109 protein-coding genes and 1 tRNA gene (2 of these 110 running past the window's edge) are annotated in these 113,939 nt (G+C 64.5%); 59 read left to right on the top strand and 51 right to left on the bottom strand.

Going from position 1 to position 113,939, the window contains the following annotated elements; all coding sequences use genetic code 11:
- Nucleotides 1-616, bottom strand: partial view of a helix-turn-helix transcriptional regulator gene (locus NDI89_RS01050; protein ID WP_277519635.1) — the 5' portion only. It extends 179 nt beyond the left edge of the window; 616 of the gene's 795 nt are visible here — the first part of the coding sequence; the start codon lies at nt 614-616; its stop codon lies off the left edge, out of view.
- A 239-nt stretch (nt 617-855) separates the two neighbouring features.
- Between NDI89_RS01050 and NDI89_RS01045 the strand changes: the two genes are divergently transcribed.
- Nucleotides 856-1,836, top strand: a complete 981-nt coding sequence (locus NDI89_RS01045; protein ID WP_277519634.1) for a DMT family transporter — start codon at nt 856-858, stop codon at nt 1,834-1,836.
- A gap of 47 nt (nt 1,837-1,883) precedes the next feature.
- Here the strand turns inward: NDI89_RS01045 and pth2 are convergent, their stop codons facing one another.
- From pth2 to NDI89_RS01030, 3 genes are all read right to left on the bottom strand, one after another.
- Nucleotides 1,884-2,222, bottom strand: coding sequence for a peptidyl-tRNA hydrolase Pth2 (gene pth2 / locus NDI89_RS01040; RefSeq protein WP_277519633.1), 339 nt, complete (start codon nt 2,220-2,222; stop codon nt 1,884-1,886).
- A gap of 94 nt (nt 2,223-2,316) precedes the next feature.
- Nucleotides 2,317-3,150, bottom strand: coding sequence for a ZIP family metal transporter (locus NDI89_RS01035; protein ID WP_277519632.1), 834 nt, complete (start codon nt 3,148-3,150; stop codon nt 2,317-2,319).
- A gap of 263 nt (nt 3,151-3,413) precedes the next feature.
- Complete coding sequence (locus NDI89_RS01030; RefSeq protein WP_277519631.1) at nt 3,414-4,226, bottom strand: hypothetical protein; 813 nt, start codon at nt 4,224-4,226, stop codon at nt 3,414-3,416.
- Nucleotides 4,227-4,444: 218 nt separating this feature from the next.
- Between NDI89_RS01030 and dcd the strand changes: the two genes are divergently transcribed.
- From dcd to NDI89_RS01015, 3 genes are all read left to right on the top strand, one after another.
- A complete protein-coding gene (gene dcd / locus NDI89_RS01025) occupies nt 4,445-5,047 on the top strand; it encodes a dCTP deaminase (RefSeq protein ID WP_277519630.1) in 603 nt (200 codons plus the stop codon).
- A gap of 244 nt (nt 5,048-5,291) precedes the next feature.
- Complete coding sequence (locus NDI89_RS01020; protein ID WP_277519629.1) at nt 5,292-5,675, top strand: hypothetical protein; 384 nt, start codon at nt 5,292-5,294, stop codon at nt 5,673-5,675.
- A 230-nt stretch (nt 5,676-5,905) separates the two neighbouring features.
- Entirely contained in the window at nt 5,906-6,703 is a 798-nt protein-coding gene (locus NDI89_RS01015) for an alpha/beta fold hydrolase (protein ID WP_277519628.1), read from the top strand.
- A 187-nt stretch (nt 6,704-6,890) separates the two neighbouring features.
- On the opposite strand, the gene NDI89_RS01010 is transcribed toward NDI89_RS01015, so the two are convergent.
- On the bottom strand, nt 6,891-8,216 hold the full coding sequence (locus NDI89_RS01010) for a YihY/virulence factor BrkB family protein (protein ID WP_277519627.1): 1,326 nt from the start codon (nt 8,214-8,216) through the stop codon (nt 6,891-6,893).
- A gap of 213 nt (nt 8,217-8,429) precedes the next feature.
- Here NDI89_RS01010 and NDI89_RS01005 point away from each other — a divergent pair, with 213 nt between their 5' ends.
- A complete protein-coding gene (locus NDI89_RS01005; protein ID WP_277519626.1) occupies nt 8,430-8,630 on the top strand; it encodes a hypothetical protein in 201 nt (66 codons plus the stop codon).
- A 5-nt stretch (nt 8,631-8,635) separates the two neighbouring features.
- Here NDI89_RS01005 and NDI89_RS01000 read toward each other — a convergent pair whose 3' ends face one another.
- Nucleotides 8,636-9,754, bottom strand: a complete 1,119-nt coding sequence (locus NDI89_RS01000; RefSeq protein WP_277519625.1) for a tRNA (guanine(26)-N(2))-dimethyltransferase — start codon at nt 9,752-9,754, stop codon at nt 8,636-8,638.
- A 137-nt stretch (nt 9,755-9,891) separates the two neighbouring features.
- On the opposite strand from NDI89_RS01000, the gene NDI89_RS00995 reads away from it, so the two are divergent.
- Complete coding sequence (locus NDI89_RS00995; RefSeq protein WP_277519624.1) at nt 9,892-10,248, top strand: hypothetical protein; 357 nt, start codon at nt 9,892-9,894, stop codon at nt 10,246-10,248.
- A gap of 22 nt (nt 10,249-10,270) precedes the next feature.
- Here the strand turns inward: NDI89_RS00995 and hisH are convergent, their stop codons facing one another.
- The 5 genes from hisH to NDI89_RS00970 all read right to left on the bottom strand — a co-directional run bounded on the left by hisH (nt 10,271) and on the right by NDI89_RS00970 (nt 13,008).
- A complete protein-coding gene (hisH, locus tag NDI89_RS00990) occupies nt 10,271-10,933 on the bottom strand; it encodes an imidazole glycerol phosphate synthase subunit HisH (protein WP_277519623.1) in 663 nt (220 codons plus the stop codon).
- Nucleotides 10,934-10,983: 50 nt separating this feature from the next.
- The gene (locus tag NDI89_RS00985) at nt 10,984-11,445 is read right to left on the bottom strand and encodes a hypothetical protein (protein ID WP_277519621.1); all 462 of its coding nucleotides are present in this window, start codon (nt 11,443-11,445) and stop codon (nt 10,984-10,986) included.
- 85 nt (nt 11,446-11,530) lie between these two features.
- Nucleotides 11,531-12,127, bottom strand: coding sequence for a uracil-DNA glycosylase (locus NDI89_RS00980; RefSeq protein WP_277519620.1), 597 nt, complete (start codon nt 12,125-12,127; stop codon nt 11,531-11,533).
- Nucleotides 12,128-12,231: 104 nt separating this feature from the next.
- On the bottom strand, nt 12,232-12,828 hold the full coding sequence (locus tag NDI89_RS00975) for an endonuclease dU (RefSeq protein WP_277519619.1): 597 nt from the start codon (nt 12,826-12,828) through the stop codon (nt 12,232-12,234).
- A gap of 3 nt (nt 12,829-12,831) precedes the next feature.
- Nucleotides 12,832-13,008: a DUF5786 family protein gene (locus tag NDI89_RS00970; protein ID WP_226007644.1), complete on the bottom strand. Its 177-nt coding sequence runs from the start codon at nt 13,006-13,008 to the stop codon at nt 12,832-12,834.
- 218 nt (nt 13,009-13,226) lie between these two features.
- Here NDI89_RS00970 and NDI89_RS00965 point away from each other — a divergent pair, with 218 nt between their 5' ends.
- Entirely contained in the window at nt 13,227-13,838 is a 612-nt protein-coding gene (locus NDI89_RS00965; RefSeq protein ID WP_277519618.1) for an MBL fold metallo-hydrolase, read from the top strand.
- 117 nt (nt 13,839-13,955) lie between these two features.
- Here NDI89_RS00965 and NDI89_RS00960 read toward each other — a convergent pair whose 3' ends face one another.
- Both NDI89_RS00960 and NDI89_RS00955 read right to left on the bottom strand, forming a co-directional pair.
- Nucleotides 13,956-14,105 (bottom strand): 50S ribosomal protein L40e, encoded by a 150-nt coding sequence (locus NDI89_RS00960; RefSeq protein WP_277519617.1) that lies wholly within the window; start codon nt 14,103-14,105, stop codon nt 13,956-13,958.
- Between the two features lie 74 nt (nt 14,106-14,179).
- Nucleotides 14,180-14,689 (bottom strand): DUF367 family protein, encoded by a 510-nt coding sequence (locus NDI89_RS00955; RefSeq protein ID WP_277519616.1) that lies wholly within the window; start codon nt 14,687-14,689, stop codon nt 14,180-14,182.
- A 157-nt stretch (nt 14,690-14,846) separates the two neighbouring features.
- Here NDI89_RS00955 and NDI89_RS00950 point away from each other — a divergent pair, with 157 nt between their 5' ends.
- The 4 genes from NDI89_RS00950 to NDI89_RS00935 all read left to right on the top strand — a co-directional run bounded on the left by NDI89_RS00950 (nt 14,847) and on the right by NDI89_RS00935 (nt 18,085).
- Nucleotides 14,847-15,749 carry a redoxin domain-containing protein gene (locus tag NDI89_RS00950; RefSeq protein WP_277519615.1) on the top strand — a complete coding sequence of 301 codons (903 nt, stop codon included), beginning with the start codon at nt 14,847-14,849 and terminating at the stop codon, nt 15,747-15,749.
- Between the two features lie 44 nt (nt 15,750-15,793).
- Entirely contained in the window at nt 15,794-16,153 is a 360-nt protein-coding gene (locus NDI89_RS00945) for a nuclear transport factor 2 family protein (protein ID WP_277519614.1), read from the top strand.
- 122 nt (nt 16,154-16,275) lie between these two features.
- The gene (locus tag NDI89_RS00940; RefSeq protein WP_277519612.1) at nt 16,276-16,446 is read left to right on the top strand and encodes a hypothetical protein; all 171 of its coding nucleotides are present in this window, start codon (nt 16,276-16,278) and stop codon (nt 16,444-16,446) included.
- A gap of 109 nt (nt 16,447-16,555) precedes the next feature.
- On the top strand, nt 16,556-18,085 hold the full coding sequence (locus NDI89_RS00935) for a stage II sporulation protein M (protein ID WP_277519611.1): 1,530 nt from the start codon (nt 16,556-16,558) through the stop codon (nt 18,083-18,085).
- A 101-nt stretch (nt 18,086-18,186) separates the two neighbouring features.
- Here the strand turns inward: NDI89_RS00935 and NDI89_RS00930 are convergent, their stop codons facing one another.
- On the bottom strand, nt 18,187-19,563 hold the full coding sequence (locus tag NDI89_RS00930) for an MFS transporter (RefSeq protein ID WP_277519610.1): 1,377 nt from the start codon (nt 19,561-19,563) through the stop codon (nt 18,187-18,189).
- Between the two features lie 202 nt (nt 19,564-19,765).
- On the opposite strand from NDI89_RS00930, the gene NDI89_RS00925 reads away from it, so the two are divergent.
- Complete coding sequence (locus NDI89_RS00925) at nt 19,766-20,473, top strand: DUF502 domain-containing protein (protein ID WP_277519608.1); 708 nt, start codon at nt 19,766-19,768, stop codon at nt 20,471-20,473.
- A 295-nt stretch (nt 20,474-20,768) separates the two neighbouring features.
- On the opposite strand, the gene NDI89_RS00920 is transcribed toward NDI89_RS00925, so the two are convergent.
- The 3 genes from NDI89_RS00920 to NDI89_RS00910 all read right to left on the bottom strand — a co-directional run bounded on the left by NDI89_RS00920 (nt 20,769) and on the right by NDI89_RS00910 (nt 23,272).
- Nucleotides 20,769-21,704: a branched-chain amino acid transaminase gene (locus tag NDI89_RS00920; RefSeq protein WP_277519607.1), complete on the bottom strand. Its 936-nt coding sequence runs from the start codon at nt 21,702-21,704 to the stop codon at nt 20,769-20,771.
- A gap of 147 nt (nt 21,705-21,851) precedes the next feature.
- Entirely contained in the window at nt 21,852-22,568 is a 717-nt protein-coding gene (ribB, locus tag NDI89_RS00915) for a 3,4-dihydroxy-2-butanone-4-phosphate synthase (protein WP_277519606.1), read from the bottom strand.
- Nucleotides 22,565-23,272, bottom strand: a complete 708-nt coding sequence (locus tag NDI89_RS00910; protein WP_277519605.1) for a CTP-dependent riboflavin kinase — start codon at nt 23,270-23,272, stop codon at nt 22,565-22,567. Before NDI89_RS00910 ends, ribB begins: the two co-directional genes overlap by 4 nt.
- Nucleotides 23,273-23,852: 580 nt before the next feature.
- Between NDI89_RS00910 and NDI89_RS00905 the strand changes: the two genes are divergently transcribed.
- From NDI89_RS00905 to NDI89_RS00865, 9 genes are all read left to right on the top strand, one after another.
- The gene (locus NDI89_RS00905) at nt 23,853-25,016 is read left to right on the top strand and encodes a glycosyltransferase (RefSeq protein ID WP_277519604.1); all 1,164 of its coding nucleotides are present in this window, start codon (nt 23,853-23,855) and stop codon (nt 25,014-25,016) included.
- Nucleotides 25,013-26,269, top strand: a complete 1,257-nt coding sequence (locus NDI89_RS00900) for a glycosyltransferase (RefSeq protein WP_277519603.1) — start codon at nt 25,013-25,015, stop codon at nt 26,267-26,269. The genes NDI89_RS00905 and NDI89_RS00900 overlap by 4 nt, the downstream gene beginning before the upstream one ends.
- Nucleotides 26,266-27,354, top strand: a complete 1,089-nt coding sequence (locus tag NDI89_RS00895; RefSeq protein WP_277519602.1) for a glycosyltransferase family 4 protein — start codon at nt 26,266-26,268, stop codon at nt 27,352-27,354. The genes NDI89_RS00900 and NDI89_RS00895 overlap by 4 nt, the downstream gene beginning before the upstream one ends.
- A complete protein-coding gene (locus NDI89_RS00890; protein WP_277519601.1) occupies nt 27,351-28,796 on the top strand; it encodes a sulfatase-like hydrolase/transferase in 1,446 nt (481 codons plus the stop codon). The genes NDI89_RS00895 and NDI89_RS00890 overlap by 4 nt, the downstream gene beginning before the upstream one ends.
- Nucleotides 28,793-29,914, top strand: coding sequence for a sulfatase-like hydrolase/transferase (locus NDI89_RS00885; RefSeq protein ID WP_277519600.1), 1,122 nt, complete (start codon nt 28,793-28,795; stop codon nt 29,912-29,914). The genes NDI89_RS00890 and NDI89_RS00885 overlap by 4 nt, the downstream gene beginning before the upstream one ends.
- On the top strand, nt 29,911-30,828 hold the full coding sequence (locus NDI89_RS00880) for an alkaline phosphatase family protein (RefSeq protein ID WP_277519599.1): 918 nt from the start codon (nt 29,911-29,913) through the stop codon (nt 30,826-30,828). The genes NDI89_RS00885 and NDI89_RS00880 overlap by 4 nt, the downstream gene beginning before the upstream one ends.
- A 148-nt stretch (nt 30,829-30,976) precedes the next feature.
- Nucleotides 30,977-31,987: a polysaccharide pyruvyl transferase family protein gene (locus NDI89_RS00875; protein WP_277519598.1), complete on the top strand. Its 1,011-nt coding sequence runs from the start codon at nt 30,977-30,979 to the stop codon at nt 31,985-31,987.
- A 139-nt stretch (nt 31,988-32,126) separates the two neighbouring features.
- On the top strand, nt 32,127-33,536 hold the full coding sequence (locus tag NDI89_RS00870; RefSeq protein ID WP_277519597.1) for a sulfatase-like hydrolase/transferase: 1,410 nt from the start codon (nt 32,127-32,129) through the stop codon (nt 33,534-33,536).
- Between the two features lie 99 nt (nt 33,537-33,635).
- Nucleotides 33,636-35,081, top strand: a complete 1,446-nt coding sequence (locus tag NDI89_RS00865; RefSeq protein ID WP_277519596.1) for an oligosaccharide flippase family protein — start codon at nt 33,636-33,638, stop codon at nt 35,079-35,081.
- A 5-nt stretch (nt 35,082-35,086) separates the two neighbouring features.
- Here the strand turns inward: NDI89_RS00865 and NDI89_RS00860 are convergent, their stop codons facing one another.
- From NDI89_RS00860 to NDI89_RS00850, 3 genes are read right to left on the bottom strand one after another with little or no spacing between them, the layout of a single operon-like run.
- The gene (locus NDI89_RS00860; RefSeq protein ID WP_277519595.1) at nt 35,087-35,902 is read right to left on the bottom strand and encodes a DICT sensory domain-containing protein; all 816 of its coding nucleotides are present in this window, start codon (nt 35,900-35,902) and stop codon (nt 35,087-35,089) included.
- A gap of 58 nt (nt 35,903-35,960) precedes the next feature.
- On the bottom strand, nt 35,961-37,001 hold the full coding sequence (gene twy1, locus NDI89_RS00855) for a 4-demethylwyosine synthase TYW1 (RefSeq protein WP_277519594.1): 1,041 nt from the start codon (nt 36,999-37,001) through the stop codon (nt 35,961-35,963).
- 52 nt (nt 37,002-37,053) lie between these two features.
- Nucleotides 37,054-37,389 (bottom strand): hypothetical protein, encoded by a 336-nt coding sequence (locus NDI89_RS00850; RefSeq protein ID WP_277519593.1) that lies wholly within the window; start codon nt 37,387-37,389, stop codon nt 37,054-37,056.
- Nucleotides 37,390-37,506: 117 nt separating this feature from the next.
- Between NDI89_RS00850 and NDI89_RS00845 the strand changes: the two genes are divergently transcribed.
- Both NDI89_RS00845 and NDI89_RS00840 read left to right on the top strand, forming a co-directional pair.
- Nucleotides 37,507-37,869 carry a hypothetical protein gene (locus tag NDI89_RS00845; RefSeq protein WP_277519592.1) on the top strand — a complete coding sequence of 121 codons (363 nt, stop codon included), beginning with the start codon at nt 37,507-37,509 and terminating at the stop codon, nt 37,867-37,869.
- A 35-nt stretch (nt 37,870-37,904) separates the two neighbouring features.
- Nucleotides 37,905-38,858, top strand: coding sequence for a hypothetical protein (locus tag NDI89_RS00840; protein ID WP_277519591.1), 954 nt, complete (start codon nt 37,905-37,907; stop codon nt 38,856-38,858).
- Nucleotides 38,859-38,875: 17 nt separating this feature from the next.
- On the opposite strand, the gene NDI89_RS00835 is transcribed toward NDI89_RS00840, so the two are convergent.
- From NDI89_RS00835 to glpK, 3 genes are all read right to left on the bottom strand, one after another.
- Complete coding sequence (locus NDI89_RS00835) at nt 38,876-39,562, bottom strand: HAD-IIB family hydrolase (RefSeq protein ID WP_277519590.1); 687 nt, start codon at nt 39,560-39,562, stop codon at nt 38,876-38,878.
- Nucleotides 39,563-39,658: 96 nt separating this feature from the next.
- Entirely contained in the window at nt 39,659-40,735 is a 1,077-nt protein-coding gene (locus NDI89_RS00830; RefSeq protein ID WP_277519589.1) for a DUF7973 family transport facilitator, read from the bottom strand.
- A gap of 3 nt (nt 40,736-40,738) precedes the next feature.
- The gene (gene glpK, locus NDI89_RS00825; protein ID WP_277519587.1) at nt 40,739-42,280 is read right to left on the bottom strand and encodes a glycerol kinase GlpK; all 1,542 of its coding nucleotides are present in this window, start codon (nt 42,278-42,280) and stop codon (nt 40,739-40,741) included.
- Nucleotides 42,281-42,574: 294 nt separating this feature from the next.
- On the opposite strand from glpK, the gene glpA reads away from it, so the two are divergent.
- From glpA to NDI89_RS00800, 5 genes are all read left to right on the top strand, one after another.
- Entirely contained in the window at nt 42,575-44,248 is a 1,674-nt protein-coding gene (gene glpA, locus NDI89_RS00820; protein WP_277519586.1) for an anaerobic glycerol-3-phosphate dehydrogenase subunit GlpA, read from the top strand.
- Nucleotides 44,249-45,556 carry a glycerol-3-phosphate dehydrogenase subunit GlpB gene (gene glpB / locus NDI89_RS00815; RefSeq protein WP_277519585.1) on the top strand — a complete coding sequence of 436 codons (1,308 nt, stop codon included), beginning with the start codon at nt 44,249-44,251 and terminating at the stop codon, nt 45,554-45,556. It abuts the gene before it with no gap.
- A gap of 102 nt (nt 45,557-45,658) precedes the next feature.
- The gene (locus NDI89_RS00810; RefSeq protein WP_277519583.1) at nt 45,659-46,987 is read left to right on the top strand and encodes an anaerobic glycerol-3-phosphate dehydrogenase subunit C; all 1,329 of its coding nucleotides are present in this window, start codon (nt 45,659-45,661) and stop codon (nt 46,985-46,987) included.
- Nucleotides 46,987-48,153 (top strand): Cdc6/Cdc18 family protein, encoded by a 1,167-nt coding sequence (locus tag NDI89_RS00805; protein ID WP_277519581.1) that lies wholly within the window; start codon nt 46,987-46,989, stop codon nt 48,151-48,153. Before NDI89_RS00810 ends, NDI89_RS00805 begins: the two co-directional genes overlap by 1 nt.
- A 66-nt stretch (nt 48,154-48,219) precedes the next feature.
- Complete coding sequence (locus NDI89_RS00800; protein WP_277519579.1) at nt 48,220-50,292, top strand: hypothetical protein; 2,073 nt, start codon at nt 48,220-48,222, stop codon at nt 50,290-50,292.
- Between the two features lie 197 nt (nt 50,293-50,489).
- On the opposite strand, the gene NDI89_RS00795 is transcribed toward NDI89_RS00800, so the two are convergent.
- The 3 genes from NDI89_RS00795 to NDI89_RS00785 all read right to left on the bottom strand — a co-directional run bounded on the left by NDI89_RS00795 (nt 50,490) and on the right by NDI89_RS00785 (nt 54,684).
- A complete protein-coding gene (locus NDI89_RS00795; protein ID WP_277519577.1) occupies nt 50,490-50,624 on the bottom strand; it encodes a DUF7503 family protein in 135 nt (44 codons plus the stop codon).
- A gap of 117 nt (nt 50,625-50,741) precedes the next feature.
- Complete coding sequence (locus NDI89_RS00790; protein ID WP_277519576.1) at nt 50,742-51,683, bottom strand: DUF368 domain-containing protein; 942 nt, start codon at nt 51,681-51,683, stop codon at nt 50,742-50,744.
- A gap of 94 nt (nt 51,684-51,777) precedes the next feature.
- On the bottom strand, nt 51,778-54,684 hold the full coding sequence (locus NDI89_RS00785) for an oligosaccharyl transferase, archaeosortase A system-associated (protein ID WP_277519575.1): 2,907 nt from the start codon (nt 54,682-54,684) through the stop codon (nt 51,778-51,780).
- A 172-nt stretch (nt 54,685-54,856) separates the two neighbouring features.
- On the opposite strand from NDI89_RS00785, the gene aglG reads away from it, so the two are divergent.
- The gene (gene aglG / locus NDI89_RS00780) at nt 54,857-55,816 is read left to right on the top strand and encodes a glucosyl-dolichyl phosphate glucuronosyltransferase (RefSeq protein WP_277519573.1); all 960 of its coding nucleotides are present in this window, start codon (nt 54,857-54,859) and stop codon (nt 55,814-55,816) included.
- A 38-nt stretch (nt 55,817-55,854) separates the two neighbouring features.
- On the opposite strand, the gene NDI89_RS00775 is transcribed toward aglG, so the two are convergent.
- From NDI89_RS00775 to NDI89_RS00750, 6 genes are all read right to left on the bottom strand, one after another.
- Entirely contained in the window at nt 55,855-56,769 is a 915-nt protein-coding gene (locus NDI89_RS00775) for a glycosyltransferase family 2 protein (protein ID WP_277519571.1), read from the bottom strand.
- On the bottom strand, nt 56,759-57,892 hold the full coding sequence (locus NDI89_RS00770) for an AGE family epimerase/isomerase (RefSeq protein ID WP_277519569.1): 1,134 nt from the start codon (nt 57,890-57,892) through the stop codon (nt 56,759-56,761). The genes NDI89_RS00775 and NDI89_RS00770 overlap by 11 nt, the downstream gene beginning before the upstream one ends.
- Before the next feature lie 58 nt (nt 57,893-57,950).
- Nucleotides 57,951-59,420 (bottom strand): sulfatase, encoded by a 1,470-nt coding sequence (locus NDI89_RS00765; RefSeq protein WP_277519568.1) that lies wholly within the window; start codon nt 59,418-59,420, stop codon nt 57,951-57,953.
- Between the two features lie 218 nt (nt 59,421-59,638).
- Nucleotides 59,639-60,619: a hypothetical protein gene (locus NDI89_RS00760; RefSeq protein ID WP_277519567.1), complete on the bottom strand. Its 981-nt coding sequence runs from the start codon at nt 60,617-60,619 to the stop codon at nt 59,639-59,641.
- A gap of 162 nt (nt 60,620-60,781) precedes the next feature.
- Nucleotides 60,782-61,762, bottom strand: coding sequence for an alkaline phosphatase family protein (locus NDI89_RS00755; RefSeq protein ID WP_277519565.1), 981 nt, complete (start codon nt 61,760-61,762; stop codon nt 60,782-60,784).
- Nucleotides 61,763-61,803: 41 nt separating this feature from the next.
- Entirely contained in the window at nt 61,804-63,231 is a 1,428-nt protein-coding gene (locus NDI89_RS00750; protein ID WP_277519563.1) for an oligosaccharide flippase family protein, read from the bottom strand.
- Between the two features lie 261 nt (nt 63,232-63,492).
- On the opposite strand from NDI89_RS00750, the gene aglF reads away from it, so the two are divergent.
- The 3 genes from aglF to aglJ all read left to right on the top strand — a co-directional run bounded on the left by aglF (nt 63,493) and on the right by aglJ (nt 66,713).
- On the top strand, nt 63,493-64,227 hold the full coding sequence (aglF, locus tag NDI89_RS00745; RefSeq protein WP_277519562.1) for a UTP--glucose-1-phosphate uridylyltransferase AglF: 735 nt from the start codon (nt 63,493-63,495) through the stop codon (nt 64,225-64,227).
- Nucleotides 64,228-64,322: 95 nt separating this feature from the next.
- Entirely contained in the window at nt 64,323-65,612 is a 1,290-nt protein-coding gene (gene aglM, locus NDI89_RS00740; RefSeq protein WP_277519561.1) for a UDP-glucose 6-dehydrogenase AglM, read from the top strand.
- A gap of 93 nt (nt 65,613-65,705) precedes the next feature.
- A complete protein-coding gene (gene aglJ / locus NDI89_RS00735) occupies nt 65,706-66,713 on the top strand; it encodes an S-layer glycoprotein N-glycosyltransferase AglJ (protein WP_277519560.1) in 1,008 nt (335 codons plus the stop codon).
- 44 nt (nt 66,714-66,757) lie between these two features.
- Here aglJ and NDI89_RS00730 read toward each other — a convergent pair whose 3' ends face one another.
- Complete coding sequence (locus NDI89_RS00730) at nt 66,758-67,087, bottom strand: DUF5789 family protein (RefSeq protein ID WP_277519557.1); 330 nt, start codon at nt 67,085-67,087, stop codon at nt 66,758-66,760.
- Between the two features lie 227 nt (nt 67,088-67,314).
- Between NDI89_RS00730 and NDI89_RS00725 the strand changes: the two genes are divergently transcribed.
- On the top strand, nt 67,315-67,524 hold the full coding sequence (locus tag NDI89_RS00725; RefSeq protein WP_006179895.1) for a ribbon-helix-helix domain-containing protein: 210 nt from the start codon (nt 67,315-67,317) through the stop codon (nt 67,522-67,524).
- A 31-nt stretch (nt 67,525-67,555) separates the two neighbouring features.
- Here NDI89_RS00725 and NDI89_RS00720 read toward each other — a convergent pair whose 3' ends face one another.
- A complete protein-coding gene (locus NDI89_RS00720) occupies nt 67,556-67,978 on the bottom strand; it encodes a JAB/MPN domain protein-containing protein (protein ID WP_277519555.1) in 423 nt (140 codons plus the stop codon).
- A gap of 73 nt (nt 67,979-68,051) precedes the next feature.
- Nucleotides 68,052-68,735, bottom strand: coding sequence for a hypothetical protein (locus NDI89_RS00715; RefSeq protein ID WP_277519554.1), 684 nt, complete (start codon nt 68,733-68,735; stop codon nt 68,052-68,054).
- Nucleotides 68,736-68,899: 164 nt separating this feature from the next.
- Between NDI89_RS00715 and NDI89_RS00710 the strand changes: the two genes are divergently transcribed.
- On the top strand, nt 68,900-69,592 hold the full coding sequence (locus tag NDI89_RS00710; protein ID WP_277519553.1) for a VOC family protein: 693 nt from the start codon (nt 68,900-68,902) through the stop codon (nt 69,590-69,592).
- 75 nt (nt 69,593-69,667) lie between these two features.
- Here the strand turns inward: NDI89_RS00710 and NDI89_RS00705 are convergent, their stop codons facing one another.
- The 3 genes from NDI89_RS00705 to NDI89_RS00695 all read right to left on the bottom strand — a co-directional run bounded on the left by NDI89_RS00705 (nt 69,668) and on the right by NDI89_RS00695 (nt 71,122).
- Nucleotides 69,668-69,952, bottom strand: a complete 285-nt coding sequence (locus tag NDI89_RS00705; RefSeq protein ID WP_277519552.1) for an AbrB/MazE/SpoVT family DNA-binding domain-containing protein — start codon at nt 69,950-69,952, stop codon at nt 69,668-69,670.
- Between the two features lie 96 nt (nt 69,953-70,048).
- Complete coding sequence (locus tag NDI89_RS00700; RefSeq protein ID WP_277519551.1) at nt 70,049-70,339, bottom strand: DUF5779 family protein; 291 nt, start codon at nt 70,337-70,339, stop codon at nt 70,049-70,051.
- A gap of 327 nt (nt 70,340-70,666) precedes the next feature.
- Nucleotides 70,667-71,122, bottom strand: coding sequence for a ferritin-like domain-containing protein (locus NDI89_RS00695; protein WP_226007588.1), 456 nt, complete (start codon nt 71,120-71,122; stop codon nt 70,667-70,669).
- Nucleotides 71,123-71,612: 490 nt separating this feature from the next.
- On the opposite strand from NDI89_RS00695, the gene NDI89_RS00690 reads away from it, so the two are divergent.
- The 7 genes from NDI89_RS00690 (at nt 71,613) to leuD (ending at nt 79,155) form a co-directional block, all read left to right on the top strand.
- Entirely contained in the window at nt 71,613-72,875 is a 1,263-nt protein-coding gene (locus NDI89_RS00690; RefSeq protein WP_277520488.1) for a LeuA family protein, read from the top strand.
- A 323-nt stretch (nt 72,876-73,198) separates the two neighbouring features.
- Nucleotides 73,199-75,013, top strand: coding sequence for a biosynthetic-type acetolactate synthase large subunit (ilvB, locus tag NDI89_RS00685; protein WP_277519550.1), 1,815 nt, complete (start codon nt 73,199-73,201; stop codon nt 75,011-75,013).
- The gene (ilvN, locus tag NDI89_RS00680; RefSeq protein WP_277519549.1) at nt 75,010-75,672 is read left to right on the top strand and encodes an acetolactate synthase small subunit; all 663 of its coding nucleotides are present in this window, start codon (nt 75,010-75,012) and stop codon (nt 75,670-75,672) included. Before ilvB ends, ilvN begins: the two co-directional genes overlap by 4 nt.
- Nucleotides 75,665-76,720: a ketol-acid reductoisomerase gene (ilvC, locus tag NDI89_RS00675; RefSeq protein WP_277519548.1), complete on the top strand. Its 1,056-nt coding sequence runs from the start codon at nt 75,665-75,667 to the stop codon at nt 76,718-76,720. Before ilvN ends, ilvC begins: the two co-directional genes overlap by 8 nt.
- A 10-nt stretch (nt 76,721-76,730) precedes the next feature.
- A complete protein-coding gene (locus tag NDI89_RS00670) occupies nt 76,731-77,012 on the top strand; it encodes a DUF7989 family protein (protein ID WP_277519547.1) in 282 nt (93 codons plus the stop codon).
- Nucleotides 77,009-78,430, top strand: a complete 1,422-nt coding sequence (gene leuC / locus NDI89_RS00665; protein ID WP_277519546.1) for a 3-isopropylmalate dehydratase large subunit — start codon at nt 77,009-77,011, stop codon at nt 78,428-78,430. The genes NDI89_RS00670 and leuC overlap by 4 nt, the downstream gene beginning before the upstream one ends.
- Nucleotides 78,427-79,155, top strand: coding sequence for a 3-isopropylmalate dehydratase small subunit (gene leuD / locus NDI89_RS00660; protein ID WP_277519545.1), 729 nt, complete (start codon nt 78,427-78,429; stop codon nt 79,153-79,155). Before leuC ends, leuD begins: the two co-directional genes overlap by 4 nt.
- A gap of 456 nt (nt 79,156-79,611) precedes the next feature.
- Here the strand turns inward: leuD and NDI89_RS00655 are convergent, their stop codons facing one another.
- Nucleotides 79,612-80,145, bottom strand: coding sequence for a hypothetical protein (locus NDI89_RS00655; protein WP_277519544.1), 534 nt, complete (start codon nt 80,143-80,145; stop codon nt 79,612-79,614).
- A 588-nt stretch (nt 80,146-80,733) separates the two neighbouring features.
- Between NDI89_RS00655 and NDI89_RS00650 the strand changes: the two genes are divergently transcribed.
- The 7 genes from NDI89_RS00650 to NDI89_RS00620 all read left to right on the top strand — a co-directional run bounded on the left by NDI89_RS00650 (nt 80,734) and on the right by NDI89_RS00620 (nt 89,737).
- Complete coding sequence (locus NDI89_RS00650; RefSeq protein ID WP_277519543.1) at nt 80,734-80,913, top strand: hypothetical protein; 180 nt, start codon at nt 80,734-80,736, stop codon at nt 80,911-80,913.
- The gene (locus NDI89_RS00645) at nt 80,867-81,085 is read left to right on the top strand and encodes a HalOD1 output domain-containing protein (RefSeq protein WP_277519542.1); all 219 of its coding nucleotides are present in this window, start codon (nt 80,867-80,869) and stop codon (nt 81,083-81,085) included. The genes NDI89_RS00650 and NDI89_RS00645 overlap by 47 nt, the downstream gene beginning before the upstream one ends.
- 507 nt (nt 81,086-81,592) lie before the next feature.
- Nucleotides 81,593-83,395, top strand: coding sequence for a S9 family peptidase (locus NDI89_RS00640; RefSeq protein WP_277519541.1), 1,803 nt, complete (start codon nt 81,593-81,595; stop codon nt 83,393-83,395).
- A 1,017-nt stretch (nt 83,396-84,412) separates the two neighbouring features.
- Nucleotides 84,413-85,693: a DUF6895 family protein gene (locus NDI89_RS00635; RefSeq protein WP_277519540.1), complete on the top strand. Its 1,281-nt coding sequence runs from the start codon at nt 84,413-84,415 to the stop codon at nt 85,691-85,693.
- 220 nt (nt 85,694-85,913) lie between these two features.
- Nucleotides 85,914-87,251 (top strand): MFS transporter, encoded by a 1,338-nt coding sequence (locus tag NDI89_RS00630; protein WP_277519539.1) that lies wholly within the window; start codon nt 85,914-85,916, stop codon nt 87,249-87,251.
- A 134-nt stretch (nt 87,252-87,385) separates the two neighbouring features.
- Nucleotides 87,386-89,263 (top strand): type 2 lanthipeptide synthetase LanM, encoded by a 1,878-nt coding sequence (gene lanM, locus NDI89_RS00625; protein WP_277519538.1) that lies wholly within the window; start codon nt 87,386-87,388, stop codon nt 89,261-89,263.
- A gap of 141 nt (nt 89,264-89,404) precedes the next feature.
- Complete coding sequence (locus NDI89_RS00620; RefSeq protein WP_277519537.1) at nt 89,405-89,737, top strand: Ig-like domain-containing protein; 333 nt, start codon at nt 89,405-89,407, stop codon at nt 89,735-89,737.
- A gap of 107 nt (nt 89,738-89,844) precedes the next feature.
- Here NDI89_RS00620 and NDI89_RS00615 read toward each other — a convergent pair whose 3' ends face one another.
- Both NDI89_RS00615 and NDI89_RS00610 read right to left on the bottom strand, forming a co-directional pair.
- The gene (locus tag NDI89_RS00615; RefSeq protein ID WP_277519536.1) at nt 89,845-91,425 is read right to left on the bottom strand and encodes a hypothetical protein; all 1,581 of its coding nucleotides are present in this window, start codon (nt 91,423-91,425) and stop codon (nt 89,845-89,847) included.
- Nucleotides 91,422-92,291 carry an ABC transporter ATP-binding protein gene (locus tag NDI89_RS00610; RefSeq protein WP_277519535.1) on the bottom strand — a complete coding sequence of 290 codons (870 nt, stop codon included), beginning with the start codon at nt 92,289-92,291 and terminating at the stop codon, nt 91,422-91,424. The genes NDI89_RS00615 and NDI89_RS00610 overlap by 4 nt, the downstream gene beginning before the upstream one ends.
- A 204-nt stretch (nt 92,292-92,495) precedes the next feature.
- Between NDI89_RS00610 and NDI89_RS00605 the strand changes: the two genes are divergently transcribed.
- Nucleotides 92,496-92,714 (top strand): HalOD1 output domain-containing protein, encoded by a 219-nt coding sequence (locus NDI89_RS00605; protein ID WP_277519534.1) that lies wholly within the window; start codon nt 92,496-92,498, stop codon nt 92,712-92,714.
- A gap of 146 nt (nt 92,715-92,860) precedes the next feature.
- On the opposite strand, the gene NDI89_RS00600 is transcribed toward NDI89_RS00605, so the two are convergent.
- The gene (locus NDI89_RS00600) at nt 92,861-93,334 is read right to left on the bottom strand and encodes an ArsR family transcriptional regulator (protein WP_277519532.1); all 474 of its coding nucleotides are present in this window, start codon (nt 93,332-93,334) and stop codon (nt 92,861-92,863) included.
- Between the two features lie 100 nt (nt 93,335-93,434).
- Here NDI89_RS00600 and NDI89_RS00595 point away from each other — a divergent pair, with 100 nt between their 5' ends.
- The 6 genes from NDI89_RS00595 (at nt 93,435) to NDI89_RS00570 (ending at nt 99,581) form a co-directional block, all read left to right on the top strand.
- Nucleotides 93,435-94,181, top strand: coding sequence for a DUF8170 family protein (locus NDI89_RS00595; protein ID WP_277519531.1), 747 nt, complete (start codon nt 93,435-93,437; stop codon nt 94,179-94,181).
- Between the two features lie 457 nt (nt 94,182-94,638).
- Nucleotides 94,639-94,857, top strand: coding sequence for a HalOD1 output domain-containing protein (locus tag NDI89_RS00590; RefSeq protein ID WP_277519530.1), 219 nt, complete (start codon nt 94,639-94,641; stop codon nt 94,855-94,857).
- A 217-nt stretch (nt 94,858-95,074) separates the two neighbouring features.
- Nucleotides 95,075-95,989 (top strand): DMT family transporter, encoded by a 915-nt coding sequence (locus NDI89_RS00585; RefSeq protein WP_277519529.1) that lies wholly within the window; start codon nt 95,075-95,077, stop codon nt 95,987-95,989.
- A 101-nt stretch (nt 95,990-96,090) separates the two neighbouring features.
- Nucleotides 96,091-97,071 (top strand): 3-isopropylmalate dehydrogenase, encoded by a 981-nt coding sequence (gene leuB, locus NDI89_RS00580; protein ID WP_277519528.1) that lies wholly within the window; start codon nt 96,091-96,093, stop codon nt 97,069-97,071.
- Between the two features lie 78 nt (nt 97,072-97,149).
- Entirely contained in the window at nt 97,150-98,409 is a 1,260-nt protein-coding gene (locus NDI89_RS00575; RefSeq protein ID WP_277519527.1) for an MFS transporter, read from the top strand.
- A gap of 86 nt (nt 98,410-98,495) precedes the next feature.
- Nucleotides 98,496-99,581, top strand: coding sequence for an alpha/beta fold hydrolase (locus NDI89_RS00570; RefSeq protein ID WP_277519526.1), 1,086 nt, complete (start codon nt 98,496-98,498; stop codon nt 99,579-99,581).
- A gap of 38 nt (nt 99,582-99,619) precedes the next feature.
- Here the strand turns inward: NDI89_RS00570 and NDI89_RS00565 are convergent, their stop codons facing one another.
- The 6 genes from NDI89_RS00565 to NDI89_RS00540 form a co-directional block, all read right to left on the bottom strand.
- Nucleotides 99,620-100,453: a hypothetical protein gene (locus tag NDI89_RS00565; RefSeq protein ID WP_277519525.1), complete on the bottom strand. Its 834-nt coding sequence runs from the start codon at nt 100,451-100,453 to the stop codon at nt 99,620-99,622.
- A 168-nt stretch (nt 100,454-100,621) separates the two neighbouring features.
- On the bottom strand, nt 100,622-101,395 hold the full coding sequence (gene dph5 / locus NDI89_RS00560) for a diphthine synthase (RefSeq protein ID WP_277519524.1): 774 nt from the start codon (nt 101,393-101,395) through the stop codon (nt 100,622-100,624).
- A 72-nt stretch (nt 101,396-101,467) separates the two neighbouring features.
- Nucleotides 101,468-101,857 (bottom strand): RidA family protein, encoded by a 390-nt coding sequence (locus NDI89_RS00555; RefSeq protein WP_277519523.1) that lies wholly within the window; start codon nt 101,855-101,857, stop codon nt 101,468-101,470.
- An 81-nt stretch (nt 101,858-101,938) separates the two neighbouring features.
- Nucleotides 101,939-102,364 (bottom strand): Rieske (2Fe-2S) protein, encoded by a 426-nt coding sequence (locus tag NDI89_RS00550; protein WP_277519522.1) that lies wholly within the window; start codon nt 102,362-102,364, stop codon nt 101,939-101,941.
- Between the two features lie 99 nt (nt 102,365-102,463).
- Nucleotides 102,464-103,309, bottom strand: a complete 846-nt coding sequence (locus NDI89_RS00545) for a DUF2182 domain-containing protein (protein ID WP_277519521.1) — start codon at nt 103,307-103,309, stop codon at nt 102,464-102,466.
- Nucleotides 103,310-103,415: 106 nt separating this feature from the next.
- Nucleotides 103,416-103,619, bottom strand: coding sequence for a heavy-metal-associated domain-containing protein (locus NDI89_RS00540; protein WP_277519520.1), 204 nt, complete (start codon nt 103,617-103,619; stop codon nt 103,416-103,418).
- 228 nt (nt 103,620-103,847) lie between these two features.
- Between NDI89_RS00540 and NDI89_RS00535 the strand changes: the two genes are divergently transcribed.
- From NDI89_RS00535 to NDI89_RS00525, 3 genes are all read left to right on the top strand, one after another.
- Complete coding sequence (locus tag NDI89_RS00535) at nt 103,848-104,894, top strand: class I SAM-dependent methyltransferase (protein WP_277519519.1); 1,047 nt, start codon at nt 103,848-103,850, stop codon at nt 104,892-104,894.
- An 85-nt stretch (nt 104,895-104,979) separates the two neighbouring features.
- Nucleotides 104,980-105,053: transfer RNA gene (locus NDI89_RS00530), tRNA-Thr, on the top strand.
- Between the two features lie 1,658 nt (nt 105,054-106,711).
- A complete protein-coding gene (locus tag NDI89_RS00525; protein ID WP_277519518.1) occupies nt 106,712-107,098 on the top strand; it encodes a hypothetical protein in 387 nt (128 codons plus the stop codon).
- Nucleotides 107,099-107,120: 22 nt separating this feature from the next.
- Here the strand turns inward: NDI89_RS00525 and NDI89_RS00520 are convergent, their stop codons facing one another.
- Genes NDI89_RS00520 through NDI89_RS00510 form a run of 3 tightly spaced genes read right to left on the bottom strand, consistent with a single transcriptional unit; the run spans nt 107,121 to nt 109,179 of the window.
- The gene (locus tag NDI89_RS00520) at nt 107,121-107,825 is read right to left on the bottom strand and encodes an energy-coupling factor transporter transmembrane component T family protein (protein WP_277519517.1); all 705 of its coding nucleotides are present in this window, start codon (nt 107,823-107,825) and stop codon (nt 107,121-107,123) included.
- 49 nt (nt 107,826-107,874) lie between these two features.
- Nucleotides 107,875-108,579: an energy-coupling factor ABC transporter ATP-binding protein gene (locus tag NDI89_RS00515; RefSeq protein WP_277519515.1), complete on the bottom strand. Its 705-nt coding sequence runs from the start codon at nt 108,577-108,579 to the stop codon at nt 107,875-107,877.
- Nucleotides 108,580-108,591: 12 nt separating this feature from the next.
- Nucleotides 108,592-109,179: a biotin transporter BioY gene (locus NDI89_RS00510; protein WP_277519513.1), complete on the bottom strand. Its 588-nt coding sequence runs from the start codon at nt 109,177-109,179 to the stop codon at nt 108,592-108,594.
- A gap of 494 nt (nt 109,180-109,673) precedes the next feature.
- Between NDI89_RS00510 and NDI89_RS00505 the strand changes: the two genes are divergently transcribed.
- On the top strand, nt 109,674-113,939 hold the 5' portion of the coding sequence (locus NDI89_RS00505) for a DUF7282 domain-containing protein (RefSeq protein WP_277519511.1). Its footprint extends 99 nt past the window's final position; 4,266 of the gene's 4,365 nt are visible here — the first part of the coding sequence; it begins with the start codon at nt 109,674-109,676; its stop codon lies off the right edge, out of view.

Below are 113,939 nucleotides of genomic sequence, written 5' to 3'. Positions count from 1 at the left end.
CGCCCTCCTCCCGGACCCTGATCTCGGCGTCGTCGGCCGCGAGCAGGGCCTCGAGTTGCGCCCGGAGCGACGAGTCGTCGGCGAGCGCGTCGATCGCGCTGCGACCGAAGACCCCTCGAAACCGCTGCTCGCCGGCGGTCACGCGCTCCCGGACGACGCGCAGCGTCTGTTCGTTGAACGTGTGCGAGAACGTCCTGACCTCGTCGCCGTCTCGGAGGAAGTCGAGCAATCGCCCGAGCGGCGCGTTCGGCCGCGTCGCGCTGGGAACGGTGATCGTCGCGTCCGAGAGCCGCCGCAGATCGAACTCCATCGCGTGGGTCGGCAGGTAGTCGACGATATCCCGGAGCTCGGCTTCGGTCTCGAGTATCTCCGTGAGGTCGGTAAACCCCTCCGCGACGAGTCGTCCCGTCGCCGTCGCGACGTACTCGCTGCCGTCGTGTCTGATCCACGATCTGTCCTCGAAGTCTCCGAGAATCCGTCCCAGGGTCGCCTGCGAGGCGCCCGTCTCGGCCGCCAGCTCGGTGCGCGTGTGTCGCCCCTCCGCGAGCAGTCTCAGCACCTCGACGCGGTTCGACGAGAGCGCGAGGAACTCGATCTCCTCGAGTGCCGATTCCATACGCCATCTCGTCACCGCCCCGATAAACAGCTTTCGCAGCGTGAAATCCTTTCACGGTCCGCAGCGGTGTCGCGGTCTCGGGTTCTTTCCCGCCTCGCCGAAGTTTCTTTGCGTGAAATACTTTCTGAACGAAACTATAACCCCGCAGCTCATACGGTGTAGTACGATGATTCTCGCTATTCGGGCGTCGACCGGTTTCGGTTCGACGCGAACGGTTTCGACGGGGGTGACGGCGTAGAATGGTCTCCGCCCGTACCGCCGTCTTCTTCGCCCTCTCGAGCCTGCTCTTCGGCGGCACCTTCGTCGCCGCGAAGGCGGGGCTCGCGTACTTCCCGCCCCTGCTCTTCGTCGCCTTCCGGTTCGACGTCGCCGCCGTCGTCATGCTGGCGTACGTCGGAGTGACGTTCTCGCGGTCGGAACTGCTGCCGCGGACCAGCGGCGACGTCGGGGCCATCCTCGCGACCGGCGTCCTCGCGATCGGGCTGACCAACGCCCTCCTGTTCGTCGGCCAGCAGTACGTCAGCAGCGCCGTCGCGTCGATCATCTACAGCCTCAACCCGATCATGACGCCGGTGTTCGCCGCCGCGATACTCTCCGACGAGCGCCTCTCTCCCCGCGGCGCGGCCGGCATGGGACTCGGCCTGCTCGGCGTCGGACTCGTCGTCAGCCCCGACCCCGCGAACCTGCTCGGCGGTGCCGTCGGCAAGGGGATCCTCTTCGCCGGCGCGGTCGCTGCGGCTCTCGGTGCGGTGCTGATCCGCCGAGCCGACAGCGACCTCTCGAGTACGGTTCGCGTCGCCTGGGGCCTGCCCTTCGCCGCGGCGCTCTCTCACCTGCTGTCCTGGTCGGGCGGCGAGTCGATGGCCGCGGTCTCGTGGACGACCGAAGCCGTCCTCGCGCTGGCCTACGTCAGCATCTTCGCGGGCGTCGTCGCGTACATCGCCTACTTCGGCCTCATCGACGCGGCCGGCGCGATCAACGCGAACCTGATCTTCTACGTCGTCCCGGTCGTCTCGACGCTGGGCGGCTGGGCGCTGCTCGGCGAGACGATCGACGCCCTCGCGATCGCCGGCTTCCTGACGATCTTCGCCGGCTTCGCGGTGCTCGGCAGCGAATCGATCGACGTTCGCTCGCGGCTCCCGTCCCTCCCGACGACCCCGCCGGTCTCCGACGACGAGTCGGTCGTCAGGGAGGAACCGCGCGGATACTGCTCCGACTAGGAGTCCGTTTTCCACTCGAGTCGAATAGCCTTCGACGCTCGACCGACCTAGAACAGCGACAGCTCGCCGGTCACGCTGTCGACCCGGTCGTCCGCGGCCGGGCCGACGGCGAGTGCGGTGACGGTTCCGGATTCGAGCTGCGTGTGTCCGGCGTCCCGGATAATCGCGTTCGGAATCCCGTCGCGCTCGGCGATCTCGGAGAGCTCGTGGAGCTGGCGCTCGCTTTGCCCTTTCAGAACGACCTTCTTTTGCCCGCCCTGTTTCCACTGGTCTTGCAACTGACTGTCCGCCTTCTCGTAGGCGGACAGCGACGCGTGGGCGACCTGCGCGGCGAGCTTTCCCTGTCCCATGCCGATGTCCGTCCGGGCGACGATGGCCTGTTTCATGCCCGAAGCGATGATCGGGATACGTTTAGCCGTACCCATCTCTCGACGAGTGTTTCCCGTGGCACATCCGTGTCGGTAGCGGACGCGGTCGCTCTCACGCCAGACTGATGTCGAGGTACAGCATCACGATCACGCCGGCCATCACGCCGAGCGTCGCGATCCGCTCGTAGCCGCGGGTGTGGGTTTCGGGAATGATTTCGTCGGAGATGACGAAGAGCATCGCCCCTGCGGCGAAGCCCATCGCGTAGGGGAGTAACGGCTCGACGACGCTCACTGCCAGCGCGCCCAGCACTGCGAGTGGGATTTCGACGATCCCCGAACGCAATCCGGCGAAGACCGCGTAGAAGCGTCGGTCCAGCCCCGCGTTGACCGCGGCGACGGAGACGGCGAACCCTTCGGGGATGTTCTGGATGCCGATCGCGAGCATCAGCGGAATCGCGTTCTCGACGTTCCCGGATCCGAAGCCGACGCCCACGGCCAGCCCCTCGGGCATATTGTGGAGCGTGATCGCCAGAATGAACAGGACGACCGGCGTCACTCGCTCGTTATCGACGGGGAGGGACGTGCTCGGGTTGGCCTCGTCCGGTCGTCGTTCTCCGGTCAACAGATAGTGCGCGTGCGGGACGAGCCCGTCGGCTCGATCGAGAAAGAGCGCGCCGAGCGCGACGCCCACGAGCGTGGGAATCGGATCCCCGCCGGAGTACTGTTCGATCCCCGGAATGATGAGGCTCGTGAAGGCCGCGGCGAGCATCACACCGGCCGCGAAGCCGAGCGCGCCGTCGAGCGCGCGCTCGGACGGATCCCGCCAGACGAATATCAGCGACGCACCGAGCAGGTTCAACCCCGCGATGACGATGCCGCCGACGAGCCCCTGGATCACCGGGTCTTCGCCGGCGATCCGAACGAAGAGGTCGACTATTGAGAGCATGGATTAGCTACATCGTCCGCCGGCCGTCGTCGCCTCGCCCCTCGGGCCGCTCCTACGTGGTGTACAGTGACAAGGTCCACATTAAGTCACCGATCGGGTGTGCCGCTGTTCGGCGACGGATCGTTCGTCGAGGGACACCGCCGACGGTGGGCGGCCTCGGTTGCTACGAGAGTGCACCGACCCCGACGGACTGACGCGTATTCGCGAGAGACTCGAGTGACTTCCCGTTCCGTCGCCGCTGACGACCGGATTCGTCGGGCGCGTCAGTGAACGATTTCGTCACCGGAGAGCAACTCCCGTTCCGTTCGTCTCGCCTCGGGACCCGCTTCGACGAGCGTCGGCTTCGCCACCGGCTCGGAAAACCGATCGGGGTCCGGGTCGACGGAGTCGAGCATCGCCGAGAACACCGATCCGCGACGGCCGCCGGCCGAGACGACACCACCGTACTTGCGGTCCTCGAAGGCGGTCTCGTCGGGGTCGGGGAACTCGTTGCGGATGATCTGGGCGGTCTCTCGGATGTATTCCGCAGCCTGCTGTTGAGAGTAGAGGCAGTCGTCGAAGTACGTCTCCGCGTACTCGTCTAGCTCCTCGGACGAGTGCGCCGGCGACTCGTAGCGGACCGACTTCGAGGTCGTGTAGCCGCTGGTAAACCGGATGTTCATCGTGAAGCTGTCGGGATAGCGCAGGAAGAGCGGAAAGAACATCATGTCGGTGATGGTCGCTCGCTGTTGCATTCGCCACGCTCCCTCGAAGTAGTACGCGGCAAGCGCGCCGACCCGGTCGTCGCGGTCGCCTCGGTTGTACGCCATCGCGGCCTCCTCGTACTCGTCGCCGGCGATTCGTCGGAGTCGTCGTTCGAACCCCTCGGCGATGCGATCCCGTTCCGCCTCGTAGGCGTCGAGCACCGAAGCCGCGGGATCAGCGAGCAGGTCGGCCTTTCGCTCTCGAGCGGCTGCGACGGTCATCATGTTCTCGTGGAAGACCCGCTCGGCCTCCGTATCGGGAAGCGGGATGCGTACCGCACGCTGGTGCAGAACCTTCGTATCACCGGTAAACCGGTCCTGCGTCTCGTTCATGCTCTGGCCTTCGTCACAGGGCATTATAATGGATTAGGCCATCGAGGATAGAATTTCAAACGGGAAACATCACGCTGCTACCGGTACGGGCCGGGGAGTCGCTCGGACCCCATCGATTCGATGATTGGTGGTGACGCTCGAGCCCCGGCATCCGTCCGCGGTCGTCCCGCCGAACGCGGACCGAGGAATTTAGGGCCCCGTGCTCGCTCCTACTCGATATGATCCTCTCCGATGCGGACATCCTCGAGCGCCTCGAGGCCGGCGACCTCGTCGTCGATCCCCTCGACGACCCGGAGCTGCAGATCCAACCCGCGAGCGTCGACCTCCGGCTCGGTCGGGAGTTCCTCGAGTTCCAGCGGACGAACATCCCCTGCATTCACCCCAACGCCGAAGAGGAGGTCGACGACTACGTCGCCGAAACGATCGTCGAGGACGGCGACGACTTCATTCTCCACCCCGGCGACTTCGTGCTCGGGACGACCCACGAGCGCGTCGAGATTCCGGCAGATCTCATCGCCCACGTCGAGGGACGGTCTTCGCTGGGGCGGCTCGCGGTCGTCGTCCACGCGACTGCCGGCCTCTGCGACCCCGGGTATCGGGGCCAGATCACCCTCGAGCTCTCGAACCTCGGTTCCGCACCGGTCGCGCTCACGCCCGGCATGCGCATCTCCCAGCTCACCTTCACCGAACTCAAGACGCCGGCGGAGCGCCCCTACGGCAGCGAACGCGGCTCCAAGTATCAGGATCAGGACGGGCCACAGGCCTCGCGCATCCAGAGCGACGACGAGTTCGGCGGCGACCAACTCGAGCGCGACGGGTGACGCCCGCTCTCGATCGAGGGGATAGGTGATCACGCCGGCACGCAGTTCGACACTTGCCCGCTCGTAATCGCGATACTCCAGTCACCCACGTTTCTCACACCCTGTGAACTCCGCGAGCGGCTCGACCGTTTCTCGAGAGCGACGCCGCTGTAGCGACACGGCTCGACGGTTCGGCTGCCGGACCGATGATCGACCGGCCGTTGCAGGCACCACCGGCTTGTCTCGAGTCGCGGTAGCTTGGAGTATGTGTGCCACGTTTTCGGACGACGACGTCGGTAAGCCCGTCGAGAACGATCTCGGCGAGGAAGTCGGCGTCGTGGTCGCGATCGATGGAGCCGTCGCCCACGTGAGACCGGATCCGGCGGTCGTGGGGTCGATCAAGTCGTCACTCGGCTGGGACAAGGCCGCCGAGGAGACCAGAACGCTCGATCGAGCGTCCGTTCGAGAGATCACCGACGGCGCGATCCGACTCGAGGGGACGCTTCCGGATCGGACCGATTCGACGGCCGAAACGAGTTCCGAAGGCGACGAGTTCGCAGACGGGGGGTCAGACGAGGAGTTCGCCGGCGAGATCGACGGGACGCGGACCACCGGGGACGTGGCCGATTCAGACGGCGGGGAGCGGTAACTGAACGTCCGCAAACGGGTCCCTCGAGGCCGAGACGACCGCTATTCCGGTCGCTTTTCGTCGTCCACGACTCCGTTCGTAGCCGTTTCCGTTCGGCGCTCCTCGAGCTCGGCTCGCGAGCCGAACCCGGGTACCGGTGCCGACGGATTCGCGTCGGAAACCGTTCGTGTCGACCCGGAGCCGTGAGACGCCGGCCCGAGTTCTAAGACCGTGCTCGTGATACACCTGCCATGAACCGGACAGACGAGAGCGGCGGCACCCGGGGCGTCCACGTCACCGGCCCCTCGGACGCACAGTCGATCGCGTTCGTACACGGTGCGATGTTCACGCGGACGATGTGGCTCCCTCAACAGCGCGAGCTCGCGGAGGAGTATCACACCATCGCTCCCGATTTGCCGGGCCACGGCACCCGCGCCGGCGAGCCGTTCCGGATGGAGCCGGCCGTCGACGTCCTCGAGGAGGTTTTCGAGACGCACACCGACGGCTCGGCGGTGCTGGTCGGGCTGTCGCTGGGCGGCTACGCGGCGACCGAGTACGCCTACCGCCACCCCGATCAGGTCGACGCGCTGGTGCTGTCGGGCAGCAGCGTGAATCCGACGGGGAAGATGGAACTCGGAACGCGACTGACCGGCGGGCTGGCGCGGCTCCTGACTAAGCCCGACCTCGGAAAGCGTGCCGGCGAGAAACTCGCGGCGCGCTGGGTCACAAAGCGAGACCTGCCGCCGGACATCGAGCGGGCGATCATCGAGGCGGGGTTCTATCCGAAGCAGTTCGGCGACGCGGGCCCGGACATCACGGGCGTCGACTTCCGGGCGAAGCTCTCGACCTATCCGGGCTCGACGCTGATCCTCAACGGAGAGAACGACAAACTCATGCGCCGCGGGGAGCAGGCCCACGCCGCCGCGGCACGGGACGGTCGCGTCGAGGTACTCGCCGGCGTCGGCCACATCTGTAACCTCCACCGGCCGACGACGTACACGGACCGGGTGCGGCGGTTCGTCCGTCGGGCTGTCCCATCGCAACCGTAGGTCCACCGCTCCTGTCGCTCAGCCGAGCCCCCGATCGGGATCGATTTCTCGGCGACGCCGTTCCGCTCGAGCGACGCTGCTGGCATCGGTCGCCGGAGTTGAACCCGGGGATGCGTTCGAAAATAACCGAAACCGAGCCGAGAGCCGACGGACTGATCCGACGAACCGAACCGCAGTCGACGCGTTCTCAGGACCGGCGGTCGCCGATCAGGTTCCGGACGCGACCGGGAACCCCGAGCAGGGAGATCCCGAAGCCGAACAGGACCATCAGGACGTAGACGCCCAGCGTCGAGGTCCAGACGACCAGCATCGAGAGGATCGCGTAGATCCCCTCGAGGAAGTAGAACGCGGCGATCGACATCGCCGTTCCGTACAGCAAGACGAGGTACGGTCCCCAGTCGTGTGCGTGGCCGCGCCGAACCCGTTGCCGAACGTAGCGCTTGAGCTCGCTCTCGAGGGACTCTTTTCTGACCGTGCGGTCCTCGACGTCGTCTTCGAACGCGTCCACGCGGTCGCGCAGCCGTTCGATCTCCTCGCGGAGGGCTGCGGCGTCGCTCGAGCGGTCGCGCGTCCGGGCGCTGGCGCTTCTCGCGGTCGCACGGTCGCTCGCGCGGTCCTCCCCGGCTCCCTCGTCGGCACCCGTAGCGTCGTCGGTCATCGCTTCTGTCGAAATCTGTCGGTGGCCGGGACTTTGTAGCTGCCGATCCACTTCACGGTCGGCGAGGACGGCGTTGATCACCGCCGCGAAGATGAGGATGATCGCGCCGGCGTACAGCCAGACGAGCACGAGGAAGACGGCCCCGAGCGCGCCGTAGACCGCGTACTCTGTGAGCAGCCCCGCGTATAGCGAAAACGTCTGGCTCAGCGCGTACCAGCCGACCGCCGCGATGACGGTTCCCGGTGCGGCCTCTCGGAGCCCGACGTCCGCATCGGGAAAAACGACGTACAGGGGCAGGAACGTCACGACCAGTCCCAACAGGACGAACAACTGCGCCACGACCGTCACCTCGAGCCGGGGGAGGAGCCGGAACGCGAGCTCGAGGACCCCCACCAGCGTCAGCCCCAGCGCGATGACGATCGAGACGATCGTCGCGTCCCAGATCGTATCGAGGAGCGACTTCTCCCCCACGGTGCCGTAAACCTGTGAGAAGGCCCGATCGAGGCCGCGAAGGACGCGGCTCGAGCCCCAGAGCAGGCCGAGAATACCGACGACGGTGGCTCCCCGTCGACCGGTCTGGTCGTTGACCGCTTCCGTGAGCAGTTGCTGGGCCTGTAACGTGAGAACGTCGCTCGCGGCCGCGGTGATCCGGTCGGCGAGGATCTCGCCCCCGATCGACGCGGCGAGACCGAGCGCCAGCAACATCAGCGGAACGAGCGAGAGGAATCCGTAGTACGCGACCCCGGCAGAGAGGAGCGTCAGCTGTTGCTCCCTGGCGAGTCGAACGGCCCGCCCCGTAACCTCGAGTCCCCGTCTGTAATCGATCACGCGAGGTCCTTCGACGCGGGCCGGCATATGTAGTTTCGCCTGACAGAAGTCAAACGAATCGTTACGCGAAATCAAAACGCTCGACTGTCGAAACCCGGAACCCGCCTCGTCACCCGTAGTCCCTCGTTTCGCACCGAGATCTCCATCTGTTGGCGACGCCATCGGGGGCACGGACCGACGGCCGCCACGAGTCGCGACTCGAACCATCGCCCTTTTCTGTTAACTCGTTGACCGTACCGCATGGAGCAGCGACGCTGTCCCGACTGCGGCGTACCGATGGAACCGACGTCGCTCCGGTCCAACGGCGGGTTCGGCCTCGTGATCGATACCGGAAAACGCGACGGGATGCTTGGGAAACTCGGCCTCACCGAGGCGGCGAGCGTCGACGCGGTCTGCTGTCCCGAGTGCGGTCTCGTCCGCCTGTACGCCGATCTCGACTGAGTCGATCAATCGAGGTTCTCCTCGGTCGCCGCGCGGATCTCCCCGACGCTCGCGTCCGTCTTGAACGTCGTCCCGCCGTAGTGGGCTCGTGAGGCCGCATAGCCCGCGTCGCGGAGATCCGCCAGAAATTCGTCCATCGCGTTCGCGGGCAGTCCCCAGTTCCGGCAGAGCTTGTGCTGGTCGTAGTGGGTCGGCTCGTCGAGCTCCGCCGCGAGGGTGTCACAGAGCGCTCGAGCCTCCGGCGCGGTATCGAACGTATAGGGAATCTCGTCGCGAACCGCGCCGACGAACGCCGGGTCCCGAACGGGGCCGAGCCAGACCGGGCCGGCGGTGAGCATCCGATTGCCCTCACAGCGCGGGCACCGCTCGAGCGGATCCGCGATCAGTCCGGGATCGGCCTCCCGGTAGAGACAGTCTTCGCAGTGGTAGAGGTGGCCTAACTCGTCGATCGCAGCGTCGGAGGCGGTCGGCTTGCGCTCGAGCTCGAGGTAGGTCCGGACGTAGTGGCTGGTGGCGTGGGTCAGGATCGGCTCGATGCCGACGTCGAACCGGGCGGCGCTGCGGGCGAGCGCGGAAATGAGGACCCGAACGCCCATCTCGGCGTGGTAGTCCGTATTTTGTGGGATCGCCGAATACGAGCGGACGCCGCTGTTGAAGTGTGCGCCACACAGCGGCGCGGTGTCGGTCGCGGTGACGCAGACGAGATCCCGGCAGTTCGCGAACGCCGCGTCGGCGAAGGGCATCGGCGTCCCGTAGGGATCGAGATCGATCACGTCGAACGGCTCCTCGTGCATGAGGGCGTTGACGTTGCGGTGTGCGACCCGCGCGTCGTCGCAATCGTTTCGCTCGAGGTTCGACCGCGCGAGGTCGATCGCCTCCTCGTCGACGTCACAGCAGGTCACGTCCCAGCCGTCCGCGGCGGCTCGAACCCCTCGCACGCCGCTCGCGGTCATCGCGTCGAGATACGACGTCGCCCGCTCCTCGCGCTCGCGATAGGCCCGCAGCGTCGCGATCGTCAGATCCCGGTTCAGCTCCTGTCGCGGATTGTAGAAGACCGCCTCCTCGATGCCCTCCGTCTGTTCGCCGGGCACCTCGAGTTCGACCCCGCCCTCGGTGACGCGCATATCACCTCTCGTCGGTAGCGGGCGAAAAACGGTGTGGTCTCGCGCGGATCAGTGGACGGGACGAACGAGTGGCGGCTCTCGGTATCGGAGCGACGGACAACCAAACCGATTTTACAGTTCGCTACACAGTTGCAGGTGTGTCGGAGGCCAACCCCGTCGAGCGATGGCAGGCTGCCCTCGAGGAAGCCGGCGAACTCACGCCCGAGATCGTCGGCGACATCTCGAGTATCCACGGCGACCGCGGGGTTCGCGCCATCGAGGCGGTCGGCGAAAACCGCGTGAAGTCCTACCGGGATTTCACGATCGTCGTCGGCTACGATGACGAGTACATCGTCGAAGACGGCGGCTGTACCTGCAAGGACAGCGAGTACAACCTCGACGCAGACGACCCGACCGAGCGCTGCTGGCACTCCCTCGCCGTCGCGATCGCTCGCCGGGTCGGCCACGTCGACTACCACGACATGTGGTACTCGGACGTTCGCGAGTTGATATAAGAAGCCATCTCGGACCGTTCAGTTACTCCTCGGCGCAGATCTCGACGAAGTTCCGCAGGATCTGTAGCCCCGTCTCGCCGCTCTTCTCCGGGTGGAACTGCGTGCCGAAGACGTTGCCCTCGTCGTTGGCCACGATCGAGGGGAACTCGCGTTCGTAGTCGGTCGTCGCGACCGTCGCTTGCTCGTCGTCCGGGGTCGCGTAGTAGGAGTGGACGAAGTAGGCGTAGTCCCCGTCCACGCCCTCGACGAGCGGGTGATCGCGCTGCACCTCGAGTTCGTTCCAGCCCATGTGCGGAACCTTCTGGCCCTCGGCGAACCGGACGTTGGTTCCGGGGATCAGATCCAGTCCCTGCACGGCCGACTCGCCGTCGGTTTCGCCCTCTTCGCTCGTCGTGAGCAGCATCTGCATCCCGAGACAGATACCGAAGAGGGGCGTGCCGCTGTCGGCCACCTCGAGGAGGTCTTCGCGAAGCGGATCGGCGTTCTCGACGCCTTCCCGAAACGCGCCGACGCCGGGCAGGACGACGCCGTCGGCCGCGGCGAAGGCCTCGGGATCGTCGGTGATCTCGACGGCTGCACCGGCACGCTCGAGGCCGCGGGTGGCGCTGCGGAGGTTCCCCAGTCCGTAGTCGACGATGACGACGGACGCGAGGGACTCCTCCTGTGGGGACGAAACAGTGCTCATACCCGTACTCGGTGCGGCGAGTTGAAGTGAATTGCCATTCGGGCAACCGGCTAGGACTCGAGGGCCGGTCGATCGCCCGAGGGGTCGGCCGGACCGGGGCCGCTACCGCCGTCGCCGCCGATGTGCTGTCGCCGTCGGTAGACGTAGTACCCGATCGCCGGGACCGAGAGCAGGTACGGATACGCCAGTTCCGCCCCGGCGAGGTGACCGATTCCGACCACCCCCGCGAGCCAGGGGTTCGGATTCCAGTACGGATGGTCTCGAAGCGCGAGCGCGTCCATGACCAGCGCTACTGCGACGACGGCGGAACACAGGACGGACGACCAACCGGCGATGAGGGTTACGGCGAAGGTACTCAGTCCGATGGCGAGCGATCCGGCCTCGGACGCCTGAACGAAGAGCTCGAGCGCGGTTCGGGAGAGCAACAGCAAAACCGGCCCGATCGGAAACACGTAGACGCCGTATCGCCAGGGCGGATTGCGATGCCCGGGAGAGCTGGGGAACGGAGACATACGCGCCCCTTTCCCAATTACCTGCATAATATTTGCGGTAAATGTACCGATCTACTCGGTCGAATTCCGGCGTACTGGTGGTCGCTCAAAAACCGTCGAGCCGCGACTGTCCGCCCTCACTGTCGTCGACGCCCGCGAGCTCCGCCGCCCGCTGGAGCGCGTTCTCGAACGTCTCCTCCTGACTGCGGTCGTACAGCGTCGCGGCCGGGTGAACACAGATCAGCAGTCGCCGCGGCGTACCGCCGATCCGAACGTCCTCGAGAGTGCCCGCCTCTTTCGTCACGGCGACCGATCGCTCGAGGAGGTGCTCGCTCGGCACCTTGCCCAGCGTCACGATCACGTCCGGATCGAGCCGATCGATCTCCCGCTCGAGGTAGCCCCGACAGTTCGCGAGCTCGTCCTTTTTCGGATCGCGGTTCTCCGGGGGGCGACAGCGGACGCAGTTGCTGATGCGAACGTCGCCCCGCGCGAGGCCGACGTCGCGGAGTCCGTCGTCCAGGACGGTCCCGCTGCGGCCGACGAACGGCTCGCCCTGTTCGTCTTCTTTGGCACCCGGCCCTTCGCCGACGAAGAGGAGGTCGGCGTCCTCGGGTCCGGTGCCGTTGACGATCCGACTGCGAGAGTCGACGAGTGCCGGACAGCGCGTACAGTCCGTGACACAGAGGTCTTCCATCTCTCCCATACTGGTGGCTCAGGCGGTCGCCTCCTACGTCTTTCGGGATGCGGATGCCGGGCGCTACGAGAACCGTTGAACCCCCGTCTCGTCGCACCGTCGTCGGGCGACGCTCACTCAGACGATCGCGCGTAGGAATCCGCCGCTCGAGCAGCCAGTCGCGCGACCCGGATCGGCTCCGGTCGACCGCCCTCGGGCGTGAACGCGCGGACGACGTCGTCTGCCTCGGCGGGCTCGAGCCCGACGGCTCTGACGTAGACGGTCTCGTTGTTAATCGACAGTTCTCGGCGCTCTGGCAGCGACCGATAGATCGCGAGTCGCTCCTCGAGTTCGGCTCCCGAAAAGGGATCTCGGAGGCCGGTCTCGAGTCCCTCGCTCGCCTCGAACGTGACGGCGAGCACCGGCCGGCCGACAGCCTCGTGAATTCGCGAGAGCTCGAGGAGGTTGTACCACGCCGGGGCGACGGCGCCGAGCAGGACGTATCGAACGTCCGGACGGTCGAGTCCGTCGATCAGGTCGATGACGGCGGCAGTCCCGTCGGTGCCGCCGACGCGACAGGAGCCGTACGCGAGTCCGTCACAGACGCGATCGGCGCGAACGACGGCACCCGCGAGCGTGCTTCGCCGTCGATCGTCGTCAGGATCGCCGTCGTCGTCACGATCGTCGCGGTACGATTCGGCGATACCCAGCGCTCGCGCCCCGGACTTCATCCGTCAGTCGCTCTCGTCTTTGATTTCCTTGAGCCGATCGAGCAACTCGTCGCTGGACGCGCCGTTTTCGAACTCGATGCTTCCGTCGTGACTGTTCTCCCCCGACTTGACCGCATCGTCGTCGTCAAAATCAGCGTCGACTTCCTGTTGCTCGGATTCGTCGTAGCTCCCGAAACCCATACAGCGTTCCCTACGGGATTCCGGTTGAAAAATTCCATGGTTACCAGTTTATTAGGGTTTCCCAACCAGTCAACACGGTAATCAGCGGGTCCAGTGAAGGTATTCCACCCCTCGAATATAAGAAATCCGCCATGTGGCGGTGAGGGACATCACCGACACCAGTCGCCCGCTCGGTATCGATGGCACCGTTTTTGCCGCCGGCCGACGAGTGTCCCTCTATGGACGTCCATCACGTCACGGCGGACGCGGAAACGTTCACCTGTAACGCCTATCTGGCAGTCGGCGATCGGACGACGCTCGTCGACGCCGGTGCGATGGACGGCGTCGTCGACGAAATTCGCGACCACACCGGCGACCTCGACGCCGTCGTCATGACGCACCAACACGGCGATCACGTCGCACAGCTCGAGGCGGTCTGCGACGCGTTCGATCCCGACGTCTACGCGTACGCCGATCACCCGACGCGGACGAACGAAATCGACGACGGAGATACGGTCCGAATCGGTGACGAAGCCTTCGACGTCGTCTACACGCCCGGGCACGCCGACGATCACGTCTCCCTCGTCTCCGAGGCCACGCTGTTCTCCGGCGACGTGGTCGTCCACGACGACGGGGCCTTCGACTACGGCAGCTTCGGCCGCACCGATATGGCCGGTCAGTCTCGCGAGCGATTGATCGAGAGCATCGGGGACCTCCTCGAGCGCATGCCCGAGGGCGTCGAGCACATGTACGCCGGCCACGGCGACGTCTTCCACGGCGACGTCCGCGACGTCGTCACGACGGCGCTCGAGCGAGCGGAGAACCGAGAGCCGAAGTACCCCGACGACTGAGATCGGCCGAACGCGACCGGCTTCGGCTCCCTTGCTGTTGCTCTCGACCAGCGAACCAACCGAACACTACGCGACGACGCGACCACCACGTCGAAAAGAAGTCGATCGAGCGATCGATTATGCGGCGCGCGGTTCCTTCGCCTTGGGACGAAGGTTCTTGTAGCCGCACTTCCGGCAGCGCTTGGACCGCTTGGAGTTGCGGGCGTTACAGCGCATACAGATCATCTTCTCGAGCATCCGTTTCTCGGCGGCGTCGAATTGGGCCATACCCGGCCTTTGCTCGTGGTGCATATAATCGCTGTGATCCGAGCGACGGGATCGGATGCGGTCGCCCGCCGCCGCTACTCGTCTTCCTCGTCGGCCAGGTACTCCTCCTGGACGGCGACGACCTCGCTCGAGTCCGCACACTCGCTGTACCGGCGCAGCGGCTCCTCGTTGAGCGTCAGAAACGTCTCGCCCCAGCGAAACGGCTCGAGGAGGTCCTCGGCACGGTCCCGCTCGTCGAAGATACAGCACGCGCCGGCGAGGGCTTCGACGGTAGTCAGTCGAAACGGACGACCGTAGTTGATGGGATTCGCGGCGACGAGAAACGGCAGCGCCCGGTGGATTCCGCGCATCTGGAACGACGCCTCCTCGGCGGACTCCCACGAGCAATCGAGGGCCACCAGCGTCCCCAGCCCGTCCTCGAGATCGGCCGGGGAGAGCGCCTGCTCGGCGTGGGGATTGAGGACGACCCCGTAAGGCACCTGCCCCATCGACCGGTAGAGGGTCGCCTTGTCGAACTTCTCGAGGCGACGCGCGGTGCACTTCTCGGGGTCGTCGTCGCCCTCGTAGTAGACGTGACACTCCACGAACGCGAGTAGGAGCGGCCGAGAGAAAAGGACCTCGGATCGAGAGTTGGGACCTCGACGGTCCTCGAAGCGGGATCGATTCGAACGGGGAACGGTGCCAGCGGAACTCTGCCCGTGGATCGATGCACATACAGTCGTCGCGCTCCAGACAGTCCGTATGCTCGAGACGGGGGCGACCGCTCCGACCTTCGAGGGACCAGCAGCGATCGACGGCGAGATTCGAACCGCAGCGCTCGAGGAGTCGATGGGCGACGGCGTCGTCCTATTGGTCTTCTATCCCGCAGACTTCAGCCCGGGTTGTACCGAGGAACTCTGTTCGCTCCGCGACCTCGATCTGTTCGGCCTCCAGAGCGACGTCTCGATCATCGGGGTTTCGACCGATACCGCCTTCAGCCACCGGGAGTTCGCCGACCGCTACGACCTCAGCTTCCCGCTGGTTTCGGACGGCGACGGCTCGATCGCGGATTCCTACGGCGTGCTCGAGGACGAACTGCTCGGCGGCCACCGGAACCTCGCGCGGCGGTCGATCTTCGTCCTCGACGACGAGCGAACGGTCCACTACGCCTGGTCCGACGAGGACCCGACGAGTCAGCCGGATCTCGACGCGGTCCGGGCGGCGATCGAGGCCGTCTCCGGGGACGATGCGGCCGTCGAACGCTACCGAATCGCGACCGCGCACTATCGGGACGGGCTCGAGGAGTACGAGCGCGGTCGCGAGGCCTTCGCCGACGACGACTGGGTGACTGCCGCCGCCGCGTTCGACGCTGCAGTCGACCCGCTGACGGACGCCCTCGAGTCGTTCGACGCCGCCAGACGGTACGGCGACGACGACGCAGTGGAACGGGCCGCGGACCACGCGAACGAGCAGGCGACGGATCGACGCAATGCAGCGAAGTGGTACGCGATGGCAGCGGAGCACTACGGACGGGGAGACGATGCAGCGGGCGACGACTACCGCGGAGACGCCGATCGCGTCCACGCCAGTGCTGCCGATCGAGACGAACCAGCTGCCCCGGACGGCCTCCTCGGAACCGACGACACGGAACGCTCGTCCGACTGAGACGAAGTCGGGCACTTTTGACCGTGGCGACGAACGACACTCGTATGGACTCAGAGCCGAACGCGGCCGACGAGTCGGAGAGCGACGGACTCGCCGCCGTCCGCCGCTACTACGACGCGCTCGACGAGCACGACTACGATGCGCTCGAGGCCCTCCTCCGCCCCGAGTTCGTCCAGCGCCGGCCGGATCGAACGTTCGAGAACCGCGAGGCGTTCGTCCGATTCATGGCCGAGGACCGCCCGAGTCCCGATACCAGTCACGAACTGGAGTCGACGGTCGCCGACGGAGATCGGATCGCGGTTCGCGGGCGCGTCGTCGAAGGTGAGCGGACCCTCTTCGAATTCGCGGACTTCTTCGCGCTCGACGACGGGAAGATCCGCCGCCTCGAGACGTATTCGCGGTGATCGGGTGCGTCCCGCACCGATGGCGTCTCGAGCAGGAGCTGGATCGACTGTTGTCGCGATTTGGTATCGCCGGGCAAGTGATCGGCGGAAGAAATTTCAGGACGAACGACCGGTTTAGAGATATGGTACATTGTCCTGAGTGCGACACGACGCTCTCTGCGGAATCCGAGATCGACTTCGTCGAAACCGAGTCGACGACCGGATTTATCGCGGCGTCCAAACGATTCTACGTCGCCACCTGTGCCACCTGCGGGGCGACGATCGGTAGCGGCGTCGCCGGTGCGAAAGCGTAGTTTCCCCCGCGATCGACGCGAGTCGGGAACCGTCGGCGGACCAGTAACCGAACGAACATTGCTCAGCCCAAGAGGGTTGATTTAACTAATAAGAACTCTAGGGGCCACTATGAGTCTGTCAGATTACGTCAGTGCCGTCGTCGCCGTCCTTCGTCGTCGGCCGGCCGACGTCCTGCCGATGTACGTCCTCGGCGCTGCGATCACCGCGATCGTCCGCGTCGTTCCGTTCGTCGCGATCGCGGTCGCCTACGTGCTTCTCGCGACGAGCGGCCGCCTGGACCCGATTCGAGCACAGCTCGCCGAACTGGACCCACCACCGACGGATCCGAACGCCGATCCCGAGGCGTACGACCGATTCCTGAGCGATATCGAGCCGATTTTCGAGCAGATACTGACGACGGAAATCGTCGCTCTCCTCGGCGTGACGGCCGTCGTGAGCGTCCTGCTCTTCGCAGTCCTGTCCGCCGCCGTCGCTGCGGGGCAGCTCGCAGCCTGTTACAGTCGGCTGCGGGACAATCGCGGGCTCGTAGCCGGTCTCGAGGGTGCGCGCCGCTACTGGCTGCGGTTTTTCGGCCTGTTCGTTCTCGAATTGGTGATCTGGAGCGGCGCACTACTGCTGGTCGTTTCCGGGGCGGCACTGTTCGCCGGCTCGATCTCGTTTGCACCCGCAACGGCGGTGTTGACGCTTCCAGTTGCCCTCCTGGGTGGGCTCGTCCTGTTCGTTCTGCTCGTCATCGTTCGGGCGGTGTTCGCGTTCGCACCGGCCGCAGTCGTCGTCGACGATGCCGGCGTCTTCGGAGCGGTACGGAACGCGGCCGGACTCCTCCGCTCACAGCCGGTCGAAGCCGTCTTCTACTATATCGTCGCGTTCGTGGGGGTGGGTGCGGTGGCCGGAATAACCGGTCTGCTCTCGCTCGTCGATGTCGTTACCATCGGGTCACTGCTTTCCATACTTGTCGTGCTTCCCGCCCTGGACCTACTGAAGACGGCCGTCTACTGCGGCTACCGGGATCGACTCGCACCGCCGGAATCGCCGTCGCTGTCGCTTCGCGATCAGTTCCGGGCCGGCCTCCGGCACGGCTGGACGGAGATGAGCGCGTTCGTCCGCTCGAATCTGGGGTTACACGCGCTCGCGGTCGGCCTGATTCTCCTCGGGTTCTGGATGGGATGGGCGGCCGCCGGTCCCCTCGTCGGTGCCGTCGACGCGTCGATCGCGAGCCGACTCGAGGGCTGGCTCCCGCCCGCGATGGCCCTCGAACTGTTCGGTAACAACTGGCTGGTCGCGCTCGTGACGGCGTACGCCGGGATCGCACTCGTCCTCCCGGCGATCGTTTCGTTGCTATTCAACGGCGTTGCTCTGGGTATCATCGCCCGCCTCGAGGTCGATCCCGTCGAACTCGCCGCCTTCGTCGTTCCCCACGGCATTATCGAGATTCCGGCGATCCTGATCGCCAGCGCGCTCGGCATCTCCGTCGGCGTGACCGCCTGGCGGACGTGGCGGGGTCCCGCCGGACGAACGGATCTCGCGGATGCGCTCGAGCGGGCGTTCTGGGTGCTCGTCGGGGTCGGCATACTACTCGCCATCGCGGCGGTCATCGAGGGGTTCATCAGTCCGTACTACTACCGGCTGTTCCTGTGACTCTCGGTCGGATTCGACCGAAATTCGGACTGTAAACGGTACAAGTCGCCCGTGAGTGGACTGCCGATCGATACGTTTTGACGGATGCCGACGTCCAGCCGCTACCGATAGGCCTCGAATTCCGTCCCGAACAGCAGGAAGTAGGCCGTCCCGACCAGGCCGATGACGGTCGCAACGGTGAACGCCGCGGTCGGATCGCCGGCGAACAGTTCGGCACCGGTCACCGGATTCGAGACGCCGCTCCACAGGAGCCCCCCGAGCGCGGCGCTCGGGATGACGATCACGTTCCGCAGGAGGTAGTACGCACCCGTCACCCGGCCACCGGTACCCAGCTCGGCGGGGCCGACGATCAGCGCTTTGTGCGCGGGCAGTCCCGCGAACCGCAGCCCCGAAAATGCGAAGAGACCCGCGAGGACGGCCGCATCGTCGGAGGCGTTGATCAACAGAATCGGAAAGACCGCGTAGACTGCAAAGCCCAGCGCGACGATCGGCTTGAGACCGACCCGTTCGGCGACTCTGGCGGCCGGAATCATCGTCACCAGGGCGACCAGCATTTCGATCCCCAGCAGGATTCCGAAGTACGACTGCGGCGAGAGGGAGACGGTTCCGACTACCGGGACCGAAACGGAGAGTCCGACCTCGAGAAACCGGGTCACGACGATGACGAAAAAGACGTAGACCATGCCGTTGGCGAACCGAACGAGCGTGTCGCCGACCAGCAGCGGTCGGAGCTCCGCGGGCATCGCCCGGAGATCCGCGAGCAGCTGCGTGACGCCTTCGAACTCCGTTCCGACGCTGTCCTCGTCGGGCCTGTAGAGAACGTGTTGGACGACCGTTCCGAGGACGCCGAAGACGATCGCGACGAGCAACACCAGTTGAAACGCGGTGACGATCGCGCCGTCGCTCGAGCCGAACGGGTAGAAGAGCGCGGCGGCGAGCAGCGGGCCGACGAGAAACGCCGTCCGGCGGAACGTTTCGGTGCTCGCGAAGCCGGCGGCCAGTTGCGAGGGCGGCACCGCTTGCTTGACGATCGCGAAGGTCGCCCCGAGCCCGAACGACTTCCAGGCCTGTGCGAGGATCAGGCCGACGAAGATCGCGACGACGGCCAGCGAGGTCGGACCGATCGTGGTCCCACTGAACGCGGGGGCGACCAGCCAGATTCCGAAGCCGACCGTCGAGCAGAGGCCGAACGCGGTCAGCGCGTACCGCGAGCCGATCCGGTCCGAGATCGCGCCGCCGGGATAGGGGTAAACCGCACTGATGACGTTCCCGAACGAGCCGAACAGGCCGATGACGACCGCCGACGCGCCCAGGGCCGACAGATACTCCGCCATGTACCGGTTGGTCATCTGGAACCCGAGGCTGAAGGCGAACATCGCCGCCGACAGGACGAGCACGTCGCGCTCGAGCGCCACGAACTGCCGCAACGGGTCGAGCGGATCGGCCGTCTCCTCCGATTCAGCCTGCTCGAGGCTCATAGCTATCGGTGCGTAGCGGACGGGCTTGAAATTTGGTCATCAGATGCCGCGTCTCGAGTCGGGGTTCGAACGTGTCGATGCTCCGGTCATGGACCCTCAGTCGGCCGTTCGTCCGGATCGTTGCGACCCGACACGACGCTCATCTCACCGCCGGATACGACAAAGGGAAGCGCTCATTAGCCAGTAGTGTGAGTTCCGGAACATGGCTTCGTGGAAGCGGGATTTCGCGAGTGGGCTGATCGTCCTCGTCCCGATCCTCATCACGCTCTATGCGATTTACTGGCTCTACGGTCTCGTCGCCGGACTGACACCCGGCCTGATTCTCGACGCGACGGATCTCGAGGCGCTTCTCCCGGGCGCGAGCCAGCAGACGCGTCAGCAACTCGCCCAGTTCCTCCGGGTCATCGTCGCGCTCACCGTCTTCATCGTCCTCACGTTCTCGGTCGGCTATCTGATGCGGACGACCGTCGGCGGCCTGGTCGAACGGCTCGTCGACAACGTCGCCAACAGGGTGCCCGTGATCCGCGTCGTCTACAACGCCTCGAAGATGGCCGCCGAGACGGCCTTCGGGGAGCAGGAATCGCTGCAGAAACCGGTCAAAATCGAGACCTGGGACGGGCTGCGGATGACGGCGTTCAAAACGGGGAAGGTCGCCGACGACGGCCGCGAGGTGCTCTTCTTGCCGACGTCGCCGAACATTACGACCGGCTACGTGATCGAGGTCGAGTCCGAGCGGATCACCGAACTCGACGAGGACGTCGAAGACGCGCTGACGCGCGTGCTGAGTGCCGGATTCGGCGACGCCAACCACCGCGGCATGGACGCCGGCGTCTCGATCGACGTGATCGACGAGGCCACGACCGACGGCACCGATCGGGCCGACCAGCAAAAGCGGGCCGACGACGACTAGAACCGAAATTTTACGCTGCGGTCGCGGCTTCGCCGCTCCCTCGGTAAAATTTCGATCAAAAGCACTCCTCCTTCCCCTCCACTTCGTTTCGGGTCAGTCGTCGGCCCGCTCGCTCGCCCTACGGGCTCGCTCGCGGCAGTACTCGGTGAAGCGCCTGCCCTCCCCCGAGTTGCGCGCCTCTCGCGGTGCTCGAGACGCGCTCCCGGCCACAACAATCGGTTTTCAAGCAAACAGAAAGGCAGTCAATTCGCCTGTTTCGAGAGCGATCAGGCGCGTTTGCTGGTAAAAGCGGTTCTCAGACGTCGACGTACTCGAACCACTCGTCGTACTCCGCGGGGGCCTGTTCGACGATGTCGAAGAACTGTTGCTGGATCTCTTCGGTGACGGGGCCGCGGGAGCCGTCGCCGATGACGACGTTGTCGACTTTTCGGATCGGGGTGACTTCGGCCGCGGAGCCGGTGAAGAACAGTTCGTCGGCGGTGTTGAGTTCGCCCCGCGAGATGGAGACGTCGTCGTGGACGGTATAGCCCAGGTCCTCAGCGATCTGAATGACGGAATCGCGAGTGATCCCGTCGAGGATCGACTCCGAGAGCCCGGGCGTGAAAATCTCGCCGTCGCGCACGAGGAAGATGTTCTCGCCGGGGCCTTCCGCGACGTTGCCCTCCTTGTTGAGAACGATCGCCTCCGCGTAGCCGTTCCGGCGGGCTTCCTCGCCCGCGAGCATGCTGTTGACGTAGAGGCCAGTGGTCTTGGCGTTCGTCGGAATCTGGCTCGAGGCGTGTTTCCGCCACGAGGAGATCATCACGTCGATGCCGTTCTCGAGGGCCTCTTCACCCAGATAGGCGCCCCACGGCCAGACCGCGATGGCGGTGCGCGTGGGACAGTCCTTCGGGCTGACGCCCAGCGAGTTGTAGCCGTAGTAGGCGATCGGGCGGACGTAACAGGAGGGAAGCTCCTGGCGCTTGATCAGCTCTTTCGTCGCCTCGGTGAGCTCTTCCTTCGTGAAGTCGATGTCCATCTCATAGGGCTTTGCGGACTGATAGAGCCGATCGAGGTGTTCTTCCCAGCGGAAGAGCGCCGGTCCGTTCTCGGTGTCGTAACAGCGCGCGCCCTCGAAGACGCCCGACCCGTAGTGGAGGCCGTGCGTGAGCACGTGGATCTCCGCGTCGTCCCAGTCCACGTACTCGCCGTCCATCCAGATCGTGTCGACGTCCATCTCGTCGAATCCCATGATCGTGATTGTTGCAAGCCACTGTACTAAGTGTTCGCGGTTCGACCCGAGCGCAGTCCCTTCGACGCCGTCGCTGCCGCCTCCGCTTCGTTGGCGGTCGGTGCTCGGCAGTCACTGGGTGACTCGAGAGGCACCAGAATCAGCGGCCTACCGACAGCGCTCGAGGACCTCGCTCCCCTCGAGGTAGGCGAAGCCGTGGCGGTCGGCGTAGGCGCGAGCGTCCGTCGGGGAGAGCGCCGCGCCGGTTTCGTCGTCGAGCATCTCGCAGACGACGACGGCGGGCGAGAGGTCGGCCGCGTCCGCGAGGGCGAGGCCGAGTTCGGTGTGGCCCTCGCGCTGAGCGAGCAGGTCGGGTGCGCCTTTCAGCAGGTGGACGTGGCCGGGAACGCGGAACTCCGCGGCGAAGTCGGTTTCATCGGGCGTCCCAGCGGCAGCGCCGAGCGCCCGAATAGTCGTCGAGCGGTCGTCGTCGGTGATCCCGGTGTAGGTGTCTCGGTGGTTGACCGTCAGCGAGAACGACGACCGCTCGTCGTATCCCAGTTCGTGGTCGCCGGTCGCGGGGTGATCGATCGCGTCCGAGTAGAAGGGGAGGTCGAACGCCTCCGCCGTCTCGTGGCCGAGGGCGACGCAGACCAGGCCGCCGGCGTCGTTGCGCAGCCGGGCGACGGCCTCGGGCGTTACGGCGTCGGCGTGGTAGATCAGGTCCGTCTCGCCCTCGCGGTCGGCCGCGTCGTGGACGAGGATCGGCTCGCCCGCGCGAAGCGACTCGAGGGCGTGCTCGAACGAATCCGCGGCGGCCGGCGCGTTCGATCCCGCCGTCGCCCCGTCCGCGTTCGACTGCGGCCCGGCGTGGTGGCCGGTCATTCGCGATCACCCACCGAGACGGTGACGTGATCGCCGTCCTCGAGGGCGAGTTCCTCGCGGAGCTTGTCGGGGGCGATGACCTCGAGCTGGTCGTCGTCGTGGTGGGTGCGTTCGGGGGCGATGGTGTAGGCGTTCTCGTAGACATCGCCGTCGGCCGTTTCGATCGTCGCGGGGTAACAGACCGCGGGGCCGTAGGTCCGCTCGTCGGACTCCCAGCCGTCGATCGGGACGGGCTCGAGCGAAGCCATGGCGCTGCGCCGGCGGACGCTGTCCTCACGAAGGTCGACGTTGAGCGTGCCGGGGAACGGCTCGTAGCCGAGTCGCTCCTCGAACTGGCGTTTGTAGCCCGACAGCGAGATGTAGTGGCGGCCCTCGCCCATGCCGCTGGTGATGGTCCCCTCGAGTTCGATCTGGGAGTCCGTCTCGAAGATGCGACGGTAGTCCTCGTACTCGGCGTGAAGGGTCCGCTCGCCCGTTTCGGTGATCGCGACCCACTGGCCGTCGCTGACCGTGTCGCGTTCGAGCAGGTCGGCGCCCTCGAGGCGCTGGAGCCGGCGCGAGGCGGTCTGATTCGACGCGTCGAGGCGGTCCGCGAGGTGAGAACAGGAGATTTTGACGTCGCCCTCGAGCCCGCCCTCGAGTGCGAGGAGTTTGAGCACGGCGAGTTCGTCGTGCCCGACGGCGGACTCGGCTATCACTGACATACGCGCATCTATACGCTACCCCGGTAAAAGCATACCGAATGTGGCATGCATAACGGAACTGTGACGCAGTTCACGAGCGTTTGTCGCGTGTTGGGAGGTCGGTGAGGGCGTGGAAAAAGCCACCGATCGGTGGGAGTGGGTCGAATCAACGCAGCGTATCGGCTCGACGTGACTTCTGTTCGGAAGACATCCGACTCGAGGAGGCGAGGGTGAGATACCGCGAGACAGAGTGAGCCGGAAATCAGCGTGAACCGAAAGATGGCCGAAATTATCGTGAACGAGGAGACGAACGCCATGCTATCGTGGCAACAGGGAATGGCCACGTCCTCCCCAGCCGATTCGTTCGGTCATTCTTCCCTCACTCATCCCTCGCGCGTATTCGAGCGACGACTCGCCGATGGCTCGCCGTCGCACCGCACGCGCCACCGCAGGGTTCACTGACGAACGGGCGAAATCCGTGGTCAGTCGCGCCGGATCGCTCCATTGCGGCCGCCGGACTCGAGACCGGAGACGACCACTGCTTGCACAATGCAAGCCATCTGGCTTTGCAGCGAACCGTTGACCGTTGAGGCGTACTCGCATGAAGCGCCTCCTCGAGGCTCTGTTCGGACTGGTTGCACTGACCGGCCTTCCGTATCTGATCTACCTCGGCGTCTACTACGTCAGCCGCCCTTCGGGAACGCCCGCCCACACGTGGCCCCGAGAGCCGTCGGTGAGTATCGTCCTGCCGACGTACAACGAAGCGGCGATCGTCGAGTCGAAACTCGAGGAGCTGGTCGAACTCGACTATCCGATGGACCGGGTCGAGATCGTCGTCGTCGACTCGAGCGACGACGGGACGGCGGAGCTGGTCGAGACCTTCTTCGCCGGTCGGCCCGAGCCGGACCTGACGCTCGTTCGGACGGCCGAACGCGAGGGACTCGCGCCCGCACTGAACGAGGCCTACGCGGCCGCGTCGAACGAGGTCGTCGTCAAGACCGACTGCGACTCGCGGCTCGCGTCGGACGCGGTCCGGCGAGCGGCCGCGAACCTCGCCGATCCCGACGTGGCCGCGGTCACCGGCCGCAACGCCGACGTCCTCGGTGACAGCGAGGTCGAGCGAGGGTATCGGGACGTCCAGACGATAATTCAGGTCCTCGAGTCCCACATCGACTCGACGCTGATCTTCCACGGGCCGTTCTCGGCGTTCGAGCGGGATGCCATCGTCCCGATCGACGAGGACTCGATCGCCGACGACACCGAACTCGCGCTAAAGATTCGACGCAACGGGGGTCGAGTCGTCTTCGATCCCGAGATCCACTACAAGGAGGCGGCTCACTCCGCGTTCGGCAAGCGCCGCCGGCAGAAGGATCGACGGGCGATGGGGCTCCTGCGACTGCTGTGGCGACAGCGCGACGCCCTCGGTCGCCACGGGGCCTACGGCCGCGTCGTCCTGCCGTTCAACTGGTGGTTCATGATCGTGTCCCCGTGTCTCGTCGCGACCGGAATCGCCGTGGCGACGGTCGGATCGCTGGCCATCCTCGGTCCCGTCGGACTGGCGACGCCGGCCGGCATCCTCGCCTTCACCGTGCTCGGCTCTCGCGACGCGCTCGGTCCCGCTCAGCCGCTGTACTCCCTGTTCGACGCTCAGATCTCGCTGTTCCGTGCGAGCATCTCGCTGCTGCGCGCTCGAGCCGCCGAGGACGACGACACCCACGACGGCACCTGGTCGCCGGACCGGGAGCTCCGGGAGGTGTTACAGTGACCGACGTGGCGATCCTGCACGATCGGTTCCCCGGCATCGGCGGCGGCGAGGAGTTCGCCATCGAGGCCGCCCGGGTGCTCGACGCACCGATCTACACGACCTACGTCGCCGAGGGAACGCCGATCCCCGACGACGTCGAGGTGATCCCGTTCCGGCAATCGAAGTACACGTCGCTCCCGTGGCGACCGTTCCTCGAGTGGAAAAACGAGGGCATGAATCCACTCGAAACGCTGAACGTGGCACTCGACATGACCGACGCCCACGAGGACCTCACCGAGTACGACGTAATCCTCGAGAGCGCGCCGCTGTCGAAATATTACGTCCCTGCGGTCGGTCAACGGATCGTCCACTACCCCCACAGCCCGCCGCGGTGGCTGTACGACCTCTATCGGGATCGGCTCTCGGCGTTCGATCTCCCGTTCGTCGAGACGGGGCTCAAGGCGTACGCGAAAGCGTGGCGGGCGCTGGACAAGGAGGCCAACGACTACGTCGACCGCTTCGTCGCGAACAGCGAACTGGTCCGCGATCGGATCCGGCGGTTCTACGGCCGCGACGCCAGCGTCGTCTATCCGCCGGTGACCGGCGACTGGCGCAACGACGGCGACGACGGCTACTTCCTCACGTGGTCCCGACTCGCCCCCGAGAAACGGATCGATCTGATCGCAAAAGCCTTCGCGGGACTCGACGAACGGCTCGTGATCGCCGGTGACGGACAACAGCGCGAGCGACTCGAGGCCATCGCCGCGAACTACGACAACATCGAGGTGCGGGGGTACGTCGCGGACATCGAGTCGCTGGTCGCGCGGGCCACTGCGGTCGTCTACGCGCCCAAGAAGGAGGACTTCGGTCTCGTCGGGGCCGAGACCATGATGGCCGGCAAACCCCTCCTCGGCGTCGACGAGGGGTTCACGCGGTACCAGGTCCAGAGCGGACGGACCGGGCTGCTCTTCGAACCGACCGTCGGATCCCTACGCGAGGCGGTTCGGCGGTTCGATCCCGCCGATTTCGACCCGGCAGAGATCAGCGCCGAAGCGAGGCGCTACGAGTACGACCGCTTCGCGGACGGGCTCCGCGAGGTTATCGAAGGAGACGCAGTCGCAGACAGCGACGTCCCGGAATCGGAACGAGGCCGGCGATCCGAGTGCACGAGGGACGCGACCCGACTCGAAAGAGGACACCGTGTCGGGGACGTCTCACCGCCGGCTGTCGACGCCGACGACGCCCGCGAGCTCGAGGAGGCGAGTGATCGATGACGGCGAAGACGACTACGCACGAGCCGGCCGACGCTGACGGCCGGACCGAGACCGGACCGTCGCGCCCGCGACGGGCGACGAGCGATCGGTGTCTGCTCTATCAGAACAGCGACGCACACCCCGCACATCGAGTCTTCGCCGACGCAGTGAGCGCCGATCGACGCCACTTCGAGACCGGGGAACGACCGCCCGAACCGGGCGGCAACACCGAGCGGACGGTCGATCGGCTCCGAACCGCCGGGACGCTGCCGGCGTACGAGACCGTCATCGCGGAGGGGAGCGCGCCGCTCCAGACCGGGCTCGCGTACAAACTGCGCCGGCCGGGAACGACCCTGATCTACCTCGCCGCGGACGAGACGTTCTACACCCTCTCCGAGCGGCCGACGCGATACCTCTGGCGCGCGCTCGAGCCGCTCTCGAGTCGGTTGCTCGACGGCGTGATCGCGGTCGGCCGCGACGCCTCCCGCTGGGCGCGACCGTACATCGGCGACGTTCCGACCGCGATCGTCCGGCCGCCGATCGCCGACGAGAAGTACGACCGCCTCGCGTCGCTCACCCCTCGATCACCCGCGGACCCGTTTACGATCCTCTCGGCGGGCGAAGCCAAACCCGCGAACGGCTACGACCGGCTCGCGCTGGCAGTCGAGCGATTCGCCGGGACCGTCGAGGCCGACGTTCGGCTGGTGGCACTCGGTGCGGGGCACGACGAGCAGCCGTACGCCGCCATGCCCCACGTCGTCACGCCCGGGTTCGTCGATCTGGACGCGTTCGCCGACTGGTTCGACCGCGCGAGCGTCTACGTTCAGTCGTCTCGGGGCGACGCGTTTCCCGTCGCCGCGCTCGAGGGGATCCTCTCGGGAACGCCGACGATCGTCACCGAAGCGACCGGCGTCCGGGAGCTCCTGCCGGCTCGACAGGTCGTCCCGCCGACCGAGACGGGCCTGTTCGACGGACTGGTGGCTCTCTCCGACCTCTCACCGACCGACCGACGATCCCTCGGGAGCGACCAGCGGAGCCTCGTCACCGACCTGACCGAATCGAACCAGCGGGAACGCTTCAGCGCCGCACTCGAGGAGTTCACATGACGGGGAGAGACCGACCGAACGTCGTCGTCCTCTGTCTGGACACCGTCAGAAAAGACGTCTACGACCGGTACGCGACCCGTCTCCGAGAGCTGGCGGCCGTCCGATTCGAGGGCATGCGGGCGCTGGCCGGCTGGAGCGTCCCGAGTCACGCCGGGATGCTGACGGGATCGGTTCCGTCGGAAACGGGCGTCCACGCGCGCCAGCGCCGGTTCGATCCGATCGACGTCGACGACACCTGGATCGCGCCCCTCTCGAGGGCGGGGTACGAATCGGTCTGCGTCACGTCGAACATCTACGCCAGCCCCGTCTTCGGGTTCGACCGCTTCTTCGATCGCACGGTCCCCATCTCGCCGAGTCGCCGGCTTCCCGCGGGGATGGACGTCCAGCAGCACATCTCGGACCGCTCGACCGACGGCGTGGAGGCCTACGCCGATTTCGTCCGTCAGGCCCTCGCGCACGAGCATCCCTTGCAGTCGCTGTGCAACGGCGTCCTCCTCAAACTGGACGACGTGAGCCGGAAGCTCCCGATCGAGAAACCGACCGATTTCGGCGGCCGGGCGATCGCGAGAACGCTCGAGCGCGAGGTCACCGAACCCGACGGTCCGGTGCTCGCCTTCGCTAACTTCATGGACGCACACGGTCCACACACCCCGTTTCGCGGGTTGGACGACTCGATCCACGGCGTCTCCGCCGGTTTCCACTCGAGTTCGTTTCGGGACTCGGACGTGAACGCCGCGGAGGGCCTCGGCGAGTTCGAATCGGACGTCGAACGCGTCCGCGGGCTGTACGCCGCGACGGTCGACTACCTCGACCGGGTCGTCGCGGATCTCGTGACCGCGCTGGCGGCCGGTGACGACCGCGAGTCGATCCTGATCGTGACGGCGGATCACGGCGAGAACCTCGGCTACGAGTCGGACGGCTACCTCATGAACCACATGAGCAGTCTCTCGGAAGGGCTGTTGCACGTCCCGTTCGACGTCGTCGCGACCGGTGACGGCGTCCTCGAGCCGGGGAACCGAGGCCCCGTCGACGTGAACGGGCTCAGTTCCCACGCCGACCTCGGTGACGTGATCCGGTCGCTGGCGAGCGGGGACCCGTTCGATCCGTTCGCTTTCGAGCGAGAACGTGCTCGCGCCGAGATCGTGGGATCAGGTTCCGGCATCCCGGAGGGCGGCGACGAGTCCTACTGGGATCGGGGACAGCGCGTCGTCTATCGGCGCGATCGGAAGTACTACCGCGACCGGCTCGGCACCGAGGCGGTGTACGACGTCTCCGGGCCGCCGTCGAAGCAGACCGAACGCCCCGAGGAGACGGTCCCAGAGGGGCTCTTCGAGTCCGCCTTCGGCGAGTGGGTCACTGACGACGACCACGGCGAACGGGCGTTCGCCGAGAATGTCGACGCGGCGAGCCGCGCCCGACTGGAGGATCTCGGATACCTATGACCGAACACGCGACGGAGACGACACTGTTAGTCACGGTCGACTCGCTCAGAACCGACCACGTCCAGTACATGCCCACCACACGAGACTTCCTCGAGGACACCCACGACGCCGCCTTCGCCACGAGCACCGCGACGCCCGGCAGCTTCCCGGCGATCATCGGCGGCGAGTATCCGACCGGCGACGGCCTCGAGTCGGCGGCGAGCGTCGCCCGCGCGTTCGACGCCCGCTGCGTCGGGATCACGACCAACCACCTGCTGTCCGCGGAGTACGGCTACGCGGCCGGTTTCGACTCGTTCACGTCGCCGAAAGGCGGCGGCGAGTCGCTGAAGGACAAGGGTGCAATCCTGCTCGAGCGCGGCTCGTTCCCCTACAAGATAGCGAGCTGGGGCTACAACCGATACCAGCAACTCCGGAGCTACGTCGAGGAGACGAACAAATCGTTCCGACCCGCCGACGAGGTCGTCGACCAGTTCCTGGCCGAGATCGACGACCGCGAGGAGTGGTTCGGGTGGCTACACTTCATGGAACCGCACCATCCCTACGATCCGGACGGCGCGGACGTCGACCGGGCGACGGCACAGCGGCTCAGCCGCCGCGTGCTCTCGGGTCGCGGGTCCGAGGAGGACGAGGCCGCCGTTCGCGACCTCTACCGACGGGAGATCGCCGACCTCGACGACCGTCTGGAGCGCCTGTGGGCCGCGATTCCCGACGACACGCGCGTCGTCTTCTGCGGCGATCACGGCGAACTGCTCGGCGAGGACGGACTGTGGGGCCACCCCGGCGAGATGCGCGCCGAACTCCTGAACGTCCCGTTCGGGACGCGCAACGCCCCCGATCTCGGCGAAGTCGTCTCGCTGGTCGACGTCCCGACGATCCTGACGGGAAGCGAACACGGGGTCGGCACGCTCGATCGGGAAACCGCATTCGCCGCCTACGGGGATCGAAAGGCCGCGATGACCGCCGATCACATCGCGACGGGCGACGGCACGTATCGCCTCGAGGACGGCGAGAGAGTCGAGGATCCCTCTCTCGAGCGGGAACGCGAGCGGTTCGATCCCGCCTACGTCGTCAAGGAGGACGCGCTGCAGGAGGATCTGGAGGATTTAGGATACGCATGACGGTCGTCGTCCTCGCGCTCGACGCGCTCGACGCCGGGCTGGTCGATCACTTCGACCTCGACGCCGTCCGCCTCGAGTCGGGCGGCGAGATCGAGACGTTCGCGAACACGCAGGCCGTCCCGTACACGCCGGAGGTCTGGGCGACCGTCGCGACCGGGCTCGAGCCGGCCGAACACGGGATCACCGGCGGCGGCACCAGCGAGTGGGCGAACCCAGCCCTCGATCTCGCGTCGACGGTCACGGGCCGCCTCGACGAATCGACTCGAGGGACCCTCGGCAAACTCGTTCGATCGCGGACCGGTACGCGCGAGCGCATCGGCGAGACGGACCGCGAGTCGATGTTCGACGCCGACGACGCGGTCGTCCACAACTGGCCGGGGGTCCACGACGGCCGGCCGCTCCAGCGCGCCTGGGACCTGATGAACGCCGTGGCGGAGGGGATGCCACGCCGCGAGTTCGAGCGCGAGCTGTTCGGGCTCTGCGCCCAGCAGTTCGGCTGGGCCCGCGAGATGCTCGCGCACCCGGTCTCGATCGCCGGCGTTCACGTCCACACGCTGGACGCGGCGGGCCACGCCTACGCCGACGACGAGGCCGCACTGGGCCGCGCCTACGACCGCGTCGGCGAGTTCGTCGAAGAGATCGTCGCCGCCCTCGGCGAGGACGACGACCTCCTCGTCGTCAGCGATCACGGCATGCGCGCCGCGTTCTACCCGCCCGACGCGGGCGAGAAGCCGGCGAGTCACTCCTGGCGCGCGTACGCGAGTTCCACTGCCGAGACCTGCCCGGACTCGGTTTACGACGTGCGACGGTGGGTGGAAGAACGTGCTGGGGACGCGGGTACGGACGCGACCGGCCCCGACGAGGACATCGATATGCCCACCGACCGCCTGCGCGAACTCGGCTATCTCGACTGACACCGGGATCGAGCCTCGATTCGAAGGCTTCTCGGGTCGATATCGATGCCCTAGCGTCCCGTTCGAACTCGCCCCAGATGTCTAAATGGGACGATAGCGGGGTGTAGCCCCTCCATAATTATCACCGGTTCCGGTGGAGGGGTCCGCAATGCGAATCCTGCTTCTGCGGACGTGGACGACGAACATCGGGAACGGCTTCATCGACTACGGGGCGAGGGCGATGCTCGAGAACGCGTTTCCCGACGCCGAGATCGTCGAAACGGGGGGCTATCCGAACCACGCGTCGGACACCGCGGCGCTGTGGGGCGGCACCCGGAAGCTCGCGCGAATGACAGGGTACGATCGATCCACCTACGAATCGCCGACGCACCCGCTTCGACGGAACACGGTGCATATAAGCGAGCTGATCGACGCCGATCTGGCCGTCCTCCCGGGCTGTGTCCTCTCGAGACCGACGTTCCGGAAGTACTTCGATACGCTCCGACAGCTCAGGGAGCGGGACGTTCCGATCGTCGTCGTCGGCGGGGGCGGCGAGAAGTACGACGACGACGAACGGCGGTACGTCGAGGCCGTGTTCGACGCGCTCGACATCGATGTCCTGCTCACGCGGGACCGGACCGCCTACGAGGAGTACGGCGACCTCGTCGAGTACCTGTACGACGGCATCGACTGCTCGCTGTTCCTGGGCGACCGTCACCGGCCGCCCGAGGCGAATCGGGCGTTCGACGTCCATACGTTCGACAAGGAAGAGGAGCCCGACGTCGGCGGCTCGCGGACGGTCATCAGACCCGATCACGCCCCCTTCGACGAACCGTACCACTTCCCTGTCGGCGAACGGGCGCGGGAACTGGTCGGCCTCGAGACGCCGCCCTTCGAGGTCGAAAACGCCTTCGTCTCCGATCTCGTGACCGATTACCTCTTCCTCTACGCCAACGCGGACGTAGTGCGCTCCGACCGGATCCACGCCTGTCTCCCCGCCCTGACCTACGGCAACAGGGCGCAGTTCTACTTCGAGACGCCGCGAGCGAACCTGTTCGATCGGGTCCCCATCGACGGCGACGTCACGAGCGAGCCGGTTCGGTTCGATATGGACGCCCTCGAGCGCGAGAAAGAAGCGCAGGTCGAGGCGCTCGAGGACGGGATCGCGACGGTGCTGTGAGTATGACCGGGAACCGACGGCCGATAGCGCCCTCGGTGACGCTCCGGGTCGAAACGGTATCCTCCCGGCCGGAACCGACGTGCAATACCGCGTTCCGTTCTCCTGCCGGGGGCAGGTTCTTTGTGAGGGGTCTGGTAGGATGAGCGGAACCGCGACCATGGGAAACGACCCGTCGATCGCCCTCGTCGTGCTCGATACGCTTCGAGCGGATTCGTTCAACGAGCACTTCGACTGGCTACCGGGCGTGCAGTTCGCGAACGCGTGGAGCACGAGCCACTGGACGGCACCGGCCCACGCCTCGCTGTTCACCGGCCTGTACGCGAGCGAGGCCGGCGTGACGATCAAATCGCAGGACTTCGACCGACACACGACGCGCCTCCCCGAACTCCTCCGGGACCGCGGCTATCGGACGCGCGCGTTCAGCTGTAACGTCAACGTCTCGGAACGGTTGGGCTGGCACCACGGATTCGACGAGTTCGACGGCGGCTGGCGGCTCCGCGGCCTCGGCGAGAACGTCTTCGACTGGGACGCCTTCATCGCCGACCACCAGTCCGCGGGACCGGAGCGGTACCTCCGGGCGGTCTGGCGGTGCGTCGACGGCGACTGCGACACGACCCAGTCGCTGAAACAGGGGGCCCTGATGAAGCTCCGAGATATGGGGCTCAAGGGACGCCACCGCGACGACGGCGCGGCGGAACTGCTCGAGTACGTTCGCGACCGGTCGTGGAACCGCGAACGCGAATTCCTCTTCGCGAACCTCATGGAGGCCCATCGGCCGTACGACCCGCCGGACGAGTACCGAACCGATCCGGACGAGGACCCGCCGCACTTCGACGGCGTGAAAGCCACGCTCGAGGAACCGCCGTACGATCCGGCGCGGATCGCCACCGCGTACGACGACGCCGTCCGATACCTGTCGGACATTTACCGGGACATCTACGCGGAACTCGCCGCCGAGTTCGACTACATCGTCACGCTCGCCGATCACGGCGAGGCCCTGGGCGAGTACGGCGCGTGGGAACACGGCAGCGGGCTCTACCCGCCCGTCATGACGGTCCCGCTCGTCGTCTCCGCACCCGGACCGCGCGCCGACCATCGGACGCCCGATGCGAACGGGGAGCGAGCGACGCGGGACGCCCTCGTGAACCACCTCGACGTCTACGCGACGCTGCTCGACCTCGCCGGCGTCGAGACGGACCGTCGTCGCGGCGAATCGGTCCGGCCGCTGCTCTCGAGCGATCCGCCCGCGCTGGAGCCGCGATCGAGCGCGCTCGCGGAGTTCCACGGGATCTCCAGACGGCGGCGACTCTCGCTCGAGGAGGACGGCTACGAGGTCGCCCCGGTCGACACCGAACGCCACGCGCTCGCGACGGCCGACTGCTACTACTTCGAGGATCTGACCGAGAACCGCACCATCGGGGACTGCGACCCGGCGGCCCTCGAGTCGGAACTCGATCGGCGGGTCGCTGACCTCGAGCGGCGCGAGGGCCTCTCCGAGGCCGATCTCTCCGGGCTCGAGTCCCAGCTCGAGGAGCTGGGGTATCTGTGACGGTGATCTCGCCCCGAGCGATCGACCGGTCGGCGACGGGTCCGGCTGGCCATCGTCGGTGCGGCGGGCTGAACGAGTGCGAACGGGTCCCCGGAAGCGATGAGTGATGCGACGTCGGTCAGTCTCGGCGGCGAGACGGTCAAGGCGACGGCCGCGAAGTTCACGATGGCCGCGATCGGCTTTCTCGGAACGATCGTCTTCGCGCGGGCGCTCGGGCCGACCGGGTTCGGCGGCTACTACCTCCTCTTTTCGCTGGTGAAGATCGCCGATCGGGCGGTCAACGGGTGGGGAACGGCGGTCAAGAAGCGGTACTCGGAGGCCGACGCCCCGTCGGGGGAGCTGATCGGCAGTCAGGGCCTGTTCACGCTGGTGTGGATGGCACTCGCCGTGGTAGTTGCCGTCATCACCTCGAACCGGCTCGTCTCCTACACCGGGCTCCCCGAAGCGCCGATACTGTTCGTCCTCTTGCTGTTCGCGGTCACGCTCTTCGAACCGCTCGATCTGATCGTCCAGGCGCGCGGCCGCGTCGGGGCCTCGATGTGGACCGACACGCTTCGATCGGTGCTCACCTTCCCGATCCAACTGGGCCTGATCCTGATCGGGTTCGGCGCGGCCGGCATGGCCTACGGACTCGCCGCCGCGACGTTCCTGACGGTTCCGGTCCTCTGGTACTTCGTCCGAACGCGGCCGGTCGCTCCGTCTCGAGAGACCGTCGCGAGCCTCTGGTCGTACGCCAGGTACAGCATTCCGAACTCGTTTCTCGGGCAGGCCTACGACCGCTTCGACATCATCCTTCTGGGCTACCTGCTCGCACCCGCCGCCGCCGGCCACTACGAGGTCGCGCTCAAGCTCACGGTCCCGGCGACGTTCGTGACGATGGCCGCCTCGAGCGGGCTGATGGCTCGCGTGAGCCGCCGTCACAGCGAGGGCGAGACGCTCGGGACCGACGTCTCGAACACGCTCTCGTTTACGAGCATCATCGCGATCCCGATGTTCTTCGGAGCCGTCGCGATGCCGGAACGACTCGTGGTGACGCTCTTCGGGTCGGAGTACGCCGCGGCCGCGACGCTGCTCGTCGGACTCGCGGCGTACCAGATCGCGAAGACGCAGGCCGGCGTGCTCACGAGCGTGCTCTACGGGATCGACCGACCGGACGTCAACACGCGGATCTCGGCGCTGACGCTGGCGATCAACGTCGCCCTCGGCGTCGCGCTGACGCTCGCCTACGGCGCGATCGGCGTCGTCGTCGCGACGGTCGTCGCGGAAACCCTCCGCTACGCCCTCTCCGCCGTCGTCGTCAAGCGCGAGCTGTCGACGGTCGTCCTGTTCCCGCGGACGTTCGGCGAACAGCTCGCGGCCGGGCTCGTGATGTTCGCCGTCATCGTCCCGCTAGAGCGCGCCGCCACAATCGATCACTGGTATCAGCTCCTCGCGATCGTCGCGCTGGGTGCGGCAGTGTACGGCCTCACGCTGGCGGCCATCAGCCGAAAACTCCGCGTCACGATCAGAGGCGTCGTCCGCAGTTCGCGACTCGAGCTGTGGTGAGCGGGCTACAGCTCTCGGTCGATATAGTCCCCGATCGCGGCGACGCGGTCGGGATCGTACGTCCAGAAGCCGTCCCAGATGCGCCGTTCGGTCTCGAGGCAGACCAGCGCGATGGGGTCGCTGATCGGGTCCTCGGCGGACGCCGCGGCGTCGTCCGGTTCGTAGACGACGAACCAGCCGTCGCGGTACTCCTCGCTCGTTCCGGTGTGGACCGTCACGTCGAGGTCCACTGTCGTGCCGTCGTCGATCCCGTAAACGTGCGTGTCGACGTCCGTGTCCGCTATCTCGGTATAGACGTCTCGAGTCCCGATCTCGTCGCCGATTCGCGAGAGCCGCTGGAACGCCGATCGGAGCGTCCCGCTCCCGGCCGCCCAGGCGCGTTGTTCGATGAATCGGGAGACGAGTATCAGGAGGAGCTTCTCCTTGTCGGACAGCGGGTAGCCACAGAGTTGCAGTCGCGTCTCGTCGAGGTTCGCGAGGACGGCCGGGAGTTCGATCTCGCCGACGCCGCGCGCGCCGGTGATGAACAGATCGGAGTTGATCGCGAGGATCGCGTCGTACAGCTCGAGCATCGGCGAGGCGGCGACCGGCCGGCCGTCCTCGAAGAGGAGGGCCGTATCCCCGTCCGATTCGAGCGCGGCGTCGATTTCCGGGGGGAGGTCCGAATCGGGCGGGATCGTCACGCCCGACTCGACGTCGATCGGCTGGTTCTCGAAGGTATCGGCGAGCATCCGATCGAGAGGCCCCGACGCATCGTCGTTGAGGACGGCGATCCGCCGGTCGTGCGAACCGACGTCGTCGATGAACGATCGGAGGGTCACCTGAGGGAGTTCTTCGGTTCGGCACGTAAATGTTCTCGCCGACTCACGTCTCGAGTACTCAGTCGCCCGTGACCGGATCGCGCTCCCAGAACTCGCTTCCCTTCTGCAGCTTCGGGACCCACGTATCGCTGGTCTTCGAGATGAGGGCCACGCGGGAGGCCGGCACGCCCATCACTTCCTCGAAACCGGGCATGTGTTCCCGAACGTCCTCGGCGAACGCGACGACCTCCTCGTGGTCGGGCATCGCGGTCCGGTCGAGACGGCCTCGCGAGTGGCCGACGTGCATGTACGCCTTCAGTTCGATGAAGTCCGGATCGGCCTGCTGGTAGAACCCGGCGTACCAGTCGGGATTGCGCATGTTCTCGCCCTTGACGAGCGTCGTCCGGAGCACGGTTCGGGTGTCGTCTTTCTCCGCCAGGACGTGCATCGTCTCGAGGAGGTTCTCCCAGGCGTCGTCCTCCATCGCGCCGACGACCTCGTCGAAGGTGTGGCGCTCGGGGGCGTCGACGCTGACGTAGAGCTGGGTCGGGTCGCAGTCCCGGAGCATCTCCGGGCGGGTGCCGTTCGAGACGAGGAAGGTGGTGATATCGCGGTCGTGGAAGGCCTCGATGAGTTCGGGCAGGTAGGGATAGAGCGTCGGCTCGCCGTCCAGCGAGATGGCGACGTGGCGGGGTTCCATGGCCTGTTCGAAGACCTCGCGGGGAACCTCCTCGTTACCGCCGAACCCCGAGAGGAGCTTCTTCTGGAGTTTGATCGAGGCGTCGACGACGGCCTCGGGGTCGTCCCACTGGACGTCGTCCATCTCGTAGGAGTGGCCCTTGTGATCGCGCCAGCAGAAGACACAGCGCTCGTTACAGCGGACGACCGGCGTCATCTGGATGCAGCGGTGGGACTCGATTCCGTAGAAGATGTTCTTGTAACACTTCCCCTCGCCGCGCATGGCGTTGGCCGTCCAGCCGCAGGTCTGGGCGGCCGTGTGGTTCTCGCTGTGGTAGTCCGGACTCGAGACCTGTGCCGGCCCGCCGTCGTCGCCGTCGCCGTCGGCGTCGGCAGTGGCGTCGCCCGCTCCGTCGCGCCCGGAACTCGCGGAGTCGCTCATGTTGCCAGTCGTTACACGGGCGCAGTCAAAAGGCGTGCGGTGTCCCGACCGGTCACTCGTCGGGTCGGCGATCGCCCGCGGACTCGTCGCCGGGGCCGTCAGGGAGGGCGTGGGGATCGGCGGGTTCGTCGCCGTGTTTCGTATCGTCGCGTTCGAAGAGGTAGAGCGCCGGCCCCGCGATCACGATCACGAGCAAGCCGGGAATCGGCACGTCCGGCGGGCCCAGATACGTGGCGAGCCCGCTTCCGGCGGTGACGACCACGAACCCGGCCCACAGCGCGGGCCTCGAGACCCCGACACGGGTCGCGTCCCGATAGACGGCGACGGCACCGCCGAGGACGATGGCGACCCCGACGACGGCGACTGCGATAACCTGCTGCGAAACCATGTATCGACGTATACCGCCGGCCACAGGTCAGTGTAGCGATTCGGAGGCCGTTCGCTCCGGATCGCCGCTTCGTACGAAAGCCGCGTCCTCTTGCCCCGTCCGGTGCAAGCCTCGACGATGATCGGAGCCTACACCATCGGCAAGAAAGCGGTCACGTTCGGCTACAAACGCTACGGCGTCCCGGGTGCCGTCGCGTCCGGTGGCGCGGCGCTGGCGGGGTACCTGATCGTCCGGCGAGCACTGAAGTCGTCGACGGACGGCGACACCGCCGATTCGGCGATCGACGCGAGCGAGATCCAGTCCGCCGTCGAGGAGAAGGGGCTGGGCGCGGTGACCGACAAGGGGACCCTCGACCGAGCGATCGACGAGGAGGAAGTCGGCTCCGCGTTCGACATGGACGACGTCCAGTCGTCGGCCGAGGAGGAAACCGACGAGTTCGCCGATAGGACGGGCGACGGTGACTCGAGCGCCGGGAACTGATCGCGCCGTCTATTCGACGTCCACCTACTATTCCCATGACTCAGAGAGAGACGACCGAGACAGGTGCTGAGGCCGCCGTCGAGACGGAACGACGCGAACCGAGGGCCGGACGCGAGTACGTCTCGCGGGCGGGACGATACGTCCGTGGCGTCATCGAATCCGGCGTCCCGGCCGGCGTCGTCGGCGGTGTGAGTCTCTTCCGGGGCGTCCGAGCGTTCCGCCGAGGCGATCTCGAGCGCAGCTTCGGGCACGTTTCGCTGGGCGGCGTACTCGTCGCGATCGGCCTCGCCCAGCGGCAGTCGTCCCGGAGCCACAGCGGCGATCGGACTGCCGTCGACCAGACGGACGTCGTCAGTACCGGCCCTGACCTCGGCGACATCGAGGAGCGAGACGGCCGCAGTCAGGGCGCGAGCGGTGAGGAGGCAGGGCGGGTCGCCGGCAGCTCGATCGACATCGAGGACGCCGGCTCGAGTCCCGGACTCGACAGCGACGTCGACGCGACGGCGACCGACCGGTCGGACGTCGCGGCGAGCGGTATCGACGAGGAGCGCCTCGCCGACGCTTCGAGCGAGCCTGCGGAGGCCGAAACCGAACCCTACGAGCGGCTGGGCGCGGCGGCGTTCGACGAACACAGCAGCGAAGTCCCGGTCCCACAGCGTGCGTTCAACCGGAATATCCTGTCCCTCAATTCGGAGGCGTTCTGGGGGATTCGCGACGGTGACGACGCCGTCTTCGCCTCGCAGGAATTCGATCTGATGCGGGACGGCGACGAAATTCGGTACGTCGCCAGCAGCGAGATCGACGGCGATCGAACGCTGACCATCCCCGACGCCGTGTTGGACCACTGGGATATCGTCGCCGGAGGCGGGATGGCCGTCGCCGGCGGCGACGACATCGCGTTCGTCACGTCGGACTCGCTGCAGGCGGACGGTCAGGTACGACTCGTCCCCGAACGGTGGATCGAGGACGTACTCGGTGACGGCGAGTAGGGGGCAGTATCGCCCAGTTACGCCCCGCCGTTCCGTACCCGCTCGAGCACAGCGAGCGTCCCGTCGGCGTGGATCTCCTCGAGCACCTCGTCGGCGGCCGCTTTCGCGGCCTCGTCGGCGTTGGCGACGGCGAAGCTCCGACCGACGGCCTCGAACGTCGAGACGTCGTTGATCGAGTCGCCGACGGCGACGCAGTCTCCGAGATTGACGTCGACGTGGTCGGCGATCGTCTCGATTCCCTCGCCCTTGTTCGGCGCCGCGTCCTTGACGTGGTAGGCGTAGCCGGTGTCGATCACCTCGAGGCCGTGGCTCGCGGCGATCTCGCGCAGCGGGTCGATCGGTTGCTCGAGGTTGACGGCGATCTCGGTTTCGCGCCAGCGGTTGACCGTGTCTTCCGGCCCCCAGCCGAGGTCGTAGCCGGCGGCGCGGTACTCCTCGGTGACGGCCCGGGCGGCTTCCCGATCGGCGGTGAAGAAGACGTCGTCGCCGGTGTAGACGACCCCGCCGTTCTCGGCGACGACGAGTTCGGGAATCCCGATGAAGTGACAGAGGGCGACCGGGTACGGGAACGCCTTCCCGGTGGCGACCACGACCGGTGCGTCCCACTCGCGGAGGGGATCGAAGACGCGGGGGTCGATACCCCAGCCCTGCGGGCGGGTCAGCGTGCCGTCGATGTCGAGGACGAGCGGCGGATCGACTGTCATAACCGGTACTCGAGGGCCGAGCAGCCTAAAAAAGTCGGTTCCGCGACGCGGATAGCGACGAAATCGGTCGTCGCGTCGAACGCTGGCCGCGATCCGTTAGAGTCCGAGGTAACCGGCGTTCGGCAGGAGTCCGGCCAGATAGAGGAGGCCGAGGATGAACATGAACAGCGCGATCGCCATCGCCGGCGGGTCCACGTGGGTCCCGGAGTGGGAGTAGAACAGCCGCTGGGTCAGTTCGCCGAAGAGACCGCTGATCGCGCCGAACGCACCGGCGACGAGCAGTGCGGCCGGTTCACTGCCGATAGCGGGCATCGCGATCACCGCACCCACGGCGCCCAGGAGCGTGATGTGGTGCGTGACCGGAATCTTCTCGACGCCGAGGTTGAGGAACAGCAGACTCATCGCGGAAATCGCGTAGCCCAGGAAGATGCTCCCGGTCTCGATGTAGATGAAGCCGCCGAGGATGCCGCCCACGATGCCGATCGCGGTCACGCCGGACCACTTGTACTGGTGGGGGAGCCACGGTTCGGTCGCCAGCCGGGCGGTCTCGGTACCGCCGTCGGCTGCGACCCGTTTCTCCTCGCGCTCGAAGGGCGTCATGTCGAGGATGCTCGAGCCGCCGACCTTGCCGACGAGCGGGTAGCCGAAGACGAGGCGCGCGAGGAAGGCCGTCGCGACGACGGACAGCGCGATGTTGTCCGTCGGGAACCCGATACCGCCCATGATCCGGGTGATGAGCATCCCGACGACGCCGAAGATCGCACCGACCGCGAGGATGTCGGGCTTGGTCCCGAACGCGTACAGGATGTTCTTCCCGAAGTGGTAGTCCCAGTCGTCGGGTTCCATCTCGGGGTACTTCCGGCCGGCGTAGGCCGTCGCGGCGACGCCGCCGGCGAAGGCGATGTGCGGACCGGTGACCGCGCCGAAGCCGATCGTCCCCGTGACACCGGTCGCGATGTCACCAGCCCCCGCGACGCTGAGCTCGCTCCCGATCTCGTTCTGGAGGATCGCGATCCCTTCGCCGAGGAAGACGACGAAGCCCGTGAAGACGAACGAGGGCAGCGCGCCGAGCGCTGCGCCGAACGCACCGCCGGCGAGCGCGGCGATGAACAGGACGGCGAACGCTTCGAACTCCATCCCGATGACCGGAACCTGGAGGAGTACCTGCACCATGGCTTATTCCTCCGCGTCCTGCGCCCAGTCCCGCGATCGCTCGACGGCGTCGCTCCAGCGGTCGTAGCGCCGGTCGGCCGTCCCGGGATCCATCTTCGGCTCGAACTCCGCGTCGACCTGCCAGTTGCTCCGCAGCTCGTCGGGGTCGCTCCAGTAGCCGACGGCGAGGCCGGCCGCGTAGGCCGACCCCAGCGCCGTCGTCTCGTCGACGACCGGGCGAACGATCTCTGACCCGATGATGTCGGACTGCAGCTGACAGAGGAAGTTGTTCTTGACCGCCCCGCCGTCGACCTTCAGCGAGCGCATCTCGATGCCCGAGTCCGCCTCCATCGCCTCCGCGACGTCCCGGGTCTGGTAGGCGATCGACTCGAGGGTCGCGCGAACGACGTGTTCCTTCCGCGTGCCGCGGGTCATCCCCACGATGGTCCCGCGTGCGCGCTGATCCCAGTGGGGCGCGCCCAGTCCGGTGAAGGCGGGGACGACGTAGACGCCGTCCGTCGAGTCGACGCTGCGGGCGAGCTCCGCCGTCTGGGCGGGATCGTCGATCAGGGTCATGTCCTCGAGCCACTCGATCGCCGCGCCGGTGATGAAGATCGAGCCCTCGAGCGCGTACTGGACCTCCTCGCCAGAGCGCTGGAAGCCGATCGTCGTCAACAGCCCGTGGTCGCTCTCGACGGCCTCGTTCCCGGTGTTCATCAGGAAGAAGGAGCCGGTGCCGTAGGTGTTCTTCGCGTCGCCGGCGTCGAAACAGGTCTGGCCGAACAGGGCCGCCTGCTGGTCGCCCAGCGCGCCCGCGACCGGAACCTCGCTCTCGAGGAAGCCGTCGGAATCGGTCGAGCCGTACGTCGCGTCGTCGCTGGACGGGCGAACCTCGGGCAACATCTCCTCGGGGATGTCGAACTCCTCGAGGAGCTCGTCGTCCCACGCGAGGTCGTGGATGTTGTACAGCATCGTCCGCGAGGCGTTCGTGACCTCGGTGATGTGGTTGCCCGTGAGATTGTAGATCAGCCACGTGTCGATGGTGCCGAAGAGGACCTCGCCTTTCTCCGCGCGATCGCGGATGTCCTCGGGGCGCGAGCGTTCGAGCTTGATCGGGTCGGCGTTGTCGAGCAGCCACTCGGCTTTCGTCGCCGAGAAGTAGGCGTCGGCCTCGAGCCCGGTCTTGTCGCGGATCGTCTCGACGAGATCGTCCGCCTCGAGTTGCTCGACGCGGTCGGTCGTCCGCCGGTCCTGCCAGACGATGGCGTTGTGCACTGGCCGGCCCGAATCGGCGTCCCAGAGCAGCGTGGTTTCTCGCTGGTTAGTGACGCCGATGGCCTCGAGCTGGTCGGGGCTGACGCCCGCCTGTCCGAGCGCCTGCTGAATGACATCTTTGGTGTTCTCCCAGATCTCCATCGGGTCGTGCTCGACCCAGCCCGGTTCCGGGTAGATCTGTTCGTGTTTCTCGTAGGCGTTCGCGACGACCTGCCCCTCGTGATCGAACACGATGAAGCGGGTCCCCGTCGTTCCCTGGTCGACCGCACCGACGTAGGTATTGTCTGTCATAGGTAGTCACCCTTGCTCCCACGCGCCGTCTTTATCGCCGGCAGCGTGCTACTGGTAAACAATTCCTACGATCATTATAAATGTTTTCAAAACCATAATTCGTATTTCATAAGAGAGACAGAGTATGTGGCATTTCGAGCGCTGTAACCGACGATTACGCGATCGAACTGGTACGCCATCCGGCGGTTTCAGCCCGAACCGTCGGTACAGTTTTCCGAATCGTCCTATTGTTATGGCCGTTGTCTGACCGCCGATAAAATAAAGGTGGGGCTGTCCGTAGGGTCTACCGACAGAATGGCACGCGATACCGAGGTCCTCGTTCTCGGCGGCGGCTCGACCGGCTGTGGCATCGCCCGGGATCTGGCGATGCGCGGCCTCGAGGTCACGCTCGTCGAGCGGGGGAACCTCACGGACGGCACGACCGGTCGGATGCACGGCCTGTTGCACAGCGGCGGGCGATACGCCGTCTCGGACCAGGCCAGCGCGACCGAGTGTATCGAAGAAAACGAGATCCTGCGGGACATCGCCGGTCACTGCGTCGAGGAGACCGGCGGGCTGTTCGTCCAGCGGCCCGAGGACTCGGACGAGTACTTTCGGGAGAAACTCGAGGGCTGCCGCGAGTGTGGGATCCCCGCCCGCGTGCTCTCGGGGGCGGAAGCGCGCGAGGTCGAGCCGTATCTCGCGGAGGACGTGAAGCGAGCGATCGAGGTCCCCGACGGGGCGGTCGACCCGTTCCGGCTCTGCGTCGCGAACGCGATCGGCGCGGAGAACCACGGCGCGCGGGTCGAGACCCACGCCGAAGTAATCGACCTCCTGCGCGAGGGCGACGACATCTACGGGGTCGAGGTCCGCCACGAGTCCGGTCCCGGGAAGCGCACCCACGCGACCCCGGGCGCGACGGAGGAGATCACCGCCGACTACGTCGTCAACGCGACCGGCGCGTGGGCCGGCCAGATCGGCGCGATGGCGGACCTCGAGGTCGAGGTCCGCCCCTCGAAGGGCGTGATGACGATCATGAACGTCCGGCAGGTCGACACCGTGATCAACCGCTGCCGGCCGAAAGGCGACGCCGACATCGTCGTTCCCCACGAGACGACGGCCATCCTCGGGACGACCGACGAGGAAGTGTCGGATCCGGACGACTACCCCGAGGAGGGGTGGGAGGTCGACCAGATGATCGACACCCTCTCGGAACTGGTGCCGATCCTCGAGGAGGCCCGGACGATCCGCTCGTTCTGGGGCGTCCGGCCCCTCTACGAGCCGCCGGGGACCGGGACGCAGGACCCCACCGACATCACGCGAGACTTCTTCCTGCTCGATCACACCGATCGCGACGGCGTGTCCGGGATGTCGAGCATCGTCGGCGGCAAGTTCACCACCTACCGCGCGATGGCCGAGGAGATCTCGGATCACGTCTGCGAGAAGCTGGGCGTGACCGCCGGCTGTGCGACCGCGGACGAACCGCTACCGGGGAGCGAGAACATCGAGACGCTCGAGGCGGGAATGGACGATTTCGGGCTCCGCTCGCCGGTGGCCCGCCGGAGCAAGCAGCGACTGGGAAGCCGGGCGAGCGAGGTGCTCGAGACGGACGACGCCAATCCCGTTATTTGCCAGTGCGAGGGCGTGACGCGGGCGGAAATTCGGGACGCCGTCTCGCAGTCGGGATCGGACCTGAACGCGGTCCGGATCCGGACGCGGGCGTCGATGGGAAACTGTCAGGGCGGCTTCTGCTGTCAGAACATGGCGAACGAGCTCCACCCCACCTACGACGAGGAGACGGTTCGGGCGTCCCTCGACGAACTCTTCCAGGAGCGCTGGAAGGGCGAGCGCCACGCCCTGTGGGGCGAACAGCTCTCGCAGGCGATGCTCAACTACGCGCTGCACGCGACGACGATGAACCGCGATCGCGATCCCGCGAGCGCGGAGGCGGCGGTCGACTTCGCGGCCTTCGACGGAGGGGGCCGGTAGATGGCCATCGAGGACGACGTCCTCGTCATCGGCGGGGGACTCGCCGGTGCGACCGCCGCGCTCGCCGCCGCAGAGGAAGATGTCCGGGTCCGGCTGGTCTCGTACAAGCAGAGCACGCTCCGGCACGCGAGCGGGTTGATCGATATTCTCGGATACACGCCGGCGGGCGAGGGACCGCTGGTCGATCCGTTCGACGCGCTCGAGGGGCTCCCCGAGGGCCACCCCTACGAGCGGGTGGGGACCGAGGCGGTCCGCGAAGCGCTCGAGTTCTTCGACGACATCGCGGGTGACGCCTACGACGGAGCACACACCGACGCGAACGCGCTCGTCCCGACCCACGGCGGCACCGTCAAGCCGACCGCGCGGTATCCCGCCTCGACGGCGGCCGGACTCGCGAGCGACGATCGCGACACCCTACTGGTCGGCTTCGAGACGCTGCCGGACTTCGAAGCGCCGCTGGCGGCCGCCCACCTCGAGGCGGCGGGCGCACCCTTCGCGGCTCGCGGCGTCACGGTCCGCTTCCCCGGGCTCGTCCGGGACGACGCGAAGGTGACGCGGTACGCACACCTGCTCGACCACGACGAAGCAGTGACGACGGCCGCGGGCGAGACCACGGCGCGCGACGCTCTGGCCGAGACCGTGAGGGGCCACCTCGAGGACGAGACCCGCGTCGGCTTCCCCGCGATCCTCGGCGACGATCACGCAGCCGAGGTCAGAGCCGACCTCGGGGAACGACTCGCCGTCGACGTCTTCGAGGTCCCGATGGGGCCGCCGAGCCTGCCCGGGATGCGACTCGAAGACCTGCTCTACGACGCGCTCGAGGACGCCGGCGTTCGAGTGACGACCGGCGTCCCCGTAGTCGACTACGAGACCGAGAGTGACGGGACGGACGCGACCGGCCCCGATCGGATCGACCGCGTCATCGTCGACCGCCACGGAGCCGAGGTCCCCCACCGGGCCGATCAGTACGTGCTCGCGACGGGGGGGCTCGTCGGCAAGGGCGTCGACTCCGAGCGCGAACGGGTGTTCGAGCCGATATTCGACTGTCACGTGCCCCACGCCGCCGACCGCTACGAGTGGTTCGTGGACGACGTCTTCGGCGACCAGCCATACGCCCGGTTCGGGCTGCCGGTCGACCGGGATCTCAGACCGCTCGACGCCGGCGACGAGCCCGAATTCCGGAACCTTCGCGCGGCGGGCGCGGTGCTGGGCGGCTACGACTTCGCCGCGGAGAAGTCCGGCAGCGGCGTCTCGCTCGCGACGGGCTACGCCGCCGGTCAGCGCGCCGGCAGGGAGGGCGGCGAATGAGAGGCGACAGCGGCGACTCGAGCGACCGAATCGACCAGTTACAGCCACCGGAACGACGCGGAACGGGCGACGAAACCACCAGCGACCGATCGACCTATTGCAATGAGTGACGCAGAACAGCCGACCGACGACGGGGTACCGGGCGACGACGAGTTCGAACCGATTCAGGTCTTTCCGGAGGCCGAAGACATGGACCTCCGGCCGGGCGCGGACGACTGTTACAAGTGCTCGACCTGCGACACCAACTGCCCCGTCGCCGAGGTCGACGACGAGTTCCCCGGCCCGAAGTTCCAGGGGCCGGAACAGTGGCGGCTCAAGCGTCAGGACGATCGGGACATCGACGACTCGGTGATGAAGTGCTCGAACTGCATGCGCTGTGACAGCGCCTGCCCCTCCGACGTACCCCTCTCCCAGATGCACAACACCGCTCGAGGGGAGTACGTCGAGGAGCAAATGGAGAAATTCTCGCGGGAGTACGTCCGCAACCGAATCCTCGCGAACTACCGCCGGCTCGCGCCGCTGGGATCGATGTTCCCGCGGACGACGAACTTCGTGATGGGGCTCTCCGCGACGCAGTGGCTCGGCGAGAAAGTCCTCGGAATCACGGGCGAGCGGGAGTTCCCGGAGTTCGCGACGGAGACCTTCCGCGAGTGGTGGACCGCACGCGGCGGCGCACAGGTCCGAAACGAGGACAAGCGCATCGCCTACTTCCACGGCTGTTACTCGAACTACAACACGCCCGAGGTGGGGAAGGCGCTGGTCCGCGTCTACGAACACCTCGGCTACGAGATCATGGTCCCCGACCAGCACTGTTCGGGGACGCCGATGTTCGCCAACGGCATGCTCGAGGACGCGCGCCGGTCGGCGGAAACCAACGTTCGCGAACTCGGCGCGGCCATCGCGGACGGGGCGGACATCGTCGCCTCCTGTAGCTCCTGTTCGATGTCGCTCCGCCAGGAGTATCCCGAGCTGTTCGACTTCGAGGGGACCGAGGAGGTCGCCGCGAACACCTGGGACGCCGTCGAGTACCTGCGCGTCCACGAGGATCTCGAGGGCGAACTCGAGGGGACCTCCGTCGGAGACGAGTTCGAGAACTTCGCGTACCACGCGCCGTGTCACGCGCGTAATCAGGGGCTCGACGGGCAGACCATGGAAGTGCTGGCCCCGATCGACGGGGTCGAAGCGCGCGACGTCGGCGACTCCTGTTCCGGCATTTCCGGCACGTACGGCTGGAAAGCGGAGAACTACGAAACATCCATGAAAATCGGGGACGAGATGTTCGACCACATGGAAGACGCGGACGCGGAGACGGGGCTGACGGAGTGTCCGACCTGCTCGATGCAGATGGAACACGGTACCGGCTACGAGATCACCCACACCCTCGAGGTGCTCGAGGCGGCACTCGTCGGGACGGAGGCAGACTCCCAGTAATGGACTTACAGGAGCGCATCGCTCGCCGCCGGTCGGCGCGGCAAGGTCGGACCGTCGTCGTCGACCGCGACCATCTCAGCCCGGTCGTTCACCGACCGGAACCGGTCGGTCGCGGTCCCGTACTGGAACAGCTGCTCGACACGCTCGAGCCGGTCTTCGACGGCGAGTTGCCGCCGCCGGTCGCGGTCGTCGGCCCGGCCGGATCGGGAACGTCAGCCGTCGTGACCGCGCTGTTCGACGCGTTGAACGAGCAGTTCGGGGGGTCGAATCGGACCATCGCCACGACCACGCGGGGCGGGAGCACGGATCCGGTAACGTGGTTCGTGGCCGTCGACGGTCGACAGGTCGAGAGTCCGTTCTCCCTCTATCGGGCTCTCCTGTCGAGTATCTCGACCGACCGAGTGCCGGAAAGCGGCGTCGGCACCGACGACTTGCGCAGCCGCCTGACCGAGCGGCTCGGTCGGCCCGACCGACGCGCGATCGTCGCGATCGACCATCACGACGAGCCCGAAACGCTCGACGTCGCCCGGGTCCGTGACCTGCTCGAACCGGTCGGGGACCGCATCGCTACCGTCGCGGTCGGCCAGCGAGAACCCGACGGCCACGAGGGCCCCACGGTCACCGTTCCGGCCTACCGCGATCACGAGCTCGTCGACGTCGTGACCGACCGCGCCTCGACGGGACTGGCAGCGGGCGTGCTCGATCACGGTCTCGTTCGCGACCTGGCCGACTGGGCCGATGGGAACGCACACGACGCGCTCGCGGCCCTGTTCGGTGCGGCCGTCCTCGCGACGGAGGACGACGCCGACCGGATCGAACCCGCCCACCTCGAGACCGCACGGGACGACGTCCCCGACGACGGCGTGCACGTGAGCCGCGCGCTGGCACTCTCCGAAACCCGCCAGCGAGTGCTGCTGGCACTCGTCGAGATCGGTGCGGGCGATCGACCGATCCGAGAGATCGCGGCCGCTATCGCCGACCGGTCGTCGTTGACCGCCGGAACCGTCAAGCGGTTCCTGTACGAGATCGCCGATCGAGGGATCATCGAACGGGTCCCGCTGGCGACCACCGATACCGGCAGCGGTCGCCAACCGAGCACGGTCGAACCGCGATTCCCGACGATAGCGTTTCGATCGCTGACGTCGACCGGAACGCAGCCGCTGTGATCACGGGCGATACCCGGATGGGGCAATCTATTTTGTCGGCCCCGGCCTACGGTAGTCTAACCCGGTATGACGATCGAGTTCACAGAACTGGCGGACACGACGGGGCTCGAGATATACGACTCGATCGAACACCGTCGCCTCCAGATCGAAACGCCAGGGACGGTCTCGTTCGACGCCAGCAAACCGGAGCATTTCGGCTTTCCGGTCGATTCGACCTGTCGACTCGAGACCGACACGGTCACCGTCACGCAACCGTACTCCGTGACCGTCCACGACGAGACCGGGCGAACCACAGGAAAGTTCGACGCCGGCGAAACGGCTCGACTCGAGGATCGGACCCAGTTCGTCGGGTTGAGCGGCCCGATCAAACTCTACTGTCGGATCGACGCGCCCGGAACGATCGACATCGGCGTCACCTCGATTACGATAACGACCGATCGAGAGACGGGAATCGAACTCGGCGCGCGATCGCCCCACGACCGGCCCGTCGGAACGATTACGACGCCACCCGACGTCGAATCGATGATGCGTGCCGTCTCCGCGTTCCCGTCCGCACTGCAGACGACCTCTCCCGAGCGGACGTGGCCGACCTTGCGCGGCCATCCGCCGCTGATCGAACTCGGCGATCGGCTCGACATTCCTGACGCCGTCGACGAACCCGAGAGCGACAGCACGCTCACCGTGCCGCCGGACTACGCGTCGCTGTACCAGGCTGCGCCGCTCGCGTTCTTTCTGGGAGCCGCGATCCGACCGGGCGACAGACCGATGCTCGAGACGCCGCGATTCGACCACCCGCTGGGGACCGACCGCGCCCTCGAGGACGAGATCGCGACCCTCCTGAAGCGGTTCTTCTTCCTCGACTGTCTGACTCGGACCGAGGGCGTCTTCCAGTACGACCTCCTCGAACGATCAGCGCTCGAGGACGACCTCCCGTTCGACCTCGCCGACACGTACGACTGCCCGCTTCCACAGCGTCTGGAACGGTATCTCGAGGTTCCGTTCGAACTGATCGAGCCACACGTTCCACGGTGGCCGCTGACCGCACACGTTCCGTCCGACCCGGAGAGTGCCACGTTGTTACCGTTCGTCGTCAACGAACTCGGAATCGTTCGCGAATCTCACGGGCGGACGCCGGAATCGGTTCCGCAGCCGGACCCGAGTTCGGGGCTCGTCCGCTCCGCGACGACCTACCGCTCTTCGTCTCCGGTCACGGACCGCGCGCCGTTCGTCGTTCCGTCGGTGACGGACGAGGCCGTCGAACACGCCTGGTTCGGCGACGGCATCCCACAGCAGGCGTCGAAGGCGACCATCGAGGCGTATCGAAATCAGCTCGACCACGACGAACGGAGCGAATCGATCGAGATCCTGCTCGTCTGTAACGACGTCCGCATGATCGACGAGCACGATCTCCTCGACGGTGCCTACGGCAACCGGGGCGATCTCCCGTTCGAGATCCACTCGGAGTTCGGCGTCGACTGCGATCGCCTCGCCGAATTGCTCACCGACGGCGGCTACGATTTCTTCCACTACATCGGCCACGCGGTCGAGGACGGTATCCGCTGTTCCGACGGCGATCTCGACGTCCGAACCCTCGAGTCGGTCGACGTCGGCGTCTTCTTCCTGAACGCCTGTCGCTCCTACGAGCAGGGGCTCGCGCTCACCCGCCGGGGGGCGTTCGGCGGCGTCAGCACGTACGCCGACGTGATCAACGAAAACGCCGTCGACGCCGGTGAGACGATGGCTCGCCTGCTCAACCGCGGCTTTCCGCTCCGGGGCGCACTCGAAATCGCGAGAACCAACGCGGGGCTCGGTGATCAGTATCTCATCGTCGGCGACGGGTCAGCGGACATCGCCCAGTCCGACGGCGGTGCGCCGACGCTCGTGGAACTCGAGTCCCGTAGCGGAGAGCAGTTCGACTTTTCGGTCCAGTCGTACTCGACGAAGGAATTCAAGCTGGGGACGGCGACTACGTCGACCCTCGATTCCGTCGCGGATCGTCATCTCACGCCGGGGCGCACGCCAGTTTCTCGGGTGACCGAGGAGCCGCTACGGGAATATTTCACGTGGACCGAGTTGCCGGTATTATCCGGGGGAACGCTCCACTGGAACGACGGGATCGGGACGCAGTTACTCGAGTGACTTCTCCCGCGGCCAGAGCCGTGGAGTTCCCCTAGGGGGTGAACACGGGTACGGAGGGTGGCAGGTCCGTCGTCTCGGTGGGCGGTGACCTGCGTTTCGGGTTGTACCGGTAACGGATAGCCGGCGGCAGGCACTTCTCTCCGAGTAGTACGCCGGCTTCGTCGCGAACAAAAAGCGGTCGCTTCTCCGTAGCCGTCTCAGGGTCCGATCTGTGACGACGTTCCCGCTGCAACCGATCCGGCCTGACTGAGCAGGACGAACAGGGTGAACAGGGCGCCGATCATTCGTGGGTGCTGTGCGAGGTAGTCCTTCATGCTGTCTTTCGCGGACATTACATTCCAATGGATGCCTCCGATGGTAATAAATCTATCTTATACTTACGTATAGGAATTATTATGGCTTAACGAAGATTCAAACCGGTCTTGGACTCGCTCGGAGTGATACCGGGATTACTGCTCCGACGAATCGTACTCGAGGTCGGCAGTGTACCGATCGATTAGCAGGACGGCACCGGCACCGACGAGTCCGGTCCCGACGGCAATCGCGGGGCGTTCCGCCGGTGACGTTCCGAGATTGCTCGTCACCTCTACCACGGGGAGGCGAAGCGCGCCGACCATCAAACTCACCAGGAAGGCGAGCGTCGTGGCTCGATAGCGCTCGAGGGCGCGTCTGACGGTGTGCGCCATCGCGAATAGCCCGACAACCGCGCCGACTCCGAAGAGCGCGACTATCGTTCCGGGCTCGAGAAGCGGAGCGAGCCCGTCGCCGCGGAGTACCCCGATCAATGCGTCGACGAACGCGCCGACCGTCCCCATCATGTACTCGTACTGACCGAGGATCAACAGAAAGAACGAACCCGAGACGCCCGGTAGTATCATCGCACAGACTGCGATTGCACCCGCGAGAACGATCATCGCCGGTTCGTGCGACGTTCCGGCTTGCGTCACACCCGTTACCGCGGCGGCGAGGACGATCCCGACGATCGAGACGGCGATTCGTCGCACGGTCCATCGTTCCACGTCACCGTACAACACGACTGCCGACGCACCGATCAACCCGAAAAAGAACCCGTAGGTCGGAACCGGATACTCGCTCACCGCGGTGTGCATCACGGACGAGAGCGCGGCGATTGCGGTCCCGATCCCCAGCCCGAGTACAACCAAAAACGTCGCGTCGATTCGCTCGAACTCTGCCCGAAGCGCCGCTCTGCTTTCCGGTTCGTGGATACGTACCGCCGGTCGGAACGCGCGCGGATCGATCGCCGTGATCGCGCGAACCAATCGATCGTAGATACCGACGATCAGTGCGATCGTCGCCCCGGAAACCCCGGGGACGACGTCGGCCGATCCCATCGAGAACCCTTTTAGATAGACGGCGAGAAACTCCCGCATTGCTCGTGAGATAGTCCGATAGGATCAAAAGACTTCTCCACTGCCCGGTCGCTGTGGCGATCGAAACGCGACTGAACGGAGCGACGATTCGGCTTCAGTGAGCCGGCTCGACCGCGACCGGCGCGACCGATTCCGTGGTCTCGTTGTCGGTCGTTCCGTCGTCCGTCGATCCGGAGTCGCCCGATTCCGTCCCCGTCTCGTTGCCGGACGTCTCGTTGCCCGTCGGCTGCTCGACCTCCTCGAGCGGACCGTCGTCGACCGTTTCTCCCTCGACGACCGCCGTTTCGCTGACGGCCGTCTGTCCGCTGTACTGTGCGACGGGGAAGCCTTGCTGGCCGGGTGCGAAGACGGTGACGTCGTACTCCCCGGTCGCCGCGACGCTGCTGTTCGTATACCCGTCGTCGACACCGAGCTCGTCGTTCGTCGCATACGGGACCGTCATCTCGTAGCTCCCGTCCTCCGAGACGTTCGATCGCTGGGTGTAATTGAACGTTCGACCCGAATCGGTCTCGAGCTCGACCGTCGCCGCGACCGTCGCGTTGTCGGTGTCGGAGACGGTCGTGTCCTCGAGGGAGCCGGCGATCGTCGCGCCGTCGACGCGTTCGTATGTTTTGACAGCGGCCGCCTGTCGCTGGTCGAAAACCTCGACGTCGTAGTTCGGGTTTTGCTGGATCCGCTGGAGTTGGATCTGCGTCCGCCGGTCGAATTGTCGGTTGATCCCGACCTGCGGCTGGCCGTTCTCGCCCATGAGGACCTGATCCGTCTGCGCGTCGACGATCGCGTAACTGACGTACGTCGCCGTTCGCTGGTCGTCTTCGTGGACGAGTCGGTAGTGTTCCATCCCGACGGCGTCGTCGAAGTACAGCGACGAGAGCATCGTATCATCGTAGGGGACGTCACCGAACGTTTGGCGGATCTCGTCCCGCGGGACCTGTTGGCCCGGTTCGTAGTCCTCCGGGGTGACGTAGTGTTGATAGCCCGGCCCCGTCCACCGCGTGATCGCGCCGAACTTCCCGCCTGCCATCTGATTGTCGATCATCACGTACCGCATCTCCTCATCGGTTTCGTTCCCCTCGATGGTTCCCTCGAGTTCATCGTTGGATTGACCCGCAACGGATCCACCCGCGGCGATCGCATCGAGGATCAGTTCGCCGCGCTGCTCGGATTCAGCGGTCAGGAACGCCGCCGACGATTTGGCGTTTTGCTGGAACGGATTCGAGTGTGGGATCCGCTCGGCCTGGGTCGTTATCAGGTGGCCGTAGTCCCACCAGGATATCACGCCGTATGCGCCGTTCGGATACTCGTAGTCGCCATCGGCGGGATTGTAGCTCCCGTAATAATCGAGTCGGTCGGCCTCGTTCGCGTCACCGTAGTTCCCCGGCGCGGGCGTGTTCCCCTGCAGCCACTCGTTTGACTCCTCCCACGTCGTCGAAGAGGAATGCGGAGCGGTCTGCTGGCCCCGTTCCCACGCAGTCGCCGTCGCCAATGGCGGGAGCAACGGTGCGAACAGGAGCAAGACGACGAGGATGACCACGATAACCTGGTAGGTCTCTATCTGCCGGAGCGATCGAAGGCTGCCCGTCAGGTCCAGGTCGAAGAGTTGCACGAGCTCCGCGATGAACGCGGCGTTGACGACCGCGACCGCGAGCAGGAGGTAATACATGAACCGAACCTGCGTCGCGGCCATACTAATGAGCATCAGCGACCAGACGATGACGAGGGTGTGTTCCGCGCGGAACTCCCGGCCGAACAGCGGTCGGATCGCCAGGAAGGCGAGCCCCGCGAGCATCGTATAGAACGCGCTGCCGAATTCGGTGAAGGCCCGGTCGAAGAAGTCCTCCGGCGGCTGCGCTTCGACGATGGTGAGGTCGGTCGTCGCCTCTCCGAACGGCAACATACGACGCGTCGCGTTGCCCACGATCGTATCGAACAGGCTCGGGAGGGCGATCCACATCACGAGGAATGTCGCGGTGATGAGACCGCCGATCGCGAGGGGATAATATCGACGCTCGAGCTCCCAGTCGTTCCACTGCCGGGCGAACCAGGCCATGAAGACACAGCCGGCGGCCACGAGGAAGGCGGCCAGTGGCTGGAGGATGCCGAAACTCGTCGAACCCGTACTACTCGGTCGCTCGATTAGCAGCAGGGTCAGGAGCGTCGTCACACCGAGACTCACCGCGCCGACGAAGGCGATGTGGTCCGGTGAGATCCCGCGAACGTAGTCGAGGCAGAGCTGGACGGTAAAGAAGACCGCGAAAATACCGATCAGGAGGACCGCCGACGGCCAGACCCAGATGTAGAGCGTGAGGGCGATTCCGGCGAGAGCGCTGTAGATCGCAGCCGTCCGGAGGGCGTCCCAGTCCTTGGCAGCGATCAGTTCGTAGACTGGCTTCTCGCGTTCGCCCACGGTGACGGCGACCAACATCGCGAGGACCGCGATCGCCATGAACAGGACCTCGCCGACGTGGTGGTCGAGCTGGCCGACCGTCGACCGGGAGAGGAACTGCCCCTTCGCGAGCGCGAGAATGAGTACTGAAACGAGGCCACCGATCGTCCCGCCGAGCCGACGGCCCGCATAGAAGACGGGAATCGCGACGAGCGCGGCCATAACCGGGATCGACAGGAGTGAGACCGCATACAGCGTCTCTTCTGACGGAGAGCCGAGACCGACGATCATCGCCGCAGTGACGATGAGCTGGTCGAACAGCGTACCGAACTGCCCGACGTAACTTCCGGTCGGGAACCCGGTCCAGACCTCGTACGGCATCGTATGCGGATAGTTCTCGGCCGTCCAGTTGATCGTCCGCCACTGATACCACGAGTCGATCCCCGCCAGCGCGGGCGCGCCGTCGTCAGTGACGAACCGATCGTACGACTGGGTTCGTAACCAGACCATAAACAGCATCACGGCCCCGAGAACCGGGAGGTGATACCATTCCCGCCACGTCTCGAGGACGGACGTATCGGTTCCGTCCTCGACGTGCTCTGTGTCGGTACTCATTAGGTTGCACCAGACCGAAGCCAAGAATAAGTCTTGTTATATACTCGTAATCGTTTGATATCCGGTCCCGGAACCGGACTGGCGTCGAGACTGTCGCTTATCCGTGAACGTCGTACTACTGCCCCCACGCGAACGAAAAAGCTTATTCTGCCCTCACCGAAATCCGTTTCCAATGAAGGTCTCCGCCGTCGTCTGTACCTATGCGATGGATCGCTACGACGTCTTTTCGGACTGTGTCGATAGCGTGCTGGCACAGACGTACGATCCGCTCGAGATCGTTCTCGTCGTCGACGGGAACGAAGCGGTCTTCGAGCGCGTGCAGGAAGACTACGGCGACCTCGAAGATGTCGTCCTCCACTGCAACGACGAGAACCAGGGGATCTCGTACAGCCGAACTCGCGGCGCCGAAATCGCGACCGGGGACGTCGTCGCGTTCATCGACGACGACGCCGTCGCCGAGAACGATTGGGTCGCGGAACTCGCTCGCGTGTACGACGAGACCGACGCGATCGCCGTTGGCGGCCACGTCGCACCGGATTGGGTGACGACGAAACCCGATTTCTTCCCCGAAGAGTTCTACTGGCTCGTCGGGTGTGACGAACGCGGAATGGGCGAGCACATGGAGGAGTTACGGAACACGTACGGCTCCAACATCTCGTTCCGGCGGGACGTGTTCTTGAACGTCGGCGGCTACGACGAGAACACGGGCCGACACGGGGATCGCCACATTCAGGCCCACGAAGCGCCGGTCTGCATCCGAATGGCGAACGAGTACGGCAAGGGCGTGATTTACAACACCGATGCGGTTGTCCACCACAAGCTGTTCGATTATCGGGGGGAGTTTCGATGGCTCGTCTTCCGGTCGTTCTGGCAAGGGTACTCGAAGCGGATCATGGATCTGCTGTTACCCGAATCGAAAGGCGACAAGAACGAGTATCTGGGCCAGCTCATGCTCGAGTTCGTTCCGGACCGGCTATCGGCTCTCGTTGGGAAGCCATCGATGCCGAAGGCAAAACAGCTTGTAACTATCTTCGTCTTTACCGCCGCGGTCGGCTTCGGGTACCTCTATGGCCTGATCGACGTCGATCGTTCGCGGCTGATCACCGAGACGGATTCCCCGACCGGCAACTGACGTCCATCTCACGAGGCCGCGTTCGATGGCTGTCGCAATCACTCCTCGAGTGTCGGCATACCGAGATCGCCGTCGCTCCTTCGGGTTCCAGCGAGATACTCCTGGTAGTAGCCTAGTCCCCGAACGCCGGTTAGCAGGGCCGAGAGTACACTAAACGAGATGCGGTCGATCTGCGGGAGGTCCCGGTCGGGAGACTTGACGCCGCTCGGACGGGGGGGAATGCCGGGTGTGCCGTACCGATCCGGATGATAGCGCTGGAGTTGACAGAGGCCGCGGCCCACACGGCGGTCCTTTGTGATGAGTTCCTGCAGCGAGTTCCGCGTCGGATGATATAGCGTGATCTCGTCTGCGTAGTGGGTGTCATAGCCCGCCTCGTGAACACGGTTACCGAACTCTTTATCGCCGCCGGAGGTGAGTCTGTGGTCGAAGAGTCCAACATCCGCGAACACCTCGCGGCGGACGAACAGACAGCACGTTGGGACGAACTGCTGGTGCTCGAGGTACTGTGCGACGGGGAACCCCGTGTGGTGATCGTATCGTGCCGCCATCGTCGGCTCCTCGGGGAGCGTGAGCTCGACGGCACATCCCATGTAATCAGTCTCGGTCGTTTCGAACGTGTCGTGCGCCTGCTCGAGCCAGCCCGTAGCGACCGTCATGTCCGCATCAACGAAGGCGCAAATCGAGCCAGTGGACTTTCTGATCCCCGTATTTCGTGCTGCATACGACGATTGAATCCGATCTTCGATAGCGAGTTCGATCGAGTCGAATTTGTTCTCGTACTCGGAAACGACGGCTGTGGTCCGATCGGTCGAATCGTTATCCACGACGATCAGTTCCGTTTCCTCGCGGAGGTGCGGGACGATCGACTCCAGGGTTACCGAAATCCCGTCGGGATCGTTATATACGGGGACAATAATCGAAACGGTTTCGGATCCGTTCTTTTCACCCGCCATTCTCACCACATCCGTCGATTCGCGTTTCGTTCAGTCGGGACGCTTGATACACTCTCGCGGTGAGTGTCGCTTCGTCTTCGGTGTTTCTGTCTAGACGGTTCGTTTCGCTATTGTAGTGTCGGTCGAGTTGCTCGGAGATCCATCGTGACCGGTCCGTGGCCGACCCGATGTCGAACACCTCCATCACGAATGGGACTTCGAATCCGACGGGGTTGTAAGGGGATCCGTACTCGTTTTCCCAAATATTGTCGGTATACGCTGACGAAGTGAGATAGTTCAAAGCGCGGCGACATGGCTCGCTTTCCCAAAACGAGTGGTCCGGGTACTGGCGTTTCAGAAGCGCGAACGCGTACAGATTGAACGAGTGATACCCGATCGCCTTCCATCGAAGCTGCCGGCGACGGCTGGGGAGCGGAACGCTACTCGTCAACAGCGTCAGTCCGATTCGAGCACGTTCGTCGGTTCGAACGAGGTGGGCGTATCGTCGAAGCGACTGCGGCGGCTTGAGCGGATGGAATATCAGGCCGTTAGGATACAGTCGAATGTTGTTCTCGAGTTCGTTCAAGTGGGTCCGAACCCGATCGTCGACGCGGGGAGACGTCCACGGGAGGTCCGCGAGTAGCCCACCTGCAGCAGCGAACCATATCTGGTGGTTGAACGTCGCGTCAAAGGGCAGTATGCGGCCGTCGATTTCGACTCGCTTCCACAAACCCGTCCGTTCGTCCTGTGGATGGGTGAGGAACACGTCCTGTGCGAGGTTTGCCAATTCTTCGCGTTCGAAGACCCGTGCAGCGGTTGCGAGCGCTTCGATGGTCCACGCCTGGCCGATCAGCCCGTTACACTGGTCTTTGCCGTCGATATCACGGTGGTGAAACGTTTCGCCTTCGGGGCGTGCCTCGTCGCTCTGGAGAAATGCGGCCATCGAACGGGCCGCCGATTCGAACTGCGAGTTTCCCGTCCGGTCGTACAGTTCCGAGAACGCTACCAGCCAGTGTGACGTATTTCGGACGCTCGTCTCCGGATCCTGATACAGTCCATTGTGGCCTGCCGGCATGGAACCGTTCGTATCGATCTCCGAGACGACGTCCATTGCAATGCGTTCGACGAATTCGTTTGCCTTCATGTAGAGTGCCCCTCAGTTCGTCTTTTCGAAGCCGATCCGTCCGCGCACGCTCCCGGACTCATACATAGCCGAGATCCTCGAGGTGGTTCAGCGTCGCTGCAGAGGCACTGTCTTGTTTTCGGACGACGCCCGCGTTCTCGAGTTGTGAAAACTCCGACTGGACGACGTCCCGCGGGTCTGATCCGGTGACCGTCTCGGCAGTGTGAGCGTCGAATACATCCACGACGACACCATCGTCATCCCAGGTGAGGTACTTCCGGATCGTTCCGTCCTCTTCGCGATATACAGTACGGATGTCGCCCTCGAATCGATCCGTGTTTTCGCAGTACTTACCGGCCCGCTGTTCGCTCTCTGCCTTTTTATCGATCGTCGATCCCGAAACGAGTACCGGATCGTCGGCAACGAACCCATCGTCAGACCACTCGTCTTGGACTACCGATTCGACTACGTCGGGGAACGCTTGCAGCGTCGCGAGGTCGTCGTACTCTCTTCCAGTCTCTTGGCCGGGATACGAAACGACGAGTGGGACGTGGAGCAGTGCCTCGTGGAGACCGACGATATGGCCGGCGATCCGTAAGTCGGGACGGACGCGGCTTTGCTCACCGAAGCCCTCACCGTGATCCGATGTAATGACTACCAGCGTATCGTCGAACTGGTCCCTCGCTTCGAGTCCAAGCATCAATCTTTTAATGTGATGGTCGGCCTGTTTGATCGTTCCGTCGTACAGATCCTCGAGGGCGGTCCACTCTTCCCAGGTGTGTTGACCGCCGTACACTTTCCACGAATTGGGATTCATACGGGCTTGCATTCGCTGTACCGCCGTTCCACCCCAGTCGTCGTGTTCGGTTTTCGGATAGAACGGAACGTGTGTGTCCATCAGGTTGAGACACGCTGCCCACGGTCCGTCGACCGAGTCGGTCCACGAGAGGAACGGGTCGACGAACCGCTCGGCGGATTGATCGAGGAGCCGTTCGATCGTTGGAGACGAAAACGATCGCTTGAATTGCGCCGCTGCCCCGTTGGCGAGAGATCGAAGTGGCTGATCCGAGGAGAGACTCCGTTTGAGGTACGCGATGTGCTTATTCCCGCTCGAGTCACCGTCGAGGTACTCCGGACTGTTGAAGAATATATCGGGGTCGGTTGCCGACGGAAAGAGTTGTCCCCGTCGACCGACAGCGTGATCGAACGCGAACCGCAACGACTCGTCTCCGGTCAAATTAACGTTGTCCGAAAACACGCCGGTCGTATACTCGTACTCGTCGCGCAGTTGCTCCCAGATCGTCGCTCCCGGTTTCAATTGGTGCGTTAATAGGTCGTGGACACCGTGCTCGGCGACGGAAAGCCCAGTGAAAATACTCGTATGGCTCGGAAGGCTGGTCATTCCCGGCGACCTCGCTTGTGTGTACGTCGTCGCTCGGGATCGAAACGATTCCAGAAACGGCGTCGTGTTCCGTTCGTATCCGTGTATTCCGGTATGTTTTGCGTTAGCGCTATCGAGAACGACGAGTAAAATATTCGGGCGACTCATTGAGGTTGTGGTATCCTTTCGGTGCGAAATACCTTTTGATATATATTATTGACAGGATGTGCGTAGTATAGCTCTTACCGGAGTGCCATCGATTCTACAAGTACGGTTCAGCCCGATTGAGGCTGCATCTTTCCGAACGTATCTGGCTCGGATAGGCCGGTGGGAATGAGAGAAACGAATCCGCGAATCGACCGACTTCCACCTCCGGAGCTCGTTTGTCACATATATCCGAGATCGCGAAGGTGGTCTTCGATGTTCGTTTTTTCGCCCTGTACCTCCGCATACGTTCCGCTCGGCGAAAACGTCTCTTCGTCGGTCGCTGTCGCCGTTATCCAAGGCACTTTCTTGATCGTCGGAAGTAGCATTCCCTCCGGGTGTCCGTGAATCGAGTACTCCCCGAACGCGTTTCCGTGGTCGGCTGTAATGACTACAGTCTCAGCATCGATGTTCTCTAGGAGCAACTCGACATCGTCGAGCACGAACCGAAGCGTCTCTTCGTAGAGTTCCCACACCTCCTCGCGTGTCGCATCGCCCGATTCGAGGAGTTTCCACCCCCTTGCCTCTACCTCCGTTGGCGACCGGTTTTCGTCGATCGCAGCCCCGATGTAGGGGATATGTGGCTGCATATAGTGGGCGATCAGTCTGTCGTAGTCGGACTCTCGTGCGACTTCGACTGTGCGATCAGTGATGGCGCGTGGCGGGACCCCGAACTCGTCTTGATGGGCGGTTTCCCACAACATGTCGAGCTGGCCAAAATCGTCGGTACCGACGGTTTGCCAGTCCGGCCAGCAGAAGGGAACGGTTTCGTCCGGTGGATAGTCCCCTGTGACGAACGTTTCGTGTGTATGGCCATTCCCGCTTACGTATGCCGTGTTCGCTATTTCGTCCCCGTAGTCCTCGGAGAACGTCTGCGAAAGCCACTCGTGTGAATGACTCCCAACGGACCACCGTGAGTCGACGGTGTCGATGAAGTCGTATTCGGAAGCGACCGTTTCGAGGACGTCTACACGACATGCATCGAGGATGACCAACAAATCCCAGTCTTCATCGTAGATGTGGGTACCAACTGGCCGCCGTGATGTCCCGGTGTACCAGAGCCCGAGATACGCGGTGAACGCGGCGTGCATCAGACCGCGTACGGGGTCCGACGAAAGCTGTTCCCGATGTTCCGTGAGCCACTCCCTGAACGATCCGTCCATTTCTTCTTGAGGGGTTCTTTCAGACGATCAAAACGATGCCGATTCGGGGATATCGGTAGCGAATCGAAGCGACACCGATGATCGTCCGTTGACCCGCTCATCCAGTGCGAAGAATACTAGCGGTTCACTGTCTCTTTGGCCCTCGTTATCGCTGCTGCAAAATCATCGGTATCCAAGATCCTGGAGGTGATCCTCGATATCCACGCTCACGCCACGGTTGGCCTCCAAATCGGGATCCCGCGTCTGCGTGTCTCGAGCGGAGGTTTCTACCCACGGAACTTTTTTTACGATTGGATGTGGGAACCCCTCCGGATGGCCGTATGCACGCATCTCACCGAACGCTTCCCCGTGATCCGCAGTGATCGCGACGCGTTCGGCATCGATGTTCTTCAGGAGTACTTCCACTTCGTCCAATACGAGTCGAAGCGTCTCCGTATACAGTTCATAGACCGTCTCTCTATCGCTCTCACCGGATTCCAGTTTCTCATACCCGTCCATCTCTACGTCTGTCGGACCGCGCCCGTCCCTGAATGCTCGCCCGATGTACGGGAGGTGTGGTTGCATATAGTGGACGATCAGCCGCTCCGGATCTCGTGTTCGTCCGGCCGCAATCGCGTGATCCGTCATCACACCCGGAAGGGTGACGCGATACGTCTCGTCCAACCGATCTTCCCACACCATCTCGAGCGATTCGAACGCCTCGGTATCGACGAAGTCCCATCTCGAGAAATCGATAGCGGTCGTGTTGTTCATCGGCGGGGTCATTCGCTGATCGAGTACGCGGTCGGTGTGTGGATTTCCGGTAATATACTGGGTTCGTTCTATTTCCGAGCGATAGGTCTCCGAAAAGGTCTGTGCGAGCCATTCGGCCGAATGGCTCCCGATGGACCACATCTCGTCGACGGTGTCGATAAAATCGTATTCATCCGCAACCTCCCGAAGCGTATCGACTCGGCACGCATCGAGTACGATCAGAACATCCCACTCTCGCTCGTAGACGTTCGTACCGATGGGACGTCTGGAGGTAATTCCGAACCACGCCATCAGATACCACGTGTAGACGACGTAAAGCGGAGCACGGGCGGGATTATCGCGGAAGTGTTCCCACATCTCCGCGAGCCACGATCGGACGTTCGTCTGCATATACGCTCCGTAGGCGAACGGACGGTGATGAAATAACCGGTCTACTCCGGTGCGACAACGGGGAGTGTAAACGGGAGGTTCTCACGAACAGTTCTCCGGAATTGTCGGGAGAGAACGAACAAGACCGAAAAGTAGATCGTCGCACCGATTCCGACGAGCACGATAACGATCGGTAGGGTGTCACCGAGCAGAACACGACCGACGAGCACGACAGCGGCCATGATTCCGGCAGCGGAACACTGTTTAGCGACTTCACCGAGCGGCACGACGACATCGATAACTTGGCTGGCGTAATAATATCCGAGGACGAGTCCCAATCCAGCGGATACCGTAGTCGCCACTGCTGCGCCGTACCAGCCGAACCTCCAGGTAAGGACGACGTTCAAAACGGTGTTCACCGCAACGAAGATGGCGTTGATGTAGAACGTGAGATCCGGTCGATCAATGGCATCGATGGTGTTCAGAAATTGCTCCATGTATCCGTAGAGGAGTCGTGCGAACGTGAGCACGAGGAGGAGGTAGTATCCAACGGAGAATCCCGAACCGTAGATCGTCAACACGACATCTCCCACGAGGGCGCTTCCGACGAGCCCCGGGATGATGAACAATCCGGAGTACGCGAGACTCATACGCAATAGCTCGACGATCTCCGCGTCGGAACCGGACTCCGACGAAATCTTACTCATCTCCGGAAAGAGCGTTTGAGAGATGGATGCACCGAAAATCGCGAATAGGGACGCGAGATTCCACGCAATCTCGTAGACGGCGATGAAACTGTTCGAGACGAAGACGGCCAGAATGAGCGTGTCCATCGACATAAACGTCCGCCCTTTGATTGAACCCAGCCACGAGAACTGTGCGTACGTCTTGAGCCGAGAGAAATCTCCCCGGGACGGATATGTAGCGGGAACGGTTATAAAGTACAAGCCAATAACGGTCGCAACGATTGCGCCGATGACGTATCCGGCAAACGCGCCCGCAATTCCGAATCCGGAGAGAACAAGCCCGACCTGAACGAGACTACGACCCGTCCATTCGACCGGTGTGAGGATGCTGGAAACGTGAACGAGGTGTTGACCGTCGAGGACTGACTGAACGAAGATCAATCCGAGCTGGGTCGCTAACATCGCAATCAACACCCACGTCGCCTCGAGCCCCATGAACTCGTTTAGATAGGGACGCGCGAGCCAGAGAAAGACAGCTACGACCACGTACAATCCGAACTGGGCGATCGCACCGGAAACGACGTAGTTGCCTTCGTTTGGTTCGCTTACTCGCTTTCGGATCGCCTGCGGGAGCCCGAGTTTGCCGACCATCGCCACCCACGCCAGAACCGATAGAACGACCACATACGTTCCGTACTGGTTCTGACCGAGGGTCCGTGTGAGGACGATTGTGGCGACGAAGCCCGAGAGAGACATTACCAGACGCGACAGGAAATTCACTATCGAAGTGTGACCGTATCTCATTGATTGTCACTTGCGGGCCGGGGGTAGCATTGAGTTACTACCGTCGACCTATCAATACCATGTTTTCGACCGGTACCGACGATCCATCGGAAGACTCCCCTCTTTCGATCGATGCAAACGATCATTCGGTAACGTGATCGTTCCCGAGCAGGTGACGGGCTCGGTGCTGATCACTCACACGTGTTCCGATGCGACGAGGCAGTCGATGGCCGGATCAACCATCCCCGAAGACATATAATACTCAAGTAGAATCAGGTGCATATGCAAGCAGTCGTGCTGGCCGCGGGGAAGGGAACCCGCCTCCGGCCGCTCACCGACGACAAGCCGAAGGTCCTCGTCGAAGTCGACGGCAAACCGCTCATCGAGGACGTCATGGACAACCTCATCGAGATCGGCGCGACCGAGTTCGTTCTCGTCGTCGGCTACATGAAAGAGAAGATCATCGAACGCTACGGCGACGAGTACGAGGGCGTCCCGATCACCTACGCTCATCAGCGCGAACAACTCGGGCTCGCTCACGCCATCCTCCAGGCGGAGCCCCACATCGACGACGACTTCATGCTCATGCTGGGGGACAACGTCTTTCGAGCGAACCTCGGCGACGTGATCAACCGCCAGCGAGAAGAGCGCGCCGACGCCGCGTTCCTCGTCGAGGAAGTTCCCTACGAGGAAGCCTCGAGGTACGGCGTGCTCGACACCAACGAGTATGGCGAGATCGTCGAAGTGATGGAGAAACCGGAGGATCCCCCGTCGAACCTCGTCATGACCGGGTTCTACACGTTCACGCCCGAAATTTTCCACGCCTGTCACCTCGTTCAGCCGTCGGATCGCGGGGAGTACGAACTGCCGGACGCGATCGATCTGCTCATTCAGTCGGGTCGTACCATCGATGCGATCCGGATGGACGGCTGGCGTATCGACGTCGGCTACCCCGAAGACAGGGACCGCGCCGAGGAGCGACTCACCGAGAAAGAGCCCGAGCCGGTCGAACAGTAGCGACCGTCCCTCGATCGACGGCCCAGTTCTCGAACTGGCCACTGACTCGACGGAAACCCAAAAGGGACTAATCACCGCCCTCCCTTGCAAATTCCATGAACGTTTCCATCGTCGGCAGCGGTTACGTCGGCACAACCGTCGCCGCCTGTCTCGCGGATATCGGCCACGACGTGATCAACATCGAAATCGACGAGGACATCGTCGAGGCGATAAACGCCGGCGAGGCTCCGATTCACGAGTCGGGTCTCGCGGAACGAATCGCCGACCACGCCGGCTCGAGTCTCCGCGCGACGACGGACTACGATGCCGTTCGCGAGACGGACGTCACCTTCCTCTGTCTGCCGACGCCCCAGTCCGAGGACGGCAGTCTCGACCTCGCGATCATGCGGGCCGGCGCGGAGTCGCTCGGCCGCGCGCTCGCCGACGAGGACGGCGACCACCTCGTGGTCGTCAAGAGTACGGTCCTGCCCGGCACGACCGAGGACGTCGTCGGCCCGGTCCTCGAGGCGGAATCCGGAACCGCGATCGGTGACGGCCTCGAGATCGCGATGAATCCCGAGTTCCTCCGGATGGGAACTGCGGTCGAGGACTTCCTCGAGCCGGACAAGATCGTTTTCGGAGCCTCGAGCGACGGGGCGGCAGAGACGCTCCGCGAACTGTACGCACCGATTCTCGATCGACAGGGAACGGATCTCGTCGAGACCGACGTTCGCGAGGCCGAACTCATCAAGTACGCGAACAACGCCTTCCTCGCGTCGAAGGTCTCGCTGGTCAACGAGCTGGGGAACATCGCGAAGGAGTACGACGCGGACGCCTACGAGGTACTCGAGGCGGTCGGCCTCGACGATCGGATCTCGGAGCGATTCATGCGGTCGGGCCTCGGGTGGGGCGGCTCGTGTTTCCCCAAAGACGTCAACGCCTTGCGGGCCGGCGCTCGCGATCAGGGGTACGAACCGGCGCTCCTCGACGCGGCGGTTACCGTCAACGACGCCCAGCCACGACGGCTCGTCGATCTGCTCGAAGAACACGTCCCCCTCGAGGGGGCCCGAATCGCGGTCCTCGGACTGTCGTTCAAGCCCGGCACCGACGATGTCCGCAAGTCGCGCGCGCTCGACGTGATCGATCACCTGACGGATCGCGGTGCGGACGTCGTCGCCGCCGATCCGGTCGCGATCGAGAACGTGCGGCCCGACTATCCCGACATCGAGTACGCCGCGTCCGCCGAGGCCGCGCTCGAGGGCGCGGACGGCGCAGTCGTCGCGACCGACTGGCCGGAGTTCGACGGGCTCTCGTTCGACGGCATGGCCCGCCGGGTCCTGGTCGACGGCCGACGGATCGACGTCGACGAGGACGCCCTCGAGGTCTACGAGGGATTGACCTGGTAGCGATCGACCGACTCACGGTGGTCGGACCCGTGTCGCAGACCCACCACCGGTCAATCAGTAGCCTTTTGCGGTTCGGAGGGGGAGTTGTGCCCGATGGAAGACGATGCGGTTCGCACGGGCTCAAGCGGTCTCTCGGATGGCGGAGAGACGATCGCCGTCTCGGAGGAGGCCGACGAAATCTCGCCCGACGACGTCTGCGTTCTCATCCCGACGCTCAACGAGGCGGCGACGATCGCCGACGTGATCGAGGGCTTCCGCGACGAGGGATACGCGAACGTCCTCGTCGTCGACGGCGATTCGACCGACGGGACCCGTGAGATCGCTCGCGACCACGGCGCGGACGTGCTGGTCCAGTCCGGTGACGGCAAGGGCCAGGCGGTCCGGGAAGCGCTCGAGCACATCACCGTCCCCTACGTCTTGATGCTCGACGGCGACGGAACGTACGATCCGGCCGACGCCGACACGATGCTCGAACCGCTCTCTCGCGGGTACGAACACGTGATCGGCAATCGCTTCGCCGAGATGGACGACGATGCGATGCGGGCGCTGAACGGGTTCGGGAACCGGATGATAAACCGCGCGTTCGGGTTCGTTCACGGGGCGAATTACGAGGACATTCTGTCGGGCTACCGGGCGTTTACCGTCGAGTCGTTCAAACGGCTCTCGCTCGACTCGGACGGGTTCACGATCGAAACCGAACTCGCGGTCGAATGCGTCAAACACGGCGTCGAAACCACGGTCGTCCCGGTCAGTTACAGTGCACGTCCCGACGAGTCGGAGACGAACCTCCACCCGGTCAAAGACGGCGGAACGATCCTGCTCGCGCTGTACTCGCTGGCCAAGACGAACAATCCCCTCTTTTACTTCGGAAGCCTGGGAGTCACCGGCATCCTCTCGGGCGGTCTCATCGCGATGTACGTCCTCTGGGAGTGGGTGCAGTACCACCAGAGTCACGAAGTCATGGCACTCGCCTCGGCGGCCGCGATCCTGCTGGGCGTCCAGCTACTCATGTTCGGCGTCCTCTCGGATATGCTCGTCACGCTACACCGCGAGCAGCGTCGCCGCCTTGAGCGGATCGCTCGAGACGACCGAAACGAGTGATCGGACGGGGCGACGAGTGGCCGAGCGGTTTCCAGAAGCCGACTTCAGAAGGGCAACAGCGCGCGAACCTGCGCGACGACGCCGTTCGAGTTGTTCCGACGGTACTCCTCGAAGGGCTGGTGGAGCGCGTTCAACAGTTCCTGCCGAGAATCGAACTGCTCGGTCGGGACTTCGGCGAGCATCTCGCCCAGCGGGACCTCGTTTCCGTGGACGTCGTACGGGATGCGCTCGTGGCCGATTTCGGCCCTGACGTCGCCTTTCGTGGCCGGAAAGGAGAGGTCGGAACGCTTGAGATGGGCGTCGACGGCAGCGATACCGAACTCGATGCTGTCGGGTTCCTCGTCGTCTCCGCTCGATGGTGGCCGGACTCCCATACCTCTCGCTACGGAGCCGGATATAAAAATGGCTGTGGAGGCGGACGAGTATTCGCGACCGCTGCACGGATCGATCGGCGATGTGTAATGACCGCTGGAAACACGGACGTTTTGTCCGCTGAGAATGCGGCCGTGTATCGAACACCGGGCTCGGACACCTCGTCGAACGGGGGTGCGAGCCGTCGCCCTGTCGACACTCCTTTGGGGACTGCGACGGAGTGTGGTATATGACCGAGTACACCACGGTGTCGATCCCGAAGGACCTCGCGGATCGCGTCGAGGACACCATCGAGGGGACGAGCTTCCAGAGCACGAGCGACCTCGTCCGATTCCTGCTCCGGAGCATCGTCATTCAGCACCAGAAGGAGGGGGAACTCACCGAAGCGGAGTTCGAAGAGATCACCGAACAGCTCCGCGGACTGGGCTACCTCGAGTAGTGACCCGTCGCCGTCCTCGATAGCCGTCGAGTCAGTCCGACAGCGACTGGCCCGGCGGCGACGCGTCGACGATCTCGAGTGGCTGGCGCTCGCCGCTCCGATCGAACGCGGCGAAGGAATTCTCGTCGACGTCCCACGGCGGGACCGCGACGAACACGACCTGTGCCAGATCGTCCCGCCGCGTCACTTCGAGTTCGCCGACGGGGTGAGAGACGAACCGTCCCTGTGTCTGTCCGGCGGGGGTCGACAGATTGACACCGAAGACCGCGTTGACTGAGTTGCCCGGATCGGGAAGGAAGAAGTCGGTAAAGACCGGTGTGTCAGGGGGGAGATCGTCCGCACCCTCGAGCTCGCTCGCGCTGGTGATAGAGACGCCGGTCGTCACGCCGCTCGGGTCGGCATCGCTGGCCAGGTCCAGTAGGACGTCGACGAGTCCGCGGGTTACGTAGACCACAGGAGTGTTTCGGGTGGCTAGCAGTTAGGTGTATGCCCAGCGGGTGTGGCGGTGGACCGCTCCCGGCTGTCCGTTAGACCGGCAGGAGCGCGCGGGCCATCTCCGCGTACAGTCGCGGGGTTCGCTTGCGGGAGCCGGCGAGCGCGTCCTCGAGCGCTCGCGATGCATCCGCCATGACACCGGGGCCGTGGCCGACGAGGACCCGTTCTGGAGCGACGCCGCGGAGGGGTGTTCGGGGCGGATTCAGCCGCAACATCGGATGGACGCCGAGCTCCTCGTCGCCGGCCAGGAAGTAGTCGCTCGTGCCGACCGTTTCGGGAACCACGAGCGTTCCGTCGGTCGGGTCGTAGAGCGCGACTTCCTGCCAGAAGCGGTTGTCGATCAGGGGAATCGCCCGGAGTCCGGTGTCGGAAAGCTCGTCGTCGAAGCGGGCGACCGCCGCGTCGAGGTCCTCGCTGACTCCCTCGAAGAACTCGGGGACGTACACCGGCACGTCGTGGCGATCCGCGACGGCGGCGGCGTCGCGTTTGTGTCGATCGAGCATGACGACGACACCGGCGACGTCGCCGAACTCCGCGAAGAGCTCGTCGATTCCCGCTGCGTCCACGGGATCGAACACCCAGACCTCGCCGTCGATCTCGAGGGCGTGACTGGCGCGTCGCATCGTCTCATCCGGATAGGTGATCCAGCCGACGCCGCCGTCGAATCGGTCGATTTCCTCGAACTCACTCGGTCGCTCGTCGGCACGTGAACTCATACAGACGGTTACGTTACGTAACCCCATAAGCGTGGGTGAACGGTGCGTCGGTGGTCGGCCGTTGTAGCGGACCGGCAGATTGACCCTCAGCCGCTGTGTGTTCGGTTCCTCCGGGTATCGCCCTCGGCGACGGTTCTATGCATCCGCTTCGCGTACGTTTCCCCATGCTAACCGGGTTGGCCTGGCTCGCGCTCGAGGCCAAGTACCTCGAGCCGGCGCGGGAGTTCTACGAGGAGCGGCTGGGATTGACCGTCCGCGAACGCGGGGCCGACGAACTCGCTTTCGAGGCCGGCGAGACCGACCTTCTGCTCCGCCGCCCCGACGGCTTTCCGCGCGGCGGGTTGCATACTCACTACGCGTTTTCGATTCCCGAATCCGAGTACGACGACTGGTGGGAGCGGCTCGGCCGCGAGTACGAGCTCGAGGAAGCGCAGTTCGGCCCCGCGCGATCGCTGTACCTGTACGATCCCGACGGGAACTGCGTCGAACTCGGCCAGCAGGACGTCGCCGGCCCGGGAATCGACGGGATCTTCGAAGTCGTTCTCGAGGTCGAGGACCTCGACCGCGCACGGGCGTTCTACGAGGATCTGGGGTTCGAGACGGTCGACGAGGGTGATAGCCGCAAGCGGATTCGGCTTCACGGACCGATGGCCCTCGAGCTCTGGGAACCGCATCTGGGCATCGCCGACGCCCGCGGCGGCGTCCACGTCGATCTCGGATTCGAGACGGCCGATCCCGGGGCGGCGCTCGAGGCGGTGCGTGATCGTGTGCAGTCGGTCGTGCGGGAGAGCGACGAAGAAATCGTCGTTCGCGACCCGGACGGCCACTTCCTGACGTTTACCGAGAGACCTCGATAAGAAAGCGGATCATCACTCACCGGCGTATTCGTGTGTGCAAGCGCTGTCCCACCGACATCGAACGGATACGGTTCGTCACTCGTCATCCGGTGAATGCTCGTTCGCGTGTCGTTTGATCGCGTCCGCGTGGTGCTTCGATTGGGAATCCAGATCTTCGTAGGAGTCTCGAGTTCCGTACGCGGCGGCATCGTCGATCAGTCGCTCGAAGTCGTCGACGATCCGGTCGGGTTCGTCTTCCGGTTCGACGACCGCCTTTCCGTTCTCCTCTCGAATTTCGACTTCGGTTCCCGGCGAGATTCCGAGACGATTTCGCACCTCCTGTGGGAGAACGACTCGCCCCTTCGAGTCGACCGTAACCATGTTTCCACCTGTCGTGAGAAAAATATAATTGCTTCGACGGCAGTCAACGGGAGCCGCACCACTGCCGAACCGCATTACTCGCTTTCCGTCCGGTCGTCACAGCCGGTCCGTACTCACCTCCACACCCGGCGGCGTCACGATCAGAAAGCCCCGAAAGTGGACGAGGTTTCCGTCCGCCTCTCTGATATCCCGGGCGAATCCGGCGGCTAATTCGTTGACGTCCCCCTCGACGTTCAGAATCAGCACGTTCCCCTTCGAGATCGCCTCGAGCCACTCGTCGGCCGGTGTCTCGCCGTCCAGGACGCCGAGGATGATGCTCCCCTCGAGCTCGAGTTCGTCGTCGATGTGTTCCTCGACCGCTCGGAGGTCGAGGTCGAAGTCGCTCATACCGGGTGGGTCGAACCGGGACGAGAAAAACGTTCGGCATCAACCTTTTTCACTGTCGTTCGAGAGAGCTCCGCTCTCTCGTGATGACGAGACGCCTTTGGCGTCTCGAACCACGTGCGGTCGCTTTGCGACCGCACTCGGCAAAAGGTTGATCAAAAGCACTCCTCCTTCCCTTCCGGCGTCGCAAAGCGACGCCTTCAGGTCAGTCGTCGGCCCGCTCGCTCACTCCGTTCGCTCGCGGATGCTATTCCCTACTCTGCCCGCTCACTGATCACGGCTTTAGAGTTACTTCGCCCCTCGATCCCGGTCGTTCACGGCTTCGCTCGGTCAATCCATCGGGAACTCCTTCTGGAACCCGCGGAACTCGGTCCGGTGGGCCTCCTCGTCCGCGAGGATCGTCACCGCCACGTCCTCCGTGACGGGGTCGTTCGCCTCGGTCGCGGCCTCGATCAGCGACCGGTAGGTCTCGATGGCGTCCTCCTCGGCCTCGAGGACTCCTTCGATAACCGACTGGACGTCGGTCGTGTCCTCGGGCGGCTGCAGGCTGTGCTGGTTGGCCTCGAACGACTCAGAGCCCGGCGGCGATTCGTCGAGTTGCTTCAGGCGCTCGCCGAGCATCCGCGCGTGGTCGAGCTCCTCCTGGATGTCCTCTTCGAGGCTCGTCTTGACCTCCTCGGCGTGGATGCCGTCGAGGACGATGGCGTTGGTCTGGTAATTCATTACGGTCTCGAGTTCGTCGATGTACGCCCCGGTCAGCAGGTCTGTGATCTCGTCGGTCGTCATGCGCACCGTCGTACCACGACCGCGTATAAAATGCTGACACGCGTACTCGCATCGTCCGCGTCGGGTTCCGTTCGCTCGATCGACTGAGCACTCGTCGTGATTATCGTGAGTCGCGGCAGTGTCGATCTCGTCGACTCCGTTCCGCCCTCGCGTCGGTCCGTGCGGTCCCTCCGCGAGCGATGGACGCGTATCCAATAATTCAATTATAACGATTGGAAAATGAACTTCAACCCTCGGATAGCCGTCCGCGGTGACCGAACGTCGATCGACGACCGCGCGCCAGCGCTCGAGCGAGCCGATGGGGACCGAATCACTGGTTCTTCGCGTCGGATCGTCGATTATCGGACCGATCGCTCGACGAAGCCTAGACAATATTAGGACATACAGCCTAATAATAGGTCGTCGCTTTCTTGCGGTTTTCGATCGATACGGCTGATCGTGACAGTGGCGAACGACGAACGGTACCGCCCACAGCGATAGGTTTATATATATCGTCGCACCTCGGGTTCAGATACAATGTCTTCACAAGACAGCCCATCCTCTGACAACAGTCAGGGGGGTCGAGTTCTTCCAGGGCACGTTAGATTCCACTGACGAAATAGAGTCAGCACGTGTCTTCGATACGACCCTCCGGGACGGCGAACAGTCGCCCGGCACATCGTTTTCCTACGACGACAAACGGCAGATCGCGTCCGTGCTGGACGAGATGGGAACCCACGTCATCGAGGCCGGGTTCCCCGTCAACTCCGACGCGGAGTTCGAGGCCGTTCGTGATATCGCTTCGTCCACCAGTTCGACGACCTGCGGCTTAGCCCGCGTCGTCGACGGTGACATCGAGGCGGCGCTCGATTCCGGCGTCGAGATGGTGCACACGTTCGTGTCCACCAGCGACGTCCAGATCGAGGATTCGATGCACGCCACCCGGGAGGAAGTCGTACAGCGCGCAGTCGAGTCGGTCGAACGCATCAAAGACGCGGGCGTGACCTGCATGTTCTCGCCGATGGATGCGACCCGAACCGACGAGGCGTTCCTGATCGACGTGATCGAAGCGGTCACCGAGGCGGGAACCGACTGGATCAACATTCCCGATACCTGCGGCGTCGCGACGCCGACCCGATTCCGGGCCATGATCGAGAAGGTCTGTGCCCACACCGACGCGCGGGTCGACGTCCACACCCACGACGACTTCGGGCTGGCCACCGCCAACGCGCTGGCCGGCGTCGAAGCGGGCGCAGCGCAGGCGCAGGTGTCGGTCAACTCGATCGGCGAGCGCGCCGGCAACGCCGCCTACGAGGAGTACGTGATGGCCATCGAGTCGCTCTACCAGTGCGATACCGGTATCGACACGACGCGCATCACCGAGCTCTCGAACCTCGTCGAGGAGAAAAGCGGCATGGACACGCCGGGCAACAAGCCCGTCGTCGGTGCCAACGCCTTCTCACACGAGAGCGGCATCCACGCCGCCGGCGTCATCGAGAACTCCGACACCTTCGAACCCGGCGTCATGACCCCCGAGATGGTCGGTGCCGAACGCCGACTGGTCATGGGGAAACACACCGGAACCCACTCGGTCCGCGAGCGACTCGTCGAGCGCGGCTTCGAGCCCACCGACGATCAGGTCCGGGCGGTCACCCGTCGCGTCAAAGACTACGGGGCCGAGAAGCGCCGAGTCACGGTCGACGACCTCGAGCGCTTCGCCGAGGAAGCTGACATCGAACGTCAGCACGAGGAGGAGGAGGAGGTGCGCATCTGAGGAATGTCCTCCCCGTTTGCTCCCGTCCGCGAGCACCGCCTATCGCGCTCCAGCGCTCGGGACCGCGCGACTCGTAAGGATTATGATCCTCGAGGGAGCTACAGTACCAATAATGACGGTCCGCGCTCCACTGTCGGCTCGCGTTCGCACGGTCGACAGCAGCGCGCTCGCTTCGATTCGTATTGTAGGGGCGTTCTAGCCCCACTCTCAGTACTTCGTAGCCGTCGGACCCGAATTGCATCGTTCTCCGAGCGATCACCGATCCACCAGATGACACACTACCGTACACCACTCGATCGCCAGCAAACGGCGGGAGATAGCCAATGAGCGAACGCGCAGCGAAGGTTCCGCCAGCGGAAGAGGAACAGGACGACGATCAGATCACCGACAGCGCCGCGCCCGACGCGGCCACCGAGGACGCCGCGGAGACCGGGTCCGAGGCGACGGAGCCCGTTACGACGGGTGCCGAATCAGTCATTCGCGCACTCGAGAACGCGGGCGTCGAGTACGCCTTCGGCGTGCAGGGCGGGGCGATCATGCCCGTCTACGACGCGCTCTACGACTCCGATATCACGCACGTGACGATGGCCCACGAACAGGGCGCGGCCCACGCGGCCGACGCCTACGGCATCGTCTCGGGCGAGCCGGGCGTCTGCCTCGCGACGTCGGGGCCGGGCGCGACTAACCTGGTCACCGGCATCGCGGACGCCGACATGGACTCGGATCCGATGGTCGCGCTGACCGGCCAGGTGCCGACCGAGTTCGTCGGGAACGACGCCTTCCAGGAGACCGACACGACCGGCGTCACGACCCCGATCACGAAGGACAACACGTTCGCGAGCGACTCGGACACCGTCGGCAGCGACGTCAGCGAGGCGTTCGCGCTCGCCGGCGAGGGCCGACCGGGGCCGACGCTAGTCGACCTACCGAAGGACATCACCAAGGGCGAGACGGACCGGGAGCCAGACGCGCCGAACGTGCCCGACACCTACGAGGTGCAGGAGCGGGCCGACCCGGAGATCGTCGATGCGGCGGCCGAACGAATCGAGAACGCCGCCCGGCCGGTGTTGATGCTCGGCGGCGGCGTCATCAAGGGCGAGGCCAGCGAGGCCTGCCGCGAGTTCGCCATCGAACACGAGATCCCGGTTCTCACCACGATGCCCGGGCTCGGGTCGTTCCCCGAGGACCACGAGCTGTCTCTCGAGATGGCGGGGATGCACGGTACCGGGTACGCCAACATGGCGATCACCCACTGCGACACCCTGATCGGGATCGGGACGCGATTCGACGACCGCCTCACCGGCGGCATCGAGACCTTCGCGCCCGATGCGGAGGTCATCCACGTCGACATCGACCCCGCGGAAATCTCGAAGAACATCCACGCTGACTACCCGCTGGTCGGCGACGCCGAAACCGTCGTCGAGCAGCTGAGCGAGGCCGTCGACGCCTCGCCCGAAGCGAAGAAGTGGCGCGCGCAGTGCCAGCAGTGGAAGTCCGACTACTCGATGGCCTACGACGCGCCCGAGGACGAGCCGGTCCAGCCGGAGTTCGTCGTCGAGGCGCTCGACGAGGCCACGAGCGACCGCGCGATCGTCACGACCGGCGTCGGCCAACACCAGATGTGGGCCTGCCAGTACTGGACCTACACCGAGCCCCGTACCTGGGTCTCGAGTCACGGCCTCGGCGCGATGGGGTACGGACTGCCCTCGGCGATCGGCGCGCGACTCGCGGCCGACGACGACCAAGAAGTCATCTGCGTCGACGGCGACGGCTCGTTCCTGATGACGCTCCAGGGCCTGTCGGTCGCCGTCCGCGAGGACCTCGACATCACCGTCGCCGTGCTCAACAACGAGTACATCGGCATGGTCCGACAGTGGCAGGACGCCTTCTTCGACGGCCGCCACTCCGCCTCGGACTACGACTGGATGCCGGAGTTCGACAAGCTCGCCGAAGCCTTCGGCGCGCGGGGCTTCCGGATCGACGATTACGACGAGGTCGCCGACACGATCGAAGAGGCCGTCGCGTACGACGGCCCCTCGGTGATCGACGTCCACATCGATCCCGACGCGAACGTCTACCCGATGGTTCCGAGCGGCGGCGACAACGGCCAGTTCGCGCTGGCGGAGGATCAGCTATGAAGCGCGGACTCGAGGGCCCCGAACCCGAGGAGCGACCGACCCCGGCGGGACGGCGCAACAAGCAGGGCATCCGCATCGACCCCGAAGTCGAAGCGACATACGAGCCCCGGCGCACCGTCATCTCGGCGCTGGTCGAACACGAACCCGGCGTGCTCTCGGACGTCTCGGGACTGTTCTCGCGGCGGCAGTTCAACATCGAGAGCCTGACCGTCGGGCCCACCGAAGACGAGGATCGCGCGCGAATCACGATCGTCGTCGAGGAGCCCGACCCGGGCATCGACCAGGTCGAGAAACAACTCCGAAAGCTCGTGCCGGTCATCTCCGTGCGCGAGCTCGAGCCCGACGCGATGCGTCGGGAGCTGGCGCTGATCAAAGTTAACGCCGAGCGCCCCGACCAGGTCGCCGCCGTCGCGGACATGTACGACGGCAAGACCGTCGACTCGAGTCCGGAGACGGCGACGGTCGAAGTGACCGGCGCGCGCCAGAAGATCGAGGCCGCGATCGACACCTTCAGCCAGTTCGGCGTGCGGGAGATCTCCCGAACCGGGACGACGGCGCTGGCCCGCGGCACCGACCAGACCGCGGCCAGTTCGACGGCACAGCCCGCCGACGAGGCGAATCACGACAGACACCACTCACAGGTTGCTGACGATGACTGACGAATTCACCACCGACATCTACTATGACGACGACGCAGACGTATCGACGCTCGACGACGACACCGTGGCCGTCCTCGGCTACGGGAGCCAGGGCCACGCCCACGCGCTGAACCTCCACGAGAGCGGGGTCAACGTGGTCGTCGGCCTCCGCGAGGGGTCGTCCTCGCGATCGGCCGCCGAAGCGGACGGGCTGACGGTGACGACGCCGGCCGACGCGGTTTCGCAGGCGTCCTACGTCTCCGTGCTCGTGCCCGACACCGTGCAGGCGGACGTCTACGAGAACGCGATCGAGCCCAACCTCGAGGCCGGCGACACGCTGCAGTTCGCCCACGGGCTGAACATCCACTACGCCCAGATCGAGCCGCCGGAGGACGTCGACGTGACGATGGTCGCGCCCAAGAGTCCGGGCCACCTCGTCCGCCGGAACTACGAGAACGACGAGGGGACGCCCGGTCTGCTGGCCGTCTATCAGGACACGACCGGCGATGCGGACGAACGCGCCCTCGCGTACGCGAAGGGGATCGGCTGTACCCGCGCGGGCGTCATCGAGACGACGTTCCAGGAGGAGGTCGAATCGGACCTCTTCGGCGAGCAGGCCGTCCTCTGTGGCGGGGTCACCTCGCTGGTCAAGCACGGCTACGAGACGCTCGTCGACGCCGGCTACTCGCCGGAGATCGCCTACTTCGAGTGTCTCAACGAGCTCAAGCTGATCGTCGACCTGATGTACGAAGGCGGCCACGCCGAGATGTGGGACTCCGTCTCCGACACCGCCGAGTACGGCGGCCTCTCTCGTGGCGACCGCATCGTCGACGAGAACGTTCGGGAGAACATGGAGGAGACGCTCGAGGAGATCCAGAACGGCGAGTTCACGCGCGAGTGGATCCTCGAGAACCAGGCCGGACGCCCGAGCTACAACCAGCTCCGAGAGGCCGAGAAGAACCACGAGATCGAGGAGGTCGGCGAACGGCTGCGCGACCTGTTCGCCTGGGCCGAGGAGGACGAGACGGAAGCGGAGAACGACTCCGTCGAAGTGCAAGCGGACGACTGAGGACGAACTCATGACAGCAAACGACAACACCGACACGATGGCCGACGTCAGCCACACCAATCCCTACACCGGGGAGACGGCCGGCCGGCTGTTCAACCGCGGGCCGATCGTCGCCGCAGACGGTGGCGAACCGGAAGCGACCGCGGCCGACGAGAACGAGAGCACCGACACCGACGGGAAGATGCGCGACGTCGATCACACGCCGCCGAAGGAAGCCGACGACGCGAACCGCGTCTTCGAGCGGGGAACCGAACACGGACGATCGGATAGCGACACGGTAGTAGAGGAATGAGTACGGGCACACTGTACGACAAGGTCTGGGATCGACACAAGGTCACCACGCTGCCGACCGGACAGGATCAGCTGTTCGTCGGCCTCCACCTCATCCACGAGGTGACCAGCCCGCAGGCCTTCGGCATGCTCCGCGAGCGCGACCTCGAGGTCGCCTTCCCGAAGCTGACCCACGCGACGGTCGACCACATCGTCCCGACGGCCGATCAGTCCCGCCCCTACAAGGAGGACGCGGCCGAGGAGATGATGGCCGAACTCGAGGAGAACGTCCGCGAGGCGGGCATCGACTTCTCGGACCCGACGACGGGCGATCAGGGGATCGTCCACGTCATCGGACCGGAGCAGGGGATCACCCAGCCCGGTAAGACGATCGTCTGTGGCGACTCCCACACCTCGACCCACGGCGCCTTCGGCGCGCTCGCGTTCGGCATCGGGACCTCCCAGATCCGCGACGTGCTCGCGACGGGCACCGTCGCCATGGAGAAACAGAAGGTCCGCAAGATCCAGGTCGACGGCGAGCTCGGCGACGGCGTCGAAGCGAAGGATATCATCCTCGAGATCATCCGCCGGCTCGGCACCGAGGGCGGCGTCGGCTACGTCTACGAATACGCCGGCGAGGCCATCGAGGACCTCGGCATGGAAGGGCGGATGTCGATCTGTAACATGTCCATCGAGGGCGGCGCTCGCGCGGGGTACGTCAACCCCGACGAGACCACCTACGAGTGGATGAAAGAGACTGATTACTTCCAGGAGAATCCGGAGAAGTTCGACGAGCTCAAACCGTACTGGGAGTCCATTCGCTCCGATGCGGACGCCGAATACGACGACGTCGTCCACATCGACGCGAACGAACTCGAGCCGGTCGTTACCTGGGGGACCACGCCCGGACAGGGGATCGGCATCTCCGATCCGATCCCGGAGCCGGAGTCGCTCCCGAAGGAGAAGCAGGACACGGCCCGGCGCGCACAGGAACACATGCGCGTCGAGCCCGGCGACACGATGGAGGGATACGACATCGACGTGGCCTTCCTCGGCTCCTGTACGAACGCCCGCCTGCCGGACCTGCGACGCGCCGCCCGGATCGTCGAGGGCCGGCAGGTCGACGACGACGTCCGCGCGATGGTCGTCCCCGGCAGCCAGCGCGTCCAGCGCGCCGCCGAGGAGGAGGGCCTCAAGGACACCTTCGAGGAGGCCGGCTTCGAGTGGCGAAACGCCGGCTGTTCGATGTGTCTCGGCATGAATGAGGACCAGCTCGAGGGCGACGAGGCCTGTGCCTCCTCCTCGAACCGGAACTTCGTCGGCCGACAGGGATCGAAGGACGGGCGGACCGTGCTGATGAGCCCCCGGATGGTCGCGGCCGCAGCGATCACCGGCGAGGTCTCTGACGTGCGCGATCTGAAGGAGGTGAACCTGGCATGAGTCGCGAGGACGAGCGAAGCGAGTCCTCGGAGAACGCGAGCGGGCAGATGCCCGCGAGCGACGCCGAGGTTCGGGAGGTCCGAACCGACGGCGGAGGCGAAGTCGAGATTCCGGAAGTCAACTACGTCGCCGGCTCGGGCGTCCCGATCCGAGGCAACGACATCGACACCGACCAGATCATCCCCGCGCGGTTCATGAAGGTCGTCACCTTCGACGGACTGGGCGAGTTCGCGTTCTTCGACCTGCGCTTCGACGACGACGACAACCAGAAGGAGCACCCGTTCAACGAGGAGCGCTATCAGGATTCCTCGGTGCTGGTCGTCAACTCGAACTTCGGCTGTGGTTCCTCCCGCGAGCACGCGCCGCAGGCGCTGATGCGCTGGGGAATCGACGCGATCATCGGCGAGAGCTTCGCCGAGATCTTCGCCGGCAACTGTCTGGCCCTCGGCATTCCGACCGTCACCGCCGACAGCGAGACGATCGAGGCCCTGCAGGACTGGGTCGACGCGAACCCCGACGGCGAGATCGACATCGACGTCGAAGCGGAGACGGTCACCTACGGTGACGAAACGATCGACGTCACCGTCGACGACGCCCAGCGCAAGGCGCTGGTCGACGGCGTCTGGGACACGACGGCGCTGATGAAGTCCAACGCCGGCGCGGTCCGGGATAAGGCTCGAGAACTGCCGTACGTCGACGACGCGGCGATTCCCGAAGCCGAATAGCCTCACTTCTCGACGTGCTCGAGTGCGATTTTTGATTGATTTGCAATTTAGTCGACTCGAGTTGAGTGAGATCATCTCTTCTCGGGGTGGCTCGAGCGAAGCAGCCACCGTAACGTCGACCGCGAGGAGCTGAACACGGCCGAACCGTGTTCGTGATCGGATACGGGAACTCGAGTTCCGTAATCTGGGACTTCGTGTGGATGTATCAAGTATTACTTTCTAGAGTGCTATGGTGGTGAAATCTGCGAATTTCTCCAGTAATTTCATCTGCGAAATGAGTGGCAGAATTTCTATTACCTTCAGATGATGCCTGGGGTTTGTGCTGTATAGAGGGCGTGTATCTCTCATCGGGAAACCGGCGACGACGAACTCCGAGCTATCGAGGGGTAATTCCCGGAAAATACGGCGCGTGGCGCAGCTCGCTCTGCTTCTTCGGGGGGTTGGATTGAACCCATGCTACTGGATGATGGACGCAAGGCATTTGTGGAAGTATTTTTTCGCCTGTGTGACTCGTCGCCGGCGACGCGAATTGACATCGACTTCTATGCCGTGACTCTCGATCCATTTCCGCATTTTGTTACGACCGGTTTTCCGCTTGATGCCGACCTGCCGGAGGTGTTTGATCGGGTGTCGCAGCCAGTTGTACTCCTCGTGGGCGAAAACGTCGATGTACTCTGGCGAGTGGGCGATGAGGATGGCGTGGATCTGTCTATCGGCCAGCAAGGCCCGTCGATACGCCCAGCTACCATTTGGCTCTGACCCAACTGGCGGCTGGTGATACCACGCCAGCGGGTCCCACTCGAAGCCGTGTTTCTGGAGTGTCTCTGTGAACTCGTCCAGCGGCTGCTGGACGGTGCCGACATATTCGGTGTCACGAAGGCGGTAGTCGGGCTGTCCGAGGATTCGCCCAAGTCGGGTAATCAAGGGACCGAGCCGCGTTCTCACGCGATAAGGAACATTGGGTTCGAGAGACTCAACGATGGACTGCATTTGGTGGCCGTTGGGTTTCCAGTCCTACGAGTGTTTTGCAGACCCGGTAAAACGCAAGCGAAGCCGGTCATACCACGCCAGGGGTGGCCGAGCGGATCACTTCGCGCTGACTCCATCCTCTGTATTCAGCAGGGTCAATTTGGATACTTCTCGGAGATATTGCGGGAGTTCCGATAATTGCTTGACCTGTCCGTATCGCTCGAGCGTCGTCCCGATCTTCTCCCTCAAGAGACTCGAGGAAGGAGGCAATCGACGGTCCACGGAGGATACCCGTCGGAGCCACACTCTGTCTTCCGCCCGTAGAAACTCACGTCCCGGAGCGACGATTCCGGCCCAACAAGTCAATATCCTAACGTTCTTTAGGGTTGGTTGCGTACCGTACGAATGCGCACGAAAGTGCGCCGAGCCGGAGTGCGTAGCATCACCCAAACACTCCGGCTCGCACAGAGCCCCCGCAAAGCGGGAGCAATCCACCATTGACAGCGGCGAAATAAAGATGTGCCGACGTCCCGCCGACTACTCGCAGCTGCGACTGGCGCGCTCGCTGGATTGTGTTCCGCTGTGTCGGGGCCTCCGATCGAACGACACATGGTCTCGAGAATCACCATCCACTGCGACTGTGGTACCGATATCCGTATCGCGACGACCGACGACCCGGCTACGTGTCCGGACTGTCAGACGACGTTCGCGACGACGGTCTTCGAGCTCCCTACCGATCACCATGCATCCAGCACTCGCCACGGCGCTGAAACGTATCGCGGCCCGTGAGGACTGTGATCGGTCGGCCTTGCCGCCGCTGTACGAGGCCGTCGACCCCGAGGCGCTGACCGCCGTCCTCGAGTCGAGCGCCGCCGTCACCGTTCGCCTCGCGTACGGCGACTACTGCATCGTGATCGGTCCCGGTCCGGAGGAGGTGGTAGTAATCGACGGGGCTCAGTAACGAGTCGGCAGGCGGAATCGCTCGAGAACACGGCTAAAGCCGCGGGTTTTCTCCTGTATTTCGTATAATTCGCGGTGAGGTGGCATCGTTGCACACACTCGTCGTCTCCTCATTTCTCTCGAAAAGTTGCCTCGATAAGCCGCCGCCGTCACGTGGTTCTTCGCTTCGCTAAAGACGAATGGTCGGCTGTCATTGGCAGGGAAAATGGGCTCGAAAAGCGATACGGGCTTGCAGTCAAAGCCGAATTCGACGACTATTGCGAATAAGAGATCAATTCAGGCAGCTCTAACTGAAGCTCGACGATCTCGTGGATAAAGCTAGACGTCAGTTCGCACTCAAATAGCCGACCGTCCAGCAGAAGGGACTCTATGGCGCGTATCGAGCGGAACTGCTGGCGGCGGGTCGAAGCCTAACCCGTTGGGGAGAGGCCTACCCGTAGATTGGCCGTTGCTTCCATTAGGAATTGCCAAGAAAAAATTTATATTGTGTGACATTATTCAGACTCATATGGATGCGTATCCAATCGACCGACATCTTCGTGTTCGGGTCATCACTGGCGCACAGTACGGCCCGGACGACGCGCTATATTTCAAATGTGATCTCACGGGGACCCACGAGATCTGGAGGGTCACCACCCCCGGGACATGGCCGGACCAGATCACGTTCACCGGCGGCAACGTCACGTTCGCATCGTGGTCTCCGACGGGTGAAGAGATGGCGTTCGGGGTTGCAGAGGGAGGGAAACGAGTCCAACTGCACGTCCAGGAACGAGGGAGCAAACAGGTATCGAAGCTCACCGACGACCCCGAGACGACACATCGATGGGGCGGATGGAATCGCGATGGTTCGCGGTTCGCATACGCTGCAGATCGGGCAGAGCCTGGACGGTTCAACGTGTATACACAGGGGCGAGCGGCAGAGACTGCGGAGGCTCGGTGCGTGTACGAACAGGAACGGTCGTCGCCGGTGTATCCGATCGGGTGGGGTCCGGGAAACGAGCGACTGCTCGTTCTCGAGATGCACTCGAACTACAACGCCGATATCCACGTGGTTGATCTCCGCGACGGCGACGCGCGGCGGCTCACTGACGGGCCGGATGTCGAAGCACGGTACAGTTCGATCAGGTGGGGACCCGATGGGGAGGCCCTGTACCTGATAACCGATCACGAATACGAGTGGCGGTACATCGCCAGACTCGACCTCTCGAGTGGCGAGGTAGTACCGGTGATACAGGAAGATGCAGACCTCAAAGACCTCGTCTTGCATAGCGGACGACGACGGCTCGCCTACAGACGGAGCGAGCGAGGATTCAGTACGATATCGATCCGCGAACTGACCGGCCCGACCGAGACACAGCCGCTCTGTAACCCGGATATGGAGCTCGGCGCTGCAAAATGTCTGACCATGCGAAGTGACGGCGACGAACTCGGCCTGATGTACACCACTCCGGAGCGGAAGCCCGACCTGTACTCCATCGATGTCGCGACCGGAGAGAGTGTGCAGTGGACGGACGCCAGTGAGCCGGTTCCGAACGACACGTTCGTCCGGCCGGAACCGGTGACCTATGAATCGTTCGACGGTCTGGAGATCCCGTCGCTGTACGCCGAGCCGACGACGAGAACCGACGATGGGTACCCGGCGATTATTTCGTTGCACGCAGGGCCGCGACAACACAACTCACCGGCGTTCAGTCCACTCAGACAGTACTATCTCGAACAGGGGTTCGCCAGGATCGAACCTGATTACCGCGGGTCCTCAGGGTATGGCAAGGGTTACATGGAACTGGACGACTTCGAGAAGCGAGTCGACGCTATCAGAGATGTGAAGGCGGCGGCCGACTGGCTGGCTGCAAAGGAGACCGTCGATGAGGACCGCATCGTTCTCAAGGGGAGATCCTACGGTGGATTCCTGGTTCTCGCAGCCATGACACGCTGGCCAGAACGCTTTGGGGCAGGTGCAGCCATCGCCCCAATCGCGAACTTCGAGACGTATCTCGAGAATAGCCCACCGGGGCGGCAGGAGAACAGGGAGGCAGAGTACGGGTCACTGGACGAGGACCGTGAACTCCTCCGAGAACTGAGTCCGATCCACGACATCGACCAACTGGAGGCACCGCTCCTGCTGGCCCACGGGAAGGACGATCAGAAAGTCCCGTTTGCGGAGGCGACGGAACTCGCGGAGGAAGCACGCCACCACGACATCGAGATATCCACGCTGTTCCTCGACGGAACGGGTCACAGTTTCACATCGAGGGCCGCGCGAATCGAGCTGTTCAACCACACAGCTGCGTTCTTCTCGGAACACAGTTAGGCCGTGCCCTTCCGACTGGTCTCGACCCATGTGTCGGCTCGCACGTGTGAATATACGAAGACCGATTGATTGCCGCTGAAGCCCGCTGTTAACGCCGTACTACTGCGGCAGCTTGCCTGTATAGCACGTTCTTTTCGACAATTTCGGAATAATATCTCTCTATACTAGTCTTGATTATACTCTATTATCTACAAAAATATTATAAGGTAGTAACCGTTACGTGTTGGTAGGCGAGAAATTCTCGCCTGTCTGGAAATATGAATGATAACTACGACGTCGGTATGACGGATCTGACCGCTTCGGTCGAAGACGCAAAGCAAGCAGAACACGATGGCAGCAAAGCAATCGCCTGGATCACCTGGTAAACGATGAGTGAAGAGTTCGAGGCTGGTATGACGGACCTCACGGCATCGGTCGAAGATGCAAAGCAAGCAGAACACGACGGCAGCAAGGCAATCGCCTGGATCACCTGGTAAACGATGAGTGAAGAGTTCGAGGCCGGTATGACGGACCTCACGGCATCGGTCGAAGACGCAAAGCAAGCAGAACACGACGGCAGCAAAGCCATCGCCTGGATCTCTTGGTAACGATGAGTGAAGAGTTCGAGGCTGGTATGACGGACCTCACGGCATCGGTCGAGGAATCGAAACATGGTGAATACGACGGGGACACTATCCCTCCGCTCTTCAAGATAATCACCTGGTAGCACCACCCAATATCCGATATGGCTCCGCCACGGACCGCCGTTAACGCAGTGCCGCTGACTGCTAGCGACGGTCCCCGAGCGGCCCAGTCCAGCTGGACATGCCTGCGGCATTGGCCCACATGATGTCCGTCTCTCACTGCGGACTCGTCCGTAGAGACACCGACCACAGACGCATATCGATGACCGACGAGCGGGCAGCAGTGCTGAGACTCACACTGAGAACTGGCATCGGGCTAGCGGGCCGCACTCTCACTCGGTCTGCCTATCGGATTTCAGGTTGCGCCAACTCACCCTATTTAATTTGCTGACACATGGACACAATACTACAGGAAATCCGAGAGACGGCAGATCGCTTCGTAACCGGTCATCAGGCGCAGTTCAATCCGTTTGACTGGGAAGCCGAATTGAAATCGGAGCTCCGACGGAAGGCGTTCACGGAGCTTGGAATGTACCTCTACTGCCAAGAGCACTACGGGAATCCACGCCCCGAGATCCGCTCCCATTTGGCGACGTTCGTCGACGATAGCCGGTACGAGGAACTCCTGTTGCGGTATCCTGGCCGGTTCACACAGAACGCCTTCCCAGCGATCGCGTTACGGACCGTCGGGGAGCTCCCACCGGGAATCGAAGACGCTGTCGACGAGGCAATCCGCAGTCATCACATCTGGGCCCAAGAACGGCTCCCGAACCAGATGGTCGATCTGCTTGTGCAGTCACGGCTTTGGGGATACGATGGACACAACCGCGACCTCGAACAGGTACTCGAGACGTCCAACCTCGCGCATCCACCGGACATCCTCGCCGCCGAGAAGAGCGAGTTCTACGACTTTACCCACAACGTCTTCCTCCCGACGGGTTGGGGCGCCGATGATCCAGCGCTTCTGGTAGGACCGCTTCCGTACGAACTCGAGACACCCATAACTGCACTCGTACTCAGAGCAATCGCGATGGAGAATGCGGACGCCGTGTTGGAGCTCCTGATTACCGGAGTTATCCAGGGCCAGCTTTCGATCCGACTTATTGAGCAGAGCCTTCGATGGATTCAGGCCGAGAAGCTGACGGACAGCCACGTCATCGGTCCCAAAACCTCCGGCGATGGCCTCGAGAACAGCAAGCTCAGAACGGTCCAGTTCGCCGACGAGTGGGGACCGGAGACACGCGAGTGGGCAGAGCACTATCACACGAACCTGGTAGCCGGGATGGCAGCCACCATCGTCCAGGCGAAGCTCCCGAAGCAGGCGGCCGACGACGAGGAGAGATTGACGACGGCCGAGTTCCGGGAGGCCGTCGCGCTCGGCCGGGCCCTGAATCAGTTGCATTCGTACCAGCTCTCGCAGGCCGCGGAGACACTGACCGCGATCAGTCCAAACACGTTCAGACGGTACCCCGATATCACACAGCGGATCACCGAGTTCTTCGAGCGACAGCGGACCGGTGATTCGTACGGGCACTGGATCGACGAGCGGCGCCTCTATACGCTGAAAACCGGGGACGACGCTGGATTCGAGTCGGAGCTCGTAGAGTCAGTCTCTGCCAGGTGTCACGAGGCAGTCGATCACATCCCTGACCCGGATCAACCACTCTCCGATTAATGATCGCGTCTATCCAGCGGTCCGCCGTCGGTGGCTGCGCAACCGGTAGTACCACTGAGAGAGGTGTGCCACCGATACGGGTCCTGCCCGTCGCTTCGCAGTATCGGCGAGGGTGTGGCCACCGAACCGGTCGCCCGGACGAACAGCCAGTCAGTGCTCGACAGCGGAACCGGGTCGGCAGACCAGCGACACTGCGCGCCCACACCGGGGACCGAAACGTATGATCGCAGGACCTTTCACCGATTCGAATTTCCGGAAGCTGTTCGCAGGACGGGCGCTGACGAATCTCGGCGACAGTCTGTACTTCGTCGCCGCGATGTGGCTAGTGTACGAGTTGACTGGGGACCCGTTCTACACCGGCCTGGCTGGGTTTCTCACGATGATACCGAGCACGTTCCAGTTCCTGGCTGGACCACTCGTCGACCGGTGGCCGCTCAGACGCACGCTGTTCTCGAGTCAGGCGCTGCAGGCAGTACTGGTACTCGGTATTCCGGTCGCAGAGTACTACGGAGTACTCACCGTCGAACTGGTACTCGTTGTTATGCCTCTCCTTTCGATTATCAACGAGATCGCGAATCCAGCAATGGTGGCGACCCTCCCGAAGTTGATCGAGGATTCGGAACTCGTCGCGGCGAACTCGGCGATCGCCGTGGCAAAGAAGGGCGTCGATCTCGTTGGCAACGGTATCGCCGGGATCCTTATCGGCCTCGTCGGTGCGACGACGCTGTTCGCGTTCAATTCCGCGACCTTCGTCATCGCCGCGCTGTTGTTCGCAATGCTCGTGATTCCCGAACCCAGCGACTCCGACGCTGACTCGCCAACGACACCCGAGGACGAGGTACCGACGACCGACGGCGGGTCTGCGTCCGACGAACAGGGCGACGTCACGACCGCAGATTGCGGGGCAGACGGTGAGGAGTTGTCCTACATCGAGGAACTCAGAATGGGGTTCTCGTACATCCGCGGGACGGTGCTCACGAAGTTGATGGTCGGTGCAGCGGTGCTCAACTTCACCTCAGGTATCACACTCGCGGCGATGCCGAGCTTCGCGGACTCACTGTCGCTCCCCGCGGCTCTGACCGTCTTCGGTGCCGCCGGTGCCTACGGAATTCTGATGGGTGCGTTCTCCGCCGGGACGTTCATCGGTTCCATTGCTACGAACCTCGTCAGCCAGCGCCCACTCGGATACACCCTCATGGGCGGGTTCGGGCTCGCGAGTGCGTGCTGGATCGTGGCGATCGCCGTCAGCTGGCTCCCGGTGACTGCCACACTATTCGTCGTCGCCTTCATTCCGATGGGGGTGATCAATATCCAGCTAGCCTCGCTGATACAGTCTGCCCCACCCGAGAACATCGTCGGTCGGGTTACGAGCCTCTACAGTTCACTTTCCGCAGGGGCGATCCCGTTCGGCTCCTTGGTTGGTGGTGTGGTTACGAATCTACTCGGCGTCCAAACAGCGATGTTCGTCGTCGGCGTCGGGTTGGTGTGTATGACCGCGTACATCGCCATCCTACCCGAGCTGCGGACACTCCCACGGGTTGAAAAGACCACCCTGTAGGGCCAATGAGTGAGATATTCAATACCGCCGAGAAGAGACGGATCGTCGGGTCAGCTCGGACCCTCATGGAGCGGCTCGAAACTGAAGATACACTGGCGTATCCGTCACAGCCCAACAGAGGGTCCAGTGAGGCAGTGTTCGATGCCTGGCGGCAGCTGTTCTCCGATACAGGGCTCAACCGCCGCGTCGATTCGCTGGTGGGGACTCCAGCGGCATGTGCACGGGCGTTCTACGATCCTCACCTCAGGGACGATGAGCCCATTCCATCGTGGGTCGACCACCTCGAATCGCTCGTCGACAATGTCCAGAGTCAGTCTCCGGCCACTGCAGGCCGGTCTGCCGACGTGCTCGGCGCGTTCGAACCCGGCGAGGAACCGGAGGAGAGGCCGTTCGGTGAACTGTCGGCCGCGATCGCCGCGTCGACGTTCGAGCGAACCCGGGACACGATCGCCGAAACCTCCCTGTCGCAGTCCGCGTTCTGGTCTCTGTTCGACTGGTTCCGGGACCGGTTCGAAGAGCAGTTCTGTCGTCTTCTCGTCTCGGAGTTCCGGGGGAACGTCGCTGCCCAAGATCCCGACCTTGCCGACGCTGACCCGGCCGAGTTCGACACGCTGCCAACATCACACTACGACGGATACGTCAAGTACCTGTTCGCGGGCGGATTCGCCGATCTCTGCCGCGCGTATCCGATGTTCGCCCGCCTACTCGCGACGGCGACCCGACAGTGGGACGACCAGCTCCGGACCGTCTGTGCTCGCTTGGCGGCGGACCGGTCCCGACTGGCCGAGGCGTTCGATGTCGAGGGGGCGCTCGGGGACGTGACGTCACTCGAACCGCTCGGAACCGAGACGTTCGGAACCCACCGAGCGCTGCTGCGCCTCGAGTTCGACTGTGGACTCTCGGTGGTGTACAAACCGCGGCCGGTGGACGCAGGGGCCGCGTTCTACCGGGTCCTCGACAGAATAGACGACCACCTCCCGACACCGGCGTTCGACACGCCACGGTTCCTGTGCCGGGATGGCTACGGGTGGATGGAGTGGGTCGAGTACGATGCGCCCGACGATACAGAGGCTGTCGCCCGATACTACGAGCGTGCAGGGGCGCTGACCTGTCTGGCCTACCTGTTCGAGATGCACGACTGTTCGGCCGATAACCTTGTCGTCAACGGCGAGCAACCGCTCCTGATCGACGTCGAAACGGTTCTGCATCCGTATATGGCAGCCGAGAGGAAACCAACCGGCAGCGACGTCGAACTGGCGTTCCAGGGGAGCGTTCGCCTAACGAGCCTGTTACCGGCGACAGGCGACCAACAGGCGGGGATGGCGACCGCCATTGCCGGTCTCGGTGTCTCTTCGACAGAAGCAGCCCTGAACGGGCTCACTAAACCGGTCGTCGTCTCGGGACGGTCCGACGTGATGACTATCGAGCAACAGCCGGTGACTGTGGATCGGTCGAGGAACGTGCCACGGCTCGACGGGCGCGACCAGCCGCCCAGCGCGTACAGCGAGGAACTGACGAGTGGGTTCGAGCAGGCGTACAGCACGATGCTGACCCTCCGCGACCGTGGCCGACTGTTCGGTAAGGACGGCCTGCTCGCTGTCTTCGAGGGCGTCGCGACCCGGTTCCTTTACCGAGGCTGGTACACCGAGGTGCTCAAGTCCTTGACGACGACCGAGGCGCTTCACGACGGAGCGCGGTTCGGGCGACGGATGGAACAGTTGGCGGTGCCGCTGTTCGAGGACGGAGGTGCCTCAGGGACCACGTCGATGTACGCCGCCGAGCGAGCGGCGTTGCGGCGCCTGGAGAAACCCCGGTTCACGTGTCGATCGGACGAGAGGAAGATCAGGCACCGGGGCGAGCCAGTCGGCGTGAAAGTCGATTCTGCCGGCCTCGACCGCTGTCGTGACCGCCTCGAAGCCGCGTCGGAAGCGGACCTGAACGAACAGGTCGACCACATTCGGGCGTGTCTCGAGGGCGTTCACGCTCCGGCCTGCAGGGCACCGGACGGCTGACCGATAGTCCAGCGCAACGACGTTCGCCAGGATCGGCCCCGCATTCACAGCTAGTTGTATCTAATTACCGTAAGGATTAATTAAATATGTCTATGATACCAATATATGTCACATAACTTCACTAGACGGAACGCGCTGACAATGGTAGCTGTAACGAGTGCTGCGGCACTGAGCGGGTGCGGATACGTCGTCGGCGGCGACGATGACCTGGTCGTCACAAACGATCGCCAGGGAAAAATCTCGATCGAACTCGAACTCGTCGACGGATCGGACGAAGCGCTGTTCGCGGACACGGTGTCTCTCTCGGCGGACAGCGAGGTCACCGAAGACGGCGTCCTCCCGTCCTCGGGCACCGTGACGTTGACTGTGACGGTCGATGGTGACCTCAGTAATACGGAGTCGTTCGAGGTTGGTGAGGAGACATCGCTCCATATCGATATCGAGGACGCGATAACGTTCGAAAAAACGGTCTGAGCGGCGTTGACCATCAGGTGGGGGTCTGGGACCACTCCGAGCGTCTCGGTCAGCGGTGGGACGCGGACGATTCGGTTCCTGCCCGAGTTCACTGACCGATACGAGACTTACGTCCGTCGACGGGCGAACGCAGTCGCACCCAATGCCACGACGGCCAGAACGAGATACGCGGCTGTGACACCGGAGCCGACTGTCGCTTCGTGTGCACCGATGTAATCGAGTGGACGGAACCCGTTCATCGGGCCCGCGTACCAGGCGACCAGATACGTGGTCTCGAATGCGCGCTGACTCCCAGTCCACGTTCCGAGTGCGAACGCGATCGCCGGGAGGGCGAGCAGCCCGACGATCCAGGCGAACATCGCACCGGATGCCCCGTTGATCGCGAAAATAAGCCCCGCGGGCAGCGTAATCGCCAGGCCGACGGTGACGGCGGCGAGATACGAGGCAGCGAGCAACGCGTATGGCCCGCCCGTAACGAATACCAGCTCCTCGGTTCGGTGGATTTGCTCTCGCGTCCCCAGTTCGGACCACAGTGAAAGCGGCAGGAGCAGTGCGAGCGGGAGGACGGCTGATCGGAGGGCGTCGACGGACGGGACGAACGACAACAGCACTGCGAGGACGCAGGCGACGTACCACCACCGCGGGCGGCCCTGTACCGCGAGCCGAAGTTCAGAGACGAACACGCGCTTGAACTGGAAGCCGGTCCGTGTCACTGGTGACAGCGACCCGGGGCTCGAGAGGGATTCATCGGTCGGTGCAAGGGCTGCGGAAGGGGAAGCGGAATCAGACTGCTCGCCCGCATCGTCCCCGTTGGAACCGAACGGGATGAACGAGCGGAACGTCCACAGTCCGGAGTCGTCGAGCCTGTTGAACGAGAGGTGTCCAGTCACCAGCAGGCCACTAGCGATGAGGAGCAATGGAAGCCGAGACAGGACGTGCTCGGCAGACCATTCGACACCCGACCAGGTGAAGGTCTTCAGCTCCGACACGGAGTTCGTATAGAAGAAACTGATCCCCCTGCCGTCGAAGCTGGGGTGCTGCTCGGCGATGGCGACCCCCATACTCCGTCGGAAGATGTGGACACCAGCGACGTCGAGCAACTCGGTCGCGGACGTCCCGAGGAGGATGACAGCGATCGCTACGAACACGTACAGCACGTTCCCTCCGGTTCCGCGCATGAACCGATTGCTCTCGAAGCAGACTGCCGCGGCTGCGACGACAGCCATCGTCGGTATCGTAACGAAAAGGTACGGTGCGAACAGCGCCCAGGCGTCGAACGACCCGGTCCCCTGAAGCAGGAACGCCACCGCAGTCAACCCGGCGAGAACACCGGTTGTGACCGTCAGTAGCAGGATATTACTCAGCCACTTCCCGAGGAGATAGCTGGTGTTCGAAAGCGGGGCAGTCGAGATGAGTTCCGCGAGGCCGGGCTGTCGATCTCTGGTGATCCCACCGCGGACGAGGGAGAACCCGAACAAGAACAGCAGTAACGTCCCGATGGCACAGAGCATCGCCCCGTACCAGGCGGCTGTCGGCACGCCGGTGTACTCCTCGGCGACGACGAGGGACGTATCGACCGTGATGAGTTTGGCGAAGTACGCCAGCAGTACGGGGACGACCAGCCACTTTTTCGTCCGCGCCCGCTGTCTGAAATCTGCCCGCGCGACGGCCAGGGTCTCCGTTATCACGTCCGCTCGCCTCCGTTCGTGGTCCGGAGGTAAGCGTCCTCGAGCGTCGGTTCCACTTGCTCGGCGTCCGGGGACGGTGACTCAGGGCTGACGATACGGGCTCGAACGCCGTTCCGGGTCCGTGTCGATCCACTGACGATATAGTCGCGTTTCACCGCCGGCAGCTCGGCGTCAGAAACGTCCCATTCCCAGACAGCCCCGGCCGCCCGATCGAGCAGGGCGGCCGGACGGTCGTGCAGGAGCAACTCCCCGTCGGAGAGGAGGGCGATCTCTGTGGCCGCCTCCTCGATATCCGAGACGATGTGCGTCGAGAGGACGACGATCCGGTCCTCGGCGAGTTCGGATAGGAGATTCCGGAACCGGACTCGTTCCTCCGGGTCAAGCCCGACGGTCGGTTCGTCGACGACCAGTAACTCGGGGTCCGCGAGCAGGCATTGTGCGATGCCGATACGCTGTTTCATGCCGCCCGAAAATCCGCCCAGAGCGCGGGCCCGATCGTTCTCGAGGTTGACGAGTTCGAGTAACTCGTCGATACGGTCCTCGGCGTCGGCGATACCTCGAATGCCAGCCAGGTACTCCAGGAACTCTTCGGCCGTCAGGTTCGGGTAGACGCCGAACTCCTGTGGAAGGTAGCCCAGTTCTTCCCGGATCGAACCGGGCTCGTCGGTCACGTCGGTGCCATTCCAGTGAACCGACCCTTCCGTCGGCTGCTGGAACGTGGTCAGGATCCGCATGAGCGTCGACTTTCCAGCACCGTTGGGACCGAGGAGCCCGACAACACCCTCGGAGCAGGAGAACGTTACATCGCGAAGCGCCCAGGTGTCACCGTACTGCTTTCCGAGGTCAGCTACAGTAAGTTTCTCCATCTATATTTCGTTAAGTAATAATGTATGGTTAGGATAAATGTCTTTTGTCCTCCCCCTGGCACACCGCTCAGAACGACAGCAACCGTGACGAACGGCGTGACCAGGCCGTAAAGTACGGCGTCAACGACTACCCCCTCCACCTCGAGGCCTTGGCTCAATACTTCTCGTGGACGACGACAGTCTTCGAACTCCCAAACTACCACCATGCACTCAGCACTCGCCACGGCACTGAAACGTATCGCGGCCCGTGAGGACTGTGATCGGTCAGCCTTGCCGCCGCTGTACGAGGCCGTCGACCCTGAGGCGCTGACCGCCGTCCTCGAGTCGAGCGCCGCCGTCACCGTTCGCCTCGCGTACGGCGACTACTGCATCGTGATCGGCCCCGGCCCGGAGGAGGTGGTAGTGCTCGACGGGGCTCAGTAACGAGTCGGCAGGCGGAATTGTCCGAGAACTACTCGGCTCCCTCGAGCCGGATTTCCACGGTGTCTCGCCAGCCCGTCCGATAGGCGTCCGTGTTCGCGCGCAGTGCCGGTCTCCGCGAGCGTCGGTGGGGACGATCGCGCCGTCCGTCAGTCCGTTTCCTCGTCGAGTCGGAACGTCGCCCGGACCGATTCCGGGAGGGGCGGTCGCGGAGCCGCTTCGTGTCGCTCGATCTGCTCGGGTTTCCGCGTTTTCCGGTGGACGGCCCGCGCCATCGGGACGCCCTCGAGGTAGTTGAAATCCCCGAGGACGTCGGCACCGTACTCGGTGAGGCCGTAGAACTTCCACGGCAGGCCGCGACGGTCCTCGTTCGGGGGATACTCGTAGAGGGCGAAGATCCCCGCGTCGACGAGCACCTCCAGTTGCTCTTCGACGGTCTTCTTCGATTTGCTCGGGACGAAATGGTTGAGTTCGGCCGACGACGCGAGGAGTTTCGGGTGCCCCAGCAGCGCCTGAACGATGCTGTGTCGCGTTTCCTGTGACAGCAGTTCCATCAGCTCGCGCTGGCGCTCCAGGGGGTTTTCCTCGCGGTCAGCGCGCGGATTCGCGGAGACGTCGGCCATGATACCCGAATGTACGATGGCGATGCCCATAAGTACACGGGCTCGACTTCCCTACGTTAGACCAGTATGGTTATTACGCTATATTTCCACACTGGTTAGTATGGCGAAGATACCGGAGAACACCGACGAACTCACGGACTTCATTCTGGACGACGTTCTCTACGGCGTGACGCTCGATCCCGTCGATAGCGAACGGCTGCTATCGTACATGCGAGCGCGGCACGAACACCTCTTCGGGCCGCATTCGACGTATTTCGTGCTCGGCAGCTACGAAACGCCGTTCAAGTATCGCCTCGACGAGGCACTGGACGTGCTGAACCGTCGCCACGACGCCTACGCGTACCTGCTCGCCACTCAGCCCGATCTCGACGTATCGGACGACGTCCCGGACCTCAAAGTGAAGTTCTTCCTCCACGCCCTCTACGCGGACGCGATTCCGCTGGTCCTCGAGCACGACACCGGCGGGGCAGTCGCCGAGTTCGGTCGCGTCGAACGCCCGACGCTGCTCGAGCGCACGTATCTCTTTCCGCGGTCCCGAGAGGAACGATACGACGACGAGTCGGTGCTGACGACGCGAGACGCGATACTCGCCCGAGCCGTCGAACTGGCGTATCACGCCGACGATCTCGAGGCGGAACTCGAGGCGCTCGCCGACCGCGCACACGAGCACGGACTGGCGATCTCGACACAGGATCTCGAGTCCTATCTGGAGTCCGAACTCGGCGGTCGCAGGCCGTCGTACAGCGGCGTGATAACTGATTCTCTGGTCCACCTCAAGGCGCTGGATCAGTGCTTTTCGTGGACGACGACGGACGAACTCGAAGACCGGCTGTCGAACGTTCCGTGATCGATTTCCTCGACGCGACCAGGCAAGCCCTCGTCCTGCTCTCATCCCGGCGGCGACACAACCGGCCCAACAAGTCAATATCCTAACGTTCTTTAGGATAGATTACGTACCGCACGAATGCGCACGAAAGTGCGCCGAGCCGGAGTGCCCAAGATCAACCAAACACTCCGGCTCGTACACCACGCCCCCGCGTAGCGGGAGCAATCCACCATTGACATCGGCGAAATAAAGATGTGCCGACGTCCCGCCAACTACTCGCAGCTGCGACTGGCGCGCTCGCTGGGTTGTGTACCGCCGTGTCGGGGCCTGCAAATCACGATAGACATGGTCTCGAGAATCACCATCCACTGCGACTGTGGTACCGACGTCCGTATCGCGACGACAGACGACCCGGCCACGTGTCCGGACTGTGAAACGGCGTTCGCGACGACGGTCTTCGAACTCCCAAACTATCACCATGCATCCAGCACTCGCCACGGCACTGAGACGTATCGCGGCCCGTGAGGGCTGTGATCGATCGGCCTTGCCGCCGCTGTACGAGGCCGTCGATCCCGAGGCGCTGACTGCGGTGCTCGAGTCGAACGCAAGCGTTGTCGTTCGCTTCGTCTACGGCGACTACCGCGTCGAACTCGGCCCCGATCCAGACGATGTGACGGTAATCGACGGGGCTCAGTAGCGGATCGTCGGTCGGAACTGGTCGACGACCACCCGTCTCCCTCGAGTCGGGCTTCTACGGCGTGTCGGCGCTCGTCCGAGGCAGTGGTCTGTCGGGAACGGTGACCGTCCTCCGTCCGTGACAGCGGCGTCTCGGCTCGTGCCGTACACTCCCACACGACGGCCGCGGGCCGCCTCGAAATCGCGAGATACTTCGGAAACACACCCCAAGTACGGGTATGTCTCGATACCTCGACGCGGGGCTCTTCCTGCTGCTCGCCGTCCTGTGGGGATTCTCGTTCCCCGCGATTTCGGTCGGCCTCGAGCACCTCCCCCCGCTGCTCTTCGCGGCCGCCCGGTACGACATCGCGGCGGTCCTGTTGCTGACCGCGGCGGCCTTTACGGTCGACGACTGGCGGCCGACCGCGCGAAACGATCTGGCGGCTATCGCGGGCGGCGGCGTGTTCCTCATCGCCGGCAACGGACTCCTCTTTCTCGGCCAGCAGACGGTCCCGAGCGGCGTCGCGGCGATCCTGCAGGGGCTGGTCCCGATCGTCACCGCGCTGTGGGCGATCCCGCTGCTGGGCGAGCGGCTCTCGCCGCTGGGGGCCGTCGGCGCGGCGATCGGCTTTCTGGGCGTCGGGCTCGTCATCCAGCCCGATCCCGCAAACCTCCTCGCCGGCGGGACCGGCGCTCGATTGCTCATCGTCGGACAGGTCTGCAGCGTCGCCCTCGGCGGCGTTCTGATCCAGCGGGCCGGCCCGACCATCGACCGGCTGCCGCTGGTCGGCTGGTCGATGCTCGTCGGCGGGTTCGTTTTGCACACCGTCAGTCTCGGAACCAACGAGTTTCCGACCGCGGATATGCTCGGCCCCGTCTCGATCGGCGCGCTGCTCTACCTCGGCGTCTTCGCGACCGCCGTCGCGTTCCTGATCTACTTCCGCGTGCTCGAGGAACACGGCGCGTTCGAGGCGGCGCTGATCGGCTACCTCGTGCCGATCGTGGCGACGGTCGCGAGCGTCTTCCTGCTCGAGGAAACGATCGGGCTGCTCACCGTCGCCGGCTTCGGGCTGGTCGCCGTCGGTTTCGTGTTGCTCAAGCGGCGCGCGATCGCCGACGCGGTGGGGTTCTCGACGGGCGTCGGGAGTCCCTGAGGACTCGAGGCCGATAGCTGGCAGTCGAGTCCCCCAGCCAGCGACGACCTCCCAACGCCGGTATCGATACCCTCTTTTCACCCCCACGTCGATGTACGGGCATGACTCACGAAATCGCCGTCATTCCGGGCGACGGGATCGGACAGGAAGTGACACCAGCTGCGGTCGAGGTCCTCGAGGCCCTCGAGATCGACTTCGAGTTCGTCGAGGCCGACGCCGGCGACGCGGTGAAAGCGGAGACGGGCGAGGCCCTCCCACAGGAAACGTACGATCTCGCGGCGTCGGCGGACGCGACGCTGTTCGGCGCGGCCGGCGAGACGGCCGCCGACGTCATCCTGCCGCTGCGGACGGCGGTCGATTCGTTCGTCAACGTTCGTCCGGCGAAGGCGTATCCGGGAGTCGACGCCGTCCGACCCGAGACGGATCTGATTTTCCTCCGGGAGAACACGGAAGGCGTCTACGCGGGCCACGAGGACCGACTGACGCAGGACGTCTCGACGCTGACCCGCGTCGTCACGGAGTCGGCCTCCGAACGCCTCGCCGACTTCGCCTGCGACTACGTCGCCGGCGACGACCACGACGGGTTCTCGATCGTCCACAAGGCCAACGTCATGCGGGAGACGGACGGCCTCTTCCGCGATACGGTCAAGCGGGTCGCCGACGACAACGGCGTCGAGACCGACGAGGTGCTGATGGACGCCTTCGCGACGCGGGTCTGTCTCGACCCCGAGCAGTTCGACGTGATCGTCTGCCCCAATCTCGCGGGCGACGTGCTCTCGGACCTCGCAGCCGGCCTCGTCGGCGGGCTGGGCCTGCTCCCGTCCGCGAACATCGGCCCCGACCGCGCCCTGTTCGAACCCGTTCACGGCACCGCGCCCGACATCGCCGGCCAGGGGGTCGCGAACCCCGCCGCGACGATCATCTCCGCCGCGATGCTGCTCGAGTACCTCGGCTACGACGAGGCTAGCGAGGACGTTCACGAGGCCGTCGAGGCGACGCTCGAGGACGGCCCGCGAACGCCGGACCTCGGCGGCGACGCCTCCACCGAGGACGTGACGAAGGCGATCATCGATCGACTGTAGACGATACCGCGCTCGAGCCTGCACCGGGCGGTTCCGGAACCGAGACCGCTGTTGTCCCGTGAACGTGCAGAACTGACCATGGATCACAACGACAGGGCCGTAACGGGGTTCGCCATGCTCGGCCACGCCATGTTCCACACGTACGAGCTGGTGATTCCGATCTTCGTCGTCAGCTGGCTCGAGGCGTTCTCGACGACGACCGCGTTTCTCGGTGCCGTGGTCGGCGCGAGCTACGCCCTGATCGGCGTCGGCGCGCTCCCGACGGGGCTGCTCGCCGATCGGGTCAGTTCCAAGCGACTCATCCTCTGCTGTCTGCTCGGCATGGGCGCAGCCTTCGCGATCGTCGCGGCCGCCCCGAATATCGCCGTCCTGACGGTCGGACTGGTGCTGTGGGGGGCGGCGGCGAGCCTCTACCATCCCGCGGGCCTGGCGCTGCTCAGCCGCGGAACGAAGGAACGGGGCACAGCGTTCGCGTATCACGGCGCTGCGGGCAACGTCGGCGTCGCGACCGGGCCGCTGCTCGCGGCGGTGCTGTTGGCGTTCGTCGGCTGGCGAGCCGTCGCCGCCGCGCTCCTGGTGCCGGTTCTCCTCGCGGTGGTCGTCGGGGCGCGACTCGAGTTCGACGAGACCGCGGGGAGTTCGGCGCGGGGCGCGGACGTCACCGCCACCGATCGCGAGGGACCGCACAGTCTCGCGGCGTTTCTCGCGAGTTCGCGCCGGCTGTTCACCGTCGGTTTCGGCCTCGTCTTCGCGATCGGCATCCTCTACGGCGTCTACTACCGGGCGACGTTCACCTTCCTGCCGGACATCCTGGCTGACCTGCCGCTGTTCGATCCCGTCATGTTCGCGGGCCGCTCGTTCGAGCCGAGCCAGTACGTCTACTCGGGACTCCTGCTCGTCGGCGGGATCGGCCAGTACGTCGGCGGCAAGCTCGTCGACCGCGCGCGACTCGAGACGGTGCTGGTGGGCGGCTACGCCGCACTGGTCGTCGTCGCGCTCGCGTTCGTTCCGTCGACGAACGCGGGCCTCGCCCCGCTGTTGGTCGTCGCGGGGATCCTCGGATTCCTCGTCTTCATGATCGCCCCGATCAATCAGGAGGCGATTTCGACCTACGCGCCGGCCGACGCCAGGGGACTCTCCTTCGGCTACACGTACACGGCGATCTTCGGCGTCGGTGCGGTCGGATCGTCGCTGGCCGGTCTCATCCTGACGCGATCGACCCCCGCAGCGCTGTTCGCCGTCGTCGCCGCCTGTGCCGCGGTCGCCGCGCTCGTCGGCGGGGCGCTCCGCCGCCGTTCCGGGGCCGACGTCCGGAACGGCGTCACGGCGGACGACTGACGGGCGATCGTCGTCGCTCCGTCCGGACTGGTCGGAGACCGGGTACCGGCCCGAGAGTTATCACGGGGGCCGTCGTACCGGCGGTCATGACACGAGACGACACCCTCGCCGGGGTCGACTCGCGAACCGTCGACACCGACCGCCTCGAGACCCACTATCTCGAGTCGGGCGGCAGCGGTCGGGCCGACGAGGACGGTCGAACGATCGTCTTCCTCCACGGTAACGTCTCGTCCTCGCGGTTCTTCGAAGACGTGATGGCCGAGTTGCCCGCCCGTCACCGCGCGATCGCGCCCGACCTCCGGGGGTACGGCGATTCGGAGCCGAAACCGGTCGACGCGACGAACGGGCTGGGCGACTTCGAGGGCGATATTCGCGCGCTAGTGACGGAACTGGACCTCGAGAGGCCACTCGTTCTCGCGGGCTGGTCGAACGGCGGCGGGGTCGCGATGCGGTACGCGATCGATCACCCCGGAGACGTGGCCGAGCTGGTGCTCGTCAACCCGCTCTCGCCGTACGGCTTCGGCGGGACGAAAGACACGGCGGGAACCCCGTGCTTCGACGACTACGCCGGCTCCGGCGGCGGGATCGGCAACGACGCGTTCGTCGCGGGCCTCGCGGATCGCGACCGGAGCGAGGAGGGCGAGACGTCACCGCGGAAGGTCCTGCGAACCTACTACGTCGATCCGACCCACGAGTTCGACGACGACCGCGAGGAGTCGTATCTGACGGGGATGCTCGATACGGCGACCGGCGAGGAGAACTATCCGGGTTCCTCGAAACTCAGCGACAACTGGCCCGGAATCGCCCCGGGCGAAACCGGGGTGAACAACGCGGTCTCACCGAAGTACTGCGACCTCGAGGCGATCACCGACATCGATCCCGACGACAAACCGCCCGTGCTGTGGATTCGCGGGGATTCCGACCAGATCGTCTCGAACGCCTCCCTGTTCGATCTGGGCACGCTCGGTCGCATGGGCGAACTCCGGGACTGGCCCGGCGAGGACGTCTTTCCGCCCCAGCCGATGGTCGACCAGACCCGCGCCGTCCTCGAGACCTACGCCGACCGCGGCGGCGCGTTCGAGGAAGTCGTCTTCGGGAACACGGGGCACACACCGCATCTCGAGGTGCCCGGCGACTTCCGGGATCGGCTCGAGTCCGTCCTGCGCGGCTGACGACCCCGTAGTGTGACCGCCCCGTTCCGGGAGTTCCGTCAGGAGTTCGCGTTTCGAACCGGAGGCGCGTCGTCCCGCTCCTCCTCCGCCTCGTCGGTCACACCTTCGCTGCGCATCGCCCGAAGCGTCGACAACCCGCGTTTCCGGGTCACGCCTTTCGAGATCCTGACGCCGTCGAAGGCGCCCTCCCAGTGCTCGTCGCTCGCTCCGAGGTGATCCATGTAGTACGCGAAGCCGCCGAGCCATGCCAGCACGATCGAGAGGACGAGAAAGGCGGCCACCGAGACCGACATCGACGGGCCGAGCACACCGATGCCGATCCCGGCGACGACGTAGACGAAGGCGGCGATCACCATGAGGACGGTGACCGTCGCGAACATGTCGTTGACGGCCGTCACCCGCGCGTTGTACTCGATCCACTCTCCGTAGCTCCGGAGCAGTCGCACCTCGAACCGGTCCCCGTCGGCCGCGGGATCGGCTCGAGCAGTCGCCAGCGCGACGTCGACCGCGTCGCCGTCGATGCCGCCTCTGAGGTTCGAGGCCGTGTACGTCACCCCGGCGAGCCCGGTCGAAACCAACAGGAGGAGTGCGCTGGTGACGGTAAAGAGATTGATGAAGGGCACGACGTCGAGTTCGGTCTGGACGACGATCGAACCGCCGGTGACGACCAGGCCGATCAACAGGAGGTTCGCCTTGAGGATCTCGATCGCCTTCTCGTCGATCTCCTGAATTCGGGCGACCTGATACTCGAACGTCCTCCGCAGCTCCTCGCGGGCCAGCTCGATGGTCTCCCGGTCGAGATCGGTTTCGCCGCTCGCCGTCTCCGATCCGTCCGGGTCGGTCGCCCCGTCAGTGACCTCCCGACCACTCATAGGCCACTGTTTCCCACTCGGAGTGTAAATATGCCGGGCTCCGCTTCGGGTCGGAACCCTGCCGTCCGGAGCCAACCGAGGGACCGGTGATCAGTATCGATCCGTGCACCGTTCGACCAGCCCACGAGAACGAGCGACGGTCCCGCGCCGCAATGGGACTCACCGATTTCACGCAATATCGAGCGCGTCCCGATCGGCACCCGCCAGTTCGACCAGCGCGTCGGCCTCGAGCAGGTGACACTCGCCCGGCACGACGAGCAGGTGGAGCGGGTCGCCGAAGTCCCGCTCTGCCAGTTCCGACATCGTCCCGGCCTCGACGAGCGGGTCCGGACTGCCCGCGCGGGCGACGACGACGCCCGCGAGGTCGGGGTACTCCTCGGCGAGCAACTCGGCACCGACGTCGGCGGTCATGTACTCCTCGCGTTCGGTTTTTATATCCAGGTAGACGACCGTGTGTAGTCCGTCGGCGCGGTTGTCGTCGATCGTCTCGGTCACGCTCGCGGGGAGCCCCTCGGCCCCGTGGGCGTACGGGAAGGGCAGCGTCGTCGCTTTTCCGAAGCGGTAGTTCTGCAACCCGGTCAGCGCGCTGGTGGCCGTCTGTGCGGTGACGCCGTGGATCACGCGCGTCTCGATCCCGCGGTCGTGGGCTCGCAGCCGGAGGTCGACGTGGGTCGTCGAGATCATCGTATCGCCCGCCGTGAGGAAGGCCACGTCCTCGGTCTCGGCGGCCTCGAGCATATCCTCGGGGTGTTGTTCGACGCCGGCCCGATCCCGGACGTCGATCTCGGAATCGTGGACGGACTCGAGGTCGTCGATCGTCGTCCCGATCAGTTTGCTGGTGTAGAACTCGGCGTAGACGCGGTCGGCCGCCCGAAGCGCCTCCTGGCCCTCGACGGTGATCGAGCGCTCGTCGTAGAGACCGAGGCCGATGAAGGTGAGCATGGGCGGTCTACTGCCAGCACTCGGAATACCCTTTCGAGACGGCTCACCGCTGCTCGCTTTCGGACCCGCCCGCTACTCGTCGACGATCGCGACTGCCTCGATCTCGACCAGATGCTCGGGATCGATCAACCGCTGTACTTCGACCATGCTACACGCCGGGCGAACGTCCGCGAAGAACTCGCCGTGGGCTTCTCCGACCGCTTCCCAGTCCTCGATGTCGGTCACGTAGATCCGCGTGCGGACGACATCCGCGAGCGTCGCTCCCGCCTTCTCGAGTGCGTCACCGATGATCTCGAGCGCTCGAACGGTCTGGGCGTACGGATCACCGGGCGCGACGACGGCACCGTCGTCGTCGGTCGCCGTCGTTCCCGAGACGTGTACCTGCGAGCCGGCGCGGATCGACCGGGAGTACCCGACGTTCGGTTCCCACTCGGTGCCACTCGAGACGGTTCGTCTGTCCATGTGGTTGTCCCGAAGTGGGACGCGAAAAACCCTTGCCAGACGACACGACTGCGCTCGTCTTCGACGAACGGGTGCTACGAATCAGAACCCGATGTGCGATGTCGATGTGGGACCGTCGTCGTCCTCATCGTTTCCGTCGTCGATCCCGCCCGCGTGGGCGAAGGTCGCGTCGTCGTCGGTCAGGTAGACGACGTCGTCCTCGACGCTGATCCCGACGGACGGCAGCGTCGTATCGGCCGCCTCGCCGTTGCCACAGTACCCCGAGCAGGCATCGAACATCGACCCGTGTTTCGGACAGATGAGCTGGTCGTCCCGCATCGCGACCCCGCGTCCCGTATCGAATCGCTGTGCCTCGTGGGTACAGCGGTTGATCCACGCTTCGACGCTATCCTCGCAGGGAACGAGAACAACCTCGTCGGGGTCGCCGTACTGATCTCGAATCGTGAACAGCCACGACTGTTCTTCGTGAACCGTCTCGACGGTCGTGAGGCGGGTTCGCGTACTCATCTCGACGGGCGGTACGGGCGTCGGAGTAAAAACGGTCCCGACGGCGACGCTGCCCCGACCGTTCTCACCGCTTGCGGTGGCCGCGTACGCGGCGATCTCTCAGAGAGTGAACGCGAGCGGGAGAGTCGGCTGGAACATCAGTACTATCAGACCGGCACCGAGCGAGACGAGACCGGTTCCGACGGCGACCTCCTCGCCCCAGGGTGGCAGGCGCTCTATCGTGACGACGCCCGTCAGTGCGACCATCCAGACGAGGTTCATCTCGCCGACGAAGACCATCACCAGGAAGAAGATCCCGAAAGAGGTCAGGACACAGCGGACGCCGTGATACAGTCCCTCCCGTACTCCGCGAAGGACCCCGTCCAGATGCGGCGGGACCGTAGCGCAACACGTCCGCAAGAGCGACCGTTTGAACCCCAAAAGCTGGTAGAGCCCGGTGAGAACGAGGGCACCACCGATGACGAGATGCGTGTACTCACGGGTCACGCCGTAGATACCGCCCGGGAGAACCGCTTCGTACAGGAGCGGAATACAGGCCGAGGCCATCCAGACGGCGTAGTACCCGACGAGGAACGATGCCAGCGCCCGCGCCGCGCCGACGGCCGATCCCCGATAGGCCGCGGCGTACTCCCGGGTGAACCGAGTCATCGCCGGTTGCATCATCGCCCACATCATCACGCCCCACGTGACGGTGTAGCCGGCGATAGCCTCGAACGTCCCGACGTGAAAGACGGCCCGTTCCATCGCCCCGGGTGCCGCCATCGGGATGGCAGCGTCTGTCAGCAGCCACTGCATTCCGGGCATCGGGACGGAGCCGTCGTACAGCAACAGCCACCAGATCGCGTCGAGCCCGAGCATCGCTGCGACGACCGCAGTCGTTCGATTGACGGTATTCGGAGCGAGAGCAGCCGTCCGTTCGATCGAAGACCTGAACGAGGGACTCATTCGACGTTCACTCGCCTGAGGGCGTGATGGAGTACCGATGGTAGTTCGGTGTCCGTCCGGGCCAGTGGTGTCTCTCGACGGACAGCCGAGTCGTAGTCGGCCCTCATTAGTCGCGGACGTCGTACCCGGCCTTCTCGATGGCGGCCCGTGCTCGACGTTTCGCCGACGGATCCCCGTGAATCGTCACGCGACCGGTCGACGAATCGGCATCGACCGTGCCGACGCCGGGAACGACAGTTACCGCACCGGAAATAACTATTTCACACCCCTCGCACGTCATATCTGGAACCTCGAGCGTGTATTCGTCCATTCTGCATCCGATCAACGCGTCGAAGGGGGATAAATTGATGAAATTCTGATATTTTCTGCAGTACGTAGTACGGAAGACTATACCGGGTATCGACGCTCACTCGATTTTCGATCGGGCGTATCCCGACCGTCGTATTTGATATAGCAGATATTGGTTTATACTTGGAATCGACCTCGAGCGCGATCGACGAAACGTCAGCGTTACGGCGGCTCGCCGGCCACTTCGGGTATGGAAGTGCCGTGCGTCCGCGTCGCGCCCGAACGGGGTGAAGCGACGCGTTCCACGCTCGCCGATGCGAATCTGATCGACGACGGGTACGAAATCTCCGTCGAGGACAACTGGCTCTACATCCCAGTCACCGCACCTCAGGCCGCCCGTGAAGCCGTCGGAGACGACGTCGAAATCGTCTCTCGACGGGTTCCGGAACGCGAAAGCCAGACGACGCCCGCGGATTTGCTCGCGTTCGATCCCACGTACGAGCGGCTCGGCAAAGCCGCCCTCATCGACGAGGACGACTCCGAGCGCGCGCGGGCGATCACGGATGCGATTCTCGAGTCGGACCTTCCCGTGGAGACGGTGCTGAACAAGGCCTCGAAAGTCAAAGGTGAGACGCGAGTGCGGGACTGGGAGCTGCTCGCGGGCGAGGACACGGAGGTCGTCCACCGGGAGTACGGCTGCGAGTTCCTGCTGGACCTCGCGGAGGTCTACTTCTCGCCGCGGCTCGCAACCGAGCGCCATCGGGTGGCCGAGCAGGTGGGCGGAAGCGAGGCGCACTGCGCCTCGGAAACGGCGAGCGGACAGGGCCCGCGAGCCGCGGGCGAGCACGCCTTCGACATGTTCGCCGGCGTCGGCCCCTTCGTGATTCCCTTCGCGAAACGCGGTGCGGAGTGTGTCGGCGTGGACATCAATCCCGACGCGATCGAGTACCTCCGCGAGAACGCGCACCGAAACGGGGTCGAAGACCGGGTGACCGCGATCAACGACGACGTCCGCGACGTCGCGATCGACTACGAGGACTGGGCCGACCGGATCGTGATGAACCTCCCCCACAGCGCCGACGAGTTCCTCGAGTCGGCCGTCACCCTGGCCGGCGACGACTGCACCCTCCACTACTACGATATTCAGCACGAAGACGACCCCTTCGGCCCCGGTGAACGGGCGATCCGCGCGGCCGCGGAGTCCGAGTACGACGTCACGGTGAAAAACCGACACACGGTCCGTTCGTACGCGCCACACGAGCTGAACGTCTGTCTGGACGTGCGCCTCGAGAGGTAATTGCGCGGTCGTCGCGTAACGTCTTCACACGACCGGATCGATTCGCAACCCTTATGGCCGATATCGGCCCTACGAATGAATGCGCGCCGGTGTAGCTCAGACTGGCAGAGCGAATCCTTCGTAAGGATTAGGTCGAGGGTTCAAATCCCTCCACCGGCTCTTTCTGCGACGTCGTCACGAACGGAGTGAGTGACGGCTCGAAGCGCCTTGCTGCCTCGGTGAATGAACGTGAGGTGTGAGCGAGCGACTGGCGTATTTGAATCGGGAAGCTGCTTCGCTGCGTCCGTAATTCAGATCCTCACACTGTGTCTTCTGCGGTTTCGTCACATGTGAAGCGAACCGCGACCTGAAGACTTCCTGCATCGGTGATCGGCCACGGAGTGACAGAACCAGCGGGATTAGTAACAACGGGATGACCCAGTGTTGGACAGAAACACAGGAGAATTTGTCAATCGATTATACAATCCATTGAGAGGCGGGGTCGACGTCCTAATTATAGAATACGGGTTCGTTAAATTCGTATTAGAATTCTAATCGTTTTGGATATTATTGCATTATTTGAATATAGAAACAATAGGAAAATCGTGCCGCCGTACTGCGATTATCGGAACTCGACCGAATGTGGGCCTATCGAATGAGATAAAATTCTTTACCTCAGACTATAGGACCAGTGGGTGAAACCGATCGAGCGTCTCATAGAATCGATCTCGCCCCTTCTCCCTCGAGAAATTGCCGATAAAATCGACTCCGAATGCGATATCGATATCACGGAGAGGTTCTCTGCGTCTCGTGGCTCTGCGGGGGAACGCATCAAAACCGCAATCACCGATGCTCTCTGAGATGGTGAGCCCGTCAAGGCATAGGAGTCGAATTTCGCTCACCATCTCTGTACTGGTGAGTAGAATGTCGGGTCGGGGAATTGGTGGGGAACGAACCGGTGACGGGGATCGGCTGATTACCGCCTCGACCCCCTGGTTCGACGGCCACTTACCGGGTAGCAACTTTCCCTGGGAACGTACCGAGCGAGGAGATTGCTACGACGACGGTTCGGACCGCTTCGTTTTACAGACCGTAGGGAGAAAGCCCACAGCGTTAGCCGTGGATAAATTCCGTCGGCGTACGTAGTATCTGTCCGGATCGGAGGTGACCGAGTTCCGACGAGTCTCCGAAAGCCGCGGTCCGAGTCGGGGGCGCTGGTTCGACTCGAATCCCGGACATCCGACCGGGGATCTCCTACCGTGGGAATGCCAATCTGTGACGTGTCCTGGTCTGTCACCATCAGAAACCCACGGCTGTACTCGTGTCAGGAATCAGCACTCGTTTTCGATCCGGAATAGGACGTTGGTTAGTCGACAACTCGTCCGTGATACCGTTTTCTACCGGTTCGTAGTCGCTACGCCGAAGTCCCGACAGCTGACCCTGCTATCGGTACTGCCACGAACCGCTCGAGTCCATCCGTCTCCACTCCGCGTGTCCCAGACCCATCTAATAAACCAATAGCCGCGATATAGAATGACCGACCTACCGCTCGAGTCGATCGGACTCGACTCACTCGAGCGGCCGAACGCACCTCTTTCGCCTCGGACGGGCAGTTGAGCGATTCCGGGACGAAGGGGCGGAGATCGCAGCCTGCCGAGCGAATCCTGACCAGTTGTTCTCTGGTGCGGTGTGGACCCGCGGTTCTCCCTCGTAGCGCAACTGGAGTCCGACGGTTGCTCGGCCGGAGAACTCGTTTCTCAAGACGGTTTCGACGCAGTTCTACGCGAGTAAGTCTAGGGATGCCAACTGTTTTGGCCCGTCGGATGTATCCGACTGCCATGACGGACAGGGAGCTGGTGGTAACCGTCGAGGACGTGTCGGCGTCGTACGACCACGCTGGACGACTCGAGGCCGTCGAGCTTCGGCTCTCCTACGAGACGACCCACGAGACCAGCGTCGGGAAGAAAAAAGTCACCTACGGTGCACCGTGGTTCCGGTTCGACGTCGACGGGGACGGCGTCGCTCGACTCGAGCGGCTGGAGAGCCACAGTCACGACCGTGCACACGCGGAGTTCGACGGGGCACGCGTGACGGATTTCCGGGCGATTCCGGCCGCGGTCGAGATCGTCGAGGAGATCGGCGACGTCGAGCGCGTCGAGTCAGTCGCGACGTCGGTCGAAGAGCGTATCGGGGAGATCGAGACGGTCGAGTTCGAAGCGGAATGAGGCACTCGAACGCGGTTGGCGGCTAGTAGAAGGCGGAGAGCGCGAGTCCGATGGCGAGGACGAGCGCGGGGTAATCCACACGAGAGAACTCGAGCGGTGGAAGCGTGGGATTCCACGCGAAGCACCGCGCCTGCAGTGCGAGCGAGAGCCGATCGGCGCGGTTGAACGCGCGCGTGATGCCGAGCGTCCCGATCGTGCTGGCGCGGTCGATCGCGCCGCGTTCGGTTCCCAGACGGGCGGCCATCGCCTCGCGGATCGTCCGGAGATCGCTCTGCAGCACGGGAAGGAAGCGGAAGACGAGCGCGATACCCGTGCCGAGTACCTGTCCCGGCTTTCCGGGAATCGTCCGCTGGATCGCCGCTCGAGACGCGCGCACCGGAGTCGATCTGACGTAGGCCGCGCTGACGAGCAGAATGAGGAGGACGCGGTAGCTCGCCAGCCCCGACGTGACGGCGGCGGGTCGATCGAACCACGGGGTGCCGAGGGAGAGTCCCGACAGTATCGGTGCGAGGACGAGGACGATCAGCGCGAAGCGGTAGGCGACGAGCGTGCGGCGGAGCGACACGCTCGCCGCCGCCAGCAGGAGTCCCGTCAGCACGGAGAGAACGATCAGCGCCCGCGGCGTCGGGTGTGCGAGGGCGGTCGCGGCGAACCCGATCTGGACCGCCAGCTTGCTCCGCGGGTCGAGACGGTGTGCGAGCGTCTCGTCTGGTTCGAACGTCAGCACTGGGGCATTCCCCCGTCGCGTATCGGCGGTAACGGTTCGACCATCTCGATCACTGCTCCGGAACGCGTATCTCGAGCCCGTCGAGTTCGGTCAGTGCGTGCTCGGGCGGTCCGTCGACGGCGACGCGCCCGTCTCGCATAGCGATCACGCGATCGGCGAGACCAGTCACGTCACGCAAGTCGTGGGTCGCGAGGAGGATCCCGGTTCCGTCGGCCGACAGGGACTCGAGCCGCTCGAGGACCGAGCGGCGAGCGGGCTCGTCGAGTCCGGTGAAGGGTTCGTCGAGGACGAGATGGGTGGGTTCCATCGCGAGCGCGCCCGCGATCGCGACGCGGGACTGCTCGCCCCCAGAGAGGGTGTCGATTCGGTCGTCGTCCCGGCCGGCCATGTTCACCGCCTCGAGCGCCGCGTCGACTCGGCGGTCGATCTCCTCGCGCGCCAGCCCGAGGTTTTCGGGACCGAAGGCGACGTCGGCGCCGACAGTTGCGGCGACGAACTGGTCGCGCGGGTGCTGGAACACCATTCCGACGCTCGAGCGAGCGGCGATCAGATCGTCCACGACGGGTGTACCGTCGACGAGCACGTCGCCCGAATCGGGGGTCAGCAATCCGTTGCAGTGGCGCAACAGCGTCGTCTTCCCGCTGCCGTTGGCTCCCGCGAGCAGGACGAACTCGCCGTCGCCGAGCGACAGCGAAACGTCCTCGAGCACGGCGACGTCGTCGAAGGCGTGGGAGACCGACTGGAACTCGATCATCGTCTCGTGGCGTTATGATCGAACCGGCCGAAGCCCGCCGGATCTGACGATGGCGATCGCGGCGATCATCTTGAGGATTTCGACGGGGATGAACGGGAACGCGCCGAGACTGAGGGCTTCCCAGGCACCTAGCTCGAGCAGCCAGGCCATGTACGCCGTCCCCATGCCGTAGATGACGATCGTCCCCGCGAGGAGTGCACCGACGATGACCGGGAGCCAAACCGCGGTGAGATCCCGGAGTTCCGTGCCGCGGTGGACGATGAAGCCGATCAGTGCCGCGGCGATCGGATACGACCAGAGATAGCCGCCCGAGTTCCCGACGAGCACTCCGACACCACCGTTCAGGCCGGCGAACACCGGGGCGCCGACGGCCCCCGCGGCGAGGTAGAGCACGAGCGAGACGAATCCCCAGACCGGACCGAGGACGAGTCCCGCGAGGAAGACGAACAGTACCTGTAACGTGATCGGTTCCGGCGAAAACGGTATCGGAATTGACACCGCTGCCGTCGCACCGATTAGCGCCGCGAGTAGTGCGGCTCGAGCGAACTGCCGAACGACGGTGTCGTCGACGAGATCGACGGAATTTTGCTCTGTTGCCATAGCCCCTCTCGTTCGTAAACCCGGATGAAGACTTCGGTTTCCGAGATTTACGCCAGTATTATTGACGTTTTCTCCGAAGTGGGGTCGCTCGCGTCGACACACTCGAGTCCGGGACGAAACAGTGTGATTCCTTCCAGCGTCGAGGACAGTCTCGACTCCGGTCTGCTGGTTCGGGATCGTACTTTCCGGGCTTCTTCCGGTCGTCTACGGTCGCACTTCGTCGAACGGGCGGAGTAAGAGCGTATTGTCTCGGATCGGTAACTGAAACGACCGGCGGTCTTATAGACCGATTCCGCCCCGTGTGGGAAAATGCGATTCCGTAGTGTGAAGGGTGGCGGTTCGAGGTACAACGAGGCAAAATCAGGGCTCCGAAGAGGAGACCGGAGGTGGGTATCCGGAGAGTGGGTGCGTGACGGACGAGGTGCTCGGAAACGGTCTGGTATGACAACCGGAGCAACGAACTCGACGGGCACAGAGGCGGGAGGAATCGTCCGATGAGTCCGAGTCGCACTACGATCGTCGTGCTGGTCGCGGCCGCGATGGTCGGAAGCGTCGTCGCGCTCCCGGTACTCGGCGGCAATCCCGGGGCGGTCACGGAGCCCGAGAACGGGGACGTCGACGGATCGATCGAATCGCAACTCGGGGGCGGGGAACAGGCTACACTTCACGGAGACGATTCTCGGGTGGACGCAGAACCGACAGCCGCGTCGCAATTCGACCTGGTGGATGCGGGGCCGCCCGCAGCGGACGTCGGTATTACCACGCAGACGACGGTCAGCCAGGAACAGACGGCGGCCGTCGAGGCCGGCGTCGACCAGGGGATCGCGCTCGTTCAGTCCCAGGGGATCGAGGTGACTCAGGAACAGCGGACGGCAGCGCTCGAGGGCGCTCGAGAGTCGGTGTCGCAGTCCCAGACCGTCGAGGCCGAGCAGGTGCAGGCAGCGACCAAAGGGGCCGTTCACGGGACGCTGATCCAGGAACAGTCGGTGAACGTGACGCAGATCCAAGCCGCAGTCGGCGGCGCGACGGCCGGCGGACTCTCGCAGTCCCAGTCGGTAAACGCCACCCAGTTACAGAGCGCGACTTGGGGCGGGGCACACGGTGCGGTCGCTCAGAGCCAGCGCGTGAGTGCCGAACAGATACAGGTCGCGAGCGCGGGTGCGGCCGCGGGTGCCGCGAGCGAAGCGGGCACGAAAGACGTCGGGAAAGTCTCGAAGATTCAGGAAGCCGCGCAGGGATCGGCCTACGGTGCCCTGACGCAATACCAGTCGATATCGGTCGAACAGCGCCAGCGGGTGACCCTCGAGCACGTCCAGCATGCGGCGATCGGTGCGGCCGCCGGCGCGCTCGAGGGGAGCACGCGGGCCGCGCTCGAACAGGAGCAACGGGTGGACGTCCGACAGGAACAGCGCGTCGAAACCGAGCAGCGCCAGCGAGCCACGATCAAACAGATTCAGAAAGCCGCGGCCGGGGCGGCGAAGGGTGCGCTCGTGCAGGAACAGGAGGTCTCGGTCGAGCAGACGCAGGCCGCGGCTCGCGGTGCGAGTCGGGGCTCGGTGAAGCAGGTGCAATCCGTCACCATCGTGCAGATCCAGCGAATCTCGATCACGCAGGTACAGGAAGCCTCCTTCGGTGCGGCGAAAGGTGCGATATCGCAGAGTCAGGAGGCAACGGTCGAACAGATCCAGGCCGCCGCCGACGGGGCCGCGGGCGGCGCGCTCGTCCAGCGACAGGCGGTGTCGATCACGCAGATTCAGTCGGCAGCGACCGGTGCCGCGGAGGGTGCGGTTACCAGCGCGCTCCAGCGACAGGCGGTCACCGTCGAACAGGTTCAGGCGGCCGCGTTCGGTGCCGGTGACGGCGCGGTGAGCCAGACGCAAATCGTCGACGTGACGCAGGTCCAGCGCCTCGCGTCCGGGGCCGCGAGCGGTGCGCTCGTCCAGTCACAGGCGGCGACGGTGACACAGGTCCAGATCGCGGCACGAACTGCCAGCACGGAGACCGCCCAGGTGGTCCAGTCCCAGCGGATCAGCATCACGCAACTCCAGACGCTGACACAGGAGACTGCGGCCGATGCGACCGCGTTCGCGATCGAATCGGACACCGCCGATGTGACGGTGATCACGCAACACGTCGAGGTGGAAGTCGTCCAGCGGATCGAGACCATCGACCGGATCGAGGGGACGGCCTCGATCGACTTCTCCGACCAAGAGGGGGCCGGTGAGGAAGTCACGATCGACGAAGTGTCGCTCTCCGAAGGCGGCTTCGTGGCCGTCTACGAGGGGGTCGCCGTCGACGCCGATCCCGACGACATTCGCGGCGTCTCGAGCTATCTCGAGGACGGCGAGCACGAGAACGTCACGATCGAACTCGACGAACCGCTGGCGGCGAGCACCGCGCTCGTGGCGGTCGCCCACCTCGATACGGACGGCGACGAGACGTTCCAGTACGCCGAGTCCGACGGCGAAACGGACGTGCCGTACGTCACCGACGGTGGCGCGCCGGTCATCGATGGGGCGTTCGTGACGGTCACGGACGAACCGGCGGAGCCAACCGGCACGCTGTCCGTCGCGGATCAGGTGGGTGACGGTGACACGCTCGACGTCGCGGCGGCGAACGCGTCGGTGCCGTACACCGTAATTGCGGAGTACGACGGCGAGACAGTCGAGAGCGACACGTTCGCGGCTGATGAGGGGGTGACGAATCTCACGCTCGATCTCGAGCCGCCCCTCGAGGCGAACGCGTCGATCGACGTTTCGGTGGTCGGTGAAGACGGCACTGCCCTCGCGAACGAAACGATCGAGTACGCCATCGCGGACGAACTCGACGAACCCGAGGCGACCCTCTCGGTCGACGATCAGGAGGGTGAGGGAGAAACCCTCGAGATCGACGCGGCGAGCGCCACCGTGCCGTACACCATTACGGCCGAGTACGACGGCGAGCGCGTCGACAGCGACACGTTCGAGGCCAACGAGACGGTCGCGGAGCAGACCATAGAGCTCGAGCCGCCGCTCGAAGCGAACGCGACCGTCGACGTGTCCGTTCGCGATGCGGCGGACGACGCGGTGCTCGCGAACGACTCGATCGAGTACGCGGTCGTGGAACCCGATCCGGAGGAGCCGACGGCGAACCTCACGGTGGCCGATCAGACGGGTGACGGCGAAACGATCACCGTCACGTCGGCCAACGCGTCGGTGGCGTACGCGATCACCGTCACCGACGAGACGGGCACCCAGCTCGCGGTCAGCGAGACGTTCGCGGCCAACGAAACGATCGGGCCGATGGAGTTCGACCTCGAGCCGCCGCTCGAGGAGAACGCGACGCTCGAGGTCGCGGTCGTCGCGGCCGAAGACGGGACGTCACTCGAAACGGACAGCGTCGCGTACGCGGTCGACGGCGAGGTCGAGGATTTCGACGTCGAATTCACGAGCTGTTCGCGCGCGGTGGTCACCGCGTCGCTCGAGGAAGGGGATCAGGTCGCGGCGAGCACCGGGTTCTACGATCAGGCCGGGTTCGGGAACACCATCATCGAGGACTTCGTGACTGTCGGTGACGACGTCGAGGCACCGTTTACCGGCACGATCGTCTTCGAAATCGGCGACGAGCGGAACGTGACGACCGAGGGTGACGAGGTGTTCGTCGAGATGCCCGACTACGGCACGTTCGGAACGTATATCTCCGGGATCAGTTCGCCGGAAGCGGTTCCCTTCGCTGGTATCGACTACGGGAATCCCTCGGCGGAAGCGTGCGACGATGCGGCCCGACCGGACCTGCCGTCGCTTTCGGTCGCGGAAACGACGCCGACCGACGACGGCATCGACGTGACGTTCGGGTACGAGAACCCGAACGGCGCGACGATGGCCGGAAACAGTCAGTTCGTCGACGGGACGACGACGGACGAGCCCCCGAGCGAACTCGAGCCGGGCGAGAACGCGTTCACCGTCGAGTGGACGCCCGCGAGCGACGACGAACGGCTCGTCTGGCAGGTCGACTTCGGGAACTACGGCTACGACGACCCGGTGACCGCGGCGACGCCGCCGGCCGGCGAGATCGGGGCGTCCGAGCCCGCTGCGTTCGGCGTTTCGATCTCCGAGGTTACCAGTCCGGTCGAACGGGGTGCCCAGATCGAGGTCGCGACGGAGGTCCAGAACCTCGGTGGCGAGGCCGGAACGCAGACCGTCTCGGTTGCGATCGGCGACGAAACCGTCGGTTCGGAATCGGTCACGCTCGAGGCCGGCGAGACCCAGAGCCTTTCGTTCGCTTTCGAAACTGCCGCTCTCGAGCCCGGCGACTACCCGCTCGAGGTGGCGACCGAAACGGAGACGGCCGAGACGACCGTCAGCATCGAAGAGAGCGGGGAGCCCGCCGAGTTCGCGATTACTGAGATCTCGGCTCCCGAATCCGGGGTGGCCGGCGAGGAGGTGCCGGTGACCGCGATCGTCGAGAATCAGGGTGATCTCGAGGGAACGGGGACGGTGACCTACAGCGTCGACGAGCAGGCCGTCGCCCAGTCCACCGTCTCGCTCGCGGGCGGGCAATCGGCTGAGATCCCGTTTTCGTCGACATTGCCGGAGGGGACGTCGACGCATACGGTCGCGACTGACGACGATCAGGTAACGGTGACGATCGAGGCGACACCAGCGGAAGCGACAGGGAGCGATGGCAACGCCGGTCCGGAAGCGCCGCTCGAGGATCCAGACCAGCCGGAACAATCTGAGCAGCCCGAACAACCTGAACAGCCGGAACAACCTGAGCAGCCC

This window comes from Natrinema salsiterrestre (assembly GCF_029502005.1).
Classification (GTDB): domain Archaea; phylum Halobacteriota; class Halobacteria; order Halobacteriales; family Natrialbaceae; genus Natrinema; species Natrinema salsiterrestre.
The sequence above is the reverse complement of the archived record's forward strand: the minus strand, read 5'-3'. Positions and strand labels throughout refer to the sequence as shown.

Coding starts and splice junctions, on each gene's coding strand:
- NDI89_RS01045 (WP_277519634.1), top strand. CDS start 856: ATGGTCTCCGCCCGTACCGCCGTCTTCTTCGCCCTCTCGAGCCTGCTC.
- pth2 (WP_277519633.1), bottom strand. CDS start 2,222: ATGAAACAGGCCATCGTCGCCCGGACGGACATCGGCATGGGACAGGGA.
- NDI89_RS01035 (WP_277519632.1), bottom strand. CDS start 3,150: ATGCTCTCAATAGTCGACCTCTTCGTTCGGATCGCCGGCGAAGACCCG.
- NDI89_RS01030 (WP_277519631.1), bottom strand. CDS start 4,226: ATGAACGAGACGCAGGACCGGTTTACCGGTGATACGAAGGTTCTGCAC.
- dcd (WP_277519630.1), top strand. CDS start 4,445: ATGATCCTCTCCGATGCGGACATCCTCGAGCGCCTCGAGGCCGGCGAC.
- NDI89_RS01020 (WP_277519629.1), top strand. CDS start 5,292: ATGTGTGCCACGTTTTCGGACGACGACGTCGGTAAGCCCGTCGAGAAC.
- NDI89_RS01015 (WP_277519628.1), top strand. CDS start 5,906: ATGAACCGGACAGACGAGAGCGGCGGCACCCGGGGCGTCCACGTCACC.
- NDI89_RS01010 (WP_277519627.1), bottom strand. CDS start 8,216: ATGCCGGCCCGCGTCGAAGGACCTCGCGTGATCGATTACAGACGGGGA.
- NDI89_RS01005 (WP_277519626.1), top strand. CDS start 8,430: ATGGAGCAGCGACGCTGTCCCGACTGCGGCGTACCGATGGAACCGACG.
- NDI89_RS01000 (WP_277519625.1), bottom strand. CDS start 9,754: ATGCGCGTCACCGAGGGCGGGGTCGAACTCGAGGTGCCCGGCGAACAG.
- hisH (WP_277519623.1), bottom strand. CDS start 10,933: ATGAGCACTGTTTCGTCCCCACAGGAGGAGTCCCTCGCGTCCGTCGTC.
- NDI89_RS00985 (WP_277519621.1), bottom strand. CDS start 11,445: ATGTCTCCGTTCCCCAGCTCTCCCGGGCATCGCAATCCGCCCTGGCGA.
- NDI89_RS00980 (WP_277519620.1), bottom strand. CDS start 12,127: ATGGGAGAGATGGAAGACCTCTGTGTCACGGACTGTACGCGCTGTCCG.
- NDI89_RS00975 (WP_277519619.1), bottom strand. CDS start 12,828: ATGAAGTCCGGGGCGCGAGCGCTGGGTATCGCCGAATCGTACCGCGAC.
- NDI89_RS00970 (WP_226007644.1), bottom strand. CDS start 13,008: ATGGGTTTCGGGAGCTACGACGAATCCGAGCAACAGGAAGTCGACGCT.
- NDI89_RS00965 (WP_277519618.1), top strand. CDS start 13,227: ATGGACGTCCATCACGTCACGGCGGACGCGGAAACGTTCACCTGTAAC.
- NDI89_RS00960 (WP_277519617.1), bottom strand. CDS start 14,105: ATGGCCCAATTCGACGCCGCCGAGAAACGGATGCTCGAGAAGATGATC.
- NDI89_RS00950 (WP_277519615.1), top strand. CDS start 14,847: ATGCTCGAGACGGGGGCGACCGCTCCGACCTTCGAGGGACCAGCAGCG.
- NDI89_RS00945 (WP_277519614.1), top strand. CDS start 15,794: ATGGACTCAGAGCCGAACGCGGCCGACGAGTCGGAGAGCGACGGACTC.
- NDI89_RS00940 (WP_277519612.1), top strand. CDS start 16,276: ATGGTACATTGTCCTGAGTGCGACACGACGCTCTCTGCGGAATCCGAG.
- NDI89_RS00935 (WP_277519611.1), top strand. CDS start 16,556: ATGAGTCTGTCAGATTACGTCAGTGCCGTCGTCGCCGTCCTTCGTCGT.
- NDI89_RS00930 (WP_277519610.1), bottom strand. CDS start 19,563: ATGAGCCTCGAGCAGGCTGAATCGGAGGAGACGGCCGATCCGCTCGAC.
- NDI89_RS00925 (WP_277519608.1), top strand. CDS start 19,766: ATGGCTTCGTGGAAGCGGGATTTCGCGAGTGGGCTGATCGTCCTCGTC.
- NDI89_RS00920 (WP_277519607.1), bottom strand. CDS start 21,704: ATGGGATTCGACGAGATGGACGTCGACACGATCTGGATGGACGGCGAG.
- ribB (WP_277519606.1), bottom strand. CDS start 22,568: ATGACCGGCCACCACGCCGGGCCGCAGTCGAACGCGGACGGGGCGACG.
- NDI89_RS00910 (WP_277519605.1), bottom strand. CDS start 23,272: ATGTCAGTGATAGCCGAGTCCGCCGTCGGGCACGACGAACTCGCCGTG.
- NDI89_RS00905 (WP_277519604.1), top strand. CDS start 23,853: ATGAAGCGCCTCCTCGAGGCTCTGTTCGGACTGGTTGCACTGACCGGC.
- NDI89_RS00895 (WP_277519602.1), top strand. CDS start 26,266: ATGACGGCGAAGACGACTACGCACGAGCCGGCCGACGCTGACGGCCGG.
- NDI89_RS00890 (WP_277519601.1), top strand. CDS start 27,351: ATGACGGGGAGAGACCGACCGAACGTCGTCGTCCTCTGTCTGGACACC.
- NDI89_RS00885 (WP_277519600.1), top strand. CDS start 28,793: ATGACCGAACACGCGACGGAGACGACACTGTTAGTCACGGTCGACTCG.
- NDI89_RS00880 (WP_277519599.1), top strand. CDS start 29,911: ATGACGGTCGTCGTCCTCGCGCTCGACGCGCTCGACGCCGGGCTGGTC.
- NDI89_RS00875 (WP_277519598.1), top strand. CDS start 30,977: ATGCGAATCCTGCTTCTGCGGACGTGGACGACGAACATCGGGAACGGC.
- NDI89_RS00870 (WP_277519597.1), top strand. CDS start 32,127: ATGAGCGGAACCGCGACCATGGGAAACGACCCGTCGATCGCCCTCGTC.
- NDI89_RS00865 (WP_277519596.1), top strand. CDS start 33,636: ATGAGTGATGCGACGTCGGTCAGTCTCGGCGGCGAGACGGTCAAGGCG.
- twy1 (WP_277519594.1), bottom strand. CDS start 37,001: ATGAGCGACTCCGCGAGTTCCGGGCGCGACGGAGCGGGCGACGCCACT.
- NDI89_RS00850 (WP_277519593.1), bottom strand. CDS start 37,389: ATGGTTTCGCAGCAGGTTATCGCAGTCGCCGTCGTCGGGGTCGCCATC.
- NDI89_RS00845 (WP_277519592.1), top strand. CDS start 37,507: ATGATCGGAGCCTACACCATCGGCAAGAAAGCGGTCACGTTCGGCTAC.
- NDI89_RS00840 (WP_277519591.1), top strand. CDS start 37,905: ATGACTCAGAGAGAGACGACCGAGACAGGTGCTGAGGCCGCCGTCGAG.
- NDI89_RS00835 (WP_277519590.1), bottom strand. CDS start 39,562: ATGACAGTCGATCCGCCGCTCGTCCTCGACATCGACGGCACGCTGACC.
- NDI89_RS00830 (WP_277519589.1), bottom strand. CDS start 40,735: ATGGTGCAGGTACTCCTCCAGGTTCCGGTCATCGGGATGGAGTTCGAA.
- glpK (WP_277519587.1), bottom strand. CDS start 42,280: ATGACAGACAATACCTACGTCGGTGCGGTCGACCAGGGAACGACGGGG.
- glpA (WP_277519586.1), top strand. CDS start 42,575: ATGGCACGCGATACCGAGGTCCTCGTTCTCGGCGGCGGCTCGACCGGC.
- glpB (WP_277519585.1), top strand. CDS start 44,249: ATGGCCATCGAGGACGACGTCCTCGTCATCGGCGGGGGACTCGCCGGT.
- NDI89_RS00810 (WP_277519583.1), top strand. CDS start 45,659: ATGAGTGACGCAGAACAGCCGACCGACGACGGGGTACCGGGCGACGAC.
- NDI89_RS00805 (WP_277519581.1), top strand. CDS start 46,987: ATGGACTTACAGGAGCGCATCGCTCGCCGCCGGTCGGCGCGGCAAGGT.
- NDI89_RS00800 (WP_277519579.1), top strand. CDS start 48,220: ATGACGATCGAGTTCACAGAACTGGCGGACACGACGGGGCTCGAGATA.
- NDI89_RS00795 (WP_277519577.1), bottom strand. CDS start 50,624: ATGTCCGCGAAAGACAGCATGAAGGACTACCTCGCACAGCACCCACGA.
- NDI89_RS00790 (WP_277519576.1), bottom strand. CDS start 51,683: ATGCGGGAGTTTCTCGCCGTCTATCTAAAAGGGTTCTCGATGGGATCG.
- NDI89_RS00785 (WP_277519575.1), bottom strand. CDS start 54,684: ATGAGTACCGACACAGAGCACGTCGAGGACGGAACCGATACGTCCGTC.
- aglG (WP_277519573.1), top strand. CDS start 54,857: ATGAAGGTCTCCGCCGTCGTCTGTACCTATGCGATGGATCGCTACGAC.
- NDI89_RS00775 (WP_277519571.1), bottom strand. CDS start 56,769: ATGGCGGGTGAAAAGAACGGATCCGAAACCGTTTCGATTATTGTCCCC.
- NDI89_RS00770 (WP_277519569.1), bottom strand. CDS start 57,892: ATGAAGGCAAACGAATTCGTCGAACGCATTGCAATGGACGTCGTCTCG.
- NDI89_RS00765 (WP_277519568.1), bottom strand. CDS start 59,420: ATGAGTCGCCCGAATATTTTACTCGTCGTTCTCGATAGCGCTAACGCA.
- NDI89_RS00760 (WP_277519567.1), bottom strand. CDS start 60,619: ATGGACGGATCGTTCAGGGAGTGGCTCACGGAACATCGGGAACAGCTT.
- NDI89_RS00755 (WP_277519565.1), bottom strand. CDS start 61,762: ATGCAGACGAACGTCCGATCGTGGCTCGCGGAGATGTGGGAACACTTC.
- NDI89_RS00750 (WP_277519563.1), bottom strand. CDS start 63,231: ATGAGATACGGTCACACTTCGATAGTGAATTTCCTGTCGCGTCTGGTA.
- aglF (WP_277519562.1), top strand. CDS start 63,493: ATGCAAGCAGTCGTGCTGGCCGCGGGGAAGGGAACCCGCCTCCGGCCG.
- aglM (WP_277519561.1), top strand. CDS start 64,323: ATGAACGTTTCCATCGTCGGCAGCGGTTACGTCGGCACAACCGTCGCC.
- aglJ (WP_277519560.1), top strand. CDS start 65,706: ATGGAAGACGATGCGGTTCGCACGGGCTCAAGCGGTCTCTCGGATGGC.
- NDI89_RS00730 (WP_277519557.1), bottom strand. CDS start 67,087: ATGGGAGTCCGGCCACCATCGAGCGGAGACGACGAGGAACCCGACAGC.
- NDI89_RS00725 (WP_006179895.1), top strand. CDS start 67,315: ATGACCGAGTACACCACGGTGTCGATCCCGAAGGACCTCGCGGATCGC.
- NDI89_RS00715 (WP_277519554.1), bottom strand. CDS start 68,735: ATGAGTTCACGTGCCGACGAGCGACCGAGTGAGTTCGAGGAAATCGAC.
- NDI89_RS00710 (WP_277519553.1), top strand. CDS start 68,900: ATGCTAACCGGGTTGGCCTGGCTCGCGCTCGAGGCCAAGTACCTCGAG.
- NDI89_RS00705 (WP_277519552.1), bottom strand. CDS start 69,952: ATGGTTACGGTCGACTCGAAGGGGCGAGTCGTTCTCCCACAGGAGGTG.
- NDI89_RS00700 (WP_277519551.1), bottom strand. CDS start 70,339: ATGAGCGACTTCGACCTCGACCTCCGAGCGGTCGAGGAACACATCGAC.
- NDI89_RS00695 (WP_226007588.1), bottom strand. CDS start 71,122: ATGACGACCGACGAGATCACAGACCTGCTGACCGGGGCGTACATCGAC.
- ilvB (WP_277519550.1), top strand. CDS start 73,199: ATGAGCGAACGCGCAGCGAAGGTTCCGCCAGCGGAAGAGGAACAGGAC.
- ilvN (WP_277519549.1), top strand. CDS start 75,010: ATGAAGCGCGGACTCGAGGGCCCCGAACCCGAGGAGCGACCGACCCCG.
- ilvC (WP_277519548.1), top strand. CDS start 75,665: ATGACTGACGAATTCACCACCGACATCTACTATGACGACGACGCAGAC.
- NDI89_RS00670 (WP_277519547.1), top strand. CDS start 76,731: ATGACAGCAAACGACAACACCGACACGATGGCCGACGTCAGCCACACC.
- leuC (WP_277519546.1), top strand. CDS start 77,009: ATGAGTACGGGCACACTGTACGACAAGGTCTGGGATCGACACAAGGTC.
- leuD (WP_277519545.1), top strand. CDS start 78,427: ATGAGTCGCGAGGACGAGCGAAGCGAGTCCTCGGAGAACGCGAGCGGG.
- NDI89_RS00655 (WP_277519544.1), bottom strand. CDS start 80,145: ATGCAGTCCATCGTTGAGTCTCTCGAACCCAATGTTCCTTATCGCGTG.
- NDI89_RS00650 (WP_277519543.1), top strand. CDS start 80,734: ATGGTCTCGAGAATCACCATCCACTGCGACTGTGGTACCGATATCCGT.
- NDI89_RS00645 (WP_277519542.1), top strand. CDS start 80,867: ATGCATCCAGCACTCGCCACGGCGCTGAAACGTATCGCGGCCCGTGAG.
- NDI89_RS00640 (WP_277519541.1), top strand. CDS start 81,593: ATGGATGCGTATCCAATCGACCGACATCTTCGTGTTCGGGTCATCACT.
- NDI89_RS00635 (WP_277519540.1), top strand. CDS start 84,413: ATGGACACAATACTACAGGAAATCCGAGAGACGGCAGATCGCTTCGTA.
- NDI89_RS00630 (WP_277519539.1), top strand. CDS start 85,914: ATGATCGCAGGACCTTTCACCGATTCGAATTTCCGGAAGCTGTTCGCA.
- NDI89_RS00620 (WP_277519537.1), top strand. CDS start 89,405: ATGGTAGCTGTAACGAGTGCTGCGGCACTGAGCGGGTGCGGATACGTC.
- NDI89_RS00610 (WP_277519535.1), bottom strand. CDS start 92,291: ATGGAGAAACTTACTGTAGCTGACCTCGGAAAGCAGTACGGTGACACC.
- NDI89_RS00605 (WP_277519534.1), top strand. CDS start 92,496: ATGCACTCAGCACTCGCCACGGCACTGAAACGTATCGCGGCCCGTGAG.
- NDI89_RS00600 (WP_277519532.1), bottom strand. CDS start 93,334: ATGGCCGACGTCTCCGCGAATCCGCGCGCTGACCGCGAGGAAAACCCC.
- NDI89_RS00595 (WP_277519531.1), top strand. CDS start 93,435: ATGGCGAAGATACCGGAGAACACCGACGAACTCACGGACTTCATTCTG.
- NDI89_RS00590 (WP_277519530.1), top strand. CDS start 94,639: ATGCATCCAGCACTCGCCACGGCACTGAGACGTATCGCGGCCCGTGAG.
- NDI89_RS00585 (WP_277519529.1), top strand. CDS start 95,075: ATGTCTCGATACCTCGACGCGGGGCTCTTCCTGCTGCTCGCCGTCCTG.
- leuB (WP_277519528.1), top strand. CDS start 96,091: ATGACTCACGAAATCGCCGTCATTCCGGGCGACGGGATCGGACAGGAA.
- NDI89_RS00575 (WP_277519527.1), top strand. CDS start 97,150: ATGGATCACAACGACAGGGCCGTAACGGGGTTCGCCATGCTCGGCCAC.
- NDI89_RS00570 (WP_277519526.1), top strand. CDS start 98,496: ATGACACGAGACGACACCCTCGCCGGGGTCGACTCGCGAACCGTCGAC.
- NDI89_RS00565 (WP_277519525.1), bottom strand. CDS start 100,453: ATGAGTGGTCGGGAGGTCACTGACGGGGCGACCGACCCGGACGGATCG.
- dph5 (WP_277519524.1), bottom strand. CDS start 101,395: ATGCTCACCTTCATCGGCCTCGGTCTCTACGACGAGCGCTCGATCACC.
- NDI89_RS00555 (WP_277519523.1), bottom strand. CDS start 101,857: ATGGACAGACGAACCGTCTCGAGTGGCACCGAGTGGGAACCGAACGTC.
- NDI89_RS00550 (WP_277519522.1), bottom strand. CDS start 102,364: ATGAGTACGCGAACCCGCCTCACGACCGTCGAGACGGTTCACGAAGAA.
- NDI89_RS00545 (WP_277519521.1), bottom strand. CDS start 103,309: ATGAGTCCCTCGTTCAGGTCTTCGATCGAACGGACGGCTGCTCTCGCT.
- NDI89_RS00540 (WP_277519520.1), bottom strand. CDS start 103,619: ATGGACGAATACACGCTCGAGGTTCCAGATATGACGTGCGAGGGGTGT.
- NDI89_RS00535 (WP_277519519.1), top strand. CDS start 103,848: ATGGAAGTGCCGTGCGTCCGCGTCGCGCCCGAACGGGGTGAAGCGACG.
- NDI89_RS00525 (WP_277519518.1), top strand. CDS start 106,712: ATGACGGACAGGGAGCTGGTGGTAACCGTCGAGGACGTGTCGGCGTCG.
- NDI89_RS00515 (WP_277519515.1), bottom strand. CDS start 108,579: ATGATCGAGTTCCAGTCGGTCTCCCACGCCTTCGACGACGTCGCCGTG.
- NDI89_RS00510 (WP_277519513.1), bottom strand. CDS start 109,179: ATGGCAACAGAGCAAAATTCCGTCGATCTCGTCGACGACACCGTCGTT.